Below are 115,343 nucleotides of genomic sequence, written 5' to 3' on the forward strand. Positions count from 1 at the left end.
CACAATTAAGTAACTTATCAGTGGCGTTTGGCTGCGTAGCCTTGTTACTACTGACAGTCACTGCCAGCGCCCGAGCCGTCACGCGTTAATCAAGGAAACTGCATTATCGCTATGCAAAATAATTCGTTATCTATCAACTCAGCGAATATCACCCGCTGTTTCTGGCTGTTTATCGTGCTGATACTCATTACGGTGGGCCTGTATGGCTATAACTACACCAATGCCTATCTGAGCGAAAAAAAATATTCATTAACTGCTATCGCTACCGGTTTGCAACAGCGGATTGATGATTACCGTTATCATACCTATCAGATATATGATTTAGCCAACAACCCGATAATGGCTAATGCCGTCACATCTGCAGCTCAAGAAACCCGTCTGCGCCCCGATATTTACTACATTGAGAAGCCACGGCGGAAAACGGATGCCGTTATTTTCGGCACTCACGATCCGGCGACGCTGACAATGACATTACAGATGTCTGACTACCTCGACAGCCACTGGGGCTCACAGAACGACACCTACTCGATGTACTACCTTAATGGTCAGGACAATAGCCTGATTCTGGTAACGACCCAGGCATTAAAAGAAGTCACCTCGCGCTTTAAAGAGAGTTACCTTACGGCTTCGGCTGAATCGCGTCGTGCAGAAATGCTACAACAAGCCAATACACTGGACGAGCGGGAAAGTTTCTCCCCTCTGCGTAAATTGCGTTTTCAGAATGCTTATTATTTCACGCTGAGAACCACATTTAACCATCCAGGGCATTTAGCCACTGTCATCGCCTTTGACCTGCCGATTAATGATTTAATCCCACCGAATATGGCGCGCTCCAACTTCTTACTGCAACAGGATAAAACACCAATAAATGAAGGCGTGGTAGCTGAAGACATTGCAGCGACCAGTGTAAGATTAAATGGCTCGTGGGTAGAATTTTCAGCCCCGCTGACCAACGCAATACTGAAAATTGTTTATCGCGTTCCCCTCAGTGTGCTGGCAATCGATCTGCTGAGAAACAACTCGTGGCTCATCCTGAGCAATATTTTATTACTGGTACTGGCGGTTCTGGGTATCTACTTTATTCGCCGCCAATATGTGCTGCCAAGCACAGATATGGCCGAGCAACTTGAATCACAGAAATCGCTAAATCAAGAGATTATCGCCAGCTTGCCGCAAGGGTTATTGGTTTATAACTTCAGTAACGGCAGCGTGGTTGCCAGCAATAAGATAGCCGACAATCTGATCCCACATCTAAACCTGCAAAAAATCGTCCACATGGCGGAACAGCACCACGGCGTGATTCAGGGGACGGTAAATAACGAAGTTTACGAAATCCGCATGTTCCGTAGCCATATCTCAACGGAAACCTATCTTTTCCTGCTGCATGATCAGGATAAAGAAGTGCTGGTGAACAAAAAACTGCAACAGGCGAGGCGTGAATACGATAAAAATCTACAAGCACGCAAACTGATGCTGCACAATCTGGGAATCGAGCTAAATCAGCCGATCAGTAAACTCAATCAGATGGCGCATGACCTGCAAATTACTACCGATCCGCAGTTGCAACAGGATCTGGCAGCCAGAATAGTTGAACAGTCTGACGTTATCATTGAGCTGATTGATAATATTACTTTGCTCACCCGACTGGAAACCCAGGAGTGGCAGACAGAACAACAGGCTTTCTCTCTGGCGGCATTGATTGACTCGCTATTGCTTGAGGTACTGCCCGCGATTAACCAAAAGGGCTTGAGCCTTTTCAATCATTATCATGTCAATATGGATCAAAATTACCTCGGCGATGAGAAAGTATTATACAAAATACTTTCATTACTATTACATTACTCTATCGTCACAACCGCTTACGGCAAGATAACGCTCAATGTTGGCCATGAGCCGAACCGACCGGAACAATTGATTATCCAAATAACAGATACGGGTGTGGGTATTTCAGATGAAGAGATAAGTAATCTTAATTATCCTTTTTTAAGTCAAGCGTTGGTCGATAGATACAATCATGGTTCGGGGTTAACCTTCTTTTTATGTAACCAATTATGTAAAAAATTAAGCGGAAAATTAGAAATTCGCAGCAAAGTAGATATAGGCACTCGTTATACTATTCATATAACTATGCCTATACAAAATGTAGAACAGGAAGAGCAAGAGAAGTTATTGGATGGTGTCACCGCACTATTAGACATAACCTCAGAAGAAGTGCGCTCAATCATTACGACATTGCTTAATTCATTTGGCGCTAACTGCATCGTCGCCGATGACCGCCTGCCGGGGCGGGATTACGATGTAACCTTAACTGACAACCCACAACACTATGACAATTACACCCTATTGTTGGCCTCTGATGAATCAGGATTTCAACAGTTGCAAGACAACTATATTCGGGTAAATTATAATTTGGGCAGTGCAGTTATTGATTCAATATTATTATTAATCGAGCAGCGAATCCTATCAGATGAATCGCACAAAGAGCCAGAACCCATTGCAGAGGATGATATTAGTGTTTATGAGCAACAGCTAAAATCCAGTGACTATTATTCCTTATTTGTTGAGACAGTACCGGTAGATCTGAAGAAACTGTATACTGAGCTTCAGCAACGTGATTTCATATCGCTTTCGCAGACTGCACACCGGTTGAAAGGCGTATTTGCCATGCTGAATCTGGTTCTCGGCAAACAGCTATGTGAAACATTAGAACTGCATATTGCAGATGGCGATCGGTTAAAGATCGAGAATAGCATCAGTCAGATTGATTCTTTCATCACTCGGCTGTTGCAGCAAGGTAACCCATAACCATGAACAACCTTAATGTAATAATTGCTGATGATCATCCAATTGTTTTGTTTGGCATCCGTAAGTCACTTGAGCAAATTGAGTGGGTAAACGTTGTTGGAGAATTTGAAGACTCCACCTCGCTTATTAACAATTTGTCAAAGCTTGATGCTAACGTGCTAATTACCGACCTCTCTATGCCTGGGGATAAGTACGGTGATGGCATCACTCTGATTAAATATATAAAACGGCATTACCCTGATTTAGCTATCATTGTTTTAACTATGAATAATAATCCAGCTATTCTCAGCTCTGTTTTGGATCTGGATATTGATGGGATCGTATTAAAACAAGGCGCACCAGCCGATTTGCCTAAAGCATTGGCTGCATTACAAAAAGGGAAAAAATTCACCCCTGAAAGTGTCGCCAAGCTGTTAGAAAAAATCAGTGCCAATGGCTACGGTGACAAACGTTTGTCACCGAAAGAAAGTGAGGTTTTACGGTTATTTGCTGAAGGTTTCCTGGTAACGGAAATCGCCAGAAAATTGAATCGAAGTATTAAAACCATCAGTAGCCAGAAGAAGTCGGCCATGCTGAAACTGGGCGTTGATAACGATATCGCCCTGTTGAACTATCTTTCATCTGTCACTATTAGCCAGGTTGATAAAGATCAATAGTCTTTATTAACGCAGCTCCCAGGCCCGGTTTACTCTGCAACTTTTGCTAAGTAACACCGGGCTTATTTATTTCAGTACATCCACTACTGTTATAACAACCCTGCAACTTCAAGTGCCAACGCTATAAGCCAAAGTAATTAGAGTCGCAGGTAGGCCGCAAACGAGCAAGTCCCGATGAGCTTACTCACGTAGTGATACGGGGAGCAGTGCAGCTAACCCCCTGTGACTTCAAGTACGCAGGCTTTAACGTGAGCGACGAACTTTGTCACTATAGTAAAGCAGCATCTGCCGCAATGTATCTAGCGTCACGGGCTTGGATAAGCAGTTATCCATCCCAGCTTCAATGCACCGCTGTTTGCCTTCCGCTAATGCATTAGCCGTTACACCAATGACAGGGAAATGATGATTTAACTGCCGCAGACGTTGCGTCAAACGGTAGCCATCCATATTCGGCATATTCACATCAGTGAGTACAATATCTACGGTATTCGCGTTAAGAACCGCCAATGCATCCAATCCATCATTTGCTGTAATCACTTGATAGCCCAAGGCGGTAAGCTGATCAGCCAGCAAGCGGCGATTTATCGGGTGATCATCCACCACCAAAATATGCAGATCGGCATTATCGGCCTGATCCGTTTTTGACGCTGGCAGCTGTAATGGCGTGGTTTCAGTCGGATGTTGGCCCAACAAAATTCTATCCAGCAGCGGAATAATTTCCAGTAACGTAGACGTGCTCAGTAACCAATAACCTGGTCGCGTCTCTTGTGGTAAGCCAATATGTTCGATAGATAGCTGAATCCATGCTGATAGCGACGTATTTATTTGCGGTAAGTAATCACAAATAAGCACCTCCTCGCGCTGTGTCGCCTCATCACCACAACGCCGTATTGTGGCACCAAAGTGGCTCAGTAAATCCAGCAAATAGCTCTCCAGAGACGCATTACGGATATCCAACCATAAGGTTTTCCCTTGCCAACGGTCACTCGCAGGGAGAACAACATTTTGGGCTTGATATTGATTATCAGCCAAAAAGAGTGGAATACGAATGGCAAAAATACTGCCCATGCCCAGTTCGGAGATAACTTCAACATCGCCGTCCATTAAGTTTATCAACTTCTCACAGATAGCCAGCCCCAAACCGGTTCCCTGGAAATGCCGCTGTACCCCAGTCCCCACCTGGAAGAAGGGATCAAACAACTGATTAATTTCGCGTGAATTAATCCCGACCCCGGTATCGCGCACCCGGAACTCAAGATAGTGGCCACGAACCCGTAGCTGCAAAATAATGCAACCCGTATCAGTAAATTTTATTGCGTTATTCAATAGGTTAGAAATCACTTGTTGCAGTCGAACCGGATCGCCATACATCAAACGCGGCACCGCCGGTTCGATAAAGCAGTACAGCCCCAAACGCTTTTTGACAACCAATGGCAGATAGTTAGCGGTGATATGTGTAATCACTTCTACGGTAGAGAACTCACTCGGCTCAATTTTCAACTGCTCGGACTCAATTTTGGAGAAATCGAGTATGTCGCTGATAATCTTGAGCAGCAGCCCAGAAGAGTTATTCATCGCCGTAACCAGACGATCAACGCCATGCGGTAACTCTTTGGTTTGCAATAAATCAAGGTTACCGATGATGCCATACAAAGGGGTACGTAACTCATGGCTGACGGTCGCCAAAAACATCGATTTTGACTGGCTGGCCTGCTCCGCTGCCGCCGCCATCTCTTGCAGCGACTCTTCCATTTTCACGCGTGAACTGACATCCACCAGCACACAAATCGCCACATCCTCATTACGATAGCGGGAATGGACGAAGCTGATTTGCAGATTATTATTATTACTGGTCATCACATCGACAAAGTTAGCCTGCTGCTCGCAGATAATGCGCGTGATACGTTCACGATCCTCATTCGTCAGCAAATTAATATAGTTATGTGCTAACTCATTACTGAGGATATTTGTCCCATCACTGATTCGCAGGATGGAAATGCCCACCGGAGCCGAGGCCACAATTTTGCGGTTAAATTGCTCATGTTCCTCCAATCTCAGCGCATTGTCCTCTGCCGGATGGAACATTTTTCGTTCAAACAACCAGGCTAAAGTAAAGATCACCACCGCAGAGAGAGCATTCAATAACAACGCATTAAAAATTAATAATTTAAAGGTTTCTATTATTGTTCTAACGGGCAATGAATAGACAATACTGAGCGGTGATGGCAGCAGATTCTTCTTCAGAACCAGCGAGTTATAATCATCGACATAACCAAAATAAGAGGGGGAGTCGGGATAAACATTCAGCATTGAGGCATTGCGCTCCCCTGTGGCCAACTGCAATACCGGATCGTTATCCTGATTTAGCAAAGTCACCCCAATGGGCAACGGGCCGGAAGAGATAAAGTCCTCCAAACGAACGGTTTGCTCCGTACCGATCAACGCTTCTAACTTATTCCCCACATAAACAGGGGTTAGGACATATAACGTGCCAATCTCAGGTCGGGCACCCGCGACCACCCAATACAACGTGCTGTCTTTATCCTGATGATTTGCATCACGATATTTTAAGATATGCTCGTTGAGTGACTTAATCAGATTACCCTGTTCCAGCGGCGTATTGCGGATATCAAAATCCACCATGCACTGGGTATCGCTACCAATCAAAAAGATCCGGTTAAGATCATACGCCGCCGCAAAATTCTCTTTCCAGTACAAGATTAGGTTGCTAAGAGAATCCAATGAAGAGTGGTGAGATGAATTAAGGGTGGCACAATTAGATTCGTTATTAAGTGGATAGTACTGCGGCGCAACTCTTTTACTGATCAACTCACCTGCGGTCACATCAATAACATCCGTTTTAGGATTGAGTCTGTTCTCCGCCATATACTTGATATCGCGGATAATATCAGCCGAGTGACGGATGTAGTTCTGTGCCTGTTCAGCATTAGTATTATATTCCTGACGGATATCTGATTTTTTCTCATTGAGGATATTCAGGATATAAAAAGTGGTTAGCAATGCACCAAGCGACCATAACATAACCGCCAGAACCCGAAACAAGTAGCGGGATATTTTCAGTGTCGTGCGAAATGAAGAGAGATATTTCAATCTGATACCATGATGAAAGCATCGCCGGACAGGCTGCGTGTCCTACACAATACACTACCCATGACTCATTAAAAAGTCAGCATAAAAAAGCCAGCTCGTAAGCTGGCTTCTGTTTTCATCTACGCATTATGCGTTGTCATCGTCTTGTGCTTCGTCAGCAGCATCTTCATCTTCTGGTGCGTTCAGTGCAGCATTCTCTTCGCTACCCTCTTCACCTTCCAATGCTTCACCATCAAGGATTTCATCATCCTCTTCTGGCTCCGCCACACGTTGCAGACCAACAACATGCTCGTCTTCAGCGGTACGGATAAGTGTCACACCCTGGGTATTACGCCCCACAACACTTACCTCTGATACGCGGGTACGTACCAATGTACCGGCATCGGTGATCATCATGATTTGGTCAGTCGGTGCGACTTGAACCGCGCCAACAACCTTACCATTACGCTCACTGACTTTAATGGAGATAACCCCCTGAGTCGCACGGGACTTAGTTGGGTACTCTTCCACTGCGGTACGTTTACCGTAACCATTTTCAGTTACGGTCAGGATTTCGCCATCACCACGAGGGATGATAAGAGAAATAACCCGATCGTCGCCATTGAGGTTGATACCGCGTACACCGGTCGCGGTACGGCCCATAGAACGAACCTGTGACTCAGGGAAGCGAACCACTTTACCCAATGCAGAGAACAGCATGACTTCGTTAGTGCCATCGGTCAGATCAACACCAATCAGTTCATCGCCTTCATTCAGATTGACGGCAATAATACCGGCACTGCGTGGGCGGCTAAACTCGGTCAGTGCGGTCTTCTTCACGGTGCCGCTGGCGGTCGCCATAAAGACGTGACGACCTTCTTCGTATTCCCGCACTGGCAGAATGGCGGTGATACGCTCATTTGGCTCCAGCGGCAACAAGTTGACGATCGGACGACCACGCGCCCCACGACTGGCTTCCGGCAACTGATAGACCTTCATCCAATAGAGGCGACCACGGCTGGAGAAGCACAAAATAGTATCGTGGGTGTTGGCGACCAGCAGGCGGTCAATGAAGTCTTCTTCTTTGATGCGCGCAGCCGATTTACCTTTACCACCACGACGCTGAGCTTCGTAATCAGTCAGAGGTTGATATTTGACATAACCCTGATGGGACAATGTCACGACCACATCTTCTTGATTAATCAAATCTTCAATATTGATATCAGAGGTATTCGCCGTGATTTCGGTACGGCGCGCATCGTTATATTGCTCTTTAATCGCAACTAACTCTTCGCGGATAACTTCCATCAAACGCTCTGGGTTTTCCAGAATAAAGATCAGCTCAGCAATTAAGGTCAGCAGCTCTTTATACTCATCTAGCAGTTTTTCATGCTCCAGGCCGGTCAGTTTCTGCAAGCGCAGATCCAAAATCGCCTGAGCTTGCTGCTCGGTGAGATAATATTTGCCGTCACGGATACCGAACTCAGCTTCCAGCCATTCAGGGCGGGCAGCATCATCACCGGCACGTTCCAACATAGCGGCAACGTTACCTAATTCCCATGGGCTGGCAATCAAGCCAGTTTTCGCTTCAGCAGGTGTTGCTGCACGGCGGATCAATTCAATAATCGGATCGATGTTAGCCAGTGCAATAGCCAGTGCTTCCAGGATGTGGGCACGGTCACGCGCTTTACGCAGCTCAAAAATGGTACGGCGAGTCACCACTTCACGGCGGTGACGCACGAAAGCAACCAGAATCTCTTTTAGGTTCAATAGCTTAGGCTGCCCTTGCGACAGAGCCACCATATTGATACCGAAAGTCACCTGAAGCTGGGTCAGTGAGTAGAGGTTATTGAGAACCACTTCCCCGACGGCATCACGTTTAATCTCAATCACAATACGCATACCGTCTTTATCAGACTCATCACGTAATGCGCTGATGCCTTCTACACGTTTTTCTTTTACCAGCTCGGCGATTTTTTCAATCAACCGCGCCTTGTTCACTTGATACGGGATTTCGTGGACGATAATGGTTTCACGGCCGGTTTTAGCGTCAGCTTCAACTTCAGCACGGGCGCGAACATAGATCTTGCCACGACCGGTACGATAAGCCTCATCAATACCACGACGGCCATTAATAATGGCGGCTGTTGGGAAGTCTGGGCCAGGAATGAACTCCATCAACCCATCAATAGTGATGTTTTCATCTTCGATCAGGGCCAGACAGCCATCAATAACCTCAGAAAGGTTATGCGGCGGGATATTGGTCGCCATCCCAACGGCAATACCAGATGAACCGTTAACCAGCAGGTTAGGGATTCGGGTTGGCATTACAGCGGGAATCTGTTCCGTACCATCATAGTTCGGCACGAAGTCAACGGTATCTTTTTCTAAATCCGCTAACAATTCGTGAGCAATTTTAGACATACGGATTTCGGTATAACGCATCGCCGCAGCGGAGTCGCCATCAACGGAACCGAAGTTACCCTGCCCATCCACCAGCATATAGCGCAGTGAGAACGGCTGGGCCATACGCACTATCGTGTCGTAGACCGCGCTGTCACCATGCGGGTGATATTTACCGATAACGTCCCCGACTACACGGGCCGATTTTTTGTATGGCTTATTCCAGTCATTACCCAGTACATTCATCGCAAACAGTACGCGACGGTGAACCGGTTTCAGTCCATCCCGGACATCTGGCAAAGCACGTCCGACAATAACGGACATCGCATAATCCAGATAGGAGCTTTTCAGCTCTTCCTCGATGTTGACCGGTGTTATTTCTCTGGCAAGGTCGCTCATTGAGCCGCTATCCCTCTACTAATTACCGGATTTAAAGGTACGAAACTATATCACAAATCGTAGATTTTGGCGAAACTGCATGATGTTTGTCGAAACGAGTTATGTGCATACCCTAAATGATTCAAGTTGCAGGAAGGCGGCAAGTAAATGAGTCCCGATGAGCTTACTCAAGTAAGTGATTCGGGTGATTGAATGTAGCCAACGCATATGCAGCTTGAAGTATGACGGGTATAATCCGCGCAAAGAAACAAAACAGTGAGAACTCTATCATGTGCGCAGATGTCACTCCCCTTAATCAGAACGTCGATGAACAAGAAATCGCCAAATTTGAGGCAGTTGCCTCCCGCTGGTGGGATTTAGAAGGTGAATTCAAACCCCTCCATCGCATTAATCCACTGCGCCTTGATTACATTTTGCAGCGCGCTGGCGGTATTTTCGCTAAGAAAGTGCTGGATGTCGGTTGCGGTGGCGGTATTTTAGCTGAAAGCATGGCGCGAGAAGGTGCGCAAGTGACCGGGCTGGATATGGGCTACGAACCGTTGCAAGTCGCTCGTCTGCACGCATTGGAAACCGGCGCGAAACTGGACTACGTACAAGAAACTGTCGAAAGCCACGCGCAAAAGCACCCGCAACACTACGACGTCGTCACCTGCATGGAGATGCTGGAACATGTCCCCGACCCCGCATCGGTGGTGCGCGCCTGCGCCGAATTGGTCAAGCCCGGCGGCCACGTATTCTTCTCAACCATCAACCGCAACACCAAATCCTGGCTGATGGCGGTAGTTGGCGCAGAATATATTTTGAAAATGGTGCCCAAAGGCACTCATGATGCGAAAAAGTTTATTCGGCCGTCAGAACTTATCGGCTGGGTTGACCAAACACCACTGCTCGAACGCCACATTATCGGTTTGCATTACAATCCGATAACAGACCACTTTAAGCTGGGCCACAACGTTGATGTAAATTATATGGTGCATACTCAACGGGATAGCGAATAAGGCCACCACTATTAGCTAAAGAAGAAACGGCAACTGACAAACCTCGATGACCCGACCTCAGGTAGGGGAGGATAGGCGGAAGAGTAAAGCGTCCGCGCCAGAGAGGGCGCGGCTCGCGCCTACAGGGATGTATTGACGGCAGCTTTACGATCCGCCTGTTCTCACCGCTGCGGGCACTTTGCCATTAACCTAAATTATGCCATTTTTGCTAATGTTTAATAAACCGGCAAACGATCATAATTTTAAGATTTTCAGTAAAATCTTATCCCCCAGATTAGCAGTAGGTAATCCCCAGCAATGACGCAGCCTGAGAGCCTTTGGTAACAATTCACCCCCACGTTATCCACATAATTGTGCAATGTTGTCCACTTGCCAAAAGACTCAATAATCACTATCTTGTTATCTATCTACTACCCACCCCCTACATATAGTGTTTACATACTGAACAATATACTACGACCTCAGTGATTATCTTAATCATAGAGAGCGTAAATTTGTGCTGTACAGACACTGAGTAAGGGGAACAAAGGTCACGAACACATGAACCAAAGCCTACTTGTTACTAAACGCGATGGCAGTAAAGAACGCATCAATCTGGATAAAATCCACCGGGTCATCGACTGGGCCGCGGAAGGTTTACATAACGTCTCGGTATCTCAAGTAGAATTACGTTCACACATTCAGTTCTATGATGGCATTAAGACTGCCGATATCCATGAAACCATCATCAAAGCGGCGGCTGATCTTATCTCGCGTGATGCCCCAGATTACCAATATCTGGCGGCACGTCTGGCTATCTTCCACCTGCGCAAAAAAGCCTACGGCCAGTTTGAACCACCAAAATTATTCGCCCATGTGACGAAAATGGTGGAAATGGGTAAATACGACAAACATCTGCTGGAAGATTACAGCGCAGAAGAATTCGAACAGATGGACACTTTCATCGACCATTGGCGCGATATGAACTTCTCTTATGCTGCGGTTAAGCAGTTAGAAGGTAAATATCTGGTGCAAAACCGTGTCAGCGGCGAGATCTATGAAAGTGCCCAATTCCTGTATATGCTGGTTTCCGCCTGCCTGTTCTCGAACTATCCGCGTGAAACCCGTCTGGATTATGTGAAACGCTTCTATGATGCGGTCTCCACCTTTAAGATCTCACTGCCCACACCGATTATGTCCGGTGTCCGTACCCCGACGCGCCAGTTCAGTTCTTGCGTGTTGATCGAGTGTGGCGACAGCCTGGATTCTATCAACGCGACCTCCAGTGCCATTGTGAAATACGTGTCACAACGTGCAGGTATCGGTATCAATGCCGGTCGCATCCGTGCGCTAGGTAGCCCAATTCGCGGTGGTGAAGCTTTCCACACCGGCTGTATCCCGTTCTACAAACACTTCCAGACTGCGGTGAAATCCTGCTCACAAGGCGGGGTGCGTGGAGGTGCTGCCACCCTGTTCTATCCAATGTGGCATTTGGAAGTTGAGAGCCTGCTGGTACTGAAAAACAACCGTGGTGTTGAAGGCAACCGCGTGCGTCATATGGATTACGGCGTTCAAATCAACAAACTGATGTATCAACGTCTGCTAAAAGGTGAAGATATCACCCTGTTCAGCCCATCCGATGTTCCTGGCTTGTATGACGCGTTCTTCGCCGATCAAGACGAATTTGAGCGCCTTTACACCCAATATGAGCAAGATGACAACATCCGTAAGCAACGGGTTAAAGCGGTTGAGTTATTCTCACTGATGATGCAAGAACGTGCTTCTACTGGTCGTATCTATATTCAGAACGTTGATCACTGCAACACCCATAGCCCGTTTGATCCGAAAATTGCGCCGGTGCGCCAGTCAAACCTGTGCCTGGAAATCGCGTTGCCAACCAAGCCACTCAATGACATCAACGATGAGAATGGCGAAATTGCGCTCTGTACGCTGTCTGCGTTTAACCTCGGTGCCATTGAGAGCCTTGATGATTTAGAAGAGCTGGCAGAGCTGGCGGTGCGTGCACTGGATGCCCTGTTGGATTATCAGGATTACCCGATTGCCGCAGCACAACGTGGTGCAATGGGTCGCCGTACCCTGGGTATCGGCGTGATTAACTTTGCTTATTATCTGGCGAAGAACGGTGTGCGTTACTCCGATGGTAGTGCTAACAACCTGACTCACCGTACTTTTGAAGCGATTCAGTACTACTTGCTGAAAGCCTCAAATGTGCTGGCCCGTGAACAAGGCGCTTGCCAGTGGTTCAACGAAACCACTTACTCGCAAGGTATTTTGCCGATTGATACCTATAAGAAAGATTTGGATGCCATCAGCAACGAACCACTGCACTACGATTGGGAAACGCTGCGTAAAGATATTCAAACCTTTGGCCTGCGTAACTCCACGCTGTCAGCGCTGATGCCTTCCGAGACCTCCTCGCAGATCTCCAATGCCACCAACGGCATTGAACCACCACGCGGCTATGTCAGCATCAAAGCCTCGAAAGATGGTATTCTACGTCAGGTTGTCCCTGAGTATGAGCGCTTGAAAGATGCTTACGAACTGCTGTGGGATATGCCCAATAACGACGGTTATCTGCAACTGGTCGGTTTGATGCAAAAATTTGTCGATCAGGCAATTTCAGCAAACACTAATTACGACCCAACTCGCTTCCCGTCAGGCAAAGTGCCGATGAAGCAGTTGCTGAAAGACTTACTTACCACCTATAAATTTGGCGTAAAAACCCTTTACTATCAAAACACCCGTGACGGTGCTGATGATGTGCAGGAAGATATTCAAAGTCAGCCGGGTGATGATGACTGTGAAGGCGGTGCATGTAAGATCTGATTTTTAGTTTAGGCTCTCCGCGATGAAGCCAAATGCGCTTATCGCGGAGCTTCTTCATTCGCCCTTTGCACTATTTATCCTTTGTACGTCCCTGAGGAAATCATGGCCTATACCACTTTTTCGCAAAATAAAAATAACCAGTTGCTCGAGCCAATGTTCTTTGGTCAATCCGTCAACGTGGCCCGTTTCGACCAGCAAAAGCACGCTATTTTCGAAAAACTGATTGAGAAACAGCTATCATTCTTCTGGCGTCCAGAAGAGATCGACGTCTCCCGTGATCGTATCGATTACAACGCTCTGCCAGATCACGAAAAACATATTTTTATCAGCAACCTGAAATACCAAACGTTGTTGGACTCCATTCAGGGGCGCAGCCCTAACGTGGCATTATTACCACTTATTTCTATCCCTGAACTGGAAACCTGGGTCGAAACCTGGTCATTTTCAGAAACCATTCACTCGCGTTCTTACACGCATATTATCCGTAATATCGTTAACGATCCTTCGATTGTTTTTGATGATATCGTGACCAACGAAGAAATTCTCAAGCGCGCAAAAGATATCTCAGCCTATTATGACGATTTGATTGAGATGACCAGCTACTACCATCTGCTGGGGGAAGGTACTCATCAGGTCAATGGCAAAACTGTTGTTGTTAATCTGCACGAGTTGAAAAAGCAGCTTTATCTGTGTCTGATGAGCGTCAACGCACTGGAAGCCATCCGTTTCTATGTCAGCTTTGCCTGCTCCTTTGCCTTTGCCGAGCGCGAATTGATGGAAGGTAACGCCAAAATCATCAAAATGATTGCGCGCGATGAAGCCCTGCACCTGACCGGTACTCAACATATTCTGAATCTGATGCGCGCCGGTGAAGATGACCCGGAAATGGCTGAAATTGCTATAGAATGCCAGCAACAGTGTTATGACCTGTTTGTACTGGCCGCTGAGCAAGAAAAAGAGTGGGCAGAATATCTGTTCCGCGACGGCTCTATGATTGGCCTGAATAAAGAGATCTTGTGCCAGTATGTGGAATATATTACCAATATTCGTATGCAAGCCGTGGGCCTCGGTATACCCTTTGCGACCCGCACCAACCCCATTCCGTGGATCAACTCTTGGTTAGTGTCTGATAACGTACAGGTTGCACCACAAGAAGTTGAAGTCAGCTCATATCTGGTCGGTCAGATTGATTCCGAAATCAGTGCTGATGACCTGAGTGATTTCGAGCTGTAATCCATGAAATCCACCCCCAATAACTTTCGAGTTGCACTTGTTGCATTAATCCAGCAGCGGCAACAGAATCAACCCAAGGAGTTGAGATAACTCAATGACTTGGGTAAGTGATAGCAGCCAACACCCCTGCACCTTGAAAGATGACGGGGATATCGTGACGTTGAGCACCACCGGTGCTCGACTTAACCGCCCCGCGAACAGCCGTAACTTGCTAGAAACGCTTGAATATCATCAGGTACCCATCGAATACCAATGCCGCTCTGGCTATTGTGGCTCCTGCCGCCTGCGCTTGCTGAAAGGCGAGGTCTGCTATCAACAGCAGCCGCTGGCGTTTATTCAATCTGGTGAGATCCTGCCCTGCTGTTGTCAGCCGAAGGGCGATATTGAAATCGAGCTTTAGTATACCCGTCATACTTCAAGCTGCTTGTGCGTTGGCTGCCTTCGTTCACCCCAGTCACTTACCAGTGTAAGCTCCTGGGGATTAATGAGCCTCATCCTTGAGGCTCACCCTGCGGGCTAGCATAAATGCTGTTCAAATCGGTTCCCGACCAATTTGTTGCTCAGTTGCCGCCTTCCTGCAACTCGAATTATTTAGGGTATCAAATAGATAAATCAGCTAATCGGATTTCACCTATAATCACCCTGTTGAATAGATGATATTTTTGCATCTGGAATTAAAATCATAGGGACAAAAGATGAAAAGACTGTCAATCGCCATAACCAGCCTGTTAATGGCCGCCTCTGCCAGCACTATTGCAGCAACCGAGCCGCCACTGAATCAACAACAGCCGTTAGAGAAGATTGCGCCTTACCCACAAGCTGAAAAAGGCATGAGCCGCCAGGTCATTTTCCTCGAGCCACAAGAAGACGAAAGCCGCTTCAAAGTTGAGTTGCTGATCGGTAAAACCATTGAAGTTGACTGCAACCGCCATATGCTCGGTGGCAATCTGGAAACCAAAACCTTATCTGGCTGGGGCTTTGACTATCTGGTGATGGATAAAATATCCGAACCCGCCTCAACCATGATGGCTTGCCCGGATAACACCCGCCGCCCGCAATTTATCGCCGCCAATCTGGGTGATGCTGCCATGCAGCGCTACAACAGCCGCTTACCAATTGTGGTTTATGTGCCACAAGGCGTTGATGTGAAATACCGGATTTGGGAAGCAGGCAAAGACATGAGAAGTGCACAGGTGAAGTAATTTACCTCTCAATATTCAGCATTAGCCTTGTCAAAATACCCATTCATCTGAGTGGGTATTGAAAAGCAGTGGATTTTAACCCTCATGAATTAGTGCCTAATAGCGGTTTACAATCATCCCGTGAGAAGTAAAGGGTGATACTTGATGAGGGAGGTGGATAGTTTCAGATCCACGTTCAGGGTTATCAAAATAAGACGTTGCATCAATCAACGGGGCAATATCGTCATAAACAAAGGCAGTATCCGCCAGCATCGGCTCTGTGCCAGCAAAAATAAAATCCTGAGCATCAAGTTGATCAATATCCAACCCATCCAGATACATTAAGTTGATACCTTTACCTTCCGGGCCAGTGATCGCTGATTTCACCTCCACGCCCTGAATAAGAGCCAATCCATTAATAACCATTGCACTTCTTTTGGTGACTGATAGCTCACTGAAATTCCTAATACCAATCGCACTTAAATCAATTTTATCAATGCCATGCCTAAATCCACGCACGGTATTGTGATAATCAGATTGCCCCTCCTGATGAACCACAACGAAAGTACTGGGTTCAGCATTATCCCGCTGATAGACAGAACCCAACAATGAAGCCACCATTTTACCTTGGGCATTGGTGCGTAAAGTGACACCACCACCGCCGCCATTGAGCAAAATATCTGTTGGTTGACGTACGGGCTTATCCACCAATTCACTGCTATCAACATAGTGGGCAGGTGCGGTAAAGGTATCCTGAAAGTTAAAATGATGGGCCTGCAATACGCTAACCTGTTGGTCTCCGATAATTATTATTTGACCATCAGCCAGTTTGATCTGAACATCGCCCCGCCGTTGTTTTAACCGTAATTCGCTGATTTTTTTTTCCGCAAAGCCAACCAAGTGAATAACCTCACCGTTGTCTGCCTCAAAGTTAATAATACGGTCATGCCCCTGTGGGCGTTTACGCACCACGAATATCTCTTTGCCTGCGCCTCCCACCAGCGTATTTCTACCTCGCCCACCATCAAGCAAACCATTATTCCGGCCCGCGGTTAAAACATCGTTACCATCACCACTCACTATATTATGAATAGTTTGCGGGGATCTAATCGTCAGCGTTGTCCCGCCAAGGTTTGCCTCTCCCGTTATTAAATTGGCCTTTACATCGCCTGACATCGCAGCAGTATTCAATGTGTTACGACCACCGGGCACACCATTAACCGCATCAGTTAAAATGGCTCGTGTGGGTTGTTCTGCCACCTGAGCAGCAAACTCATCAGTATAAAAATAGACATCATCAGCGCCAGCTTTGTGACCAAAGAGTCGTAGTGACCAGCTATTGAGCTTGACGGGTAAACCATTTTTGGCATCTTTAACGGCCAATTTCCACTGGCCTGTAGAGACTTCCCCACGATGATGTGTCGACATAAAGGTATAGTTAAATTCACCGGATAGCACGCTGCCCATATCATCATCGTTGACCGCTGGTTTTTTCCCGGCCCGATCTAACAGAATACTTTCGCTGCCACTCGGCGAAATTAGTTTCACCGTCAAATCGCCCAACCGCCCTACATTAGCACTGAAATCAACCTCAACCTGTTCAACATTCAAGCCACTGGTCATCGTGATCGATGAGGTATCAACTCCCCCGGCATACAGCCGTTTCCACGCATCGTAATGATGACTTTTTTCCAGACTTTGTTGGTTAGCATCGGTATTTTTACTGCTCCAACTTTCTGCCAAACGCACCGCCGCCCGCGCATCAACTCTACCAAAACCATAATCATGACTTACCTGCATCCCGCCACCATTCCAGCCTTTTGCACCATTAATGTGCCACTGGCTCGCAGGATCTTTAACTCGACGAGCCGACAAGGCCAGAATCTGTTGAACATCGCGATATCCCAGATTGGGATTAGCCTGAAGCATCAATGCAGCAATGCCCGAGACAATCGGCGCAGCAAAACTGGTGCCTTGTTCAGTACTATATTCACTACCAAAGACGGCCCCGCGTTCTGCTTTAATTTGGTGACCACTGGAAAGCATCCGGTTGCCAGGCGCTGAGACCAGTAAGCTGGCTCCGGGATTGGAAAAAGGTGGTGAGTGAGTCTGGAGTGTTGAAAGGTCAGCCGGAGTGCTTATCGCCCCGACCTGAATACCAAAACGGGAATGACTCATCAGCGATCCTTGGGTACTGCCTCCCTGCTGGCGCTGATTCCCGCCCACCGTCACAATAATAGTGCCTAATCCCCCACGACCATTTGCAGCGGCATAGCGCAAAGCGGTACTGAGAGTATTAGGCAAATTGAGCGCCCCGCCTAAGGTATGACTCAGCGCAAAGTCAGGTTTGGAACTCCAGCTATGGTTAACCACATCATAGCTGGACATCTTGCCGAGCGTGGTTAAGTCGTTACCATCATTGCTTAAATAATGCCCACCCAATGTCGAGTTATAAGCCACCCCCACGCCACCGATATTGTTTTTTGCCGCCACCATCACACCGGCCACCATAGTGGCATGGTGTGATACCTCAGCGGGCAACTCGCCCATTCTCTTTTGCGTTGCCAGCCAGGCTGTATCGACATTCGCCGCCAAATCGGGGTGTTCAATCGCGAAGATTTCTGGGCCAGTGGCGAACTCGCCGCCGGGTTCAAACTGCCCAATCCGAATACCCTTACCGCTATAATCTTGCCACACCGGTATCACATTGACCTCACTCAAGTAGCGCTGCTTTGATAGTTGAGGATCTGTGGGGATATTGGGGGGTAATAGGCTCACTGTCGCCCGCTTTGTTACCTCTTCACCGCGAGTCAGATCCACCACCGAAATGGCCGGATCCCCATCGGCATTCATCAGGCTATATTTAAAACTCATCACGCCAGTGAATTTTTTATCGGGGTAAAACCCGATATTACCGCTACGGCTTAGGTAAACATCGCCACCAATTGCATCACTCACGGCGGTGATGTGTAACGAGGATTTATCATTAAAAGACAAGTCATTGACTAATAAATCAGCACCCCGTATCAGGTGGAATCTATCACGAGAAAATGGCCGGTCAGATTTATTTCTCGTCAATACATCATCAATTGGAATAATAGTATTCGTATGCAAATCAACGGCTGAAATATCTGAGAAATTCAGTTTTTGAATATTTTTCAGGGCAAGCGTGCCATCCCGACCGGCGACTTTATCCCTAATCAGATAGCCGCTGTCAGTCCGGGTGATAATGTAATCCGCATGAGTACCATGCAATGACACCACATTTACACCGCCACCGCCGTCGATCAGTGCATTGCCCTGACCCGCTTCAATAATATCATTCCCCTTATTGCCATAAATGCGATCTGCCCCACCGCCAGCGTGGATAATACTGCCTTGTTCAGCGGCATAGATGGTATCGCCCTGTGATCCGGCATAAATAACCGCTTTACCACTGCCGCCAATAATCTTATTTTTTCCACCGCCACCTGCTAATACATCATTGCCACCACCACCGACCAGCGTCGAATTCCCGTTACCGCCTTTGATGAAAACGCTACTATTGCCGCCACTGACAATAATGTCATCGCCATCGCCGCCCTGCGCAATAGTGATACCACTGCGCGCCATATTCAGCGCCCCCCCTTTATCGCCGACAATCAACACCGTATCGCGCCCGCCATTGCCTTTAATAGTGCTTGGATCATCACTGTCACTGATAACAAACACATCGTTTCCACTATTACCTATATAGGTATTACTGCCACCCCGTCCGACCAGCCAACTGCCCTTCACACTGGCTACCAGGGTGTCGTCCATATTGCCGCCATAAACATGTTGCACCGCCAGCGTATCGGCAGACAAAGTTGCGTTTTTATTACCGAGTTGGGCATAGGCGGTGGTTGTCACGCCCCCCATGATTGAGCGAATGAATGCACCGTCAGCATCACGCTTGATAATATGGTTACTGACCGGCGAGCTGACAAAATTCACCGCCAGCACTTCCCGTAGCTGTCCCTCGATAGTAAACTTACCACGCGCCAGCACCCTATTGCCCTGACGATTATCCTCAACCGCGTTAGCATTAACTTTGATTTGCGTAATCCCCCACTCATCCAGCGTTTTCAACTCACCGGGATCGACCCTGCCGTTATGGGAGCTATCCTGCCAAATACGCAATTGGTGCCAGATTGGATCACGCCGGTCAATGACACCACTGCTATCGTCATCTTCACTGGCCAGCGCAGCAAAACCATCTTGATAGCGTTTCTCTCCCGGCTGGCCGTTAACCCCCGCCGCACCGCCGTAATATTCCGAATACATCTGGCTAATATTATCGATTCGCCCACTGCCCTTATCGAGCACCAATATGCCGGTATTCGGCCCGGCCCAGCCGGTGCGTTTAAGGGTGCCGCTGTTATCGGTATCAAACAGCACGCCATCTTCAATGCCAGTCATGGTTACCCCCTTGCCACTCAAATCCAGTAGCAGCGGGTCAACATAGGTATTGAGGGTGGTTTGCGCCGACAGACCATTGAGTGTCGCCGCATCAAATAAGCCGGTTTCCGGCAACATATAACTGGGTCGTTCCAGATAATAATCAGATAAATAGCGGCTCGGCTGGATATTGGGATCAAGCTGAACTTCCCCCGGGCGAATACCGCCCGATGCCATACTGCCCATCTGCACCGAAGTAAAATCAGTGTTATCCAAGCTACCGTCAGTAAAGGAGAAACTGTGAGTGGGCTTATTCACCAGATAGCCGTTGGTGACATCACGCCGCGCCTGATCTTCATCGGCAATGCGCTGAACCGCTTGTGGGGTTGGATTGATGGTGATGTCGATATTGCACATCTCGGTTGAGACTGGCGAGACTTCTTCGTCGGAGCTAAAGAGCTGGTTGCCTATAGCTCCGGCTGCGGCACCAAGATTGTCGGCATCCATAACTATATTCAGCCAGTTATGTATCATCGGTTGGTCTGAAGCTGGTGAGGTTGATAATGCGTCAACCATAATTTTTACTGTATTAAAAGAGAGCAATATTTCATCGGCTGAATTGCCCGCCGAATTTAAAGTACTCTGCCAGTGTCCTCCGTGCTGGTTTTTCGGCAACACTTTATAAACCGGATATAACGTCCAGGCCTCAGCGGGTAATCCATGCTTCTTAAAAACACTATTGTGAAACTGTGCAGCTTGCTCATGGCCGATATCACCATAGATAATGCCTGTCAGGCTATCGTCCAGCCTGCTTTGTTGGGTATCAAAATAGCCGCGCGCCATATCATAACGAATATGCTTAATATCCGTTTCAGTGAGGGGCTTATTATGGCTGACACCAACATCTCTCATATAGTTAATAGCTATTCGCCCGGCAATAGAATTCTCTTTGACCACACTATTAGCCAAGATGGCATAGCGATCGCCTTTGCTGGCTAAAAAATCATACATCGGGCCGGGGTCTTTATTCTCCTTATGGGTTTCTAATAATTGCCTGGCACAGGCCAGATCGGCAGCATTCAGTTGTAATTTTCCTGCATTACTATTTTGCTGTAGCATAATGTTATTCCTTAACGTTTAATATGCAATAAAAGAAACTGCTGAGTATTGCTAACAATGGCTTTCCATTGCGGTAATTTTTCTGCTGTAAAAGAAACCTCAATAAGTGAGCCAATTTCCGGCATCACAAAAAGAGCCTCACACCTGTAATACCTTTTCTCCAACGGCAGCCAGACACAATCAAATATCACCGGCACCCGCCCGTTAACTTCCGCCCAGTAATAACCATTAATATTCTCATCAAACCAATAAGGCCAATAAGGATCATTTTTATCTGGCGGAGGGCCTCTATTTAATTTTTTGGTAGCTTTAACAAAAAACAACCCTAACCTATCGATATAAATAACTGGTTCAAAGGTTTTATTCTCGTATTTTCTAAGTCTGAGATAGGCATCGCGCATAAAAGCAACATCAGTATCTGTGCGTTTAAATGGCTCGACGCTGATTGCTAATCCCTCAAACCTCAGCCCCTGTTTATACCATTTTGATTTATCCCCCGGCTGCATATCCGGCCAACTGGCGATCATGGGTAAAGAGGTAAAATTGGCATCGCAGCCTTTTTTATTTTTAGTAAAACCAGGTGTCCAGGAGCTTTTCCCTTCATATTCCGCCCAATAAATAATATATTCTTTAGGCACTTCCATTACATGACCATTAAATTTACCGCAAACAAAACCCGGTCTATTTTCAGCAAAGCTGAATGACGATATTATTAAAAGTAACAGTATTAATTTTCTCATTAGAGTTTTATTATTTAATCGCCAACTTATACTTACCTCAGGAAACATAATTACCTTCCTTAACGTTTAATATGCGATAAAAGAAATTTTTTGGTATTACTCACAATGGCTTGCCACTGTGGTAATTTTTCTACTGTAAAAGTCACTTCAACCCGGGAACCTACTTCCGGCATTACAAAACGGGCCTCGCAGATATAATATCTTTTCTCTAACGGCAACCACTGACAGTCAAATACTACCGGCACCCGCCCGTTAACTTCTGCCCAGTAGTAACCATTAACATCCTCATCAAACCAATAAGGGCTATTCCTATCCTGTGGTTCTGTCCGGAATAATTTTCTGGTGGCTTTAACGAAAAATAGCCCTAATTTATCGATATAAATAACTGGGTCAAAGGTTCTATCATTTTGTTTTCTTAGAAAAAAGTCACGCTTATAGGTGATGTCGATATCGGTTCGTCTAAATGGTCTGACAGTTATTGCTAATCCCTCATACTCCAACCCCTGTTTATACCATTTTGATTTATCCCCCGGCTGCATATCCGGCCAACTGGCGATCATGGGTAAAGAGGTAAAATTGGCATCGCAGCCTTTTTTATTTTTAGTAAAACCAAGTGTCCAGGAGCTTTTCCCTTCATATTCCGCCCAATAAATAATATATTCTTTAGGCACTTCCATTACATGGCCATTAAATTTTCCGCAAACAAAACCCGGTCTATTTTCAGCAAAGCTGAATGACGATATTATTAAAAGTAACAGTATTAATTTTCTCATCAGAGTTTTACTATTTAATCGCCTATTTATACTTATCTCAGGAGGCATAATTATCTTCCTTAACGTTTAATATGCGATAAAAGAAATTGTTGGGTATTGCTAACAATGGCTCTCCACTGTGGTAATTTTTCTACTGTAAAAAATACGCGAACAAGTGACCCTATTTCCGGCATCACAAAAATGGCCTCACAGATATAATATCTTTTCTCTAACGGCAACCACTGACAGTCAAATACCACCGGCACCCGCCCGTTAACTTCTGCCCAGTAATAACCATTAACATCCTCATCAAACCAATAAGGGCTATTCCTATCCTGTGGTTCTGCCCGGAATAATTTTCTGGTGGATTTAACGAAAAATAGCCTTAATTTATCGATATAAATAACTGGATCAAATGTTCTATCATTTTGTTTTCTTAGAAAAAAATCACGTTTAAAGGTAATATCAGTATCTGTGCGTTTAAATGGCTCAACACGCATTCTTAGCCCTTCATACTCCAGCCCCTGTTTATACCACAGCTCCTGATCCCCCGGCCGCATATCCGGCCAACTGGCTATCATCGGCAGCACCACAAAGTTGGCATCACAACCTTTTTTATTATAAATAAAGTTGGGATCCCAAGCGCTTGCCCCCTCATACTCTGCCCAGTAAATAATATAACTATCCGGCACTTCCATCACATGACCATTAAATTTCCCGCAAACAAAACCCGGCCTATTTTCAGCATAAGTTAGTGGTGATATAATCAATGACGAAATTAAACCCCCAGCAATAAGTTTATTCATTAACATCACCCCTATATAAATTCATTCCTTAATAATAATTAATTCTTATATAATATATAAAAACGAGTTGTATATTGTTAACAGCAATAAAGTAAAATAGCGTGGATATAAAAACAAAACAAGAGATTAAAATAAAATCACCATGTAATAAACATAGAAAATCAGGCTAATAAACAATATGGATTTAATAAGGAATGCGCTTATTTAAAATTGCGCCTTCCTTATTTTTTATTTGGGGAGTTGAATTTAATTACAAAATCTCAACCACTTCCAGCCAACCGTGTTGACCACAAATCGGGCTGCCTTTTAACCAGCGGTGCAGCATGTCTAATGCCAGCATGGCGCTGCTTTCCTGACGGATGCGTAAACCATGTCGACTAGCCTGATAGCGTACCGTTTGGGCAAAAGTCCCATCAGGAGTATGCAGCACAACACTTAGGCGATCATTTTGCATTGCACTTACTGCCAGTACCACTTGCGCGCCACACAGCATGGATAATGACTGAGCGCGGCCCGCCACCTCGGCTAATGACTCCTGGCAATGAGCCGGTAACAGTTCACCGCCCACCAGCGGTACGCTGGCACTCTGCAACTGCCAGTTCATTAGCCCGCCGGTAAATTGTTCACTCACCGCCAGCAGCAAACCGCGTCGAGTCAACTGTTCTGCCAATAATGTGGGCAGCCCCTGCGTGCCTTCAAATATTGTACTATCACCCGCGACTGCCCTGACCTGCTGCCAGACCGCTTCCATCGCAGCTTGCTGTGAAGCCGGCCCGGTCAGCTTCAATTCAATAATAGGTGCGGAGGAGCGATAGCCCAGCACGGTGCCTTCAGGTAGTTTCAACGGATCTAACTCTTGTGCCAAATCGCTTTCTGAGCGGCCAAACGTCGTCATACGAAGGCACAACGGGGGTTCAGCCACATCAAAATGTTGACGTAAACGCGGCATGATCTGCTGTTCGACCATCACTTTAAATTCTGACGGTACGCCGGGCGTAAAAAACATCAGACACTTATTGAGCCGTAAAGCGAAACCGCAGGCGGTTCCAACCGGGTTATCCAACATTTCCGCATTGGCCGGAATATGGGCTTGTTTACGGTTAGTCGATGACATCACGCGGCCGCGCTCATGGAAGAACGCCTCCATGCGGGCAATCCATTCCGGGTGCTCAACCAGTTGCGTTCCGGCGGCACGCGCCGCAGCCAATGCACTCAAGTCATCACTGGTTGGCCCCAAGCCACCGTTAACAATCAATACATCGGCCACCTGACTGCGCTCGGTCAGCACGTCAATCAGTGCCGCAAGTGAGTCTCCGACCGTTTCCCGACTGCTGATTGGCAGGCCTTGATTAAATAAATAGTCAGCCAGCCAGGCTGCGTTAGTATCAATAATCTGCCCATGCAGCACTTCATCCCCGGTACTCAACATCTCAACTCTGATCATTCTCTTCTCCGTTGATACTTATGCATTCACTTTATGAATCTGATTACATAAACACAACGTTTATCCATCATCAGAATAATTACCCCCGATAAAAGCCGACTTTTCAACACACTAACAATCGTAACTATAAGTTTACACCATCCGTAACGTCGATTTGACACAAATGAGACAATCCTCTACTCTGCTGCACTTTATCATGCTAATTAATTGTCATGTAGTAGAGGAAAGCGTGAAGAATCGCACTCTGGGCAGTATATTTATCGTGGCCGGCACGACCATTGGTGCTGGCATGTTGGCAATGCCACTGGCCGCGGCGGGCGTGGGGTTTGGCGTCACACTTGTATTGCTCGTTTCTCTTTGGATATTAATGTGTTACACCGCATTGCTACTGGTGGAAGTTTATCAGTATGAAGCGGCAGATACCGGGCTTGGTACCTTGGCTAAACGCTATCTTGGTAACCGCGGCCAATGGTTGACCGGTTTCAGTATGATGTTTCTTATGTACGCACTGACCGCCGCTTATATCAGCGGAGCCGGTGAGTTGCTGGCAACCAGCATCAGCCAATGGACGCAACAATCGTTTCCGACCTCACTCGGCGTATTACTGTTCACGCTAGTCGCAGGCGGCGTGGTCTGTATCGGCACCCATTCAGTCGACTTATTCAATCGCATACTATTCAGTGCTAAAATTATTTTTCTGATAGTGATGCTGGCACTAATGATGCCACACATCGAAAAAACCAACTTACTGACCTTGCCGCTGGAACAAGGGCTGGCGCTTTCCGCCATTCCGGTGATATTTACCTCATTTGGCTTCCACGGCAGCGTGCCAAGTATTGTCAATTATATGGGCGGCAATATCCGCAAGCTACGCTGGGTGTTTATTATCGGCAGCGCCATTCCACTGATTGCTTATATTTTCTGGCAATTGACCACTCTTGGAGCCATCTCTTCTCATACTTTTGTTGGTATTTTGGCGCAACAAGCCGGGTTGAACGGCTTATTACAAGCAGTGCGTGACGTCGTAGCCTCACCCCATGTTGAACTGGCGGTACACCTGTTTGCAGACCTGGCACTGGCTACCTCGTTCCTGGGTGTCGCACTCGGGTTGTTTGATTATCTGGCCGACTTATTCAAGCGCCGTAATTCAGTGCGGGGTCGCCTGCAAACGGGTGTTATCACCTTCACGCCACCGCTGCTGTTTGCGCTATTTTATCCAAGTGGCTTTATTATGGCGCTGGGTTTTGCGGCCGTCGCGTTATCTGTTCTGGCTTTACTGCTGCCGGCAATGCTGGCGTGGAAAGCCCGTAATATCCATCAGGGGCATTATCGGGTATGGGGTGGGAAACCCGCACTGGCTGCGGTATTTGCTTGTGGCGTACTGGTGATTGGCATTCAGGTAGGCATTGTCACCGGCGTATTACCGGCAGTCGGGTAATTCAGTCCATACATAAAAAAGGCGCATATCCTGTCAGGAATGCGCCTTTTTTAATCAAATATTACCAATTTATCATTAAAATCAGTTCATTATCCAAAACTATTGGCGTTGTAGCCAAGCGGAAAACGAGAAAAAATCAGTTGGGAGCAGATTTGAACGCTACTTGTAGCGGCCTCGCAGAGGCGAGGCCCATAGATAGGCCGAGTAATGAGTGCGGCCAACAACGCTGTAACGTCAAGGACGAAGGATAATTAGAAGTTCAGGCCAGCGCCGATATACACGCCGTCCGCCACGCGGTTATCCCGATTACCGTCTTTGCCTTTCATATTGATATAACGATAACCGACGTCAACAGTTAACGGACGGAATACATTCCAACGTAAGCCGCCGTTGGCTTCGCTATAGGATTTCATTCCGCTGGTCAATTCTTCTGGCGCGAAATACCCTTCGCCGTACAAGGTGAACGATTTACTGATCGGATAGCTTAAGCCACCGCCAATCGCCACCGCGCCACCGCTGCTGCCATCTTCTGGCGACATGTAGATGCCTTTACCGCCGATAGTTGCCATCAGTGGGCCAATGGGGAGGTTAAAACCCAGACCCAGCCCATAGATATCACCATCGTGATCACTGCGTGCCCAGTTGCCACTGATAGCCAACCCGCCAGTGTTAGTCCCCATACCGAACCCCAGGTTGGTGTAATCACTGCCAACTTCCCCGTTGAAGCTTATTGCACTGGCTGAACCGGCCACAAACAGCAGACTTGCTGCGCACGCGACTAAAGACTTATTCATATTCTTCTCTCATTATCCATTATGTTACCTGAGAGCAAATTCTCACTGACAGGTTTTTCCGCCCCGAGTTTAACCGAAAGAAACATCATAAACACACAGTAAAACCGCTTAAATACCGCATAATTTCAAAGAATTGTAAATAACCATCCAGTTACCATTTCTTATGTTAGCAATGGTAACGATAAGGTGTGCCTATTTGATGAATCCAGTCAATAGGGCTACAACTAGTGTGGAGATCAAAGAAAAACACTCTTTTGTTGTTTAAGTTAATATCTTGTCAATCAGCTTTTTGACGTGATGTCATCCTTTAAAACACCCACAAAAGCAGTCAATTCAACAGCCATACTGGAGAAAATGATGAGCGAAAAGAAAGGATTAACTACCGCTGCGGGCGCTCCCGTTGTTGATAATAATAATGTGATAACCGCAGGTAAACGCGGCCCAATGCTGCTACAAGATGTCTGGTTCCTGGAAAAGTTGGCCCATTTCGATCGTGAAGTCATTCCAGAACGCCGTATGCATGCTAAAGGTTCCGGAGCCTACGGTACTTTCACTGTCACCCATGACATTTCTAAATATACCCGAGCAAAAATCTTCGCTGAGATTGGTAAACAAACCGAAATGTTTATGCGTTTTTCGACAGTTGCCGGCGAGCGTGGTGCGGCCGATGCTGAACGTGATATTCGTGGTTTCGCGATGAAATATTATACCGAGGAAGGCAATTGGGATTTGGTTGGTAATGATACCCCTGTCTTCTATTTGCGTGACCCATTGAAATTCCCGGATCTAAACCACGTTGTTAAACGCGATCCACGTACCAATCTGCGCAACCCAACTTATAAGTGGGATTTCTTCTCCCATTTACCCGAATCTCTGCACCAACTTACTATCGATTTCAGTGACCGTGGCCTGCCAAAATCGTATCGCCATATGCACGGCTTCGGTAGCCATACCTTCAGCTTTATCAATGCCAATAATGAGCGTTTTTGGGTTAAATTCCATTTCCGTTGTCAGCAAGGCATTGAGAACCTTATGGATGATGAGGCTGAAAAACTCATTGGCACCGACCGCGAAAGTTCTCAACGTGATTTATATGACGCCATTGAGCGCAAAGACTACCCACGCTGGAATCTGCAAATTCAGGTAATGCCAGAGTTGGAAGCATCACAAACCCCATATAACCCATTCGATCTAACCAAAGTGTGGCCGCACGGCGACTATCCGCTGATTGATGTGGGTTTCTTTGAGCTGAATCGTAATCCAGAAAACTACTTTGCTGAAGTCGAACAAGCCTCATTCAACCCAGCGAATGTGGTGCCGGGGGTGAGTTTCTCTCCTGATCGCATGTTACAAGGCCGCCTGTTCTCCTACGGCGATGCCGCACGTTATCGTTTAGGGGTGAACCATCATCAGATCCCGGTGAACAGTGCTAAATGTCCGTTCCACAATTATCATCGCGATGGCGCGATGCGCGTTGATGGTAACAGTGGCAATGATGTCACTTACGAGCCAAACAGTTATGGTCGGTTCCAGGAGCAACCTGATTTTAGCGAACCCCCATTAACGCTGGAAGGGGCGGCTGATCACTGGAATCACCGTGAAGATGAGGATTACTTCTCCCAACCGCGGGCGCTGTTTAACTTGCTCAGTGCAGAAGAGCATCAACGGATGTTTACCCGTATTGCAGGTGAGTTGTCACAAGTACCGGAAAATATTCAGAAACGGCAGATCGAACTGTTTGATAAAGTTCACCCAGACTATGGTGCTGGGGTGAGGAAGGCGCTGGGATTAAAGTAGGGTTATTGTTGTAACCGATTAAGTGAACAGGATCGGTTGACACCATTTCAGTAGTTTACAGATCTCCGTGGCATCAACCGCCAAGAGGAGCACAAGCGCGTGCCCCTCTTGGAAACCTGCGCAGCCCAAGTCGGATACCCCGATTTTTATCAAACGATGGAGAACAATAAATAGCGTTTGCGTACATTTTTTGCAATCGGTCTATTTTCGCTAACTGACCAAAAGCTAAAAACAATGCCTATTATTCAGGCATCATGCGATACGATTCGTTTTAATCCCCAGCAGGCTTGCCAGCTTTTCCAGTATCGCTCCCTGATGGCCTAAACCAATAGCGCAATGGTGTGCTGCTCCGCCGTATGACCAATTGGTGGTAAATTCGCGGGCGCCGATCGAGAAACGGTAGCGGCTATTGGTATTGCCAATATCCAGAGTTTCGCCAGATACTGCCTCACCTTCGGCATATTGTAAGATCACTTGGTTATCAATACCTTCGACTACCGAAAGAAACGTCACTGGCCCGTTTTTTACTGTCATTTGAATCGACACGCCTTTACCTGGTTTACCGTGATAAACCGGTAAGGGAACCAACATGACATCCCCTTCGGCCATTAATGGATGTGCCGGCCCATCATGTCCCCACAGCACAACATCATCATCAAACTCAATACCATAAGGTTCAGCAAAAGAGCCACCTGCACCGAGCAGTGCCATAATCTTCATCGCAATGACGTTTTTGATTTCATACTCACCAGCGACCGGGATATCACGACAAGTCAGCAATGTATTTCCCAGGATTAGGGAAGTGACAATATTTTCATATGCATTGCCCGGCTGCCCTTCATAGTAATAAGCCATTGCACCGAGTTGATGTCTCTTCACTAATATATCCAACGCCACTGAAGTGATTGCCGCACGCATGACCTCTTCTGGCTCGCAACTGGCATCGACCACGAGTTGTTGGCGGATCTCTTTTTGTTTAGAGGTAATCTGCGTTTCACTGATCTCTTCACGACAGGCTTGCAACTCACACATTTCCAGCAGCTTGAAACGGACTCCAATCTTGATAGAAAGATTGGTCATGTTCGAATAAACATCGTACATTCCGTCATAATAATGGCCAAGGACACCAATCTGCGTGTGCGAAAGCTCGCGCTGTACACGTAACGCGGTGAGCCACTCTTCAGTTTGCTGCCAAACCAAAGGATCATCGTTCAGGGCACCGACTATTATTTCATAATTGATACCTGCACGGTTGAAAACATTCGCCAACTCCGGAGCACTGCAAGCCTGACAATGTGCCAGCCACTCACCCGTGCGGGCACCGCGATCATCCATACGGCGGATCGTTGCATAAGGCAGTCCACGTTCGGGTTGCAACGCAAGGATTAATACCGGTACTTTAAACTGCTGTACCAGCGGTAATACCGTAGAACTGAGTGCATATGTACTGATATAAATGATAATAACATCAGGGGCATCATGTCTGAGTTGATGTGCAAACTGATCACTTTTTTCGATTGAATCAATGAGTCCGCCATTAATAACACGAACCTTTGGCGACTGTATTTTTTCCTCAATATCCCCCAAATAACCAAGAAGCCTATCCTCCAGACCAGCAAATTGTGGCCAATAGGTTTTAAGCCCAATACCGAATAATGCAGCATTAATTTTCTGTGACATAAAAATTCCCTGTAAGCGGAGAATGCAATTTTTATAATAACCCTATCTGGCTGAAAGATTGTTCACGTCAGCCACTAACGGAGCATGGAAAAAGTCTTACAATGCAAAATACTGTTCACATTTAAATCACCCTAAAAAAACGCAATTTGCCGCTTTAATGGCATAAACAGTATGGTTGTTGTATTGCCATAGCATACGATGCAACCCACTAAATTATGGTGTACCCACCGTCGATAATAATATTTTCGCCATTGACCATTCCGGCTTTTTCGCTGGCCAGCCAGGCAACGGCTGCCGCGATTTCATCAGGCATAGCAAAGCGCCCGACAGGAATTTTTGACTTCATTTCCGTTGCTCTTTCCCCCTGCCAATACCGCTTGCCTAACTCTGTTTCCACCACCGTCGGCGAAATAGTATTGACGGTAATACCAAACTTCCCCCATTCTGCCGCCAACACTTTCGACGCAATAACCAGACCCGCTTTGCTGGTGCAATAGGCCGCGTGGTTTTCCAGCGCAATCACACTGGCTTGCGAGGCAATATTCACAATGCGCCCGTAACCTTGCTCTGCCATATATTTTCCAGCCGCCTGTGATAGGAAATAGGGTGCAGTCAAGTTGACTAACAATGTGGCATCCCAGCTCTCTTTTTTTACCTCAGCAGCGGATTCGAGAATGCCGATCCCGGCATTGTTAACCAGAATATCAATGCGCCCATAACGCTCCACAATTTGCTTGATTAACATCGGGAGCGCTTCAATATCGGATAAATCGGCGGCAATGCCGAAGCCATCGCCCGGCATATTTTTAGCCTGCGCAATAACCTGTGGGTCTTTATCCACCATGATCACCGTAGCACCCAGTTCATTCAGTAATTCGGTAATAGCCAGACCGATACCTGCTGAGGCGCCAGTTACCAGCGTGATTTTTCCTTTGATACCAAAAAATTCATTGATGTTCATTTTTCATCCTTAAGAGAAAGTGGTGCCATATGGGATTCAATCGGTGTTGGGATCTGTTCTGGCTGAGGATTACGGATAAACCAGGTAAGAATACCGCCCAGGAAGTACAGCGCTGAATAACAGATAACCACCGTTTTGATATCAAAAGAAGCAGTGAATAAAATGGTGGCGATGGCGGGGCCAATGAAATTGCCGATACCGCCACCAAGGTTTTGTACTGATATGGCAGCACCTTTATGATCGGGTGCCAGCATCGGGAAAATAGCGCCCATAGGGACGAAGGATGTGATGGTTAATGCCAGCATTAACGCAAAGAAAATAGCCATACCGAGATTGGCAGGAAAGTACAACGGCATAAAATAAAAAAGTAAAGTGGTCACTGTACAGCCAAAAAAGCCAACCCAGCGCATTTGGAATAACCAGCCAATGCGGTCACCTATAATTCCCCACAAGACATTGGTGACCGGCTGAACCAGGAAGAAAATCCCCCAGATACGCATCCATTGTTCGGACGTAAAACCGACACCTTGTGACGTATAATGTAATGGCATAAAAATGGGAAAACCGAACAGCGCCAGGTTGCACAGGATCCGAATGATAAGTGCTAAAAAGATATCTTTATCCTGAAAAATAAGCGTGATGCCACGACTAATTTCGAGCAATTTATCTGCCATCGGAATGGCGGTTTTATTTTGAGAACGAATATCTTTTAAGGTTAATAGAGCGACAGCTCCGCCAACAATAACCCATACCAGGGATATCCATAACGTGGCAATAAAACCGATCAGTGGAATGGTGACACTGGGCAGGAAGGACGCGATGATGCCATAGCCAATGGTGAACATTGACCATATCCAACCGGTTGCCGACGCCAGTCGATGTGACGGCGTTCTTTGTACCACCAAAACATAGAAAGCGTAAAAGAACAACGGGTAGGCGAAACCACGCAGCGCGTAGAACACGAGCATTAGCGGGTAATTCTCGGCTGAGAGACCAAATTGGATAAACAGCACATGAAAAACTACCCACCAAACAACACCGAGGGCCATGATTTTTCGCGGACCATAAATCTCACTGATACCGCCAGATAACCAACTGGCGATCGCTGCGGTGATGGCATAGGCAGTGAAAATCATCGCACTTTGTGAAACATCAAAGCCTATATCAATAATGTATTTCGACAAGAAAGCTAATTCGATACCATCCCCGGTCATAAATATTGCAATGGCAATATATCCCCAGAAGAGCTTTATGGGCATCCCGAATACCACTTTCGATATATCAGAGGGTTGCCCGGTTACTGGCGGCGAGAACGTTGTCATTTTCTATGATCCCTGATTTTAAGTTATCATTATGTTAAAGAAACAAAATGTGAGTATAAAAAATGAACCGAACGAAACCTTTCTGTCATTGCCACTAATTTCTTAATATTGGCACTCAGCAGTAACTGGCCGTGAGGAACTTCACAAATGGTAGGTTTAGAATGCGGCGGTCGGAAGAAGTGATCGATGCCTCGCGCTACAACAGCGAGGTTCTGTCGTGTTAACGACGCGGGGCCAACAAAATTTGTGCCGCCTGTATTTTAGGTAGCCAACCGATAAAATGGTTTTACCGGGAATAATCCGTCCCGTGGATGCTGATATGACCCTTAAAGAAGCGCAGCGCAGCGGCTGCGTTCCATTTATGCCAGCGGAAAGCCTTATTCAGTAACGGTATCAAGCGGTGTAATGTGAAATAGTCAATGATCATACCGCGTTCAGCCATCATCTCTTCGAGATCGCGCAGACTCAGGGCGTAAGCCAGTAAAAATAGCCTATTACCGACAACGCCTTAATACGATAGAACCACTGTACCGGCCGCTAACTCACTATAAATTAGCCACAAAATCACAAACATCCCGCCGCGACACCTTAATACCGCCCTTCTTAAGCGCCACCGGTAAGCGATAGAAAGCAACCGGACGTTGGAATACCGCTAACTGTGGTGCTAACCAACCCGCTAACGCAATCTCATTCACCGAGTTATCAGCATCAATCACGGCCACGGGCCGGTGGCCGAATTCAGTGTCAGCAACTGGAACCACAAAAGCCTGTTGCACCCCCGGATATTGCAACAAAACGCGTTCAATATCCTCTGGTTGAATGCCCTCGCCACCGCTGAAAAACAGGTTATCCAGCCGCCCAAGGATACGGAGTTCACCTTGCTGCCACACACCACGATCGCGGGTATGAAACCACCCCTCACTGTCAGTTATTGGCTGTAACCTCCCCTGTTGCCAGTAACCCGCCGCGAGACAATCTGCTTTCACCCACACTTCATCATCGACCAATTTCACCTCACGGCCCGCCAGCGCGACGCCCACACCGGGCAAACCGTCAGCACGTTTGGCGCAAACCGTTGAGGCCGTTTCGGTCAAGCCATAGCCACACCAGCAACGAATACCCCGCGCTTCGGCCTGTTGTGTCAGTGCTATCGGGATGGTTGCACCGCCCAGTAGCACCTCTTTTAAGGTTAACGCCGAGTCATCGTTCGCCAGTAAACGCCATAACTGCGTGGGAACTAACGAGGCGTGACTGCATCCAGCCAGAGCATCAACCAACGCCGCCCCTTCCTGCACCACCAACGTGGCACCCGCACTTAACCAGCGCCAGACAATACCTTGCCCCGAGACATGAAACAGCGGCAGCGACAGCAGCCAGCTATCTGTTGAGGTAAAGTTCATCAGTTTTAATATGCCGTCGGCACTGACCAGATGGGCGGCCAGCGAATGAGCGGCTGCTTTGGGTAAACCAGAGGAACCTGAGGTTAGCGTCAGAGTCGCCAGCCGCTGACTATCCCAGGCTTGCCTGAGCACCGGCGGATCAACACGGCGCATATCAAGCGGCACCTGCGAACACGATGCCGTGAGCGGGTCTGCCAGATTCAACATAAAATGGCAATCCAACTGGGGCAGTAGTTGCGTCAGCAAAGCCTCTGGCAATTGCGGATTGAGCGGCAAAACACGCGCAGCACACTGCAAAGCCGCCAGATACGCTAATAACAGCGAATAACTGTTTTTACCACGCAACACCACACCACAACCGGGCGTCACCCCTTGCTGCGCGAAACCCGCAGCAAGGCCATCAATCTCATCAGCTAATTGCTGCCAACTGATAAGCTGCGCCCCAGTGCGAATGGCTATCGCATGAGGCCGCAGATTAGCCCAGTATCGCCAGGGCGATGAATACATCCAAGGGGAGGAATAGAGCCAGGGCCAATCCTTCAGTTGCACCATAGCACGTCCAACTGTTCGGCAGTCATGACCGGCAACTGGCTCTCCGGCCACTGACGAACTAACTGCGCCTGCATCAGGCTCAGGGTATCCAGCCCAGGAATGGTATCAGGTGTCAGCCAATCAGCCAGCCGCGCCAGTTGGGTCAGCCCAAGGCTGGATTCAATACTGGAGCTGATAACCGCCACCAATCCTGCTTGATGCGCTTGCTGCACCAATTGCTGGCAGCGAGCGATACTGCCCACCAGCGTCGGTTTGATGACAATCGCCGCCACACCCGGCTCGGCTTCCACTTTAAAATCAGCTTCGCGTACACTTTCATCCCAGGCGATGGCGATCCCCGTATCACGGGCAAACTCACGGGATTCGGCGCGGGTTTTACAGGGTTCTTCCAGAAACGCGATGCGTGAGCGCAGTTCAGGGTTCACGTACCGGGCAAAGCCATCTGCTTTGGCGCGTGTCCAGCTACGGTTGGCATCCAAGCGCAACGTCAAATCAGGCAGCGCCTCCAGCAACACATTGACAATCATGCCATCGCGTACTGCTTCATATAACCCAACTTTTACCTTGGCAACTTTCTCACCCGGCAGCGCCTGAAGTACCGCAAACAGCTCATCCGGATCGCCGGTACACAGTGGCACTTTACGATAATCCGCCGTCAGCGGCAGCGTTTGATGCAACTCCGCCAGCGCACAACTAAGACCAAAAGCCACCGACGGTAAAGCATCAAGCGCCGGTTCTGCCCCGCCTGCCCAGTTTTGCAGCCAATTTTGTGCGACAACCTGCGCTTCTGGTAGGGTTTCCTGACTGAACTCTGGCAAAGGGGCAATTTCGCCCCACCCGATCAGCGCACCTTGCTGTAACTTAACCAACAGCCCATCGCGACTTTTCAGCCGTTGATGGCGCAGTATTACCCCGGCGTCCATCGGGATGCTGTAGCGGTAAAGCGTGGCCGCGCGCATTACGGATTACGCTTGAATTTGCTGAAGTCCGGCTGGCGTTTCTCATTGAATGCATTACGCCCTTCCTGACCTTCATCTGTCATATAGAACAACATGGTGGCGTTACCGGCCAGCTCTTGCAAGCCCGCCTGCCCATCGCAGTCGGCATTCAATGCCGCTTTCAGGCAGCGCAGTGCCATTGGGCTGTTTTGCAGCATTTCACGACACCAACGCACCGTCTCTTTCTCCAAATCAGCGATCGGCACCACAGTATTGACCAGCCCCATATCCAAGGCTTTTTGGGCATCATACTGGCGGCACAGGAACCAGATTTCGCGCGCTTTTTTCTGGCCGACAATGCGCGCCATATACGCCGCACCCCAGCCACCGTCAAATGAACCCACTTTTGGCCCGGTCTGACCGAAAATAGCATTATCAGCAGCCACGGTGAGGTCACACATCATATGTAATACATGGCCGCCACCAATAGAATAGCCAGCAACCATTGCAACAACCGGTTTAGGACAAGTCCGGATTTGACGCTGGAAATCCAACACATTCAGGTGATGAACGCCACTGGTATCTTTATAGCCGCCGTAGTCGCCACGCACTTTCTGGTCGCCACCGGAACAGAAGGCTTTGTCGCCTTCGCCGGTCAAAATGATCACGCCGATGTTGTCATCATAGCGGGCGTCAGCCAACGCCTGAATCATCTCTTTAACCGTTAACGGGCGGAATGCATTACGCACTTCGGGGCGGTTGATAGTTATCTTGGCGATACCATCGCTGGATTTGTGATAGCGAATATCTTCAAACCCGGCGGAGCAATCCTGCCAATCGATGGCGGCATACAGTTGTTCTTCGCTCGGATAAAGCATAGTAAGCATTCCTTTAACGGGAGAGTGATAAAAATGACGATTGTGATAAAAATGATAGTACCTGCGCGGCAAAAGCACCGGGGTTGGCCCGATGGCTATTGTGTCCGGCGCGAGCCAGTGTGCGTAGTGGCAACGAGTATTGAGCGGCCAATTGCTGGAATTTGTGGTCGCGCTCACCACACAGGTAAGTATAAGGGATATTGAGCCGTTGCAGATCCGGTAACAACCACGGCTGATGCCCAAGCGAGGTGGCCTCCAGCATATCGGCCACCGCGGGCCCGTGGTTATTGCTACGCAATGCGACCAGTTGTGCACGCTGCTGCGAGTCTAAATCGGCAAACACCGCCTGCTGATACCAGTCGATTAACACCGGTGCCAAGGGTTCGCTGCGAAAACGCTGCGCCCACTGGTAGTCATGTCGTAACCGAGCCTGACGCAGTGCATCGCTTTCTAAACCCAAGTTACCGCCCTCAACAATCAGCCCTTGCAAACCGTGATGTTCGCCGTAACAGGCGTGATACATCGCAATTCTGCCGCCTAAAGAGTAGCCTGCCAGCCAATATTGGCGAATACCGTTGGCCTGTAACGTTTGCGCTAGCTGGTGGCTAACATCAGCAAAGCCACAGGTAGTCTGAGTCACCGATTTACCGTGGCCGGGCAGGTCTACCAATAATGAAGGGATATCGCCACACAACTCAGCCACCGGTTGCCAGTCCTCACCACTGCCCAGCAGACCATGCAGCCACACCAACCACGGCCCGTCATGTTGCTGTGCCGCACCCTGGGGGTGAGATCCAAGTTTGCGGCACGCCAGCGTCATAATTGGGCTACCTGTTGTACCAGTTGTTGCAGCATTTCGGCTCCCTGGCTCGGCGGCACCACGATTTCAATCAATGTCACCCCGCCGTGCAACCAGCATTGGGTTACGCTCTCTTGTAACTCTAACCAACTATCTGGTCGGGCATAACACAGCTGGAACATCGCAGCAGCATGTTTAAAACTGACATCCTGTGGCATACAGTAAAAACGCTGACGATCAGCTTCTGGCGTGGGTAACAACGAGAAAATTTGCCCGCCATTATTGTTCACCACCAGCAGCACCATCGGCGCGGAACTTTGGCGCAATAGTGCCAAAGCGTTCAGGTCATACAAAGCCGATAAATCCCCGACGATAGCGAGCGTTGGCTTGGCGGTGGCGCGCTGAACACCTGCGGCTGTCGACAACAAACCATCTATCCCACTGGCACCACGGTTACTGTAAACCGGGTAGCCGGCAGGCAGCTGGCCAAACGCGTCAATCAATCGGACAATCAGGCTGTTGCCAACAAACAACTGGCCATTTTCCGGCAATAGTTCAGCAAGATGATGCGCGACTGCGGCTTCGCTAAATTGCGTACTCAGTGCTTGTGCCACATGGCTTTGCGCCTTCAGCGACCATGTTGCCAACGCACTGGCCCACGGCGCATGGCGCTGCGCCGGATGTTGCTTCAGCCATACATTCACCGGCGAAATGATTCTGCGCCCACGATGATTAGCCGGATCGAGGCGGCCGGGCAAATTATCGACCAGCCAATACTCTTGCGGCTGGCATTGTGCCTGCCATTGCAACAGGCGCTTCCCCGTCAGACTGCTGCCAAATTGCAACACGATCTGCGCCTGAGCGAGGATCGTCTTAGCCGCTGGATTTCCCAGCCATAAATCAGCACAAGGCAATGGCTGGCCGGTTTGTGATAACACATCGCTAATCAGGGGCCAACCCAGTAAAGCCGCCCATTCAGCCAGCAGTTGGCCCTCTTGCGCCGTCATGCGCCCGGCAATCACCACCCCACGCTTTTGCTGCCAGAAAGACCAGTCCGTTTGCTGGCCCTGCGGCTCTGACAAGGATTGACGCAACCACGGATGATCCCCCTGCCACCAGTCGCCCAATGTCGCAGACCAATCAGCATAGGCTTGCTCATCGCCACCATAGAGAGGTTCAGCAAATGGGCAGTTAATATGCAGGCCGCCGTGTTGTAATTGCGCCATTGCATTATCAAGGGTAGAAACCAGCCAACGGGCGGGAATATCAGGCGTTGGCCGAGGCAGATTAAGGCTGACTGTCGGATGGCTGGCAAACAGCCCGGATTGGCGAATCGCCTGATTAGCACCGCAGTCGATCAATTCCGGTGGGCGGTCAGCCGTCAGTAATATCAGCCGCTCACCGGTCAGCCCGGCTTCAATCAGGGCAGGATAAAGATTAGCAGCCGCCGTGCCAGAGGTAACAATCACCGCTACCGGCTCAGTGGTAGCTTTCGCCAGCCCCAATGCCAGATGGCCCAAGCCGCGCTCATCAAAATGGGTATGACAAACCAGCGATGGATTCGCCGCCGCAGCCAGTGTTAACGGCGTCGAGCGGGAGCCGGGAGCGATACAGATGTGACGCACGCCGTGGCGGGTCAACGCTTCCAGTAGCAATGCCGCCCAACGACGGTTAAAAACACTTGTCGACATGGTTTGCTCAAAAGTCAGTTAACAGACACTGCGAGCCCGAGAATCAACATCAGGATAGCGCTTCATCCAGTCAAAAAAGCCCAGAGTGACTGATTAATGGTTAAAGTTTGCCGCTCTATGTAAGGAAAGTGACCGATAAGCCGCAGTTTACACCTACCGCTTAAGTGCCACAATCCAACCACATCGTAAGTGCGGTTAATTACGGCGTTTTACTGTCTTGTTGCTGGCTTCCCAGCAAGGTACGTAGCCCGGCTGATTTATTGTTAATCTCTTGCCATTCCTGCTCTGCGTCAGAACCTGCCACAATACCGGCTCCGGCATACAGATGAACCTTTTGATCCTCTACCCAGGCAGAACGCAGCGTGACACTGAATTCAGTTTGTTTTAAGGAAAGATAACCCGCAGAACCGGCATACCAGCCACGCGAGATTGGCTCATGTTCGGTAATAAACTGCCGGGCAACATTACGCGGTAGACCCGCCACTGCCGCCGTCGGCTGTAGACGTTGCAGACAATCGGTATCGCTGGCATGGTTGAGCTGCGCATGAATACAGCGGCGCAAGTGCTGCACTTTACGCAGACGGATGATTTCTGGTGGCATCACATCAACGGCGGCGACACCACCCTGCAATCGCTGGCAGATATCATCCACCACCAACAAGTTTTCACGCTGATTTTTTTCATCATGCATCAACCAATCAGCCAGTTCTGCGGCTTGCTGATGGCTTGGTGCGTTGGATACGGTTCCCGCCAATGCCTCAGTTTCCAAATGCAATTGCTGACGCAGATAGAGACGCTCAGGGCTGGAACCCAAAAATGCCCGCTGCGCATCAAAACGTAACATAAAGTGGAAACAGTGGTGGTTAACCTGGCGGCTGGCAGCCATAAATGCGCCACAGGAGAGAGGCTTATCCAGCGTAAGTTGGGTGGCGCGCGCCAATACCACCTTCTCCATCTTCTGCTGCTCAATGTCATCCAATGCATGTTGAATCAGGCGACTCCACTGCGGATATTCCGGCATATGGCTGGCATGTCGTACTTGAACATCCAATGCAGCCAATGGTTTAGCCGCCACCAGTTGATCGATAAAGGTCATCGCACGCAGCGCATCTTGATGCAGGGAAAAGTCACTCGCCAGATTGAGCGTTAAGTAAGTTTGCTCACCGCGGCGTAATATCTCAATGCGTGGTAGAAACAGGAAGCTGGGCTGAACCGGTTGTTCAGCACCGTTGTGCCCGTGAACAATTACAGGTTCAAATGCATTCAAACCCCAAATGCGTAATCCACCGGCATCCCGGTTCTGCTGAATAAAATCATCAGCCGATTGCATATCATTGAAAATCTGAGTTTGACCACAGACTGCGGCCTCTTCATGGCCTTCGCGGTGACGCCAGTAAAATTGCGGGAAATGGCATTGTGCGGCCAGCCACTCTAACAGTTGGCTACCGATTCGGCCCGGTGCAGGCACGATAATTTGCCGGATACCTGCCTGGTCAGGGAAACCGGCGCGTAACTTCTGCCGTAATTCCCCCAGCAAACCAGAAAGTTGTTTCACGACCACCTCGGTAAATCAACAGAAAGAGTGGGATTATACGGGGCGTGAATAATAAGAAAAGTCAGATTCAAAAGTTATTGTTAGTTATCACACTAATATTTGATATTGATGGTTTTGTATACTCAACATGGGGTATCCGGCAGTGCAAATTCAAATTTGTAAACCTGAATGAATAATTAAGGGGCCGCAGCCCCTTGGGTTCGATCACCTATCTCAACGCCGTGCGATCAGTAACCCGACAACCAACCCGACAGTTGCGCCAATCCCCACGCTGCACCAAGGTTTATCGCGCACATAATCATCGGTACAACACGCAAGCTCTTTCGCCCGTTTGATATAGCATTCACTGCGGCCATTCAAACGGTTCTGAACCTCCTTTAAGGCTTTCTCCGCGCGTGCCTTAATCTCTTTATAACTCTCATCCGCGACATCTCCGGAAGCACGAAGCACCTCCTCCAGCGTATCGGTTAGCATAGTCAGATCGTCGTCCAACGAGGTTTGCTGTTCTTTATCTCGGTTCATGTGGGTTCTCCATGAGTAAAAAATGCATCCTCTAAGCATAGTCGAAGATAACCGGGGGAATATTGATTCAGGGCTAAGAAGGGATTTTCAGGATTAATCTGTATCGCAAATAGCTTGGGTGATTAAGGGGAGTTAAATTCCCCCATGACGACAGATAGATAACTGAATATACCCGCAATCAGACCCGATGCTGTAATGACTAAATGAGTGTCAGCTAATCAATATCGGCCCCGGCGGAGGAGGCCAAAGGCGCAGTATTCTCTCGGCCACGCCGTGCAGCCAGCCACAACCCGCTGTTCTTCATTGCATAACCAAACACGACACCGACTAACAGAGAAACAATCACCAGTTTCCAATTACCATTACCGGCAAAGGTAGCGCAAGCACCGATAAAAGTGCCGGGTACAAACGATAACCACTGCTGGCTGGCCTGAATGCACATCAAAAACGCGACAACCCCCGTTAAGACATAACCCAGGATCGCCCATTCAGGTTGTAATGCACTGCCCTGAATAACCATCATCGCCCAGAATACTCCGCTCAGGCAGGTTAGCAGCGTGATCAGCAACCCTTTTAAGCCACCTTGTGGGCAGGCAAAATAGGCCGTACAGCCAAGGAACCCTGCCCAACTGATTAGCCCTAAGCTGACTGCAACCCAACCCCAAATCCCCGAGAGAATGCCAGTGGTGATAGCAATCATCAGAATAATGTTCATCCGCGTTACCTGCGCAAAAATCGTTAGATAGAATGTCTATTGAGTGAAAGTTGCGCAGTTTACCTGAAATGAGAGAGATTTTAGCGATTAGAATCACATTTAAAATGATTTGATTTGTTTAATTACATCAAATTTGTGGTTAAAGTCACAAAAACACCATACTCAATAGATTTTGAGTTGCAGGCCGGTGGCAATGAAATGAACCCAAGGAACAGAGATAACTCAATACCTTGGGTGAGTAATGGCTGCCAACCTCCCAGTATCTTGAAAAGATAAGCGGGATATCATCGGTCAAAGATAATACCATTGCGTTTATTCTGAATGCCGTTTACCGACTGAAAAGGCTCCAGTTGCACCAAACTATGGACGTCAAGAAAGTATTTTTCACGGAAAAACTCGTAATAATTTTTAGCACATGATGAGATATCATCTTCAGTAAGATTTTCATTGATACTCAATAAACAATTCTTAACATCTTTATAAATCTGGCTACTCTTCAAATCCAACGTTTCATCTGTCGCTAAATATTCTCTTTGTATCTCTACAGTGGTTTTTTTCTTCTCCCCATTATTTTCACGGTGATCGTTAGACAGTATTTTTGACGTCATCTGTCGCTGATACATCACGCTAATGGCAGGATCGAGTATGGTTTTAGAAATCATCCTATACGCACTGGATTCTGGATCAATAGAAGAGGGAAGACCTTTAGCCGAAGCAAAATTGCTACGACTAACGCTAGCTCTTACCTCCTTAATCACGTTATCAATAAGTTGTTCGTTTGGTAATTTCTCTTTCTCACAATAACATCTATAATAAGAATCAGTAATTCTGTGCAATACATCTATGTTTGGTTGATTGCTGTGAATATGTAACTTAAGAAAACTACGTGCATTATTTACAACATCGCCTATAACACTTGCAATAGGGCCTATACCTAAACGGTCTTTAGCACCATCTTTTTTATTAGTGGTTAAGCCTAAGATATAAGATACTAACGAAAGAGTACTTTCTTGTTTTTTAAGCTCTTCATTACCATTCCAGTGTGGCGAATTAATCTTCATATCTGCGATGGCGTCAATTTCTGCCTGTACCCCTCTTGCTACGAACTTCCTCAATACTTCTTCACAAAGCTCAGTGCGCCTAATGTCTTTAACTTTTTCTTTTTCTGGGTTATATAATATGCTCTCCTCGACTCTCAACCGCGACAGATCGACCAAAAATACACATAAGGCATCGCTGCGTTTACCTTTATTGGCTTGAGCTTCCCACAATACATGATTGCGATGATTTTCACTTTTATTTATTTCATCCCAAAGCTGCATATAAATAGAGGAATTTTTGCCATAATCATCATTGTAGTTAAACACTTTTTCCAACTCAGAAATAATATTATCTAAGTTCTTTTCTTCAAAACAGTTAAAGTCTATTTGCTGGGGTTGTTTTATTTTTGATGATTTGGTTTCGGAAAAATTATTTGATAACCTTTTTATATTACTAAATATATTTACAGCAGGGAGAATATGATGTGTCATGATTACCTTCGTTTATGGCGCGCCTAATATTGCGATAAATATCGCCCGATGAATAATTAATTTATTATTTAGATAAACTCAGGATAAGTGTTTAATAAGGGTATCAAGCTGAGTAAGTTCTGCAAGTTTTGTCTCAGGTAAACTACGAGCTTCATACGCCATTTTTTGAACTTTTCTTTTAATACTTATCGCAATATCATCTGGAAATGTCACTTTACACCCTTCGGGTGAAAAGACATATTTAGCAATCTCATCAATACAGGTTGTAATTAACCCATCCAAAGAGAATATTTCATTCATCTCATGGGGCATTTTAGTACAAAGAAATCGAATCGCCCTATCTGAAACAATAGCATTAATGTCAGGCTGTTCGTGGTTATCTTTGATACAAGCAAGCATTGCACTGGTTAACGGGTTTTCATTAGCCCATTGTCCACTATTGATATCTGATGGCGCTACGGCAGTAAACTCTTTTACAATTAACTCGGTAAGAATTAAATTACCTTTTATTTGATAATCACTTTCATGCATTCCTGTACCTCCTTTCAAGCAACTATATTGTTTACTTATTCTTTCTTGCAGTTCTTGTGAATATATCAACGCAGTGATATTAGCTTTATCTTTTTTATTTATTATCGGATTACTGGTATAAGCATAATTTTTATTTTTAATATAATAGGCATTTTCAATCATAAGTACATTGAACACTTCATTTTCTTTACTTTTATCGAGTGAAGAATTGATGGCTTTCATATCACCAAAAAAAACATTATCAGAGCATATCGAAACTTCGCCAGATATCAATTTACCGGAATGCAGAAAAGGTGTTTTTTTATGCAAATCGCCAGTACCCAGTGCCAGCGAGGGAAGACTAAAACATGACATACATACCCTTAAATATTGAGCTAGAGAATCAGTTATCAATATATCCAGATAAAACATATTTCACATTCAGGCATTTACCCCATATCAAATTAGATAACCTTAGATAGCTTATAAAACAAACCCCCCTGCCAGGGTTGCTGACAGGGGGTTAGAATCGCCGTTTTAACGCTGTTTACAGTAGGGGTTGCGCCATCTGAACCAGCGTGATCAACGGCTGCGGGTAGATACCCAAGAACAGCACCAGAATCGCGGAAATCAGCACCACTACACCACCGGCAGTCAATGCCCAGTTGCTTGGTGTGTCACGCACCAGTGTTTCCGGCGCACTCAGATACAAGCTCACCGTCACACGCAGATAGTAATACAGGCCGATGGCACTGCCCAATACCACGGCACCGGTCAACCACCACAGGTTGGCGCTGACACCCATTGCCACGACAAAGAACTTACCAATAAAGCCCAAGGTCATTGGGATACCGGCCAGTGACAGCATCATCACTGTCATCACCGCCGACAGAATCGGTTTATGCCAGAACAACCCGCGATAAGAGAACAGTGATTCCGCATCCGGGCCATTGTACGGGCTGGACATCAAGCTGACCACACCGAAAGCCCCCAAGCTACTGAACAGGTAACCAGCCAAATAGACGCCGACGGTTTCCAGTGCCAACTGATGAGTTTGCACCGCCACCAACGCAATCAGCAAATAGCCAAGATGCGCGATAGAGGAATAACCCAGCAGACGCTTGATGTTGGTCTGGCTGATAGCCATCAGGTTACCAAACAGAATCGAGGCCACAGCAATCAGCGAGAGCACTAAACGCACCGCTTCACTGTCAGCGGCTGGCGCATACAGGAATAAGCGCATCACCACGGCAAAGATGGCAATCTTACTGGCGGTTGCCAGAAAAGTAGATACCGGGGCAGGTGCGCCCTGATACACATCCGGCGTCCACAGTTGGAACGGCACCAGCGATAACTTAAAGCCAAGACCAACAATCATCATCCCCAGACCGGCCAGGATCAGCGGTTGGTGAATCATGGAGTCACTCAGGCTTTTGCCCAGACCAGCGAATGACAAACTACCAGACTCCGCATACAACAGCGCCATACCAAACAGCAGGAATGACGATGCCGCCGCCGACAGCAGCATGTATTTGATACTGGCTTCCAGTGAACGCTTCTGGCGATAGGCATAACCAATCAGGCCAAACAGCGGCAGGGAGATAAGCTCAATACCCAGGAACAGCGACGCCAGATGGTTAGCACTGGCTAACAGAATGCCGCCCATGGTGGCAATCAGCACCAACAGGTAGAACTCTTCACGGTTATCCGGATAGCCATTGAGCCAAGGATAAGCAAAGGTGCTGGTCGCCAGACTGGCAACAATCACCAGCCCGGTGTAGAACATCGCATAGCCGTCAATCCGCATCAGCGGCGTGACATCCATCGGCCCAACCTGACCGACAAAATAGAGTGACAGCAGCGCCAGGTTAAGCCCGATAACCGTCAGGGTGGCGTTAATAAAGTGATCGCGTCGCCACGCAATGGACAGCATCACAACCACCACCGTCAATCCGACGATCAACAGCGGTAGCATTGCGATCAGTTGTTGAGGAGTTATTGTCATGGCGAATTACGGCCTTGTTGTTGGAATAGATGAAGCATTGAACCATTGCTGTACATTACTCATCGCAGCATGAGATGTGTCGAGAATTGGCTGCGGATAAACCCCCAGCAATACTAACAACACCACTAACAGCAGGATGATAGACAGTTCCCTTGCACTCATGCCCGGTAATGCTTCTTCAGATTTTGGCGCGCCGTAATAAGCACGCTGCATCATAATCAGCGAATAAACCGAAGCAAAAACCAGCCCAAAAGTAGCAATCACGGTAATCACCGGAACCACCTGGAAGCTGCCAAACAGGATCATAAACTCGCCGACGAAGTTACCGGTGCCCGGCATCCCCAATGTTGCCACCGCGAAGAACAGCGATAGCGCAGGCAAGTATTTGATTCGACCCCACAGGCCGCCCATTTGACGCATATCACGGGTATGCAGGCGCTCATATAATTGGCCGCAGATGATGAACATACCGGCGGCTGACAGGCCGTGGGCAATCATCTGGATAACCGCGCCCTGGTAAGCCAGTTGGCTGCCGGTATAGATGGCAATCAACACAAAGCCCATGTGCGATACGCTGGTGTAAGCAATCAGGCGTTTGATATCGGTCTGGCAGAAGGCCATCCACGCACCGTAGAAGATACCGATGACACCCAGCCACATGGCGATTGGCGCAAACTCATGCGAGGCATTCGGGAACAGCGGCAGACTAAAACGCAGCAAACCATAAGCTGCGGTTTTCAGCAAAATCCCCGCCAGGTCGACAGAACCTGCCGTTGGTGCCTGACTATGCGCATCTGGCAACCAACCGTGCAATGGCACCACCGGCATTTTTACCGCGAACGCGATAAAGAAGCCCAGCATCAGCAGCCATTCCACATTGTGGGACATCGGGGTTTTCAACAAATCTTCATAGTTGAACGTCCAGATACCGGTGGCGTTGTAGTGCACGAACACCAGTCCCAGAATGGCAATCAGCATGATAAGGCCGCTGGCCTGGGTATAGATGAAGAACTTGGTGGCCGCCGCGATGCGGGTTTTACCGTCTGATGCTTTGTGACCCCACAAAGCAATCAGGAAGTACATCGGCACCAACATCATTTCCCAGAAGAAGAAGAACAGGAACATGTCGATGGCGAGGAATACGCCGATTACCCCACCCAGAATCCACAACAGATTCAGGTAGAAGAAGCCCTGATTGCGCTGAATTTCACGCCACGAACAGAGGATAGCCAGCACACCCAACAGGCCGGTCAGCACCACCATCAGCAGTGACAAACCATCTAAAGCCAGATGGAATGAGATACCAAACCGTGGGATCCACGGCAAGGTGAATTCTGACTGCCACTGCGGGATACCCGCCGGGTTCATCAGTGAATAGTTGCCCTGCACCCACAACTGCAAGGAGAGCACCAATGTCAGCCCCATCGCGAGTAGCGCTATCCAGCGCGGTACTCTGGTACCGAAGCGCTCACACTGCCAAGACAGTAAGCCGCCGATAAAGGGGATAAGAATTAGCCAAGGTAATAGCATGGCGTTTTGTGTCCCTAATTAAACGAAAAGCAACAGAGCCAGTACAACGACTGCACCCAAACCCATAGACGCGACATACCAACGCACCTGTCCATTTTCACTGAGCGTCAAACCACGGTTACTCCAGCGCGAAAGTATCGCCGGGGTATTCATCAGTGAGTTCAGCGGATCACGCTGTATCAGTTTTGCAATCCACAAATACGGACGGACAAACACGTTATGGTACAGCCAGTCGAAGCCCCATGCATGGAACCACCAGACCGTAAAGAAACGGCCCGGCGCACTTTGCGCGATGCTGTTGACCAGTTGACGTTTGCCCAGATACAGAAACGCTGCCAGTGCAATACCCATCACCACCAACACGCCGGAGAAGATTTCCAGCGGCATTTTACCCTCTTCACCGAAGTGAAGCTCAGGCAATACACCCGCCAGCGGTGGTGTTATCAGCGCGCCAACAAATGTCGATAGCACCAGCAACACGATCAGCGGCAGGTTGTGAGTGATCCCTTTAACCGGATGCGCTTGGGTTTTTGGCTCGCCGTGGAACACAATGAAAATCATACGGAAGGTATACAGCGCGGTAAGGAATGCCCCAACCAGCCCGGCGACCATCAGATTGATATGGCCACTGGCCAATGCGCCCCACAGAATTTCGTCTTTACTGTAGAAGCCTGCGGTGACGATTGGCAATGCTGCCAGCGCCGCGCCACCCACCAGGAAGCAGATATACACCAATGGAATAGTCTTACGCAGACCACCCATTTTGAAGATATTTTGCTCGTGGTGACAGGCCAGAATCACTGAGCCAGAGGAGAGGAACAGTAACGCTTTGAAGAATGCATGAGTCATCAGGTGGAAGATAGCCGCATCCCACGCCTGAACGCCAAGCGCCAGGAACATGTAACCAATCTGGCTCATGGTAGAATACGCCAGCACCCGCTTGATGTCGGTCTGCACCAGTGCGGCAAAACCGGCCAACACCAAGGTTACCGCCCCGATGATCCCCACCAGATGCAAGACCTCTGGTGCCATCAGGAACAGGCCGTGAGTACGGGCAATCAAATACACCCCCGCCGTCACCATAGTGGCCGCATGGATAAGCGCGGAAACCGGTGTCGGGCCAGCCATCGCATCGGCCAGCCAGGTTTGTAACGGTAACTGCGCCGACTTACCCACTGCACCACCGAGCAACATCAGCGTCGCCCAGGTAATGGCGGTAGAACCCATTTCCAGTTGCTGCGGTGCCAATACCATTAGCTCACGAATGTTCAGCGTGCCCAGTTCCTGATACAGGATGAACAGCGCGATGGCCAGGAACACGTCACCCACACGGGTCACGATAAAGGCTTTCATCGCCGCCGCACCGTTAGCCGGATTGGTGTAGTAGAAACCGATCAGCAGGTAACTGCACAGACCCACACCTTCCCAACCCAGATACATCAGCATCAGGTTATCGGCCAGCACCAAAACCACCATACTGGCGATAAACAAGTTGGTGTAGGCGAAGAAGCGGGAGTAGCCCTCTTCTCCACGCATATACCAAGAGGCATACATGTGGATAAGAAAGCCCACGCCAGTGACGACAGACAACATGGTCAGCGACAAGCCGTCCAGTGTCAGAGTCAACGGAATGTTGAAGGTGCCGACCGACATCCAGTTCCACAGTGTTTGGTTAAACACCTGAACCCCGGTTGCCTTCTGACTGAGGAAATCCACGGCAACATACAGTGTCACCAGTGCCGTTAGACCAATCGAACCCACCCCGACAGTAGCAGAGGTATTTTCAGACCAACGCCCACGGGAGAATGCCAACAGCAAGAAGCCCAGCAGTGGCAGCAGAATTGTTAAATATAATAGGTTCATCCGCGCATCTCACTGACTGTATCGATATTCAGAGTATGACGGCGACGATACAACTGAAGCAGCAGTGCCAGACCAATACTGGCCTCAGCCGCCGCCAGCGTGATCGCCAGGATATACATCACCTGACCGTCAGCCTGACCCCAATAACTGCCCGCCACCACAAAGGCGAGCGCCGCTGCATTGATCATCACTTCAAGGCTTATCAGCATAAACAGCAAGTTGCGACGAATCAACAACCCTGTCAGCCCCAGCACAAACAGAATGGCCGCTAAAATCAGGCCATGTTGTAGAGGGATCATGCTTGTTCCTCCGTTTTTCTTTTCGCGCTATCACTTGCGCCCAGCACTTCACCCGGTTTGTGTTCACGCCCGATGTGGAAAGCAACCACCAGACCGGACAGCAGCAGCATTGACGCCAGTTCCACCGCCAGTACATAAGGGCCGAACAAGCTAATACCGACCGCTTTGGCATCGACCATCTCACCACTGATCCCCTGATCAGATACCGAGCTAATGGCATAAATTAGTACCGACAGCAGTACCAACGCTAAAATACCAGGGCCAATCCACAGGCTCGGTTTCAGCCAATCGCGCTCTTGTTGCTCGACATTGCCCAGGTTCAGCATCATCACCACGAACACGAACAGCACCATAATGGCACCGGCGTAGACGATGATTTCCAACGCACCGGCAAAGTAAGCCCCCAGTGAGAAGAACACGGCTGAAATAGCCAGCAAAGAGATAATCAGGTACAGCAGCGCATGTACCGGGTTGGTGTGAGTGATAACGCGAATAGTCGCCACCACTGCCACCAATGCTGCAATATAAAATGCAAATTCCATGGAAAGCGGCTCCTAAGGCATCAGACCTTTAACGTCAATCGGTTTGGCTTCGTTTTCGGCTTCGCCTTTCTGCTTGCCGTCTACTGCCATACCGGACATCCGGTAGAAGTTATATTCCGGATATTTACCCGGCCCCGAGATCAACAAGTCTTCTTTCTCATACACCAGATCTTGACGCTTAAATTCACCCATTTCGAAATCCGGCGTTAGCTGGATAGCGGTTGTTGGGCAAGCCTCTTCACACAAACCACAGAAAATGCAGCGGGAGAAGTTGATACGGAAAAACTCGGGATACCAGCGGCCATCTTGGTGCTCAGCTTTCTGTAATGAAATACAGCCAACCGGACAGGCAACCGCGCACAGGTTACACGCAACACAGCGCTCTTCACCGTCGGGGTCGCGCGTCAGCACGATGCGACCACGGTAGCGCGGTGGCAGGTAAACCGGCTCTTCCGGATACATTTGGGTTTCGCGCTTGTGGAAGGCATGAAGGCCAATCATCCACAGGCTGCGCACTTGGGTGCCGAAACCAACCACTAACTCTTTCAACGTCATGGTTCATTCACCCCTTATTGAGCGTTGTACAAAATGACCGCGGCCGTCGCCAGCAGATTCAGCAGGGTCAACGGCAGGCAAACTTTCCAGCCGAATGACATCACTTGGTCATAACGTGGGCGCGGCAAGGATGCACGGATCAGAATGAACATCACCATGAAGAAAGCCGTTTTCAGCGCAAACCAGATAAATGGCGGCAAGAACGGGCCTTGCCAACCACCGAAGAACAAGGTGACTATCAGTGCAGAGACAGTCACGATACCGATGTATTCACCGACGAAGAATAGACCGAATTTCATACCGGAATATTCAATGTGGTAACCATCGGCCAGTTCTTGTTCAGCTTCTGGCTGGTCAAAGGGATGACGGTGACAGACCGCAACACCCGCAATGGCAAAGGTCACAAAACCAAAGAATTGCGGGATAACATTCCAGACGTGCTCCTGAGAGTTAACAATATCCTGCATGTTAAATGAGCCAGCTTGTGCGACCACGCCCATCAAAGATAAGCCGAGGAACACTTCATAGCTCAGGGTTTGCGCTGAAGCACGCATCGCCCCTAACAGAGAATATTTGTTATTACTGGACCAACCGGCGAACAGCACAGCGTATACCGCCAGCCCCGCCATCATCAGGAAGAACAAAACACCGATATTGAGATCTGCAACTGCCCAGGTCGGGCTGACCGGGACGATAGCAAACGACAGCAGTAGCGAGGTAAAAGCAATCACCGGGGCTAAGGTAAAAATAGCCTTGTCGGAGAAGCGCGGCACCCAGTCTTCTTTGAAGAACATTTTGATCATGTCAGCCACTAGCTGCAATGACCCGCCCCAACCGACACGGTTTGGCCCGTAACGGTTCTGGAACAAGCCCAGCAAGCGACGCTCGCCGAAGCTCATAAATGCACCGCAAGTCACCACCACCAGCAGAATCACTACCGCTTTCAGGACGGAGATTAAAATCTCAATCAATTCAGGGGTAAACCAGCTCATAGTACTGCCTCCCGCAGATTCTCAACGCGCGCACCCACCATAATCGGCGAAATACCCGGTAAGCCAAGCGGCAAACCGACCTGCCCCTGAGCCAAGGTTTCACTCAAACGCACCGGTAGACGCAAGGTCTGACCGGCACAGTTGAACTCCACCAGCGTACCGAGATTAACCCCAAGCGCTGCGGCATCGGCGGGATTGACCATCACATAAGGCTCTGGCATCCGCTGTTGAATCACATCTGAACGCTGAGACATCTCTTCACTACCAAACAGATGATAGTACGGGGCAATCTGCCAGCTTTCGCTGTTGGCGGTAAAGGCCGCCGGTATCGAATCAAAGTAACCGAGCGTTCCCTCCCCTGCTTCAATCAAGCGAATACCCGGATCACCAAAGCGCAGCTTGCCGCCCACTTCAGCCTGGAATTTGTTCCATGCTTGCGGTGAGTTCCAGCCCGGTGCCCAGGCAAATGGGATCTGCTGACGGTCAGCCAGTGGGCTGTTGTTCCCTTCCATTGAGAAGGCAAACGGTGTGTCGATATCCTGCGGTTGGCGCGGTTCGTGTACACTGATATCCGCACGCATGGCAGTACGGCCACTGTAACGAATTGGTGAGCGAGCCAGTTTCTGACCACGGATACGGAAGCTGGCATCGGGTGCGGCTTCAACAATCCCTTGCAACTGCGGCAATGCGGCAACACAGGCGGCAATCACATGATCCAGTTGCGTCCAGTCCACATGGCGGCTGGTATAGGTTGAGTGCAGTGAATGCAGCCAACGCCAGCTTTCCAGCATAATGCTGTTGTTTTCCGGTTTTTTCGGGTCGTCATAATAGGTTGGGTCATACACCTGGAAGAAGCGCTGAGCGCGGCCTTCCTGATTGACCAGCGTTCCATCACTTTCAGCAAAACTGGCCGCTGACAGAATCAAGTTCGCTTTATCCATAATGGCGGTGCGTTGATGATCAACCACAATCAGGTTGGCCACTTTATCCAATGCCGCATCAACTTTATCTTTCGCTGCATGGCGATAGAGATCGTTTTCCATCACGATAACGCTATCAGCGTCACCCTGGGTTAACGATTCCAGCGCGTGATCCAGAGAACCGCCGCCGATCATAGCAAGACCGATGCTGTTGGCTGCACTGGCAACAAAGGTAATACCGACGTCTGAACCACGGCCTTTCAGGGCTTTCGCCACGTTAGCGGCCGCTTCAATGATGGCATCGCTGCCAGCACTGCTGCCGGTAATAATCAGTGGTTTCTTCGCACCCGCCAAGGCTTGTACGATGATATCCACTTTGCCTTTCAGCTCTTTCGCTAAATCATCCACGGCTGGCGCAGATTCATCCAATGCATGCGCAATGGCGAAACCTAACCGGGCCTGATCATCCACTGGCGCACGGTAGTTCCATGCCGCGATATCATCCATACGGGTGTTATCAACGTTGGTGATAAACAGCGGGTGTTTAGCGTGCTGACCGATGTTCATGATGGCAGCAATCTGCCAGTCAGCGACTTTCTGTGCCGCCGCCATTTCACGCGCTTTGCCTTTCACCGCCTGACGAACAGACAGCGCGATTCGTGCACCGGTCTGGGTCAAATCTTCACCCAGAATCAGCACGGCGTCGTAGCTTTCAATTTCGCGTAATGCTGGCGTGTAGATACCGCCTTCGCGCAGCACTTTCAGCATCAATTGCAGGCGTTGTTGCTCGCTGGCGGCGATACCGGTATAGAAGTTTTCCGCTCCTACCAGTTCACGCAACGCAAAGTTGCTTTCCAAACTGGCGCGAGGTGAACCGATACCAATGGTTTTCTTCGCCTGACGCAGAATATCCGCCGCCCCCTGCATCGCCTGTTCAGCGTTCAGGTGGATCCAGTCATTGCCACGCAATTGCTGCGGCTGACGTGGGCGGTCTTTACGATTGACGTAGCCATAACCAAAGCGGCCACGGTCACACAAAAAGTAGTGGTTGACGCTGCCGTTATAGCGGTTCTCGATGCGGCGCAATTCACCGTAGCGTTCGCCAGGGCTGGTGTTACAACCCACGCTGCACTGCTGGCAGATACTTGGCGCGAACTGCATATCCCATTTACGGTTATAACGCTCGGAGTGGGTTTTATCAGTGAATACCCCAGTCGGACACACTTCTACCAGGTTACCGGAGAACTCGCTTTCCAACGTGCCGCTCTCAGTGCGACCAAAATAGACGTTATCGTGTGCGCCATAAACACCCAGATCGGTGCCATCAGCATAATCTTTGTAGTAACGCACACAGCGATAACAGGCGATACAGCGGTTCATTTCATGAGAGATGAACGGGCCGAGATCCTGATTCTGGTGAGTCCGTTTACTAAAGCGATAACGGCGGAAACTGTGGCCGGTCATCACTGTCATATCTTGCAGATGACAGTTACCCCCTTCTTCACAGACCGGGCAATCATGTGGGTGGTTAGTCATCAACCATTCAACCACACTCTCACGGAACGCTTTGGCTTCACCGTCATCAATGGAAATAAAGGTTCCATCGGTGGCCGGCGTCATACAGGACATCACCAAGCGCCCACGCGTGTCGTCCGCGTTTTGGTATTGCTTTACCGCACATTGGCGGCAAGCGCCGACGCTTCCCAGCGCCGGATGCCAGCAAAAGTAAGGAATATCGAGTCCCAGGGAGAGACAAGCCTGTAACAGGTTGTCGGCCCCGTTCACGTCGTATTCTTTGCCGTCTACATGAATCGTAGCCATATGCATGCTTCCAAATGACCTACCTTACGGCAGGCGTTAATCAAAAATTCTGACCCCCACGGCTAAACCGTGAGGGTATCTATGCTACCAGCGCTGCTTCAGCAAATTGTTCGGTTGAATACCGGCTATGGCTCGGGTGTTGCCATAGTCTTTGCTTGCGATCCCGGCTTCGAATTCTTCGCGGAAATATTTGATCGCACTTTGCAATGGTTCAACCGCGCCCGGCGCGTGAGCACAGAAGGTTTTGCCCGGCCCCAAGAAGCGGCAAAGCTGCTCCAGCGTTTCGATGTCACCCGGCTGACCTTCGCCGCGCTCCAGTGCGCGCAGGATCTTCACGCTCCACGGCAACCCATCGCGGCAAGGTGTACACCAGCCACAGGATTCGCGGGAGAAAAACTCTTCCAGATTACGCACCAGCGGCACCATACCAATTTCATGGTCGACTGCCATTGCCAATGCAGTGCCTAAACGGCTGCCCGCTTTAGCAATGTTTTCGAAGTCCATCGGCAAATCAAGGTGGTCGGCGGTCAGGAAGTCAGTCCCTGCCCCACCCGGCTGCCAGGCTTTGAATTTCAAGCCATCGCGCATACCACCGGCGTAATCTTCCAGAATTTCACGCGCCGAAATACCAAAGGGCAATTCCCACAGACCCGGATTTTTCACCCGACCAGAGAAGCCCATCAGTTTGGTACCGGCATCGTTACTTTTACCGGCGGTAATCCCCTGATACCATTCCACGCCATGCTCAAGAATGGCCGGAACGTTACACAGAGTTTCAACGTTGTTAACGCAGGTTGGTTTGCCCCAAACACCAGAAGATGCCGGGAAAGGCGGCTTGGAGCGGGGGTTGGCACGGCGGCCTTCCAGCGAGTTAATCAGTGCCGTTTCTTCACCGCAAATATAACGACCCGCCCCGGTATGAACAATCAGCTCAAAATCAAAGCCGCTGCCCATAATGTTTTTGCCAAGCAAACCCGCTTCAGTCGCCTCGCTAATCGCACGGCGCAAGTGCACGGCAGCTTCGATATATTCGCCACGCAAAAAGATGTAACCGCGGTAAGCTTTCAGCGCAAAGGCACTGATCAGCATTCCTTCCACCAACAAATGAGGCAATTGCTCCATTAGCAGGCGGTCTTTATAGGTGCCCGGTTCCATCTCATCGGCGTTACACAGCAGATAGCGGATGTTCATGCTTTCGTCTTTTGGCATCAGGCTCCACTTCAAACCGGTGGAGAAGCCAGCACCGCCACGCCCTTTCAGGCCGGCGTCTTTGACTAAGCTAACAACATCAGGTGCTGCCATGCCTTTTAAGGCTTTTTCCGCGCCGACATAGCCGTTTTTGCTGCGATATTCATCCAACCATACAGGCTGTTTATCATCGCGCAAACGCCAGGTCAGCGGGTGCATTTCCGGCGTGCGCACAATCTCTTTGGTAAAACCTGAGTGGGCTGTCATGGATATTGCTCCAGTAACTTCTCAATATCTTCAGGCTTCAGGTAGCTGTGCGTATCGTCATCGATCATCATGGTCGGGCCACGATCACAGTTACCCAAACAGCAGGTCGGCAGCAGCGTAAAGCGGCCATCAAAGGTAGTCTGACCTGGTTGAATGCTAAGTTTTTTCGAAATCGCGGCTTGAATGCCCTGATAACCGGTGATGTGGCACACCACGCTGTCACAGTAGCGGATCACATGACGCCCAACCGGTTGACGGAAGATCTGACTGTAGAATGTCGCCACACCTTCAACATCGCTGGCCGGGATACCCAACACTTCAGCAATGGCGTGAATCGCCCCATCCGGCACCCAACCGCGCTGTTTTTGCACAATTTTCAGTGCTTCAATTGACGCGGCGCGGGCATCTTCGTAATGGTGCTTTTCATGTTCGATAGCATCACGTTCTTCAGCACTCAATTCGAAAACTTCAACTGTGGTCGCCGGTTCAGCCGCATTGACTGCCAGACTTGCCACATTTTGGCTTTCGTTACTCACCTGAGTCTCTTTTTGGTTGCTCATAATTAGCGGTCCACATCAGACATTACAAAATCGATACTGCCCAGATAGACGATCAGGTCAGATACCAGGCTGCCACGGATAACCGAGGGGATCTGCTGCAAATGGGCATAACTTGGCGTACGTATCCGGGTGCGATAGCTCATGGTGCTGGCGTCACTGGTCAGATAGTAGCTGTTGATCCCTTTGGTCGCCTCAACCATCTGGAATGATTCGTTAGCTGGCATCACCGGACCCCATGAAACTTGCAGGAAGTGAGTAATCAGCGTTTCGATATGTTGCAGCGTGCGTTCTTTCGGCGGCGGAGTCGTCAGTGGATGGTCTGCCTTGAATGGGCCTTCTGGCATGTTTTTATAACATTGCTCCAGAATACGCAGGCTTTGACGCAACTCTTCCACTTTCAGCATCACGCGGTCATAACAGTCGCCGTTGTTACCGACTGGCACTTCAAAATCAAAGTTTTCATAGCCGGAGTATGGCCGCCATTTACGCACGTCAAACTCAACGCCAGTCGCACGTAAGCCAGCACCGGTCACACCCCATTCCAATGCTTCTTTGGCATTGTAGGCCGCAACACCGATAGAACGCCCTTTCAGGATACTGTTCTGCAACGCCGCTTTGACGTAGGAATCAAGACGTTTTGGCATCCAGTCAAGGAAATCACGCAGCAAACGCTCCCAGCCGCGTGGTAAGTCATGCGCCACACCACCAATACGGAACCAGGCTGGGTGCATACGGAAACCGGTAATCGCCTCAATCACGTCATACACTTTCTGCCGGTCAGTAAAGGCGAAGAACACCGGTGTCATTGCGCCAACGTCCTGAATGAAAGTACTGATGTACAGTAAATGGCTGTTGATGCGGAACAATTCAGACAACATCACGCGGATGGTTTTAACGCGATCCGGCACTTCTATGCCCGCCAGTTTTTCAACGGCCAGCACGTAAGGCATCTCGTTAACGCACCCGCCCAGGTACTCAATACGGTCGGTATAAGGAATGTAGCTGTGCCAGGACTGGCGTTCGCCCATTTTCTCCGCACCACGGTGGTGGTAACCCACATCTGGCACGCAGTCGACAATCTCTTCACCATCAAGCTGCAACACGATACGGAACGCACCGTGCGACGAGGGGTGGTTCGGGCCGAGGTTAAGGAACATAAAGTCCTCATTTTCGGTGCCGCGCTTCATGCCCCAATCTTCCGGTTTGAAAGTCAGTGACTCCATCTCCAGATCCTCTTTCTGCTTGGTCAGCACAAAGGGATCGAACTCGGTAGCACGCGCCGGGTAATCTTTACGCAGCGGATGCCCTTCCCAGCTCTGCGGCATCATGATGCGCGTCAGATGAGGGTGACCATCGAAGGTAATACCGAACATTTCCCAAGTTTCGCGCTCATACCAGTTGGCATTAGGGAAAATCTTGGTGGCTGTGGACACATGTAAGTCTTTTTCAGACAGTGCCACTTTCAGCATGATATCGCGGTTGCGTTCGATGGAAAGCAGATGATAGAAAACAGAAAAATCCGCATCAGGCAAGCCCTGGCGGTGGGTTCGAAGGCGTTCATCTACGCCATGCAGATCGAACAGCATGACATACGGCTTCGGTTGTTTTCTCAGAAATGACATTACTTCCAGTAATTGTTCACGCTTCACCCATACCACGGGCATCCCGGTGCGTGTTGCCTGAACAACAAAGGCCTCTGGCCCAAAACGGTTCGACAGTTCACTGATCACCGGATCATCAAGATGATCGCGGGTCTGCCATGCAGGCTGAGTGCTGTCGGACGTCGTTAAATCGGTCATTATTTATTTACCACACTGTTTTTTCACCACATTAAATGTGTCATTTTGTGGTCATTTGCCGCACACATGTTCTGGAAGGAAACGGTTCTCTCCAAAAACAAATCACTTACGCACCAGAGTCTTACGCCTAAAGACCGCGTTAGATTTCGTCAGGGGTGCGCAGGTTAGTTACTGCAATTCGTTCAGCATGCTTACGTTCTCTTTCTGGCTGCATATTGGCGCGGTAAACACCTTGATCACCGACAACCCAAGAGAGAGGACGGCGCTCTTTACCGATAGATTCCTGTAGCAGCAACAAGGCTTGCATATAGGCTTCCGGGCGCGGTGGGCAGCCAGGAATATACACATCTACCGGCAGGAATTTATCCACACCTTGTACGACAGAATAGATATCGTACATGCCGCCGGAGTTGGCACAGGCCCCCATCGAAATAACCCATTTTGGTTCCAACATTTGTTCATACAAACGCTGAATAACCGGGGCCATCTTGGTAAAGCAGGTACCGGCCACTACCATGAAATCAGCCTGACGCGGGGAGGCACGCAATACTTCTGCACCGAAACGTGCCACATCATGCACGGCGGTGAACGAGGTCACCATCTCCACATAACAGCAGGAAAGACCGAAGTTATACGGCCAAAGAGAGTTCTTACGCCCCCAGTTCACCATGTCATGCATGGCGTTCTCAAGTTTACCCATGTAAACACTACGGTGGACATGTTGCTCGAGAGGATCGCCGCTGACGGTTTCCTGAGTTTGCAGGGGGTAACGGTCGTTCTCACCGTTAGGGTCTATGCGGGTGAGCGTATAGTCCATGTTAATGCCTCGCTGTATTTATTGACCTATACCCTTTGTTCTTGGAGCCGCAGGGTTGTTAGCTGTGCGCCCTCACCCGAATCACTTACCTCGGTAAGCTTATCGGGGGTCGTTCGCTTGCTGCTTACCTGCAACACCAAGCTCTTTGGGTATATCTGGATGACTGCTGGCGTATTTGACTATGCTCGGTTTGCTCACACGGCGATTAGAACGCACAGGAGTCCAATCCAGAGCGCCAATACGCACCAGATAAACCAAACCAGCCAAGAGCACCAAAATGAAAATGGTTGCTTCGATAAAGCCGACCCAGCCACTCTCACGGATAGAGATTGACCAGGCGTACAAGTACAGGGCTTCAACATCGAAAATAACGAAGAACATGGCGACCAGGTAGAACTTGGCAGACAAACGCATACGCGCGGAGCCTACGGAGTCAATACCGGATTCATAAGGAACGTTTTTGGCACGGGCCCGAGCTCTCCCGCCCAGAAAGAACGCACCCAACAGCATCAAACCGCACAGTCCGATAGCGCCGATCAGGAATACAGCGAACGCCCAATGATGAGCGATAACTTCAGTGGTTGTTGACATACGCATTGCTTACTCATCAAAAGTGGTGTCGAACATCCTGCTCTTTAGTTGGCAGTTAGCGCACCACATCGATTCAAAGGGAAGGAATAAAAACCACACAAAACACACTGTCTTTACAACTATTTAGCCAGCGCTTTACTGTGGGCTTTTTACTCCTTTCAGTAACCTTTTGTCAACTTTGACAAAAGTAACTACACATTAATTTACAAACGCACGATCTTGCTTAACAAATGGTGCGAACTCGACAGCTAAATCGAGTCAGTCATTTATCAAGCCAGAACATACACATATAAACCAACGTGAATGTTTCATAATAACTATACCATTGTCTCAGGAATAACCGATTCTTCCACTCACTAGCTAGGGGTATTTTTTTGATCCAGAACACGTTTTGAGTGTTATTTCATGAATATCCAACATAGAAAGTTGTTTTCTTTCTTACATAAATAATGGAACGGCGTTTTGATAAAATATAAATGTACGAATGTAAGGGGAATATTGACCATTATTTTTATAAGGTTATCGCATTTTACTTTGTTCTGGCAAATGTGCGTTAGTAAAATAAACAACGCTTTTAATGGAAAATTAAATCGAAGGCTGACAAAGGCGTTATTTACTTGTCAGTAAATAAAAAAGCCCCTGTTAAACAGGGGCTTGGGATAATTAACAAGATGAAGTCGCTTAATTCTTTTCGTCGATTAGACGATCAGCAACAAGGGAGGATTTTGGTCCCACCAACAAGCCATGTTGATGACCGGTTTGCATCGCATCGAAAATGGCTAACGCCAATTCATTGTCACACCGGCTGTCTTTACACAATGCATAATGTGTTTCAGGCAAGCGCGGTAAGCCTTCAGTTTCCCCTAGCACACGTAAATCCGGACTCATCATTTCAATTGGTCTGGCAGTCACACCCAGCCCTGCTCTAACTGCCGCTCGGATGGCAGAAAGCGAAGAGGCTACATAGGCGATGCGCCATGCAATACCGGCTCTGGTCAGATGATCTAGTGCCATATCACGGAATGGGCTTGGCCCATCCATTACCACTAACGGCACTGTTTCACCTTTCTGGTACTGATAATCAGCAGAGCAATACCAAAGTGTCGGTGATGTTCTTAAAATTACGTGAGGATGGGTGTCAACTTTGGCTGTGGTAATAGCCAAATTCACTTCGCCGTCACTCAGCATATCAGCGATAAACTGGCTGCGTTTTACCCGCACATCTATCGCCAGTCGAGGATAAAGTGTGGCCACTCGGTTTAGCAAAAAAGGTAACAAAGTATCGGCAGTATCATCAGATGCGCCAATAATGAGTGAGCCTTCTATATTGCTGTACATAAGTGACGTACAAGCTTCATCGTTAAAACGTAAGATTTTTCTGGCATAACCAAGTAACTGGAGACCTTGTTCAGTCAATAATTTGTTACGCCCGTGGCGGGCAAATAACTCCTTACCGACTAGCTGTTCTAACCGTTGCATTTGTTGGCTTACTGCTGATTGAGTTCGGCAAACCGCTTCAGCTGCGACAGCAAAAGTATTTAAGTCAGCAACAGCTACAAAGGTTCTAAGCAGATCGAGGTCGAGATTAATTATCGGACGATTTGCATTTGTCATAGTGTATTCTTCACTTTTTTGAATTCTAACTTCAAACTACCCTGGTGTTTAACTCTTAGCGCCATCAATAAGGGACAACGCTAAGTATGACAGTACCCCACTCATTAGAGTAGGGCAAAAAATTTACTTATATTTCGTTACCGCTATCTCTTTTTAAAAAAATCTATTGGTCGGTTGATGCACTGATTTGTAAATAATGTCATGTAAATCAGCTAAATCTTCGATTAATGAAGATTTTTTCAGCTTTATTTACCTCGACTTTTGAAGATTTATAACGAGTTACCTGACGATTCTAATTAAATTTATGTCTTTAGCCCGCCATAAAATATCAAAAAATCTCAATATATCTCTGCACTCCATTTTATCTAATCCAATGAATTCAACGAATAGCATTTGTTTATCATTGATATAAAAAGCAGATAACATCAATTATTCTTAATAGTTTTCCTATTTACAAATTATGGATTATCGGCCCATTTATAATATGTATGATGATATAAGGAAGGTGATAAGGAGTGGCTTTATTAAAAATAGGCTATATCCAGGCTCCCCTCCCTTGAAAGGGCCTATTTTTAAGCTAGCAAAAAGCAGTAAATGCCGGTTAGACACCTTTTTTGTTAATGCCGAATCTCGCCAGAAAACGCTGAATAAAACTTCAGCCTAACTCATCAATTCAACATAACCGGTGGGTGTTGAGTGGCAAAAATAGCAGTCCCTCTCTTGGTTCTTTTCCGACGAAAATCATTTGCACTAAACCGCTGTATAGAACTTCAAAAATCAGCGGCGTCGGAGTACATTGGATGTCTTGCAGTGTTCCACGCTGAGGACACGCTTTTACCAGCAAAAGGCTCAATTTTTTATGTCCCCCATTGAGAAATCCAGCAAACTGGACAACGTCTGTTACGACATTCGTGGCCCGGTGCTAAAAGAAGCTAAGCGTCTTGAAGAAGAAGGTAACAAGGTTCTGAAACTAAACATCGGCAACCCTGCCCCGTTTGGTTTTGATGCCCCGGATGAAATTCTGGTGGATGTGATCCGTAATTTGCCAACGGCACAAGGCTATTGCGACTCCAAAGGCCTGTTTTCGGCGCGTAAAGCCATTATGCAGCACTATCAGGCCCGCGATATGCGTGACCTGACTGTCGAGGATATCTACATTGGAAACGGTGTTTCTGAGTTGATCGTACAATCCATGCAGGCGTTGTTAAACCTTGGCGATGAGATGCTGGTGCCGGCACCGGATTACCCGTTATGGACGGCGGCAGTGTCGCTTTCGAGCGGTAAAGCCGTACATTATATGTGTGACGAAGAATCCGGCTGGTTCCCAGATCTGGATGATATCCGCAGTAAAATCACCCCGCGTACCCGTGGGATTGTGATTATTAACCCGAATAACCCAACCGGTGCGGTCTACAGTAAAGAGCTGTTGCTGGAGATTGTCGAAATCGCCCGCCAAAATGACCTGATTATTTTCGCCGATGAGATCTACGATAAGATTTTATATGACGAAGCGCAGCATCATTCTATTGCGGCTCTGGCCCCTGATTTACTCACCATCACCTTCAATGGTTTGTCCAAGACTTATCGCGTGGCCGGCTTCCGTCAAGGCTGGATGGTATTGAACGGCCCGAAGAAACACGCCAAAGGTTACATTGAAGGCCTGGAAATGCTGGCATCCATGCGCCTGTGCGCCAACGTGCCAATGCAACATGCGATTCAGACTGCATTGGGGGGCTATCAGAGTATTAGCGAGTTTATTCAACCGGGTGGGCGTCTGTACGAGCAACGCAACCGCGCCTGGTATCTGATTAATCAGATACCGGGTGTTTCCTGTGTCAAACCTCAGGGCGCGCTGTATATGTTCCCGCGTATTGATGCCAAGCGCTTTAATCTACACGATGACCAGAAACTGGTATTGGATCTGCTGTTGCAGCAAAAAGTGTTGCTGGTACAGGGCAGTGCCTTTAACTGGCCATATCCAGACCATGTACGGATTGTGACATTACCGCGCGTGGATGAGTTGGAGATGGCGGTTGGGAAACTGGGGCGATTCCTTGAGACATATCATCAGTAAATGTTTTATTAGGGTTTGATTTGGTGATTAGTTCGGTTGAGATTTAATCATGTAATCGATTCGGTTGTTAGGGCAGATCGAATCATTTTTTCGGTTGATAATCCTTCAGTTATGACCTGACCACCGTAGACTCAACCGAGCAGGAGGGCAAGCCGGCCCTCCTGCTCCTGCGGCTTGCGCGAAATATTACTGCTATTCGCAGTCCCCTCCGGCAGCCGTTGGCCTTATCGAGCCAGCGCGAGTCGCTTCCTGCTCCAGCGCGCTTTTCGCCGCCGTCCATGGCGGCTCACTCGGGCCATCGTCTTTGTCGGTAATATTTCTGATTGCGCTCAACATCAAAAACCAATTCAAAACCCTGTTTTAGGTTTTGAAGTTTAAAAGCACATTTGAGCTGCCGAGTGAAGAATGAAGGTAGGACGCGAGGCATGGATGCCGAGCGAGGGCCGCTTGAGCATGGATGCGACAACACTGCGTAGCAGTTTTGAACAACGCTTGCGTTGGCCCGAAGGGTTGCCTCGAAGAGGCTATAATCGGCCCGGTCCGTCTGCGTAATGATGAGTGAGGGAACCCACGCAGTGGGCAAGCGATACGTGCGAAGCGCGGGATTCCACAAGGGGGCGCGCCCGCACCCTTTGGCGGTTGAGGCATTGGAGGTTAGATGAGCGATGAAGCTCTAACAACCGAACCTAATCACAAGACCGAATAACAACCGAAATAGGTTCCGATCAAATCCAACATCAACCAAAACCCAATCTGATATGCTATCCCCGGTTCTACCTTTAAAAGTCACAAAGAGAGAAAACTATGAGTCACTTCTTCGCTCACCTATCCCGCTTGAAACTGATCAACCGCTGGCCGCTGATGCGTAATGTCCGTACTGAGAATGTTTCTGAGCACAGTTTGCAGGTGGCATTTGTCGCTCATGCATTGGCTATCATCAAAAACCGTAAATTTAATGGCAATCTTAATGCCGACCGTATCGCACTGCTGGCGATGTATCACGATGCCAGTGAAGTGATCACCGGTGATTTGCCAACCCCTATCAAATATTACAACCCACAAATTGCGCATGAATACAAAAAGATAGAAAAAGTCGCCCAGCAGAAATTGATCGAAATGCTGCCCGCTGAGTTACAGCAGGATTTCCGCTGTCTGTTGGATGAACACTATTACAGCGAAGAGGAAAAAGCACTGGTTAAACAAGCTGATGCCCTGTGCGCTTATCTCAAATGTTTAGAAGAATTATCCGCAGGTAACAATGAGTTCATCCAAGCCAAAGCGCGGCTGGAGAAGACCCTCGCCATGCGTCAAAGCCCGGAAATGGATTATTTTATGGAAATTTTCGTCCCCAGCTTCAGCCTATCACTGGATGAAATCAGCCTCGATTCACTGGATTAAAGTTAAAGTTGAAGTTGAAGTTGATTTTCAAAAGCACATTTGAGCTGCCGAGCGAAGAGTATAGGTAAGGAAAACGGGCAAGACGCCCGTTTTAGGCGTCACGCGGAGGGACGCGACAACACTGCGAAGCAGTTTTGAACAACGCTTGCGTTGGCCCGGAGGGTAGCCTCGAAGAGGCTATAATAGCCGTCCGTCAGCCGAAACGATGAGTAAGGGGACCTGCGAAGCTGGCACGCGATACGTGCGCTAACGCGGGGATTCCACAAGGGGTCACGCGCTTGTGACCCCTTTGGCGGTTGAGGCACCAAGGGGCAAGGTGAGCACCAATCTCATATCAACCGAACTAAACACAACTCTTACCCTGTAGCATCCCAATCAGAATGGGAACAGCACCGGCACCACCATCACACTAACAATCATGACTAATATCGTAAATGGCACCCCGATGCGGATAAAATCACCGAATTTATAGCCACCGGGGCCTAAAACCAAGGTATTAACCGGGGACGAAACCGGCGTCATAAAGGCCGCTGATGCGGCAATACCGATAATCATCGCGAATGGATACGGGGAAAGCGACATCTCACGAGCGGCAGCGATGGCAATCGGTGCCATCAACACCGCTGTCGCGGTATTGGAGATAAATAGCCCGATGGTGGCGCACAGCACAAATAAGCACAGCAACATCACTCTCGGCCCCATGCCACCCGCTACATCCATTAGCCCCTGCACAATCAAATCTACCCCCCCCGTTTTTTGCAGCGCTTGCGCAAAGGGCATCATCCCAATAATCAGGATCAAGCTCGGCCAATGGATTGAGCGATAAGCACTTTCCATGTCAATGCAGCGAAACTGCCCCATCAACAAACACGCCACCAACGCCGCTATCACATTCGGCACTTCGTCAGTTAGCATCATCGCTACCATCAAGGCCAGACAGAACAACGCATGGGGTGCCTGCGAAATGGCGGGTGCCACTTCATCCACTTCAGCCGGTAAATTCAGCACGATAAAGTCACGGGTTTTAGCCTGTAACTGACGGATCAACTTCCAGTCACCGATAACCAGCAAAATGTCACCAAATTGCAGTTTGTCATCAACCAGTTTGCCTTCCAATGTCTTGCCATTGCGGCGGATACCAACCACATTCAGGCCATAGCGGGTGCGGAAGGTGACTTCACGTAAACTTTTCCCTAATAGCGCAGAATCAGGAATCAGAGAAACTTCAGCCATCCCGACGTTACGGGCCTGTTCGGAGAAATATTCGCCGCGCAGCACCATCGGCTCCAGCATTTGCTCAGTACAGAACTCACGTAAATCTATGTCGCAATCAGACATATCAATCAGTAAGACGTCATTCTCATGCAATTCAGACGAACCGGTGGCGCTGACCATCACCCGCCGAAAACGTTTCCAGCGTTCAATCCCTACCACGTTCGCACCATAACGGGCGCGCAGATGCAGCTCATCAAGCGAACGGCCAATCAAAGGGGAATCGTGACGAATCGCCAAACGGCGGGCGCGACCGGTAAGTTTATAATCGCGGATAAGATCACGGAAGGTACGGCGCTTCCATTGCTGCTCTCTTTCTGAACTTTCCGGTTTCCCCCCCAGCCAGTGGCGGGCAACTAACATGTAGCCAACCCCCATCAGCAAAATGATAATGCCAATCGGTGTCACGCCAAAGAAACCAAAACCTTTGATGCCCTCGCGCAATAATTCACTGTTGACCACCATATTAGGCGGCGTTGCCACCAACGTCATCATGCCGCTAATCAGCCCGGCAAAGCTTAATGGCATCATCAGCCGCCCCGGAGAGATCTTCATTCGACTGGCGACACTTAATACCACCGGGATAAAAATCGCCACCACGCCGGTCGAACTCATAAAAGCGCCCAATCCAGCGACCGTGACCATTAATAGCGCCAACATTTTGGTTTCGCTGTGGCCGGCCACTTTGACCAACCAATCACCCACCTGATAAGCGACGCCGGTTCTGACCAGCCCTTCACCAATAACAAACAGCGCGGCGATCAAAATAACATTGGGGTCACTAAATCCGCTGGTGGCTTCACCTAATGACAAGGTGCCGCTCATCACAAAGGCAATTATCACCAACAGAGCCACGACATCCATACGCAATTTATTGGTGGTAAACAGTACAATAGCGATTAAAAGTAGCGTCAATACCCACAATAGTTCGCTGTTCAAAATGGCCTCGCTGGCTACAAGTGAAAGGGAATATCCGGCTCTGGCAGTAAAACATTAAAATCAATGCCGACCGCTGTCTGAGATCAATAATGGCTGCAAATTTATGTGCTTACTATCCCACAATCGCATTATCGTGTTTTTTTCTAAAAGAAAACTCTGCAATTTGTGATGCAATATTTAGCCAAAAATAAAACTTATCCCGCGTATTCAGAGCCATTTAACCGACTGACTATACAGAGAATAGTCTATTGTAGGCAGGTCATTAGGGCATTATCGGCAGGGGCAATTGCAGATCGTCTGCTAGCCATTTTTACGGTTATTCACTATGCGATAAAGTTTGGGCTAAGCCACAGAATCTTCACCGTTTGCCATCACAGATAGCGCAGTAAAAACCAACAAAAAGAGCGCCATCCGGCGCTCCCAGTGGAGAGAGTAAGGCATCTCGATAGTGCTTAATCTAGCAGCACGACCCGCGCACCCTGAGCCGTACTGTCAACGCGAATGTGTGCCAGCGAACTTAGCACCAGATCAACTTGATCGAGTTTAGGCGTATCGCTTGGGGCATTAACCGCAATCACCTGACAGCCCGCTGCCAGGCCCGATAAAATCCCGGCGGGGGCATCTTCCACCACGATACAATCCGCAGGTGCTAAGCCTAAACGCTCTGCCCCCAACAAATATGCATCTGGTTGAGGCTTACCATGCTTAACCAATTCGCAGGTGATAAACACCTCAGGCAGCGGCAAGCCCCCTGCGGCACGGCGGGCTGAAGCCACCGGAACCGAGCCGGAGGTGACGATAGCCCACGGGATAGATAAGTTGTTCAGCCGTTCTAGCAATGCCACCGCCCCCGGTAGCGCGGTGACGCCGTCAGTGTCATTAGCTTCAACTTGTTCCAATGCCAGAAACTCGGCTTGCAGTTCGGCATCACTCGCACCCGGCATAAAATGGCGTAAAGAGGTAATGGCTTGTTTACCGTGGATAAAATCCAGCACTTCAGCGGGGCTAATGCCACGGCCCTGTGCCCAGCCAATCCAGGCTCGTTCAACAGCCGGCAGTGAGTCAACCAAAGTTCCATCTAAATCAAAAAGAAAACCTTTACACTCCACAAGCACATCCTCTTAAAACGTCAATCAGGCATTAATAATTTGCGAAATTTCAACCGCACTCAGGTGATATTGGCGTGGGCATGATTGCCAGATAGCCAGCATACGTTGGTATTTGTCCCACATTGGGGTTTGGGAATTGAAACCGTGAGTTCCTGAGTCAAAATGGGTATAGCGGCCTTCGGTATTAACCATAAAGCGCACATAACTCAGGTAACGGGACTCAGTGGCAGCATCAAAGCCCAGGAAGGCGACACGGCGTTCATCCAGTTCCTGCTTCTCTTTCAGGTTGCCCCAAGAGACTTGCAGTGCGTGATGCATCTCCATGATATTAATGATAGTACGGCAAGTCTCTTCGCTCATTTCACCAAAATCGCGATCCAGTTCACGCATCTGTAAACCGAAACCACGTTCGACGATAGTTTGCTGGCGGCGATAACGCTCAGCGTTTTCTGGATCCAGCATCGTCATCATCTTGTACTGATTCGACAAAATGAGTCGTTGGGCGTTTGTCATATCCATCACTAAACTCCTAAGGCATAAATAATGAGGAAATCATCGCACACAGAGCCGTGGCATACTTTGATTTGACAAGGGATTTTGCACAGGGAATTACCGGGCGCAGGAAAACCCAGTCAGAAACCCGATAACAAGCCGCCGTTACAAATCATCAAGAAACGTTTTATCCAACTGTTTAAAGGCACGTTTCAGCACGTCAGCCAAAGATTGGTAAGTCGGCGTTTGTTCAACAGGCGCAACGGCTTGCCCAGCTTCGGCCAGCTTGTTACGGACATCGTGGAACCACTGGAGTAATGTTGGCGGAAGCGGCGTGATTGCCCGTTTACCTAGCCACCATAATCCTTGCAGCGGTAAGCCGCAGGCGAAAAGAGCGGTAGCAATTGCTGGCCCCAGTTGACCGCCCAGCGCTATCTGCCAGGTTAGGGTAAAGATTGCCAGCGGTGGCATGATGCGAATGCCAAAACGAGTTGCTGTCGCCACGCGATTCTCCGCAAACACCGGTGCCAGGCGTTTATCCGCCGGCCAGGTCTTCATATAGTGCTGGCCGCGCTGGAGTACCTGAAACCAACTTACGGAGTCAGAAGGTTCTGTTGTCATGGCTCACCTCAACTTCACAAACAAAGATTAAAAAATTTTTTGCAATCCACAAACTAAAAATTAGTCTGTTAAATATATTTTGTTTTTAGGCCGCGCTATCGGTATCCTAACTAGGCCTTTTGGCCGCTAGAAGATGATGCTATTTATGTCAACTTTTCGCAGCATTTAAATCATTTTTGTTAAATCGTACCGATTTTTATCACCAGGCTTTAACGTTAGTTCTTAATGTTTAATCGGCGGTTTTTCTATCATCATGCCTTTTTTGCTATCGCATGATGTTAATCATTAATGTCGACGCCAATATGCGCTACGCTTTTGGTTAGATTGACGTTTTATTAACCTCGTGTTTTCGCTGTTTTTGTCCCCTCGATACAATATAGGTATCGGTCATACAAAAACAAACGCCGAACACGACTATAAATAGGTACTTCCATGTCGAGTAAGCTAGTACTGGTTCTTAACTGCGGTAGCTCTTCCCTTAAATTTGCTATCATCGACGCGACCAATGGTGAAGAACACCTCTCTGGTTTAGCCGAATGCTTCCATCTGCCGGAAGCCCGTATCAAATGGAAACTGGAAGGCAGCAAACAGGAAGCAGCATTGGGTGCTGGTGCAGCACACAGCGAAGCACTTAACTTCATTGTTAATACTATTCTGGCACAAAAACCAGAGCTTTCTGCACAGTTGACTGCAATTGGTCACCGTATTGTGCATGGCGGCGAGAAATTCACCGCATCAGCAATCATTACCGACGAAGTACTGCAGGGTATCAAAGATTCCTCCTCGTTTGCACCACTGCATAACCCTGCTCACCTGATCGGTATCGCTGAAGCATTGAAATCCTTCCCGAATCTGGCTGATAAAAATGTCGCCGTGTTTGACACCGCGTTCCACCAGACTATGCCGGAAGAGTCTTACCTCTACGCCCTACCGTACAGCTTATACAAAGATCACGGTATCCGTCGTTATGGTGCGCACGGTACCAGCCACTTCTATGTGAGCCAGGAAGCGGCAAAAACCCTGAACAAGCCACTGGAAGAGCTGAACGTCATCACTTGCCATTTGGGCAACGGTGGCTCAGTGACTGCGGTGCGTAACGGTAAATGTGTTGATACTTCTATGGGCCTGACGCCACTGGAAGGTCTGGTGATGGGGACTCGTAGTGGCGATATCGATCCTGCCATCATTTTCCATTTGCATGATGCATTGGGCATGAGTGTTGAACAAATCAACAAAATGCTGACCAAAGAGTCTGGCTTGTTGGGCCTGACTGAAGTCACCAGCGATTGCCGTTATGTTGAAGACAACTATGCAACCAAAGCCGATGCTAAACGTGCAATGGACGTATTCTGCCACCGTCTGGCGAAATACATCGGTGCTTACACAGCACTGATGGATGGTCGTCTGGATGCTGTGGTATTCACCGGTGGTATCGGTGAAAACGCCGCGATGGTACGCGAACTGACACTGGACAAACTGGGCCTGCTGGGCTTTGAAATTGATCACGAACGTAACATGGCCGCGCGCTTTGGTAAGTCTGGCACCATCACCAAAGATGGCAGCCGTCTGGCTCTGGTTATCCCAACCAATGAAGAGCTGGTTATCGCGCAAGACGCTTCTCGTCTGACCGCATAAGAATTTTTGACATATACCCAAAGTCATTGGAGTTGCAGGTAGGCGGCAAGCGAATAAATCCCGATGAGCTGACTCAGGTCAGTGATTCGGGTACATGAGTATAGCCAACAACCCTGCGGCTTCAAGGATGAAGGGCATAACCGAAGAGGTTTAGCCGTGTCCCGTACAATTATGTTGATCCCTACCGGCACCAGCGTTGGTTTAACCAGCGTCAGCTTGGGTGTCATCCGCTCTATGGAGCAAAAAGGTGTGCGCCTGAGCGTATTCAAGCCAATCGCTCAGCCGCGTGCTGGTGATAATGCACCTGACCAAACCACCACCATCATTCGTGCCAACTCCAGCATAACTGCTGCCGAGCCGCTGAATATGGGTTATGTGGAAACCTTGCTGAGTTCTAACCAGCAAGATGTGTTGATGGAAGAGATTGTTGCCCGTTATCACGAAAATACCAAAGACGCAGAAGTGATTCTGGTTGAAGGCTTGGTGCCAACACGCAAACATCAGTTTGCCAATGCACTGAACTATGAAATTGCCAAAACCCTGAATGCTGAAATCGTCTTTGTTATTGCTCTGGGTAATGATTCACCAGGCCAATTGAAAGAGCGCATTGAACTGGCTCGTTCCAGTTTCGGTGGCAGCAAAAATAAAAACATCACCGGTGTCATCATTAACAAACTAAACGCACCCGTTGATGAGCAAGGCCGTACCCGCCCTGACCTGTCTGAAATCTTTGATGATTCCACCAAGGCCAGTGTGGCGAGCATCGATCCAACACAGTTGTTTGCCAACAGCCCGCTGCCGGTTCTGGGTTGCGTACCATGGAGCTTCGAGCTGATTGCGACCCGTGCGATTGATATGTGTAAGCACCTGAATGCGCGCATTATTAACGAAGGCGATATCAGAACCCGCCGCGTTAAATCGGTGACATTCTGTGCGCGCAGTATCCCACACATGCTGGAACACTTCCGCCCAGGCTCTCTACTGGTGACCTCAGCAGACCGCCCAGACGTGTTGGTTTCTGCTTGTTTGGCAGCCATGAATGGCGTTGAAATCGGTGCCATTTTGCTGACTGGCGGCTATGATATTGATGAGCCAATCAAAAAGCTGTGTGAACGTGCTTTCGCAACTGGCCTGCCAGTCTTTATGGTTGATACCAACACTTGGCAAACTTCCCTGAGCCTGCAAAGCTTCAATCTGGAAGTCCCAGCAGATGACCATGAACGTGTTGAAAAGCTGCAAAACTATGTTGCCAGCCATATCAACGGTGAGTGGATTGACTCACTGAGTGCCGCTTCTGAGCGTTCGCGTCGCCTGTCGCCACCGGCATTCCGTTATGAGCTGACCGAACTGGCACGTAAAGCGGGCAAGCGTATCGTACTGCCAGAAGGTGATGAGCCACGTACGGTTAAAGCCGCCTCTATTTGTGCTGAACGTGGTATCGCGACTTGCGTACTGCTGGGTAATCCGGAAGAGATCCAACGTGTTGCAGCGGCTCAAGGTGTTGAGCTGGGTAAAGGCGTTGAAATCATCGATCCGGTCGCCGTGCGTGAGCAATATGTTCCGCGTCTGGTTGAGCTGCGTAAGAGCAAAGGCATGACCGAAGTGGTTGCTCGCGAGCAACTGGAAGACAACGTGGTGCTCGGCACGCTGATGCTGGAGAAAGGCGAAGTTGACGGTCTGGTGTCTGGTGCTGTTCATACCACCGCAAACACTATCCGCCCACCGTTGCAGTTGATCAAAACCGCACCGGGCAGTTCACTGGTTTCTTCTGTGTTCTTCATGCTGCTGCCTGACCAGGTTCTGGTTTACGGTGACTGCGCGATTAACCCAGACCCAACTGCTGAGCAACTGTCAGAAATTGCTATCCAGTCAGCTGATTCCGCTGCGGCATTCGGTATCGAACCGCGTGTAGCGATGATCTCTTACTCCACCGGCAATTCTGGTGCAGGTAGCGATGTCGAAAAAGTGCGTGAAGCGACCCGCCTGGCACAGGAAAAACGCCCAGATCTGATCATCGATGGTCCGTTGCAGTATGACGCGGCAATCATGGCAGATGTGGCAAAATCCAAAGCGCCTAACTCGCCAGTTGCCGGTAAAGCGACAGTGTTCATCTTCCCTGATTTGAACACCGGTAACACCACCTATAAAGCGGTACAACGTTCTGCCGACCTGATCTCTATCGGGCCGATGCTGCAAGGTATGCGCAAGCCAGTTAACGACTTGTCTCGTGGTGCATTGGTAGACGATATCGTCTATACCGTGGCGCTGACCGCAATTCAATCAGCTCAGGCTGACGCTAGCGCATCTTAATTTCACGATTAAGTCTGTATAAGAAACACCAACGCCAGCCTCGTGCTGGCGTTTTTATTGCGAGCTTTTTATTGTATTAGGGCAAAAATAGGCACAAAAAAACCGCCATAAAGACGGTTTTTCTGCGCTGGTCCGGTAAGCGGCCTTTCCAGCAGGTTTGTATTGCCGTTGTAACGCAAGCACTCCCCCGTGTTGGGCATATTGTCTTGCTTAGGATTGCCTGTCAAGTTTTTAACAATCCAACATTAGTGTACACTCGCGTCGGGCCTTTTCGCCGCCTTAAGCAAGCGGGCATCGGTTTAAGGAAAGGAGTTCCAACGGCCGTAAACGCAAGCACTCTCCCGTGCTTGTATTCACGGTAGTGTCGCCGATGGTGCTGGCGTGAAGCGGTCTAAGCATGGATCGCACAATGAAACGATACTTTTGTATTGTGCTCGTTGTATTTGGTGCGTTGTTAACATCCTGGAATGGGGGTTGGAGTATTTTCAACAACTCAATCACGGTAATCATCAACACATCAGGCAAGTAAAATAGGTCGCCGTCATTCGGGGCGGCTTTCCTTTAAAGCGTGGCTCTATCTTCAAGTGCTTTGCCGCAGTTCAAATTTATAGCTGAAATTTTGGCTCAAAGACTCGCCATCGTCATCATTATCCAACAGTTCAATTAGCATCTTACCGGCTTCCTTACCCATTTTTTTGTAATCAATGCGCATTGAAGTCAATGTTGGATAGGTTTGATCACAACTGTCAGAACCATCTAAACACGCCACCGCAATGCCACTGGGGATTTTCAACAGCCGCCGCTGGCATTCAAATAACACGCCGAGCGCGATATCTTCGTGACTGCATATCACCGCATCCAGTTCCGGCTGGCGCTGGAGTATTTCAGTCAGCGCATAGCGGCCAAACTGCAAACTGGCCGTCTCAGGGGTGGTGACGGTTTGATCGGCATTTTTGTAATGCTCTAACATCGCTTTATGCCAACCATTCAACTGCTGACGTTGCAGGCGGTTATCCATATGTGCGCCAATAAAACCAATATGCTGGTAACCCCGATCCAGCAAATGGTGACTCAATTCATAGGCTGACTCAAAAAAAGCCGCCTCAAGAGTAATTTTAGCCCCTTTGAAATAGGAGCCGACCACGTTGACCGTCGGGATATTGGCGCGTTCCAGCAATTGATAGGTTTTTTCTGCCAGTTGAGAGCCAAATATCACCACTGCTGCTGGATTACTTTGCAGCAAGGTCATCAATATTTCCGCTTCTTTGCGCTGGTTGTATTCATGGCAACCCAGCAATAACTGGAACTCATTTTTATTTAGAATCTGTTGCAGCGCCTGCATAAATCGGGAACTGGCTTTGTCCGTTAATGACGGAATCAAAACAGCGACAGTATCGCTGTGACCGGATGCTAATGCCCCAGCTGCGCGATTAGGAATATAACCAAGAGTTTCAACCGCTTGTTCTATTTTTTCACGTAATTTATCTGAAACCTGCTCCGGCGTTCGCAGCGCTCTGGAAACAGTCATCGACCCTACCCCGGCATAATTCGCCACATCCGATAGAGTGACCCGCCCGGTATTACGACGCTTGCGCGTTTTTTCCATGCTGAGTTCCTGCCTGATTAAAATTTCTTGTCTCTATAAAACAAGCTATTCCGAGTTGGCCCCGATAATACAGTGCATTGTATATGGCTTATCCGGAGATAGCCAAAGGCTCTGATACAACAAATGATAGCGCTATCACAAATTTTGATAGCGCTATCAGGTAGCGCTATCAATTGAGATACTCATCACATTAATGCTAACGATAACTATCTACTCTCAGGTCAACAGTCATCGGGAGCAATAAATATCATGTTAAAAACACTGTTAACTTCAGACGTCATTCAAGTGGTTAACCAGGCCAAAGACTGGCGTGATGCCATCGCGATTTCATGTCAGCCACTGATTGATAATGGCTCGATTGAAGCCCGTTATGTCGAGGCAATTTATCGCTCCCATGAGGCAATCGGGCCTTACTACGTGGTCGGCCCCGGCATTGCGATGCCACATGCCCGCCCGGAAGAAGGTGCCAATAAACTCTCTCTGGCCTTAACCGTCATCACCGAGGGCGTCACTTTCAATGCGGAAGGTAACGATCCGGTCAAACTGCTCATAGTGTTAGCCGCGACAGACAGCACTAGCCATATTGAGGCTATTTCTCAACTCGCTCAGTTGTTCGATAACGATAACGATGTACAAGCCTTACTTAATGCCAAAACGCAGCAGGATATCTTATCCGTTATCGCGCGTTATTAATCTCAGCATTCAGTTTGGATAATAATTTCAAGGGGAAATAAAATGAAAATTACAGTGGTTTGCGGTAATGGCTTAGGTACTAGCCTGATGATGGAAATTAGCATCAAAAGCATTCTGAAAGAACTGGCGGTTAACGCTGAAGTGGATCATGTGGATCTGGGTTCTGCCAAAGGCACGCCTAGCGATATCTTTATCGGCACCAAAGACATAGCAGAACAACTGGTGGCTCAGGCGGTTGGTGGCAAAATTGTTGCATTGGATAACATGATTGACAAGAAAGCGATGAAAGAACGTTTGTCTGTAGCATTAACTGAATTAGGCGCGCTGTAAGCGGAGGCTGCTATGGATTTCTTTCGTTTCTTAATGAGTGATGTTCTCTCCGAACCGGCAGTACTGGTGGGCCTGATTGCCTTAATCGGCCTGATTGCCCAGAAAAAACCGGTCACGGAGTGCATTAAAGGCACCGTAAAAACCATTATGGGTTTTGTGATTTTAGGTGCCGGTGCGGGCCTGGTGGTTTCATCTTTGGGTGATTTCGCCAACATCTTCCAACATGCATTCGGTATTCAGGGTGTTGTGCCTAATAACGAAGCCATTGTGTCTGTGGCACAAAAGAGTTTTGGTAAAGAAATGGCGATGATTATGTTCTTCGCTATGGTCATCAATATCCTGATTGCTCGCTTTACGCCGTGGAAATTTATTTTCCTGACCGGTCATCACACGTTGTTTATGTCGATGATGGTGGCGGTAATTCTTGCCACCGCTGGGATCAGTGGTGTCACTTTGATTGTGATTGGCTCGCTGGTAGTTGGGGTTGCGATGGTGTTCTTCCCGGCCATTGCTCACCCATACATGAAGAAAGTCACCGGTTCAGATGATGTGGCAATCGGCCACTTCTCTACTCTATCTTATGTTTTGGCGGGTTTTATCGGCAGTAAGTTTGGTAATAAAGAGCATTCGACTGAAGACATGAATGTGCCAAAAAGCCTGCTGTTCCTACGTGATACACCGGTCGCTATTTCCTTTACCATGTGTATCATTTTCATCGTCACCTGCCTGTTTGCTGGGCCGGAAGCGGTGAAAAACCTGAGCGGTGGTAAAAACTGGTTCATGTTCTCACTGATGCAATCCATTACTTTCGCCGCAGGTGTGTACATCATCTTGCAAGGTGTGCGTATGGTTATTGCCGAGATCGTACCGGCCTTCAAAGGAATTTCCGACAAATTAGTGCCTAATGCTAAACCGGCGCTGGATTGCCCCGTTGTGTTCCCTTACGCCCCGAATGCGGTTCTGGTGGGCTTCCTGAGCAGCTTTGCCGCTGGCCTTATCGGTATGTTCGCGCTGTATTTGATGAACATGACTGTCATTATCCCAGGTGTTGTGCCCCACTTCTTCGTCGGCGCGGCCGCTGGGGTGTTTGGTAATGCAACCGGTGGGCGTCGTGGTGCTATCTTGGGTGCCTTTGCTCAAGGCTTGCTGATTACTTTCCTGCCAGTATTCCTGCTGCCAGTATTAGGTGATATCGGTTTCGCTAATACGACATTCAGCGATGCTGACTTCGGCGCGCTGGGTATTTTACTGGGCATTATCGTAAAATAATCAGTGAGATAGTTGAAAAACACACAAAAGCCCCTTCTCAGGGGCTTTTTTATGGCTGAAAGAGATTAATCTTCGCGCGGTGTAACTTTACCGTAATCCTGCTCATTATTGCGAGTCAGCCACAGAGACAGCGCTTTCAGAGAATCCGGTGTAAACTCATCACAACGCGCGGTTATCTCCTCTGGCACCATCCAACATACCTCATCAATCTCCTCTGGCTGCAAAGCAAATGGGCCATGAGATACACAACTGAACAGCCCGCCCCATACCCGGCAACACTCTTCTTCGAAGTAAAACAAACCGTGCTCAGCAAACGGAACACCGGCGATACCTAATTCTTCCTCCGCCTCGCGCCGGGCTGACTCAAGGTAATTTTCACCACTTTGCACCACACCACCGGCGGTAGCATCCAGTTTACCGGGATAAAAATCTTTGCACTCGGTGCGACGTTGTACCAGAATCTTCCCCATTCCATCATGTACCACAATGTAGGTGGCACGGTGGCGTAGCCGTTGAGCTCTCATTTGTTGACGACTGGATTGAGCAATCACTTCATTTTGCTCATCAACAATATCAACCCACTCGATGACTGCTGCTGGACTTTGCTCCACCATCCTCTGAAACCTTCTTTCTGGGCGCGGTGATACTCGCGCAATTGTTTAGGGTAACTAACTATTTATAATGGTTTTTTAAATTCAACTGAGCGATTGGCTCATCGTTATGTAGGGTCAGAACCTCTAAAGCCCCCTTGTTAAACATACCGTAACTCGCCGGATAGCCACCTTTGGGAATACTGGCTGATCCCGGGTTAAAACAGACCACATCGCCCTGCCACTCCGCTTGTGGCAAGTGTGTATGACCATAGACCAAGATATCCCCACGATGCAACGGAGGAAGTGAGCCTGGATGATATAGGTGACCATGCGTCAAGAATAGGCGTGTTTCTGGCATAATAATCTGCTGCCAGCCAGCCATTATAGGAAACTCCAGTAGCATCTGATCGACTTCACTGTCGCAATTGCCACGTACAGCAATAATTTTTTCCTTATAAGAATTAAGACACTCCGCCACTTCTGCGGGCTGGTAACCGACAGGTAAGGCATTTCGTGGCCCGTGGTTAAGCAAATCCCCCAACAGCACCAGCCATTGAGCACCACTGCGGCCAAAAGTAGCCAGAACTTTTTCAGTTGCGGGCAACGAACCATGCAGGTCGGAAGCAAACATTAACTTCATGATATCGTCTTCTCTCTGTCCAAATCTCAGCATATTCCGGCGATAACAACCGCCGCAATGTTTAATAAGAGCTAAAAGAGGAACATTCTACCATCCAATCTGTCGGATTAATCCGATGAAAAGCGCTATCTTTCATGAGAAAAATTTATCACAAAATAATACGCAGACATGATAAAAAATGCCTGCGCAAACATATAGGGGGTTATGGCTATGACAATAGCGGTACAGGCTGAGAGACTAACTCATCTAGCGTCATCGAACTGAATAAATATCCCTGCATTGCATCAATAGAGCTACCCATGAGTTGCGCAGCCTCATCCTGATTCTCGACACCGACGACAATGACACCAAAGCAATATTTTTTGATGTTACTGATCAGGATGGGAAACGTATTTTTATTGTGTTGCCAAAAGAAATATTTGTCTATTTTGACGTATTCAAAGATATTGGCAGTGACCGCATTTAGTGTAGAACCACCACTGCCTAAGTTATCCAGCCAGAGTGGGTAAATTTTAGACAACTCACGTAATAATGGGTTATTCATACCATCGGATAAATTGGAAAAACTTTCCGTGATTTCCAACCGTAAGAAAGGCATTTCATCCAGTATTTGGCGTATATTGGCATCTCTCACAATCACGCCAGCCAAATCGAAATCAATATTAATCGAAAGAAAAACATGATGGGTGATAAACCAATCACTGTAGACCTTTACGACGCGTAACTGGTCGCAGAATAAATCGGTCTTTCCGTCAACATCGAGTTCTTTAATAAACCGTACTGTATCTATTGCTAAATCGACCGATTTAGCTGAAAACCGGCTTAATAACTCTGCTGCCAATAAGCTGCCGTCTTGCTTATGTATAGGTTCACACACATAAGAACAATTAACTTCGATATTTAGCTTCATGCGCACCTGGAAAAGTGTAGAGACAACAAAGAGATCGCTACCCGACCTCCGCCGGAGGATTTATAAGCCACCGCGAGTTTGCTATAAAACACTCAATAGTTATAAAGCGTCGAACGTCACAGGGTTAAAGAGGCAAACAACCTCTCTTCCATTCAGATGAGTACGATGACTCTAGCAGACATCGATGAACTCAGTGTTTTAAAAGTATTCAAACTGTGGCCAATAACCATGTTCGTGATCAGAAACAATAGAGAGAACTCTGCGACCTGGAACCAGCTATTTCCTGAACACTCATTACTATTAATCGGACAGATGAAGGGTTTTATTTAGCTATTATTTTTTATTTTCATTAAATGCCATAACACGCAAGAATCTCTCTTTAGATTAAAAAATTAACTCAGAATGTGCTCAGTATCGTAGGAGAAGAGCGTAGGTTAGCCTATGCTGGAAGAAGAATCAGACTGCCGTCCGTGAAGTTGCAGGTAGGCATCGAGCAAACAACAAATAGGTCGTGAACTGATTTGAACGCTGGTTACAGCGACCTTGCAGAGACCCCTGCGGTTTCAAGTATGAAGGGGATAAATGGAGATTGGCTATGCGTATATTAATAACCGGAGCTACGGGACTCATCGGGCGAAATCTGACCGCTTTCCTTTTGTCGCAAGCCCATCAAGTTACTGTACTGACCCGCGATATTCAGCGGGCAAGCCATGCACTCGGTGCGCAAGTCACCTGCTGGTCAACCCTGAATGATAAACACGACCTTAATGATTTTGATGCAGTGATCAATCTGGCAGGTGAACCCATTGCCGAAAAACGTTGGACGGCGCAACACAAAGAGATCCTCTGCCAAAGCCGCTGGCAAATAACCGAGAAACTCACCACGTTAATAAAAGCCAGCAGTGAGCCACCGGCAGTATTTATCTCAGGTTCAGCCGTCGGATTTTATGGCGATCAAGGCCAGGCTTTGGTTACCGAAGAAGAGACTCCGCATGATGAATTTACTCATCAATTATGCGAGCGCTGGGAAAATCTGGCCAGCGCCGCAGAGAGCGAAAACACCCGAGTTTGCTTGCTGCGTACCGGTATTGTATTAGCACCGCACGGTGGTGCCTTGGCTAAAATGGTGCCCCTGATCCGCCTTGGCTTGGGTGGCCCGATTGGTGATGGTCGCCAATATCTGCCGTGGATTCATATCGATGACATGGTGCATGGCATCTATTATTTGCTTACTACCCATAATCTTAGCGGCCCATTCAATATGGTTTCGCCTTATCCGGTACATAACGAACAATTTATTGCTACTTTGGCTGAGGTTTTGGATAGACCTGCGGTTATTCGCACACCTGCGGCTGCAATTCGTTTATTGCTGGGTGAATCTGCCGCATTAGTATTAGGTGGGCAGCGAGCGATACCGAAACGGTTGGAAGAAGCCGGTTTTGCTTTTCGTTATTTCGAACTGGAAGAAGCACTGCGTAATGTGCTGAATAAACCAACGACCTGATCAAATTGTAAAACTCAGGTGGTCATATCAGCAGATATTCCCCCACAGGGGAATATCTACACAAATATCAGGAAGCAATCAGTGCCCAATGTTTATGGAAATCCATACCATACATTCCATGGACTGGATCTTGAATATTCTCACGACGAATTTCTGGAGTACGCGTCATATAATCGATCAGCAAATTAAGATTATCGCCTTCAATTTTATGACTGTTGGTTTGGAAAGAAAATCCTGAAGATGCTCCTTTCCCTGAAACGTAATTGCTGATAACCACCTTTTTTTCAGTTCCTTCTATGGTAATCAACAGCTTATTATCCTGTTTTTTAAACCACAGCTCTCTATAATCAGTACCATCAAATATTATAGTATTCTTTCCATGATCATCATTAATAGTAGTTTCCCCTTGGCCTTTTTCAATGATGTAAATATCATTATCCTCGCCACCACTCATATAATCAATGCCATTACCACTACACAACGTATCGTTCCCCAACCCACCATATAAAAGATCATCGCCGCCACCACTAAATAACTGATCATTGCCGTGGCCGCCGTTGAGGCAATTGTTTCCAGATTTTGCCCAGATGACATCATCCCCTTGGTTGCCATTCAGGGTATGACCGCGACCGCTTAAGTCAGTAATCGTATCATTACCCTCTCCGGTATCTAATGCATTATTTTCAAGTCGATAATCTATAGGGATAACGATATTATCGTTATCCTTTGTTATATTAATTTCAGCTGGGAATGCCTCAATTATTTCATACCCACCCTCTTTACCTTCAATATAAAATACAGTTTTATTCTTATCGATAACTGTTATTAGTGGGTTGCCCTTATTCGAGGAAAGAAAAGATGGATGTCTTATATTAATAACAAGTGTGTCAACATCTGAATCTTTGATAGAAACTTCAATTAGCGGAGTAGAGCCTTTAACAATGTTTTTTGTTTTAAGATCATAACCACTTACATCATCAAAGATTAAAGTTAGTGTATTTTCCTTTTCCGAATTATCCAACGAAGTACAATTAATGTTTACATTACTACTTATTGAACTCCCTAATATATTGGGAATATTCACAACATCACTCCCACCGTTCATCTTAATAAAGGCACCTCCACCTATATTAGAGAAAGTCTCACTTTCATTATTACCGAAGATCAGAGTCCGAACTGAACTATTACCCACAGTAGCACACTTTATAAAATCAGGTAAATACACAACCTCATTATCTATTTTTATATAGTTATTATTATATTCTTCCTTACAGATTATTATTTCTTTAGGCACTATCGGCATAGCACCTTCTTTATATAATTTTTTATCTGTAAGATAATTATAAGATGCTATCATTTCAAGTGATGATGGGAGTTCTTTCTTATCACGACTTAACTCCACGGGCCAATTAGGAATTAAAATAAAACCATCAGCCGTACTAATGATATATTTATTATTCAGTTTTTTATTATTACCTACTTCGAAAGATTTGTAGGCATTATGCAAATAAAGCATTTGCTCGCAACCATCTCTTACCATTTTGACATGAACTTCATTTCTAAACAACCGTATTGATTTTATTTCATTAACATTATAATCAACTATGATATTACTAATTTCATCAGTACCGCCATCATCTATAATGACTGTTTTATCACTTTTAAAGTCAGTAGTAATGATATATGTATCAATGCCTTCACCTCCATATGCAGCCCCATGTGATAATGTCAGAATATCATTTCCTTCTCTACCATAAAGGTAGGCATTACCATTACGCTGACTAAGAAAATTATCATCATTATTTCCACTAATAACATGCTTACCCGCAGACTGGCTTACTACATTTTCAATATTAGCTAGTTTGGCTACTAATACGTTCCCATTACGATTATTAACGTAACCTTCCTGAAGATCTATGCGATAATCCTGATCAATAAAGCGTCCTTTATCAAGATAAATAGTATCACTACCGCCCTGCCCATCAAAATAGCTATATGGTAAGTTTGAATATTTTAATACTGATGTACCAGTTGCATCAGTTATAATAACCTGATCATTTTTTGATCCACCAACAAACATATCTATTCCTCCTCCTGTTTCATAAGTATTTGAGACACCCTCTTCAGCAAGAACAAAATTATTACCATCACCTAAAAAATAGTGTACGTTTCCATTGTTATTTTCAGGTGTTGTAGTTACTGTTGAACTTTTACCAAAGTTATATTCTTTTTCATATAAAATTGACTCATTATTGCCATTAGCTTTAATTTCAATTATCGAGCTTTTAAAGTCTAATGTCACAGCGGCTCGCATCCTGGCGAGCTGTAGATGACTATCTAATAATCCAACATTTTTAACAATAATATTGTCTACAGTATATCGCTTGTTAATGTCAGTAGTTTCTATTTCAATAATATCATAATCATCTATTTTTACTGTTTTCTTCCATTGATCAACTTCATATTTTGTTAATGGTGAACGTTGATAACGCATAACATTATACCTATCTAAATCTCCCATGGCTAAATCTTCAGATATGATATTACTAATTTCAGTATCAGATAAGTCATTAGATATATCCATATCATAATAGGTTTTAGACCATCGTTGATACTCTGATATAACATCAAGTCTATCTGTGCCAGATTCAGCCGCTCGATTATTATTTCTATAAATAAGATCTTCGTATTCGTCTCCATCACGATAAGCTTTCACATACTCATTATCTATTTTATAGACAAATGTATACATTTTCTCCCGAGCTCCATCATATTTTTCAACAGCGAAAACAAGATTATCAGCCCCCATCAGGCGACTTCGTTTCTTAAATATATAGTTAGCAGATTCCGTAATGCTCTCATTTAAAACTTTCGCCATTAATCGTTCTTGAATCTCCTGAGATGGTTCCATTCCTAAAAATAGCCTGGCTCCCGTTGAAAAAGTTTCTAATCCAGTCAGTTCTATCTTATTTTTAATATATTCAACCTGCCTGACGGCATTATATATCATGCCACCGACCATAATCCCTGCACCAATAGCGATACCTATCGGGCCGGCAGCGCTGAGCCCTAGAGCTAATGCAACAGCAGTGATAATACTCACTGCCGCGCCAATAACAGCCAGAGAACCATTAACTTTATAGTCAATTATTAAGTCAACATTCCCTTCGCTATTAGCCTTGGAAAAGTTCTCATACGCCTCATAAATATCAAAGCCTGCAGAAGCTAAATTTAACCCCGCACCTGCATATTTTGCGGTTTTAGCGGCCATCTTATAACCTATACGGCCAACACCTGCAGGCGAGCTAGATAATAGTTTCTTGCTAAAATAGCTATGCAATTTATCAAAAGTCGACTGCATAAGATCGGTGCCAAAATCAACACTAATAGAACTCCAGTTAATAGCCAACTGTTTAGTTATTTCTTTACGTTCTTCATCAGTTATATTAGGATCTCGTAATCTTTTTGCCATTCCATAAGTAGATATAGATAACGTGAGTACCCCTATAGCTTGCGTTGCAGTTCCTACCTTTTGGCCAAAGAATTGGAAACGGCTTGATTGGGCAGAGGCCTGAATTAATCTATCCCACAATTTTGGGTTGGTATTACTATTTAAATCCGCAGATAAATTAATCGCAGTCAGATATCGCCTCGCATCTTGTATCACATTAGGATCAGGGTGATCATTGAGTAAATTGTTATTGCTATCTTTACTATTCAATAGGCACTTAATCACCTTAACCGACTGTTGCTGTTCAACCGATGTTTGATCAGGTAATGAATAAAAATCATTTATTAAAAAAGGATCAAAACGGAGTTTAGTTTGCCAGTCAGGATTATTTGCCACCGCAGCAGCAGTAAGAAGCTTGCCATCCAGTACGGCCCCCATATCAGAAAGAGTACTAAAGGCTATTTTTTGTTGGTTGAAAAATGTATGACCTAGCTCGACTAACCGTTGCCTTTCTGTTGATAAACTTTGCTGATAAAACTCATTGAGTAAAAAACTTGAGCCACCAACTTCTCCATTAGAAAACTCCCAAGAGTAAAGTTTATAATCTTGTGCCGATTGAGCCTTAATATTAGAGACAACATATCCTTCTATAAATGATAATGCTTTTCTACTGACCTCACTTTTATCTATACCATAAAAATTACTCTCCCCCCCCTCTGTATCATAAATAGAGTAAGAATATTTTTCATCTATTTTCTCAACGGTGATATTTAACAAAGTATTATCAACCATTAATTGATAATAACCAACATCAAGTTCTAAAATACTGCTAAGATTACCATCAGTACGCAGATGGCGAATATCGTTGTATTGAATTTCACTTAATGCAGCAAATTTTTCATTAAAGTTATCTAGTTGCTCACTTTCATCATCTGATATTATCCCTTGCGCCTTGAGGTAGCATAGCGCAAGGTGATTAGATAATGTCTGTTTAAACTGGATTAATTCTCCCTTGAAAGAGGCATATAAATATGCGGTACCCAAATCCAGTTGTTTTTTTTGTCCCGAGTTGACCTCTGTAGATAATGTTAAAAATTGATTAAGTCTTAACGTTTTCTGAGTTCCCAGCTTATCGGCCAGATTGACTAATTTTAAATATTTATCCGATTTACCGATATGATTCTGTTTACATATTGATAATGCTTCCCTGGCAGTTAATTTTTCCAACTGGGAGTTATTTGCACTTACCTGCTGTAATTCAGATAGTTCTAGCCTCGTTTGCAAGTAAAAATCAGAGTCAGCTATCAATCGCAAAAGATCACGACTATTTAATACATCGTGACCTAAGTTGAAAAATTCAGCGAGTGACTCTTTGCTATTAGAACTTAAATCGACTAATGAAACTCGCTTTTCTGCCAACCGATCTAATATATCAATAACCTTTTTAGTCCGTGAGCTAAGTGACTCTAACTCTGGTTTATATACTGTTACTTCACTATATTTCTTTTCTTTAGAAATCTCTGGAATAAAAGTTGTGGTCGATTTTTTAACGACCCCGTTAGTTAAATAAATATCTTTGACTGATGGATTATCATTTATATAGTTTATTATCATATCGATATTAGACTGTAGGTCTTTTACAGCATTGTCGAAACTATCCACAGACTGGTGTACATTAAAACTCTTACCTGCAACCATTACCTTTACTACAATCTGTGTAACCAGCCACTCACCAGTTTTCCTTTGTACAAGTGAATAATCAATCACTTTAGCTGTAGAGCTTAATGGTAGGTTAAAGATAATATTATTCTCTTTTAATGATTTTATAATATAAGCTTGCTCGCCATCTTGTGCCTTTTTCCATACACTGTAATCCTGACGTGGTCGGGAGTCACTTTTCAGTTTAATATATTCAATATTAAACTCTAGATTTATCAAAGCGTTTATTTTAAAGCCATAATTAACTCCCTTTAATCTCATATTCCCATCTACGTGACTTTTAAAATTCTTATAATTACTGAATGTTTTACCACCCGAATTTGGATCAAAAAAAGTCCAATAAGTGCTATTTTCATCTTTAATAATAGATATCGCCATAGCATGATTAGGAGAGTCAAAAGCGATATACATATCGTTTTCAACACTAACCAAATCATTCATTAGTTCTTTATATTTTTTATTTTCACGTTCAATACCACTCATCATTTCATCATATTTTTCTTTTTCATCTGAATCTATGGCGGAATATAATCCTCTATCGAGTAAAAGGGCACTGTAGTTATCACTTGCTCGTATCTTTTCACTATCAATTGCGTTACGCAACATAGTTGCAAACGATACTGAATCAATATTCAGTACAGATGATAGTGACTCTTTATTTCTTAATAAGTTATATTCAATGATTAAATTTTCGATTATATTATTGATTAGATATAATTGTGTATTTCCATCTTCACGAGCAACATCTAAATTTCTTTTTATCTTATCTCTATCACTACCCAAATGTTTTTCTATTATATTAATTAAATCACCATTAGATATTTTACCTGTTACAGAATTATTTTGCACATCTTGTATAAACTCAGTAACATCAATTATCTTTTCGTTAGAACCCACGACTTTAAGATATATAAGCATATTATTGATATTCTTATTAAGCATATTATAATTTTTTTTACGTACTGGCTATACTGTATCTTTTGTAGCTGTTCCACTTCTGATAAGAGAAATTGCCTATGGTATTGCATCAATAATTTACTCTTAATATCACTAATATTTCCATCCGATATTATTGCATTTTTTTTATAGCTATCAATTGCATTTTTCAACCAATTAAAATACTTTCCCCCTCCCCCGATACCATGATTACGTTCCTCCATCATAAATTTTGCAGATAGCGCATAGCATAGCCCTTGGCTAAACTCTCTTGCCGCCTGACTATCGCTGGGTGCAATGGAATAATACCCTATTTCATACAAAGAGCTTTTTAATCTATCGAGTAAATCACTGCCTTGAGAGAATTTAAATGAATATTCATGCATAGATGACATAATATGCCTTATATTAAGTTAATAATGAATGATTGCATACAAAACATTATCAACAAATATAATAAAAAGGTAATTACAAAACATTTATAATATTATATAAAAATACATTAACAAATTAATTACTTAAATAATTAATTAATCAGAATTGAAATTTATAATGATACAGGAATGAATTATGGTGGGATTATTAAAACCAGAGGTTGCGGGATAGCTCGATTGACTACCCCGCCAAAAAGGTTACTTCAATACACCAGAAAGGAACTGCTGCAAACGGGGACTTTTAGGATTGCCAAAAAGCTCGGCTGGCGGGCCTTCTTCTTCAATTAACCCTTTGTGCAAAAAGATAACATGGCTGGAAACATGGCGGGCGAACTCCATTTCATGGGTGACTACCACCATCGTTTTGCCCTCTTCAGCCAGTTTTTGCATAATGCGCAATACTTCACCGACCAACTCAGGGTCTAGCGCAGAGGTCGGTTCATCAAACAATAAGACATCCGGCTCCATTGCCAAGGCACGCGCAATAGAAACACGTTGCTGTTGACCACCGGAAAGATGTACTGGATATTTGGCTCGCGCGCGCTCATCAATCCCCACCTTATCCAGATAACGAATGGCTCGCTCTTTAGCCACTGGCTTACTTAATCCCAATACTTGTACCGGTGCTTCCATCACGTTTTCCAACACCGTCATATGGCTCCACAAATTAAAGTGTTGGAACACCATCGTCAGACGAGTACGCAACAATTGCAGCTCTTTTTTATCAAAGACTTTTAGCTGCCCGTCTTTATCGCGTACCAACCGGATATTCTGATTATTAACACTAATAGAACCTTCACTGGGTTTTTCCAAAAAGTTAATACAGCGTAAAAAGGTACTTTTCCCCGAACCGGATGAGCCAATAATAGAGATAACATCTCCTGCCTTCGCTGACAGCGATACACCTTTTAATACCTCGTGCTCCCCATAATGTTTATGCAATTCAGTTACAGACAGTTTGGTTTCAGCGATTTTAGTTTCTAAAGTATTAGTCATAATATCTCCGTACTTAATGCGATGCCTGAGGTTTTATATGGGCCAGCCAACGTTTTTCTGCCTGGCGGAACAGGCTAATTAACGTATAGGAGATAATCAGATAAAGTACGGCGGCAATACCAAATGCATAAAACGGCTGATAAGTTGCAGCGTTAATATCGCGTGCTATTTTCAGTATATCCGGCACTGTCGCAGTAAAAGCCAGCGCCGTAGAATGCAGCATTAAAATAACTTCATTACTGTAGGCCGGTAAAGCAATACGCAGTGCGGAAGGTAAAATAATGCAGCGATACAGTTTAAAGCGCGAAAATCCATAGGCTCTGGCGGCTTCTATTTCACCGTGTGGCACTGCACGAATAGCACCCGCAAAGATTTCTGTAGTATAAGCACAGGTATTCAGTGTGAGAGCTAAAATAGTGCAATTCAATCCACTGCGGAAAAAGGCATTTAGCAGGTCATTGCCTCGGATAATCTCCAAACTGTATACGCCAGAATATAACACCAATAATTGTACATATAATGGCGTGCCGCGGAAGATATAGGTAAAAAACCAGACAGGTAAACGAACCCAGCGCCGCTCATCAACCCGAGCTACCGCTAATGGGATGGCCACTAACCCCCCCATCACTACCGAGGAAATGAGTAACCACAATGTGATAGCCACACCTGTAAAGCGGTAACCATCACTCCAAAGCAGTGCTTGCCAGTATTGATGTAGAATATCAATCATAGCTCAGCCCTCTTCACCCCGTGGGAATAACGCCGCTCCAACCACAGCAGCACTCCGTTCGATAGTGTAGTGAAAATCAGGTAAACCGCCCCAGCCACTAAAGCAAAGAAGAAAGGTTGATATGTCCCCTTGCCGGCTAACTGTGTGGCTTTGACCACATCATTCAAACCAAGAATAGAAACCAGCGCTGTCGCTTTAAGGATAACCTGCCAGTTATTACCGATACCGGGTAAGGCATAACGCATCATGGCAGGAAACATAATTCTGCGAAAAATCTGGCTGGATGTGAAACCAAATGCAGTGGCAGCTTCAATTTGCCCTCGAGGAACCGCCATATAAGCACCGCGGAAAGTTTCAGTGAAATAGGCACCATAAATAAAGCCAAGAGTAATTATCCCAGCAGAGAGAGGATCAATATTGATTTGCGCAAAACCAAAAAATTCAGTAATGCTATTTAGGGTTATCTGCAAACCGTAAAAGATCAGTAGCATCAAGACCAAATCAGGCACACCGCGGATCAACGTGGTGTAGCACTCAAATAAACCAGATAACAGCCGGTTTGATGATAGCTTTCCTCCGGCACCCATCAGGCCGATAACCACCGAGAGCAGCACTGAACTCAGTGCCAGTTCCAGTGTCACCAGCGCACCCTCAAATATCAGTTTCGAATATCCATCCAGCATCTGGGTTATCCTATGTTACTGAGTAAGGAGTCTGGTTAATGACTTTGGGTTGCCCCATAACCGCCCCTGCCCAATTTAGGCAGAGGCGGTTACAGCAAACGGAATTAACCGCCGTAAACATCAAAATCGAAATATTTTTTCGCGAGCTTATCGTAAGTGCCATCTTTGCGCATTTCTGCAAAAGCTTTATCCAGCGCAGCTTTCAGTTCTACGTCATCTTTACGCAGCCCCATCCCCGTACCGACACCAAAGAATTCATCATTTTTAACTGACGGGCCAGCGAAGGCATACCCTTTACCTGCCGCTTGTTTCAGGAAACCTTCACTCGCTGCAACTTCATCCTGGAATGCAGCGTCAATGCGGCCTGAGGCTAAATCAGCATAAATCAGATCCTGATTTTGGTAGGCAACAACATCAATCCCTTTTGGCTGCCACTCAGCATTGGCATAGGCTTCCTGAGTCGAACCTTGTAATACCCCAACACGCTTACCTTTTAAGGCAACGAGTGTTGGCTCAACTTTGCTACCTTGCGTCGCGATCAAGCGAGAGTTAGCAGCGAAAAGTTTGTCTGTGAAGGCAATTTCTTTTTGGCGTTTCTCCGTGATAGAGAGTGAGGAGATAATGGCATCAATTTTTTTAGCTTTCAGTGATGGGATTAAGGCGTCGAAATCACTTTCTACAAAAGTGCATTTAGTATCAATACGTTTGCATAACTCTTTCGCTATATCGATATCAAAACCCACCAACTCACCGCTGGCATTTTTAGATTCAAAAGGCGCGTAAGTAGGATCAGTTCCAATTTTGACATCTTTTGGAATAGCAGCAAAAGCACTGCTCGCAGCAGCTAATGCTAATACCAAAGGAAGGACAAACATCTTCTTATTCATACGTAACCCTCAAATTGATTTTCGATGTCACAAAGCGCGCTAGATTTCTATACAAGCCAGAGCTGTCATAAATCAATTTGCACTAATCATGCCAGTAATCGTCTGGAAGGAAACTCTGTTCCGTCCAGCTATTTTCTTGCACTATCATCACTAAAATCGATAAACGCGAAGGCATCAGATTGTAAACAGAAACCCAATACGCAATTCATGCCACAGTACGCAAGGTGAAACAGGATCATTGTGGTGCATAATCCGCCTCATTTCAGTGCGATGTTGCACAAATGTATCAAATTAGTGAGAAATGTTAACTGTGACCTTGCCAACGGATAAATAGATCGGTAGGGAGTTCGATATCGAATTGATCGACGATACGATTGACTGTCTGATCAACAATATCCTGAATAGTTTGTGGTTGATGATAGAACGCGGGCATAGGCGGCATAATGACAGCACCCAGTTCAGCAGCCTGTACCATTAGACGCAAATGGCCCAGATGCAGCGGGGTTTCGCGCACGCAAAGTACCAGTGGGCGGCGCTCTTTGAGTATCACATCGGCAGCTCGAGTCAGTAAACCGTCCGTATAACTATGAACAATGCCAGATAATGTTTTGATTGAACAAGGTAGAATGACCATACCACAAGTCTTGAATGAACCTGAGGAGATACAGGCTGCGATATCGCGTGAATCGTGGACGACATCAGCCATTGCCTGCACATCTTTAACACTGAATTCGGTTTCCAGCGCCAGCGTCTGACGCGCCGCATTACTGAGAATCAGATGAGTTTCCACCCCCTCGACCTGCTGCAACACCTGCAAGAGCCGCACACCATAAATGGCTCCGCTGGCACCACTGATGCCGATAATAAGTCGTTTCATGGAAAACTGCCCCTCGCGCTGGCATTGCACTTTTTAACTAAAGCACAATATGAAGAAATATCGGCAGACTTTGCCGCATCAAGTAGGGATTAGCAAGTCATGCTTCCATATCTTATATCCAATAAATTTCAAGATACAGGCAGGCTGAAAGCCATATAACAAAAAAGGTGCACCGCGCCGAAACGTAGGTTGCACCTTTTTGATTCAAACTCTCTTTCCAGCGGTGGCAGCACACAGCCTCTGCCACCTACGGATGTAACTTGGGGTATCAGCCCTCGTTATGCATCTCCAGATTTTCTGCTTCGTTATGATTACGTAATGCCTGCGCATCATCGTTACGTAACGACTCAAGATACTCCAGATAGCTCTGATCTACGTCTTTAGTGACGTAAATACCGTCAAAAACCGAGCACTCGAACTGGATGATGTCTGGGTTATCTTCGCGAACGGCCTCGATAAGGTCACTAAGATCCTGGAAAATCAGCTCATCAGCACCAATCAACTTACAGATTTCATCCACTTCGCGGCCATGTGCAATCAACTCATTGGCACTTGGCATATCGATGCCGTACACATTCGGAAAACGGATTTCCGGTGCGGCAGAGGCAAAATAAACTTTTTTTGCGCCAGCCTCGCGCGCCATCTCGACAATCTGTTCTGATGTGGTTCCACGCACGATGGAATCATCCACTAACAACACATTCTTGCCACGGAATTCGGCGCGGTTGGCATTCAGTTTACGACGTACAGATTTACGGCGTTCCTGCTGCCCTGGCATGATAAAGGTACGGCCCACATAGCGATTTTTTACAAAACCCTGGCGGTACGGTTTATCCAAAATACGGGCAATTTCCAGCGCGATGTCACAGGAAGTCTCTGGGATAGGAATAACCACATCAATATCCAAGTCTTCCCACTGCTTAGCAATTTTAACACCCAACTTCTGGCCCATGCGCACGCGGGCGCTGTAGACAGAGATTTTATCGATAAATGAGTCAGGGCGGGCAAAATAAACGTACTCAAACAAGCACGGATTGTATTTTGGGTTCTCAGCGCATTGACGGGTAAACAACTGGCCTTTTTCGGTGATATACACCGCTTCACCCGGTGCGACATCGCGCAGGAACTCAAAGCCCAATGTATCCAGTGCCACACTTTCAGACGCCACCATATACTCACTGCGGCCATCTGCCAGCGTACGTTTACCGATAACCAATGGGCGAATACCATTAGGGTCGCGGAAAGCAACCATACCGTGGCCGATAATCATCGCGACACAGGCATAGGCACCACGAATCAATTGGTGCATTGCAGCCACGGCCGCAAAGATGTTGTCAGATTCCAGCGGGTAATGCTGGAAACGGTCCAATTCACTGGCAAAAATATTCAGTAAAATTTCTGAGTCAGACGTGGTATTCACATGACGGCGAGAAACTTCGAATAGTTTTTTTCTCAGTTGGTGAGCGTTGGTCAGATTACCGTTATGCGCCAGAGTAATGCCGAACGGTGAGTTAACATAGAAGGGTTGAGCTTCAGAGGCACTTGAACTGCCTGCGGTCGGGTAACGAACATGGCCAATCCCCATATTCCCCTGTAAGCGCAGCATATGCCGGGTTTCAAATACATCCTTTACCAAGCCGTTTGCTTTGCGCAGACGGAACCCATTATGGGCATCAATAGTAACGATGCCCGCAGCATCCTGGCCTCGGTGCTGAAGCACCGTCAACGCATCATAAATCGACTGGTTTACCGGTGTAAAACCGGCGATACCGACAATACCGCACATGTTGTCTTTTCCTCATAAGCCGCTCCGAATCGGTAATTGATTCGGCAAGAAACTCGACGTGCTCTGCAGGTAGTCAAAGAACCACCTGATGATATAACTGAACTGCGGGATCAATTGTGACTGCTTCCAGTCGGCACTTTGTGAGAAACCGGTAAACGTATCCAGAAAGAACAACATGGCGGAGACAATCAGTACGCCGCGCAATGCGCCAAAACAGACACCCAGCACCCGGTCAGTTCCTGATAACCCAGTACGTTCTACCAATGAACCAATCACATAGTTAACAATCGCCCCGACGATCAATGTCGCGATGAACAAAATGCCGATGGCAATTCCGTTGCGAACAACTTCATCTTCAAAACGGGTGAAGTAGATAGCAAGATAAGTGTAGAAATGACTGGCAACAAAAAACGCACATCCCCATGTTACAAGTGACAATGCTTCACGGACAAAACCTCGGATCAAACTGACCAATGCAGAAAATCCGATAATCCCTATTATGACGTAATCAATCCAGACCATGACTATTCCAATGACGAAATCACCGCTACATCCTGTTCGCGGCGAATTCTAACAGAAAAAGAAAACGTTTGCGTAGGGCTTTTCCGACCCAGCGACAAATTAAAGTGCGGCGATTTTAAAAACAATAATCGCCGCACAAATGAAGCCACTAAAACCGCATGGACTCGGACAACCTAATGCTCCAATTCTTAACGCGCCGTGCCATAAGGCTTCACTTGCCCATTCAGCCCACTTAATGAATTAAGCTCTGGCAAGGCCGATTGCAGTTTCGGTTTTGACGCATCCGGCCCGACAAATACGCGAGTTATCTGGCCCTGAACGGGTGTTGCAGGCACGGTAAATGCCCGGTGGCCCGACAGACGCAGTGTTGCCACAATTTCATTTACTTTAGCGGCATTCTTCAACGCACCTAACTGGACCACGTATGCCTGCCCAGCCGGTGCTTTTTCTTCCACTACCGGTTTGGTTTCCGGCTGAACGTCCGGTTTAACTTCAGGTTTAACCTCTGGTTTAGGTTTTACTTCCTGCGGTTTTTTCTCTACCGGAGTGGGCTTAATTTCGACCGGTTTCTTCTCGACAGGTTTCACCTCGACCGGCTTACTTTGCAGCGGTGGTGGTGTCACTATCGTCGGCTCTGCGGGTAGATTACCGGCATCATTCGCGGCCTGAGAACCCGAATTATCTTTCGGCGGCTCCACCGCTTGCGCAGCACCTTCCGGTGGAGCAATAGGCAGAGGTTGGCTGACTGGCCCAACCGCATCAATCTCCTGGCTATCGCCCGGTTTTGGCACTAATGGGATGGCTGCGAACTCATCCTCATAATGCTTTTTTTTACCATCCAGTAGCCCCGGCAGCACAATCACGCCCAAGGCCACCAGAATGATGGTTCCGACTAAACGGTTCTGGAACTTACTTGCCACTCGCACTCCCCAATTCAATGCCTTGATAAACTCACGCTGTTACAAATCCATTGCCGCCATCACATGGGCAACAGTATGGAAAGAGCCACAGACAATGACGACATCCTGTCGTTCCGAATCTTGCATGGCCTGACGCCAGGCCGTTGCTACATCGCTAAACTGACGAGACACCATCAGATGATCGGCTAGCTGCTGCGCAGTCGCCCCACGCGGCCCTTCCAGCGGCGCGCAATACCATTCATCGACCTGCTCGGATAGGCACGCCAGCGTACCACCAATATCTTTATCTGAGAGCATCCCGACCACGGCTCGTACTTTACCCCGTTTCGGCAAATGGGCCAGCTTATCGGTCAGATAGCGGGCCGCATGTGGATTATGAGCCACATCCAGAATCAGCAAGGGTTGCTCACTGACTATCTGAAAACGCCCTGGCAAACTTGCGGCCATCAGCCCTTGTCGGATAACCTCATCACTCAATGGCAAGCCGGAGTAATGCAGCACCGCCAGCGCAGTAGCTGCATTGGCTAACGGTACATTAGGTAATGGCAGGTTAGCCCATTGATGGCCAACACACTGCCAGCTCCAACTATTTTTTTGCTGACTAAATTGCCACGTATCATCGCGGCGATACAGCTTTGCCCCCAGCTCAGCGGCAACATCCGCAATTGACTGCGGCATATCTGGCTCGCCCACGACGGCAGGCTTACCTGCGCGGAACACGCCCGCTTTTTCGCGGCCAATGCTCTCACGCGAGAATCCAAGCCAGTCAGTATGGTCTATTGCGATACTGGTGATAGCAGCCACATCAGAATCAACAATATTGGTCGCATCCAACCGCCCACCCAGCCCGACTTCGAGGATCACCACATCAAGCTTAGCCTGCTTAAATAATTGCAGCGCAGATAAGGTACCAAATTCAAAGTAAGTCAGCGAGATACCGGCACGACCGGCTTCGATTTGTGCAAAGGAGTGGCTATGTTCCGCCTCAGATAATTCTTGCCCCTGAATGCGAACGCGCTCGGTATAACGCAAAAGATGGGGTGAACTGTAAACACCGACTCGCAGGCCAGCCGCGAGCAAGATGGATTCCAGCGTACAACAGGTGGTGCCTTTGCCATTGGTGCCGGCAACGGTAAAGACTTTAGGGGCAGGTTTAAGCAAGTCCAAACGCTCAGCAACCTGTTTAACACGTTCCAAACCCAGCTCAATGGGCTGAGAATGCAAACGTTCAAGATAGTCAAGCCACGCGGCCAAAGGCGACGTGGCTTGGGGAATTTGATGATTGTCCATGAGTCCCACCACTGGCCTTTATACCCATCATACTTCAAGCTGCATATGCGTTGGCTGCTTTCATTCACCCGAATCATTGACTGGCATCGACTCATCAGGATTATGAGCCTCCTCTGAGGCTCACCCTGCGGGCCAGCTCAAGCGTTGTTCAAACCGCTCTCCGACCGATTTGTCACTCAATTGCCGCCTTATTGCAACTCGATATATTTTGGGTAAACATTTTCTTTTTTAAAGCTACAAATGCTCAAGCTACAACAATGCACAGTAATCGGACACCACCGTATTAGGGTGATGCCCGTTAGGTTAATCAGGCATCAGCTTGATTGTCTGTCGTAACAGCATCGGCTTTGACTTCAGCCGCGCTTGGCTGCGACTGATGAGTCAATTTAGACAAGATGCTCGCCAGTGTCTGGCGCATCACCGGACGACGAACGATCATGTCGATCGCACCTTTCTCAATCAAAAACTCACTGCGCTGGAAGCCCGGCGGTAGTTTCTCGCGTACGGTCTGCTCAATAACCCGAGGGCCTGCAAAACCGATCAGCGCCTTTGGCTCCGCAATATTGATATCACCCAACATTGCCAGACTGGCAGAAACGCCACCCATAGTAGGATCGGTCAGCACGGAAATATAGGGTAAACCGCGCTCTTGCATTTTAGCCAGTGCTGCACTGGTTTTTGCCATTTGCATCAATGACATCAGTGCTTCTTGCATACGTGCGCCGCCACTGGAAGAGAAACAGACCAACGGACAATTATCCTCCAGTGCCTGTTCAACTGCGCGAACAAAGCGAGCGCCCACAACAGATGCCATTGAACCGCCCATAAAGGCAAATTCAAATGAGACGGCAACGATAGGCATCCTCTCTAAAGTCCCTTTCATCGCGACCAGAGCATCTTTCTCGCCCGTCTCTTTTTGTGCAGCAGCGAGGCGATCTTTATACTTTTTGGAATCCTTGAATTTCAGGAGATCCTTCGGCTCCAGTTCGCTACCCAATTCAACTTCACTGCCTTCATCCAATAGCATATGTAGCCGTGCTCGGGCTGTCATTCGCATATGATGATCACACTTAGGACAAACTTCCAGATTACGCTCCAGCTCGGCACGATAAAGTACCTGGCCACAGCTATCACATTTTGTCCACACCCCTTCAGGAATACTCGCTTTACGGGTTTGCGTGATGTTGCTTTTGTTAAGAATTCGTTCAATCCAGCTCATCGATGACCTTTCTGTTTGAACCTGGCTGTTGCCAGTTCGCTGTTCATGCTTTAACCATCTCCCTGAAAACACCCCAATAAAAAATGCCTAAGATATACACCAATACGGCGTAACTAAGGCACTTAACTCGGGTTGTCCACAGGAACAGACCATAAATGTTACTCATTAAACCATATTGGCTCGACAGTGTAGATAAAAAACTGGTCGAACCCGCAGCTTAGGCAACGTTTTTACTGATTTTTCTGACGCGCTGCTGCCCGCCGATGCCGCCAAACCTCGAATACACCCGGCAAGATTGACACCACGATAATAGCGACAATCAGCAATTTCAGATTATCCTGAACAAAAGGCATGTTGCCAAACCAGTAGCCAGCATAGGTGAATAACAGTACCCATACCAATGCGCCAATCACGTTATAGGCTGCAAAGTGGCGGTAGGACATTTTACCCATTCCGGCGACGAAGGGGGCAAATGTACGGATAATTGGAACAAAACGCGCAAGAACAATCGCTTTTCCACCGTGTTTTTCGTAAAACTGATGGGTTTTATCAAGATAGCTGCGACGAAAAATTTTGGAATCCGGATTACTGAACAGTTTTTCACCGAAAACCCGACCAATAGTATAATTAATAGCATCACCGAGAATAGCAGCAACCACCATCAAGGCAACCATCACATGCACATTGAGATCATTAGACGGTAATGATGCCAGCGCACCTGCCACAAACAGCAAAGAGTCACCTGGCAGGAACGGTGTTACCACCAACCCGGTTTCACAGAATAAAATCAGGAATAAAATGGCATAAACCCAGATGCCATATTGCGCCACCAGTTCAGCCAGATGAACATCAATATGCAGAATAAAATCAATAACGAAACGTATAAATTCCATAAATACTCTCAAGTCATAAACGTAACGAATATCTCACCAGATGAATGAGATTAGCTGAACTTCCTTAGGTATTCCTTAGCCTGAAGTCTGCCTCAACTCAAACCTATTATTCGCCACGATCGATCATTTTAATAAACTCAATCATCCGCCAGAAACAGCGGCCCCATCGGTACTTTTGGTAAACCAAAGTGTTCAGGATAGTCGACCGAGACTAAATAAAGCCCTTCTGATTTCGCGGTTGCAGCGGCGCGCGTTCTATCTTTGAGTGCCAGCAACTGAGCCATCCAGGTCACATCTTGATTACCGCAGCCAACTTCAATCAAACTTCCCACGATATTGCGCACCATGTGGTGAACAAATGCGTTGGCCTTGATATCTACCACGATATACGCGCCGTGTCGGGTAACTTTGATATGTTTTACATTTCGCCACGGCGTGCGGGACTGACATTGTACTGCGCGGAACGAGGTAAAGTCATGCTCACCCAGTAAGCACTGCGCGGCCTGTTTCATCTTTTCGGCGTCCAGCGGCATATAGCAATGGGTCACCCCTTGCGCCAATACCGCCGGGCGATAACGATGATTGAAAATAATGTAACGATAACGCCGTGCGGTGGCACTAAAGCGTGCGTGAAAATCATGATCGACGGTTTTCACCCAACGCACTGCAATATCTGGCGGCAAATGGGTATTCACGCCCATTGTCCAGGCCGCATCTTTACGCACTGCGTGGGTAACAAAATGTACCACCTGCCCGGTAGCATGAACTCCGGTGTCAGTGCGGCCCGCACAGAAAACACCAATAGGTTCATTGGCCACTTTCGACAACGCAGCTTCCAGGCTAGACTGTACGCTCACGACATCCAACTGCCGTTGCCAGCCAAAATAGCGGCTACCGTTATATTCAATACCCAATGCAATTTTCAGCCCGGCATTCTTAGCCGTTTCTTGCTCAACGAACGTATCTTGCTGAGCCAACTCAAGTTCGGACATCAGTATAGTTGCTCCTGCAACAGGCGCTCCGCCGTTTCAATTGCCATCAACGCACCGCCAAAACGAATGTTGTCGGCCACTGACCAGAACTGCAAAATTTCCGGAATACCGTAGTCATTACGCACACAGCCGATACTCAACACATCGCTGCCAGAGGCATCACTGACCTGAGTGGGGTAGTCATCTTCTTCAGATAACTGAATATCTTCGCAATTCTCCAGTTCGCTGCGGGCTTCATCAGACGACATTGGGCGCAACGCTTCCAGATGTACCACCTGTGCCTGACCATAAAATACCGGTGACTGAATACAGTTCACTGAGATAGGTAAACCTTCGTCCTGCAATACCTTACGTACCTGATCCACTAAGCGGCGCTCTTCACGCACACTGCCCTCGCCATCCGCCAGCAGCGGTAAGACGTTAAATGCCAGTTGCTTGGGGAAGAAACCCGGTTCGGCAGGAATACCATTCAATAATTTCGCACTTTGCCCTGCCAGGTCATCCACAGCGACTTTACCGTGTGCGGAGGCGGAAATCAGCGCGGTGACATGTAATCGGGATAAACCGGCTTGCTCGGTCAGCGGTTTAATTGCTGTCAATAATTGGCAGGTTAAGCTATCGGCAACCGCCACAATATTGCGATTGCGGTACTCCGCCAGCACTTGTGGATTCACACTTGGCACCACCAGCGGCACATCCGGCTCCATTGCGAACAAGCCGCTGCTGTCGATTACCAGACAACCCGCATTTGCCGCTTCTTCGGCATATTGCTGCGAGGCTTCATGCCCTGCGACAAAAAAGGCTAACTGGGCTTGGGACCAGTCAAACTCGGCGGCATTTTCAACCAGCAGACTTTTGCCGTTAAAACGCACGGTCGCACCGGCACTGCGCTCACTGGCCAGTGGATACAATTCACCAACTGGGAACTGGCGCTCATTTAGCAGCTCCAGCAAGGCTTCACCTACTGCGCCCGTTGCTCCTAACAGAGCAATATTCCAGCCGTCAGACATGTTGGTTTTCTCCACAATGATTCATTGAATTACAAGGATTTATACAAATACAAACAGGCGGTAGAACACCGCCTAATAATCAATATGTTATCGGCTTATCGTCACTGAGTACTAAACCCTAACGTCTGCAACAGCTCCGCACTGGCAGCGTCATCGCACTGGACACAAAGTGATGACCATTCGCGCCGTTCCTGATAGTGCTTACGCAACCGGTCAAACTCACCGGGAATGCCAGCAACACGACGCAATGGCGCATCATCGCGGCGCACATCATACACTAAGTGCATCAATCGTTTTAATTTGCCTTCATCCAGCGCACCATTAAGGCGCACATGGCTGAATTCAGGCGATGGTAGCAATGAAGCCAGTTCGACCGATTGCGGTTGCCCCAAATGCTGACTAAAGGCTTCAAACACCTGTGTCGTCCCACGGGCCTTGCCCTCCAGCGTATAACCTGCAATATGTGGCGTACCGATATCGACACGAGCTAGCAACGGTAACGATAGTTCCGGTTCCGGCTCCCAGACATCCAGTACCACGCTGAGTTTTTTACCTTGCTCCAGCGCCTTTAACAGTGCGGCGTTATCCACCACCGCACCGCGGCTGGCGTTGATCAGAATACGGCCATCGGGCAGTGCTGCCAGTAATGCGTCGTCAGCCATGTGCAAACTTTGGTAAACACCGCTTTTATTCAGCGGAGTATGGAAAGTGAGCACATCGGCTTCACGCACCAGTTTTTCCAACGGCCAGAAAGTTTCGTTATCACCACGATCGGCACGCGGAGGATCGCACAATAATGTGCGAACGCCCAGTGCTTGCAGGCGTGCATTCAGCCGCGAACCGACATTACCGACGCCGATAATACCAACCGTCTTATCACGTAACTGGAAGCTGTCACGTTCAGCCATCATCATCAAGGCAGAAAAGACATACTCAACGACGGCAATCGCGTTGCAACCAGGAGCCGCAGAGAAGCCAATGCCTTGCTGTCGTAACCAGTTGTCATCGACATGATCGGTACCGGCAGTCGCCGTGCCCACAAAGCCAATTGAGGTGCCTTGCAGCAACGCTTCGTTCACTTTGGTCACCGAGCGCACCATCAGGGCATCGGCATCAGCCAGGGCATCGCGGGGAATTGGCCGCCCCGGTACCGCCTGTACATGACCTAAACGCCGGAATAGTTCATCGGCATACGGCATATTCTCATCGACCAGAATTTTCACTTTGTTCTCCGGCAGTTTACTGCCCCATAAAGTAGGCGTTCAGTATATACCCAAAGCGTTTAGAGTTGCAGCCAACACCCTGCGGCGTCAAGGACGCTGGGGAGTGTAGCGGCGAAAACGTTCTGGCGTAGTCCCTGCGATTTGTTGGAACATGGCGATAAAAGCGGATGCTGAGCTATAACCCACATCCAGCGCCACGCTTTGCACGGTTTTCCCTTGTTCTAACAACGAAATAGCATGGAGAAAGCGTAACCGCTGCCGCCACTCGCTAAAGGCCATGCCTAACTCTTGCTGGCAGCGGCGCGATAAGGTGCGCTCAGTGGTATAAACCCGTTTGGCCCAGAGTGCCAGCGAGGTGTTATCCGAAGGGCAACGCTCTAATGCCGCCAAAATGGGCGACAGCAGTTTGTCTTGCGAGGTCGGCAGATAGGTGCGCTGTACTGGTGATACTCGAAGTTGATCAATCAAAACGCGCGCTAAGCGTATATCCTGTTCACTCTCCGGCATCAATAAGCCACGGGAGAAGCAATCCTCGACAATGGCATTAAAAATTGGGCTAACATTCAGCAGGCAGGCAGAATCCGGTAACTCATCGCAAAATTCCAACGCAATATCAATGGCGCGAAACTGCATCGGCTTACGGTTATAGCTGGAATGCTCCACTCCGGCAGGTATCCAAACGCTGAATTCCGGTGGAGCGAGAAAGCGCTGACCAGAGATACTCATAGCCACCACACCTGATTTTACGCAAATCAATTGCCCGTAGGGATGGGTGTGTGGCAGGAATTCAGTATTGGCATTAAATTCTTCACAGCGAAAAGATAAACTCGGCACAACCGTGTTTATCACCGCAGGGAAAGAGGGTTCAGCCATCGTAAGCTATCTCCTGTAAAAATAATTCTCGCCGAAATTGTCCTAATCACAGCAATTATTGTCTGGTTATCAGTATATAGAATAAATCAGACAACTGTAGACTACGTCACATATTATTTAGATGAGAATTATTACCATGAATGCACTATTCCCCTTGTTTGCGGTGATCATCTGGTCAATCAATGCCGTTGTCAGCAAGGTTTCTGCTACTGCCATTGACCCTGCCGCAATCTCGTTTTACCGCTGGCTGCTGGCGTTATTGACACTCACCCCTTTTCTATTGATGGGGGTTATCCGCAACTGGCAGGCAGTCCGTATTTATTGGTGGAAACTAATGATTCTCGGTCTGTTGGGCATGGTGCTGTATCAAAGCCTGGCTTACTACGCAGCCCACAGTGTCAGTGCGCTATTTATGGGTATTCTCAGTTCACTCATTCCGCTGCTCACTGTGCTTATCAGTATTTTGCTATTACGGGTAGTGCCCACCATCGGCATAGCACTGGGTAGCGTGCTGTCACTTGGAGGATTAGTGTGGCTGGTCAGCGCGGGGAACCCGGCAGAGCTACTGCAACATGGCATTGGCAAAGGTGAATTAATGATGCTGGCCGCCTCGATGTCTTATGCCCTATACGGCGTATTGACTAAGCGCTGGTCGATTCCGCTCCCTAACTGGCAATCTCTTTATATGCAAATCGTCTTCGGCGTAGTGCTGTTATTGCCTAATTTTCTTATGGCTTCGGATGTACAACTGACCGCGCAGAATATCCCATTAGTGTTATTTGCCGGAATTCCGGCCTCAATTATGGCACCTTATTTATGGATTCAGGGAGTGATGCGCTTAGGGGCAAATACCGCGTCTATCTTTATGAACCTGACACCGGTCTTTACTGCCATCATTGCAGTAACCTTACTGCATGAGCAATTGCACAGCTACCACCTGATTGGCGGTAGCATAACCCTTGCGGGGGTGATATTAGCCCAGCGCCTGCGCACGCCGTTACGAAGAGCCGTTACGCCGTAAAAACAAGCTCGGGCCAATTATGGCGTTAATCTGCGGGAATATCGTGCGATGAAATGCGGCGATTTGTGCACCTCTCGCCGCCTCTCAACTGTACATTTCAGTGGCGGATTTACTGCACCTGGGTGCACGACGGCCCTTTATTTGACGTTGTCAACCATCTGATTTCAATGTGTACTTTTCAATCAGACAAAAAACCCGGCATATAAATGTGCCGGGTTAGACGATAAAAACGTTAAATCAGAAAGTGGCCAGCCACATGCGCAACTTCATGCCCCAATAGCTGGTCCAGCCGCTGGTGTTTTGCACCATGTTACCTTGATAGAGGATGACCAGCGTCGGTGTAACACCTATTTGCCAGCGCGCCGATAACTCGCCACGGGGGTCATTAATCACCGGCAACTGATAGCCTTTTTTCGCCAGCCAGCGCTCGAGCTGTGGAGCCTCGCCGGAGCGCAGGGCCACCGTCAGTACATTCTCCCCTTCCTTAACCAACTGATTGACACTGGGAGTCGTGAATTTACAGACACCACACCAGGTCGCCCAGAAGTAGATAAGCAGCGGTTTCTCCTGGCTCATCTCCTTGAGCGAAACCGTCTGCCCCGCCAGCGTTTGTAATGGCACATCGCCCCAATCAGCCGGGGCCTGCGGGCTACGTAGCCAGTCCATACCCAAAGAGACTGCCGCGATCAGTAGCAGTAAAATAGCCAGTTCTTTGCCCCAACGCTTTAATCGATTCATTTACCCACCTGTGCCAGTTGCTGCTTCACAATTGCCTCCAGTTGCTCATAGGAAATTGCACCTGGCACTATCTGATTGCCAATCAAGGTCGCAGGGGTGCCCTGGATACCCAGTTGATCGGCCAGTTTCAGGTTAGTGCGCAAAACATCGAAGCTCTGCTCGCTCAATGGAGCTGGCGTAACGCCGGTTTTTTTCTGCGCCGCAGCAAGGCTATCAGCATCATGGAAACCTTTTTTCGCCATCAAACGCTGATGGAAGGCCATAAATTGATTCGGATGCTGTTGCCATAAGGTCAGTGCTAGTCGGGCGCTGGTCACCGAGCTTTCTCCCTTAAACGGCAGAGGTTTTATCACCACCGCCAACTGAGGGTACTCTTTCACAATTCTTTCCAGCAACGGATCGAACGTTTTACAAAATGGGCAGTTGTAATCAGTAAATGAAACCAGTGTCAGCACAGGTACGGCGGCACCGAAACGTGGGCTTCCGGGGTCCTGAAACAGCACCTGTTTATTGGCGGCGATAAACTGATCCATTTGCTGCCCCTGTACCTCATTGGCTTGTTGCTGCAACGCGTTAATGGATTGTTCAAGAATATCGGGATTAGCTACCATCGTTTCACGAATTAACGCTTTAATCCGCAGCTCCTGCTCTGGAGTAAAAGGAGCTGCCGCCCAAAGCGGAGTAGAGGTCAGCGCGAACAACAAAACCATTATAATTTTCATTCTTTATTTCCTTTAGCATCGGCCAAAACGTTCAATAGCACGTCACGATCCAACAATGGGGAGAGCACGGTGCCCTGCGGCTGCTGTGGCCCATAAATTTGATTGAAGGGGATGGCGACACTGCCACGTTGCCGTAAAAATTCGGTAATTTCAGCCGACGGACGCGTCCAGTCACCGCGTAACGCCACCACATCTGGCGCTTGCAGAGCCTGTTGAACATCATCGCGCATCAGCACATTGATTTTGTTAACTTTACAGGTCACACACCAATCGGCGGTGACATCGACAAATACCCGCTTATGCTCCAGCAATGCTGTCTTAATGGCAGATTCGCTCAGCGGTTGCCAATTAACATTGTCATGCAGTGGCTTACGCCATAAATTGGCAGTCAACGAACCGGTCAACAGCCCTCCCCCTACAACCAATACGCAGAGCAAACTGACAATGGCTGCGGCGCGGGGACCATAGCGCCAACCAATAGCCAGCAACAGCGCCACCAAAAGTATCGCCCCCATAATCAATACACTTGACCAACCAATGTGGCTGCTCATCAGGCTCAGTAACCATAAGCTGGAGGCCAACATCAGCACCCCCATAGCAATGCGCAGATGGTTCATCCAACGGCCAGGCCTAGGCAGGCACAGCGCCAGTTTTGGCCAGGCGGCAATCGCCAGCCACGGCAGGCTCATCCCCACACCGAGGGCGGTAAATATCCCCCATAATGCCGGTAAAGGCGCAGCCAGTGCGAAGGCCACCGCAGTGCCAAGGAACGGGGCAGAACAAGGTGTTGCCAGCAAGGTCGCCAACGCCCCTTGCCAGAAGTGCCCCGCCATGCCGCGCGCGCCTGATTTCTCCACACGGGGAGCAGCAATGCGGGTATTAAACGAAGAAGAGAGCTGGATTTCGAATAAACCGAACAAGTTGGCGGTAAACAGGGCGGTGACCAGCGCCATAAAACCGATAAACCACGGGTTCTGGAACTGTATTCCCCAGCCAAGGGCATGATTACCAAGGCGTAACGCGGTCATCAGCAATGCTAACAACCAAAATGAGGTTACAATCCCAGCGGAAGAGGCCATAAACTGCCAGCGCACCTGACGACGACTTTGCTGCTCAGTCTGAAGAATCGATCCCAGTTTCATCGCCAATACCGGCAACACGCAAGGCATCAGATTGAGGATAAGCCCCCCCATCAGCGCCATCAGCACCCAAGACCAGAAGGTGGCGGATGACTGTGGCAAGGTAAGCGCAGGCCCAATAGTGACGCTGGCCTCCTGCGCCAGGCCGCCATCGGTAATCACCATTGTCAGCCGCTTACCAAGCAGGTCTGCACTCTCTTCTCCCCAGCCATCAGTTGCCGGGACCCGCACCGATAACTGGTTACCCAGTACCGTCACGATCGGCTTACCAAGATCGGCGTCCTCCAGCGTATCAAAGAACAATTCAGGCTGTTGCCAACCCTCATTACGCTGCGCCAGAACTTGCAGTTCACTGTGACCGAAACCGGCCTGAATCTGTTTGGTCAACGCATCAGCGATGGGCACCTGCCCCATTGCCTGCGCAAAATCGTGCTCAAATTGCTGCAAATTCTCAGTATTTGTCGCCGCAGACAAGTCGAGGCTAAAGGGGTAGTCAGTCAAAATGCAGACATTACTACAAGTTGAGAGCGTTAATGTGCCACTGAGCGTTTTGGGTACTTTGGCGGAAATCACGATGGGCAGCACCGCTTGCTCATGATAGCCCTGCGTTGAAATCCCAGAAACATCAAAACGTTGCGGTACCGGCCAGAACCATTTGACCGCGTTAAGTGGGGGTTCCCATTGGATGGTCGGTGCAATCCCCCCTTCCCCTGGTGAACGCCAGTAGGTCTTCCAGCCTTTTTCCAGCTTAACAGTAAGTAACAGGCGGGTTTCACCACCGAGAGCGGGTTCAGCACGAAGACGAACCTGAGCATGGTCATTTTGTGGGCTGACCAACCAGCCGCTATCCGCCGCCCACAGGGCCGGCATCCATAGCAGCAACAGGCAGAACAAGGCTGCCTTGCGTAAATTGAGCATGACTTTCTCCGAGAATAAAACAATCACAGCAATGGGTGAATCGCTGTCGTTATTCATTTAATACAGTGAGTTATGGTGCACAGTCAGTTAAAGTCTGTGGCTATTCTCGGAAAATACATAATCGCAGATGCACCCGTAAACCACTGGGTGAGATGACTCTGGGTGGCGGAAACCTCATGCTGGCCGGGATGATTGGCACTAATAGCAGGAGTAATAACCCAAGAGAGAATATGGCTAATTCAAACAGTACGGGGGGAGACGCCAGTAAGGATTTGGCGCTCAACTCACAAGGTGCCGGGGATCCGTCTGAATCGGCAATGAGTTGTGAAGATGATGTCAGGGTAAGGTTTTGTACCAACGCGTGCAGGCTGGCAATGCGTTGTGTCATACAAACCAGTATGACCAGGCAAGCCAGACAGAGGAACCACTTTGCAGCGCGTTGTTGTTTAACCATTATCGTTGTTTAATCATCTTAAAATTGTTAAATCATTTCCATTCAATCCTGAACGCCCATCTTAACGGCATAATCAGGATTATCAACGTTTGTACCTAAACAATTACCCAATAAGACAGTTAATGACAAACTCATTTATTTAAAAAATATGATATTGCCGATGCATTTACAGGTATTATATTGTAGGTCTGTGCCCCGCACCGGGTATTCCTTTATTTCTTCCACAGCGAAGGACTGGTTATATGCAACCTTTGAACGGCCCGGGAGTTCACATTGCCAATAATAGCAATGTCGCACCGACTAAAATGCCCCATCAGGGGCCAGTGGAAGATCAAGCACTTACGCCAGCACAGCGCACCACGCTGGAGAAGCTGATCGTGCGGATTATGGCACTCAGCCCGACCAAATCTGCCGAGATCTGGGCCGCCCTACGCCATGATTTATCCCTTAGCAGTACCAGCGATATTCTGGCACGCCATTTCCAACCAGCGGAACAATTGCTGCAAAACCGTCTGTCGCAGGTGCAGGAAAATCACGCTAATCACCAACTGCGCCAGCAATTGACTGAACTGTTGCCGCAAGGCAATAACCGGCAGGCGGTAAGCGATTTCATCCGCCAGCAATTTGGTCATACGGTGCTAAGCCAATTAAGCCACACTGAATTGCAACAAGTTCTGGTAATGCTGCAATCCGGAACGCTGAATATTCCACAACCACAACTGACAACCATAACCGACAGGCCATTATTGCCTGGGGAGCATCAGCATATCCAATCATTGGTGGCGAAACTCAGTGCCGCAACCGGTGAATCGCCAGCAAAAATCTGGCAAGCGCTGTTTGAGATGATTGGCGTGAAAAACGCAGCGCCACTGCCAGCACGTCATTTCCAGATACTCAGCCAGTTCTTGCAGACTAAAACCGCGCTCAGTCAGCAAACAGCCCCGACGCTGATTAACCTGCAAACAGCGCTAAAGCAGCCTGTTGACGCGCAGGAACAGCAACTGTTGATTGATTTCAGCCAAAAACGTTTTCAGGCTACCCTGACCACACCGCTGACCCAGGCGCAGTTGAACGATATTATCAATGTGCTGTTTGCCGCCCGGCTAGACCGGGCAAATTCGGCCCAGCGCCTGGAAGAAGAGCCACGCCCCGTTCAACCATTGATTAATCCACTGATTGTTGCACTGCCAGAATCGTTACAGTCGTTATTGCAAAAACCGTCACTGATATTCGTTTCACTGATTATTGTGATGATTTTTTTGCTGGTTCTGTTTCTCTGAACAAAACCCAAACTGGCTCAGGTCACCTCTTGAGCCAGTCGCTACGATAACAAGCCCCATCCTACCAGCGCGCTCCAGAGCAGAAATGGCAGCGAGTAAGCATGGAATTTCAACCAGATTGCGGGTTCATTGGCCATTCTTAGCGCAATCAGATTTGCCATTGAACCCAAGGCAAAACCAAAACCACCAATATTGACCGCATAAGCTACCAGCGCGCTGGATGGCAAATAATTGAGTAATAAGATCGTGGCTGGCACATTACTGATGAGTTGTGATAAACCGATAACCATCACATAACTTGCTGATATAGAAAGAATTTTAACTTCGCCAAATAACGATTGCAAGACGGGTAATTCAGTCAGTAATCGCACATCAATAAACATCGCTATAAAGACGACAATCAAGCTCCAGTCGATAGCCAGCAATACCCGCCGCGCCAGCAGTAACAAACCGGTAAAAACCAGCAACAAACCATAGCCAGCCCACCCCAGATCCACGCTGATAACAAAGATGACATAAAGCGCCAGACAACTCAGCAATAAGGAGAATTGGTAGGGGTAAAGTGGGCTTGTCGCCTGTTTAACTATTTTTCGCGCAGGGAAGCTCAACCAGGTAACGGCCAGCAGTGTCAACAAAATCACGCCTGCAAGAGGTGCCATCTGGCGGGTAAAACCAATAAATGACAATCCAGAGCGGCTCCACAACAAAATATTTTGCGGGTTACCAATTGGCGTTAATAGTGATCCTGCATTCACGGCTAATGCAGAGAAAATAATCAAGCGAGAAACAGGAACCGACGATATCTTTTTCAGCGTTAAAATTAATGGAATTAGGATAAACAGCGCCACATCATTAGTGAGAAAAGATGACAATAGCGCTGCTGACAATACCAAAAACAGCGCCAGATACCGTTCGGTATGTAATGTATTAATAATCTTCCGACCAATAAAATCAAAGTAGCCACTGACCTCGACACCTTTTGTCAGTAGCATCAGCCCCAGTAACGTAACAATGGTGGTCCAATCAATAAACTGTGGAAATGCCAAAATTTTTGTTGGCGTTAACACCGTTAGGACAATGCCTAAAATCAACAAAATATGCAGCAGGCGGTCTTTCAAAAAAGGCCTGAAAACAGTTTTTACTGCACGATGAGTAGTTGCGAATAGTGTCATCAAAAAATCTACAAATAGCAGGGCTGACAAAGAAGGCCACGTTAGCGCAGCCTATTGTTTTATGCCAGCCCCTATTCTCTGCTTCTGGCTAAATAGGGAGCCTGTTACTTCAAACTAGATCTGAGTATTCTTTTTCATCGCCTTTCTAAAATCATCCATTGAACAAAATCCTTTCGCATCAATCGGGCACCCTTCAATTTCCAGCGTGACACGTTTTGCTGGTTTCTGCCGTGTCAGTGGCGTTTTATTACGAATTTGCTCAGTGGAGAGATAGATATATTCAATCTTCATCATATTTTTATTTTGTTTAATATCTTTCCAGCGTTCAAATACCACCTTGCCACTGATTGGCGTTCTCTCATATTGGTCTGGCAGTTGATACTCTTTAGTTTTGAGTGCAGCCAGCAGTGAAGCGATATTCGAATCATGACCGACTAATACAGCCAACTTCGCCTTTTGTGCTGCTAATTCATTGGGCGTTTTTTCACCTATAGGGTCCAGCGCAGCACCAATGAAACTCACCAGTTTTTCAGCGGCATTATCGGCGATAGTCGGTGAGCCGAATAACGTCTCGTGGTAGAGATTTTTGATATCGATTAACTTACGCCACTCTTCTGGAGTCTGAATTCGCCCCCATGCCACATCTTTAACCGGGAAGCCCTCGTAATATTGCAGCATAAAGGCATCTGAGGCACCCGTGCCTAATCTCAATGGGCCGGTGATCCCTGGTTCTTTATTCTGCACTAAGACGATATTCGTCGGCTGGGTGCTCCAGTCACATTTTTTATCCACCAGACAAGCAGGAGAATTTTTGTAATCCAGTACTCTGGACAATAAATCATAATTAGGCTGTAAACGTTTATTTAAACCTTCCACCCCACCCGACCCAGCATGTTGATTAATAGATGCCAACGCTCTCTCTTTAAACTCTGGCGTTACATCCAATGTGATTATTGGGTTAAATACCGGGTCCATCTTGCCAATCTCTTTCTGATGAGTCACCGGAACATTACAGCCGGGGAATGCGCCAAATAAGAAATGCTGCGCTGTATCGATGGTTCTTGGCAAACTATTCGCATAGGTAAATACGGTGCTCGTTACCGGGCATCCCGTTGCTTTCAGTAATTTGCTATCAACCAGCCACTCGCGGAAATACCCGCCCATCATCTCCTCAAGCTCTGCCCCTTTCGGTGTTAAATAGCCACCGGGCGTAGTCCACTGTGGCCATTTATCCGGCGTAGCACTCGAAAGCATATCGCCATAATTTACCAAAGGCGCTCGAATGCCATGTCTGCTCATCACTAATACTTGTTCAAGCTGATAGTTGTCACTCTTATCTTGGGCAAGGACACTGGTTGAGGTTGGTAAGAGTAGTGCTAATACTGTCAGGGTATATGCCGTATTTATTTTTATCATCCTAATCTCCGTCATCATATTGATTATCATGGTATAAAATAGATAGAAGAATAATACATTTTCAGATTGCTACAGATTTATTACAACAAACATGATAGCTATAGATAATAGGTTTAGTTGGAGTCTTGTCACAGTTCTACTCATTACTTATGCCGACAAATCTTAGTGTTTCTGCATAGTTGAGTTTTTATCCACAATCAGTACGAGTATTTGTACAGGAATAAACTAATGAAAATTTTGGGCCTTATTGGTGGTATGAGTTGGGAATCAACCATCCCCTATTACCGGGTGATCAACCAGCAGATTAAAGAACAACTTGGCGGGTTACATAGCGCAAAAATCATTCTCTACAGTGTGGATTTTCATGAGATTGAACAGCTTCAGGCTAAAGGTGATTGGCATACAGCGGCTCAAGTGTTGGCTGATGCCGCCGTTTCATTAAAACATGCTGGAGCAGAGGTTATTGTCGTGTGTACGAATACCATGCACAAAGTAGCTGATGATATCGAAACTGCCTGCGGTTTGCCTTTATTGCATATAGCTGATGCTACGGCGGTACAAATTAAGCAACAAGAGATAAACAAGATTGGTTTATTAGGCACCCGCTACACAATGGAGCAGGATTTTTATCGTGGCCGCTTAACGGAAAAGCACCATATTGAGGTGGTAACCCCAGAGAGTACCGATCGTGAGATTATTAACCGTATTATTTATGAAGAACTCTGTTTAGGAATAATCAGTGAAACCTCGCGTAATGAATATCGCCGTATTATGGGTGAATTAGTACACCAAGGCGTGCAAGGCATTATCTTTGGTTGCACTGAAATCACATTGTTAGTAAACGAAAATGATACCTCGCTCCCGGTGTTTGATACCACCGCAATACATGCCAGAGCTGCCGCCGAATATGCGCTAAAACTCTAATCGTCATTCGCCGCGGATAGTATTCTTGCCTGCGGCTTTGGCGTTATAGAGCATTTTATCTGCGCGGATAAGTAATTGATCCTGACTTTCGTTTTGTTGTAATTCGACAATACCTAAACTCATAGTCACATTGATATTGCTGTCCACTGGTATGGTTTCAACAAGTTTGCGGATTTTCTCAGCAATGGCTTTCGCTTCATCTAATTGCGTATTAGGTAACACAATCATAAATTCATCCCCTCCCCAACGGCCTAAAACATCAACTTCTCTAATATTATTCCTAATAATATCAACGATATGGGTCAGCGCCAAGTCACCTACGATGTGTCCATACTTATCATTGATAGATTTAAAGTTATCGACGTCCAGTGAGAGTAATGACAACGGCTGACAAAACCGTTTAGCCCGGTTATATTCATGCTTCAGCACTTTCTCTAGTAAATAGCGATTGGCTGTCGATGTTAATACATCTGTTTCTGAAAGATTTTTCTTGATTTTCAATTGTTGCTGTAAGCGGAGATTGGCTTCGCGTAATTCTACCGTTCGCTCTTCTACTAATGCTTCGAGCGATTTATTCTTTAACTCCAATTTCTCCAGAAGATGCTTTCTGTCATGAATATTCCGATGAGCACCAATCATCCGTGATACTGAACCATCACTATTACGTTCAATCACCTTACCGCGATCTTCAATCCAAATATAATTGCCATCATGTGTTTGGCAACGATATTCAATCTGGTATCGTTCGGTTTGGTTATTAATATAAGCATCGAACTGGAACATAACTCTTTCAAAATCATCAGGATGGATGATTCTCTCCCACGTATGCACTGTATTTTCAAACACATGAGCGGGGTATCCCAACATTTCATACCAACCGTTATTGCGGTAAACAAACCCACTGTTAGCATTCCAATCCCAGATACCATCACTTATAACTTCCAGAATTTCATGAACAACGCGCTCGCTTAAATCGGTAATCTTAATCTTCTGATCACTTTGATTATGGCTCATTGAACTACCCTGCTGTGTTGGTAAATTAAATGGCAAAGAACAGATTCGTTTAATTATTGTTATGATATAGTGAATTAACGTTTTCAGGCAGGCAAGGATTTTATAACTGCAAGTATGGCTTAAGAAAAGCAAACTAATGTTGAGATAGATTAAATTCAAGTTGATGCATTAGCAATCAACTACCTACTTGCCATACTGTTATAAACCTAAGTTATTTAGTATAAGATATTTTTATAAGAAAAGTAATCAACCATAGCTCTTTTATATAAAAGATGAAGTGGATAAAAAAATCATGATTATCTTATAATCAGAGACGTCTATTTAGTGAATTTAGTCAGTAAAAAGGCCCGCAATCTCTTGCGGGCCTTAACTGTCGGTTTCAATCAACAGAAATCACTGTGATTGACCTTACTTCGGGTATTTGCGCATAACCAATGTGGCATTAGTGCCACCAAAACCAAAGCTGTTAGACATAACAGTCGTCAGCTCACGTTCGGTTGGCTCAGTGATGATATCCATCCCTGCCGCCTGCTCATCCAGATTATCGATATTGATGCTTGGCGCAATAAAACCATGCTCGACCATCAACAAACTGTAGATAGCCTCATGTACACCCGCAGCACCCAGTGAATGGCCAGTCATCGCTTTAGTCGAGGAAATTGCTGGAGTGTTATCGCCGAACACTTCACGAATTGCACCCAGCTCTTTCACATCCCCTACCGGTGTAGAAGTGCCATGTACGTTCATGTAATCGATTGGTGTATCAACGCCTTCCATTGCCATCTTCATGCAACGTACTGCGCCTTCACCTGATGGAGCAACCATGTCAGCGCCATCGGAAGTGGCACCGTAGCCCACAATTTCAGCATAAATGTGCGCGCCGCGTGCCAGGGCATGTTCCAGCTCTTCTACCACCACCATACCGCCGCCGCCCGCGATGACGAAACCATCACGGTCTTGATCATAAGTACGGGAGGCTTTCTCTGGGGTGTCGTTGTATTTAGTCGACAATGCACCCATTGCATCAAACTCGCAGGACATCTCCCAGCACAGCTCTTCACCGCCGCCAGCAAATACTACATCCTGTTTGCCCAGTTGGATCAATTCCACCGCGTGGCCAATACAGTGAGCTGAAGTTGCACAGGCAGAACTGATGGAGTAGTTCACCCCTTTGATTTTGAACGGGGTAGCCAGGCAAGCAGACACACCGGATGCCATCGCTTTAGTGACCATATACGGGCCAACGCCTTTCAGACCGCGCGGGGTACGCATGGCATCAGAGCCGGCAACCTGGTTACGTGGTGAACCACCACCTGAACCGACGACCAGCCCACTGCGGAAATTAGAAATTTGCTCTTCGGTCAATTTAGAGTCAGCAATCGCTTCCTGCATGGCAAGATAAGCATAAATTGAGGCGTCGCTCATAAAACGCAGCACTTTGCGGTCAATGAGATCTTTAGGCTCGGACTCGAGCTTAACAGCGCCCCAGACATGACTGCGCATACCTGCGTCTTTAAATTCCTGAGAGAAAGTAATACCTGAGCGGCCTTTCCGCAAAGATGCCAGAACTTCCTGCTGGTTATTACCAATGCTGGAAACAATACCCAAGCCAGTAATGACTGCACGCTTCATTAAATACCTCTTCCACTAATTTTACATTCGGGATTTTGCAACGCACTTTAGCGTACACTTGTACGCCGAACAAGTCCGATCAGCGTAATATAGCCAGAAAATTTTACGATTTGCACCCAGCAGGCCACATAGTTAGAATCGCTCCACCCCTTGAGATACGAGTCTTTCAACGTGAACCAACGCCCAATCCAAACGGCAATACTAAGCTGGAATGAACAGGGTACACCTGTATCGGAACAGTTTGGTGATATCTATTTCTCTAATGAGGACGGCCTGGAAGAAACCCATCACGTTTTTCTCAAAGGGAATGGTTTTCCCGAACGTTTTGCCGTTCATCCACGGGAAGTCTGCATTTTTGCCGAAACGGGTTTCGGTACTGGATTGAATTTTCTGACATTATGGCGCGACTTTGCTCAGTTTAAGCGGCAGCAGCCCGCAGCTAAACTCCAACGGTTGCACTATATCAGCTATGAAAAATACCCTCTTCAATTAGCAGATTTAGCTGCCACCCATGCCGGCGTACCTGAAGTGGCCTGCTATGCGGAACAACTGCGAGCACACTGGCCACTTCCTCTCGCGGGATGCCATCGCCTGCTGCTGGCTGAGGGGGCCATCACGTTAGATTTATGGTTTGGCGATATTAATGCCCTGCTGCCAGATCGGGATGCCAGTTTGAATAATCAAGTTGATGCCTGGTTTCTGGATGGATTTGCGCCATCTAAAAACCCGGATATGTGGAATGAGACGTTATTCAGCGCA

General features: G+C 47.5%; 90 protein-coding genes and 2 pseudogenes (2 of these 92 cut by a window edge). 22 read left to right on the plus strand and 70 right to left on the minus strand.

What is annotated here, in order from left to right; genetic code table 11:
• The 3 genes in view from AT01_RS05625 to rcsB are tightly spaced (at most 22 nt apart) and all read left to right on the plus strand, a layout consistent with a single transcriptional unit that may run on beyond the window.
• A protein-coding gene (locus AT01_RS05625) for an MFS transporter (RefSeq protein WP_042546415.1) crosses the window boundary here: on the plus strand, positions 1-89 show its 3' portion. Its footprint begins 1,066 nt before the window's first position; 89 of the gene's 1,155 nt are visible here — the last part of the coding sequence; its start codon lies beyond the left edge, outside the window; its stop codon occupies positions 87-89.
• 22 nt (positions 90-111) lie between these two features.
• On the plus strand, positions 112-2,805 hold the full coding sequence (gene rcsD / locus AT01_RS05630; RefSeq protein ID WP_042546416.1) for a phosphotransferase RcsD: 2,694 nt from the start codon (positions 112-114) through the stop codon (positions 2,803-2,805).
• Between the two features lie 2 nt (positions 2,806-2,807).
• The gene (gene rcsB, locus AT01_RS05635) at positions 2,808-3,461 is read left to right on the plus strand and encodes a response regulator transcription factor RcsB (RefSeq protein ID WP_004704622.1); all 654 of its coding nucleotides are present in this window, start codon (positions 2,808-2,810) and stop codon (positions 3,459-3,461) included.
• Between the two features lie 243 nt (positions 3,462-3,704).
• Here the strand turns inward: rcsB and rcsC are convergent, their stop codons facing one another.
• Positions 3,705-6,572, minus strand: a complete 2,868-nt coding sequence (gene rcsC, locus AT01_RS05640; RefSeq protein WP_042546417.1) for a two-component system sensor histidine kinase RcsC — start codon at positions 6,570-6,572, stop codon at positions 3,705-3,707.
• 126 nt (positions 6,573-6,698) lie between these two features.
• Positions 6,699-9,353 (minus strand): DNA topoisomerase (ATP-hydrolyzing) subunit A, encoded by a 2,655-nt coding sequence (gene gyrA, locus AT01_RS05645; RefSeq protein WP_042546418.1) that lies wholly within the window; start codon positions 9,351-9,353, stop codon positions 6,699-6,701.
• 269 nt (positions 9,354-9,622) lie between these two features.
• On the opposite strand from gyrA, the gene ubiG reads away from it, so the two are divergent.
• From ubiG to eco, 5 genes are all read left to right on the plus strand, one after another.
• Positions 9,623-10,351, plus strand: a complete 729-nt coding sequence (gene ubiG, locus AT01_RS05650; RefSeq protein ID WP_042548508.1) for a bifunctional 2-polyprenyl-6-hydroxyphenol methylase/3-demethylubiquinol 3-O-methyltransferase UbiG — start codon at positions 9,623-9,625, stop codon at positions 10,349-10,351.
• Positions 10,352-10,891: 540 nt separating this feature from the next.
• On the plus strand, positions 10,892-13,177 hold the full coding sequence (gene nrdA, locus AT01_RS05655; RefSeq protein ID WP_042546419.1) for a class 1a ribonucleoside-diphosphate reductase subunit alpha: 2,286 nt from the start codon (positions 10,892-10,894) through the stop codon (positions 13,175-13,177).
• Between the two features lie 102 nt (positions 13,178-13,279).
• A complete protein-coding gene (gene nrdB, locus AT01_RS05660; protein WP_004704617.1) occupies positions 13,280-14,410 on the plus strand; it encodes a class Ia ribonucleoside-diphosphate reductase subunit beta in 1,131 nt (376 codons plus the stop codon).
• Positions 14,411-14,504: 94 nt separating this feature from the next.
• Positions 14,505-14,810, plus strand: coding sequence for a class I ribonucleotide reductase maintenance protein YfaE (gene yfaE / locus AT01_RS05665; RefSeq protein WP_042546420.1), 306 nt, complete (start codon positions 14,505-14,507; stop codon positions 14,808-14,810).
• Between the two features lie 295 nt (positions 14,811-15,105).
• Positions 15,106-15,612 (plus strand): serine protease inhibitor ecotin, encoded by a 507-nt coding sequence (eco, locus tag AT01_RS05670; RefSeq protein WP_042546421.1) that lies wholly within the window; start codon positions 15,106-15,108, stop codon positions 15,610-15,612.
• A gap of 96 nt (positions 15,613-15,708) precedes the next feature.
• Here eco and AT01_RS05675 read toward each other — a convergent pair whose 3' ends face one another.
• From AT01_RS05675 to AT01_RS05695, 5 genes are all read right to left on the minus strand, one after another.
• Entirely contained in the window at positions 15,709-21,129 is a 5,421-nt protein-coding gene (locus AT01_RS05675) for a S8 family serine peptidase (RefSeq protein ID WP_042546422.1), read from the minus strand.
• Positions 21,130-21,140: 11 nt separating this feature from the next.
• Positions 21,141-21,869, minus strand: a complete 729-nt coding sequence (locus AT01_RS05680) for a hypothetical protein (RefSeq protein ID WP_407703549.1) — start codon at positions 21,867-21,869, stop codon at positions 21,141-21,143.
• A gap of 59 nt (positions 21,870-21,928) precedes the next feature.
• On the minus strand, positions 21,929-22,642 hold the full coding sequence (locus tag AT01_RS05685; RefSeq protein ID WP_407703550.1) for a hypothetical protein: 714 nt from the start codon (positions 22,640-22,642) through the stop codon (positions 21,929-21,931).
• 59 nt (positions 22,643-22,701) lie between these two features.
• A complete protein-coding gene (locus AT01_RS05690; protein WP_042546425.1) occupies positions 22,702-23,427 on the minus strand; it encodes a hypothetical protein in 726 nt (241 codons plus the stop codon).
• A 250-nt stretch (positions 23,428-23,677) separates the two neighbouring features.
• On the minus strand, positions 23,678-24,871 hold the full coding sequence (locus AT01_RS05695) for a nicotinamide mononucleotide deamidase-related protein YfaY (RefSeq protein WP_042546426.1): 1,194 nt from the start codon (positions 24,869-24,871) through the stop codon (positions 23,678-23,680).
• 229 nt (positions 24,872-25,100) lie between these two features.
• Here AT01_RS05695 and tyrP point away from each other — a divergent pair, with 229 nt between their 5' ends.
• Positions 25,101-26,309: a tyrosine transporter TyrP gene (tyrP, locus tag AT01_RS05700; RefSeq protein ID WP_042546427.1), complete on the plus strand. Its 1,209-nt coding sequence runs from the start codon at positions 25,101-25,103 to the stop codon at positions 26,307-26,309.
• 251 nt (positions 26,310-26,560) lie between these two features.
• Here tyrP and AT01_RS05705 read toward each other — a convergent pair whose 3' ends face one another.
• A complete protein-coding gene (locus AT01_RS05705) occupies positions 26,561-27,103 on the minus strand; it encodes a YfaZ family protein (protein ID WP_004704422.1) in 543 nt (180 codons plus the stop codon).
• A gap of 357 nt (positions 27,104-27,460) precedes the next feature.
• Between AT01_RS05705 and AT01_RS05710 the strand changes: the two genes are divergently transcribed.
• A complete protein-coding gene (locus AT01_RS05710; RefSeq protein ID WP_200889098.1) occupies positions 27,461-28,900 on the plus strand; it encodes a catalase in 1,440 nt (479 codons plus the stop codon).
• Between the two features lie 252 nt (positions 28,901-29,152).
• Here the strand turns inward: AT01_RS05710 and AT01_RS05715 are convergent, their stop codons facing one another.
• The 28 genes and pseudogenes from AT01_RS05715 to rovM form a co-directional block, all read right to left on the minus strand.
• Positions 29,153-30,580, minus strand: coding sequence for an L-fucose/L-arabinose isomerase family protein (locus tag AT01_RS05715; protein WP_042546429.1), 1,428 nt, complete (start codon positions 30,578-30,580; stop codon positions 29,153-29,155).
• 208 nt (positions 30,581-30,788) lie between these two features.
• Complete coding sequence (locus AT01_RS05720) at positions 30,789-31,541, minus strand: GolD/DthD family dehydrogenase (protein ID WP_042546430.1); 753 nt, start codon at positions 31,539-31,541, stop codon at positions 30,789-30,791.
• Positions 31,538-32,863 carry an MFS transporter gene (locus AT01_RS05725; RefSeq protein ID WP_042546431.1) on the minus strand — a complete coding sequence of 442 codons (1,326 nt, stop codon included), beginning with the start codon at positions 32,861-32,863 and terminating at the stop codon, positions 31,538-31,540. Before AT01_RS05725 ends, AT01_RS05720 begins: the two co-directional genes overlap by 4 nt.
• Before the next feature lie 304 nt (positions 32,864-33,167).
• A pseudogene (locus AT01_RS21610) lies at positions 33,168-33,344 on the minus strand (IS6 family transposase); the annotation flags it as partial.
• Between the two features lie 64 nt (positions 33,345-33,408).
• Positions 33,409-34,815 carry an o-succinylbenzoate--CoA ligase gene (menE, locus tag AT01_RS05730; RefSeq protein ID WP_042546432.1) on the minus strand — a complete coding sequence of 469 codons (1,407 nt, stop codon included), beginning with the start codon at positions 34,813-34,815 and terminating at the stop codon, positions 33,409-33,411.
• A complete protein-coding gene (menC, locus tag AT01_RS05735; protein ID WP_042546433.1) occupies positions 34,803-35,774 on the minus strand; it encodes an o-succinylbenzoate synthase in 972 nt (323 codons plus the stop codon). The genes menE and menC overlap by 13 nt, the downstream gene beginning before the upstream one ends.
• Positions 35,774-36,631 carry a 1,4-dihydroxy-2-naphthoyl-CoA synthase gene (menB, locus tag AT01_RS05740; protein ID WP_042546434.1) on the minus strand — a complete coding sequence of 286 codons (858 nt, stop codon included), beginning with the start codon at positions 36,629-36,631 and terminating at the stop codon, positions 35,774-35,776. Before menB ends, menC begins: the two co-directional genes overlap by 1 nt.
• A gap of 13 nt (positions 36,632-36,644) precedes the next feature.
• A complete protein-coding gene (gene menH / locus AT01_RS05745; RefSeq protein WP_144404911.1) occupies positions 36,645-37,454 on the minus strand; it encodes a 2-succinyl-6-hydroxy-2,4-cyclohexadiene-1-carboxylate synthase in 810 nt (269 codons plus the stop codon).
• The gene (menD, locus tag AT01_RS05750; RefSeq protein ID WP_042546436.1) at positions 37,448-39,121 is read right to left on the minus strand and encodes a 2-succinyl-5-enolpyruvyl-6-hydroxy-3-cyclohexene-1-carboxylic-acid synthase; all 1,674 of its coding nucleotides are present in this window, start codon (positions 39,119-39,121) and stop codon (positions 37,448-37,450) included. Before menD ends, menH begins: the two co-directional genes overlap by 7 nt.
• Positions 39,122-39,320: 199 nt before the next feature.
• Positions 39,321-40,676: an isochorismate synthase MenF gene (gene menF, locus AT01_RS05755; protein ID WP_042546437.1), complete on the minus strand. Its 1,356-nt coding sequence runs from the start codon at positions 40,674-40,676 to the stop codon at positions 39,321-39,323.
• Between the two features lie 213 nt (positions 40,677-40,889).
• A complete protein-coding gene (locus tag AT01_RS05760; RefSeq protein ID WP_004704409.1) occupies positions 40,890-41,198 on the minus strand; it encodes a DUF883 domain-containing protein in 309 nt (102 codons plus the stop codon).
• Positions 41,199-41,412: 214 nt separating this feature from the next.
• Complete coding sequence (locus tag AT01_RS05765; protein ID WP_004704408.1) at positions 41,413-41,913, minus strand: DUF1097 domain-containing protein; 501 nt, start codon at positions 41,911-41,913, stop codon at positions 41,413-41,415.
• A gap of 284 nt (positions 41,914-42,197) precedes the next feature.
• Positions 42,198-43,445, minus strand: a complete 1,248-nt coding sequence (locus AT01_RS05770) for a hypothetical protein (RefSeq protein ID WP_042546438.1) — start codon at positions 43,443-43,445, stop codon at positions 42,198-42,200.
• Positions 43,446-43,523: 78 nt separating this feature from the next.
• Positions 43,524-44,330: a hypothetical protein gene (locus AT01_RS05775; RefSeq protein WP_042546439.1), complete on the minus strand. Its 807-nt coding sequence runs from the start codon at positions 44,328-44,330 to the stop codon at positions 43,524-43,526.
• A gap of 172 nt (positions 44,331-44,502) precedes the next feature.
• A complete protein-coding gene (gene nuoN / locus AT01_RS05780; protein WP_042546440.1) occupies positions 44,503-45,960 on the minus strand; it encodes an NADH-quinone oxidoreductase subunit NuoN in 1,458 nt (485 codons plus the stop codon).
• Positions 45,961-45,966: 6 nt separating this feature from the next.
• The gene (nuoM, locus tag AT01_RS21615) at positions 45,967-47,490 is read right to left on the minus strand and encodes an NADH-quinone oxidoreductase subunit M (RefSeq protein WP_042546441.1); all 1,524 of its coding nucleotides are present in this window, start codon (positions 47,488-47,490) and stop codon (positions 45,967-45,969) included.
• 18 nt (positions 47,491-47,508) lie between these two features.
• Positions 47,509-49,353 (minus strand): NADH-quinone oxidoreductase subunit L, encoded by a 1,845-nt coding sequence (gene nuoL, locus AT01_RS21620; protein WP_042546442.1) that lies wholly within the window; start codon positions 49,351-49,353, stop codon positions 47,509-47,511.
• Positions 49,350-49,652 (minus strand): NADH-quinone oxidoreductase subunit NuoK, encoded by a 303-nt coding sequence (gene nuoK / locus AT01_RS05795; protein ID WP_032815102.1) that lies wholly within the window; start codon positions 49,650-49,652, stop codon positions 49,350-49,352. The genes nuoL and nuoK overlap by 4 nt, the downstream gene beginning before the upstream one ends.
• Positions 49,649-50,194, minus strand: a complete 546-nt coding sequence (nuoJ, locus tag AT01_RS05800; RefSeq protein WP_042546443.1) for an NADH-quinone oxidoreductase subunit J — start codon at positions 50,192-50,194, stop codon at positions 49,649-49,651. The genes nuoK and nuoJ overlap by 4 nt, the downstream gene beginning before the upstream one ends.
• A gap of 12 nt (positions 50,195-50,206) precedes the next feature.
• Entirely contained in the window at positions 50,207-50,749 is a 543-nt protein-coding gene (nuoI, locus tag AT01_RS05805) for an NADH-quinone oxidoreductase subunit NuoI (RefSeq protein WP_004704400.1), read from the minus strand.
• 14 nt (positions 50,750-50,763) lie between these two features.
• A complete protein-coding gene (nuoH, locus tag AT01_RS05810) occupies positions 50,764-51,741 on the minus strand; it encodes an NADH-quinone oxidoreductase subunit NuoH (protein ID WP_042546444.1) in 978 nt (325 codons plus the stop codon).
• Positions 51,738-54,482 carry an NADH-quinone oxidoreductase subunit NuoG gene (nuoG, locus tag AT01_RS05815; RefSeq protein WP_042546445.1) on the minus strand — a complete coding sequence of 915 codons (2,745 nt, stop codon included), beginning with the start codon at positions 54,480-54,482 and terminating at the stop codon, positions 51,738-51,740. The genes nuoH and nuoG overlap by 4 nt, the downstream gene beginning before the upstream one ends.
• Positions 54,483-54,566: 84 nt before the next feature.
• Positions 54,567-55,937, minus strand: coding sequence for an NADH-quinone oxidoreductase subunit NuoF (gene nuoF, locus AT01_RS05820; RefSeq protein WP_042546446.1), 1,371 nt, complete (start codon positions 55,935-55,937; stop codon positions 54,567-54,569).
• Positions 55,934-56,433, minus strand: a pseudogene (gene nuoE, locus AT01_RS05825) (NADH-quinone oxidoreductase subunit NuoE). Before nuoE ends, nuoF begins: the two are co-directional and overlap by 4 nt.
• Positions 56,434-56,499: 66 nt before the next feature.
• The gene (nuoC, locus tag AT01_RS05830) at positions 56,500-58,296 is read right to left on the minus strand and encodes an NADH-quinone oxidoreductase subunit C/D (RefSeq protein WP_042546448.1); all 1,797 of its coding nucleotides are present in this window, start codon (positions 58,294-58,296) and stop codon (positions 56,500-56,502) included.
• A gap of 139 nt (positions 58,297-58,435) precedes the next feature.
• Complete coding sequence (locus tag AT01_RS05835; RefSeq protein WP_002210278.1) at positions 58,436-59,113, minus strand: NuoB/complex I 20 kDa subunit family protein; 678 nt, start codon at positions 59,111-59,113, stop codon at positions 58,436-58,438.
• A 99-nt stretch (positions 59,114-59,212) separates the two neighbouring features.
• Entirely contained in the window at positions 59,213-59,710 is a 498-nt protein-coding gene (nuoA, locus tag AT01_RS05840) for an NADH-quinone oxidoreductase subunit NuoA (RefSeq protein WP_042546449.1), read from the minus strand.
• Between the two features lie 675 nt (positions 59,711-60,385).
• Positions 60,386-61,318 (minus strand): virulence transcriptional regulator RovM, encoded by a 933-nt coding sequence (gene rovM, locus AT01_RS05845; protein ID WP_004704388.1) that lies wholly within the window; start codon positions 61,316-61,318, stop codon positions 60,386-60,388.
• A gap of 859 nt (positions 61,319-62,177) precedes the next feature.
• Between rovM and AT01_RS05850 the strand changes: the two genes are divergently transcribed.
• On the plus strand, positions 62,178-63,392 hold the full coding sequence (locus AT01_RS05850; protein WP_042546450.1) for a pyridoxal phosphate-dependent aminotransferase: 1,215 nt from the start codon (positions 62,178-62,180) through the stop codon (positions 63,390-63,392).
• A 192-nt stretch (positions 63,393-63,584) separates the two neighbouring features.
• Here AT01_RS05850 and AT01_RS22035 read toward each other — a convergent pair whose 3' ends face one another.
• Positions 63,585-63,728, minus strand: coding sequence for a hypothetical protein (locus AT01_RS22035; RefSeq protein ID WP_167335163.1), 144 nt, complete (start codon positions 63,726-63,728; stop codon positions 63,585-63,587).
• Between the two features lie 468 nt (positions 63,729-64,196).
• Between AT01_RS22035 and yfbR the strand changes: the two genes are divergently transcribed.
• Positions 64,197-64,790 carry a 5'-deoxynucleotidase gene (yfbR, locus tag AT01_RS05855; protein ID WP_042546451.1) on the plus strand — a complete coding sequence of 198 codons (594 nt, stop codon included), beginning with the start codon at positions 64,197-64,199 and terminating at the stop codon, positions 64,788-64,790.
• Between the two features lie 375 nt (positions 64,791-65,165).
• Here yfbR and AT01_RS05860 read toward each other — a convergent pair whose 3' ends face one another.
• From AT01_RS05860 to yfbV, 4 genes are all read right to left on the minus strand, one after another.
• Positions 65,166-67,001, minus strand: coding sequence for an SLC13 family permease (locus AT01_RS05860; protein ID WP_042546452.1), 1,836 nt, complete (start codon positions 66,999-67,001; stop codon positions 65,166-65,168).
• A gap of 452 nt (positions 67,002-67,453) precedes the next feature.
• The gene (locus tag AT01_RS05865; RefSeq protein WP_042546453.1) at positions 67,454-68,110 is read right to left on the minus strand and encodes a sugar phosphatase; all 657 of its coding nucleotides are present in this window, start codon (positions 68,108-68,110) and stop codon (positions 67,454-67,456) included.
• 24 nt (positions 68,111-68,134) lie between these two features.
• Positions 68,135-68,629 (minus strand): YfbU family protein, encoded by a 495-nt coding sequence (locus AT01_RS05870; protein ID WP_042546454.1) that lies wholly within the window; start codon positions 68,627-68,629, stop codon positions 68,135-68,137.
• 138 nt (positions 68,630-68,767) lie between these two features.
• Complete coding sequence (gene yfbV / locus AT01_RS05875) at positions 68,768-69,223, minus strand: terminus macrodomain insulation protein YfbV (RefSeq protein WP_042546455.1); 456 nt, start codon at positions 69,221-69,223, stop codon at positions 68,768-68,770.
• A 432-nt stretch (positions 69,224-69,655) separates the two neighbouring features.
• Here yfbV and ackA point away from each other — a divergent pair, with 432 nt between their 5' ends.
• Together ackA and pta are read left to right on the plus strand one after the other, a co-directional pair.
• A complete protein-coding gene (gene ackA / locus AT01_RS05880) occupies positions 69,656-70,858 on the plus strand; it encodes an acetate kinase (RefSeq protein WP_004705533.1) in 1,203 nt (400 codons plus the stop codon).
• Between the two features lie 171 nt (positions 70,859-71,029).
• Positions 71,030-73,168: a phosphate acetyltransferase gene (gene pta / locus AT01_RS05885; RefSeq protein ID WP_042546456.1), complete on the plus strand. Its 2,139-nt coding sequence runs from the start codon at positions 71,030-71,032 to the stop codon at positions 73,166-73,168.
• Positions 73,169-73,748: 580 nt separating this feature from the next.
• Here pta and AT01_RS05890 read toward each other — a convergent pair.
• A complete protein-coding gene (locus AT01_RS05890) occupies positions 73,749-74,774 on the minus strand; it encodes a LacI family DNA-binding transcriptional regulator (protein ID WP_042546457.1) in 1,026 nt (341 codons plus the stop codon).
• A 249-nt stretch (positions 74,775-75,023) separates the two neighbouring features.
• Between AT01_RS05890 and AT01_RS05895 the strand changes: the two genes are divergently transcribed.
• Genes AT01_RS05895 through AT01_RS05905 form a run of 3 tightly spaced genes read left to right on the plus strand, consistent with a single transcriptional unit; the run spans position 75,024 to position 77,066 of the window.
• On the plus strand, positions 75,024-75,467 hold the full coding sequence (locus AT01_RS05895; RefSeq protein WP_004702975.1) for a PTS sugar transporter subunit IIA: 444 nt from the start codon (positions 75,024-75,026) through the stop codon (positions 75,465-75,467).
• A 42-nt stretch (positions 75,468-75,509) separates the two neighbouring features.
• A complete protein-coding gene (locus AT01_RS05900; protein WP_004702974.1) occupies positions 75,510-75,797 on the plus strand; it encodes a PTS sugar transporter subunit IIB in 288 nt (95 codons plus the stop codon).
• Between the two features lie 12 nt (positions 75,798-75,809).
• A complete protein-coding gene (locus tag AT01_RS05905; protein WP_004702972.1) occupies positions 75,810-77,066 on the plus strand; it encodes a PTS ascorbate transporter subunit IIC in 1,257 nt (418 codons plus the stop codon).
• 65 nt (positions 77,067-77,131) lie between these two features.
• Here the strand turns inward: AT01_RS05905 and yfcD are convergent, their stop codons facing one another.
• From yfcD to AT01_RS05920, 3 genes are all read right to left on the minus strand, one after another.
• A complete protein-coding gene (gene yfcD / locus AT01_RS05910) occupies positions 77,132-77,680 on the minus strand; it encodes an NUDIX hydrolase YfcD (protein ID WP_042546458.1) in 549 nt (182 codons plus the stop codon).
• A 58-nt stretch (positions 77,681-77,738) separates the two neighbouring features.
• Positions 77,739-78,299, minus strand: coding sequence for a phosphodiesterase (gene yfcE, locus AT01_RS05915; RefSeq protein ID WP_042546459.1), 561 nt, complete (start codon positions 78,297-78,299; stop codon positions 77,739-77,741).
• A 208-nt stretch (positions 78,300-78,507) separates the two neighbouring features.
• Positions 78,508-79,209 carry an EAL domain-containing protein gene (locus tag AT01_RS05920; protein ID WP_042546460.1) on the minus strand — a complete coding sequence of 234 codons (702 nt, stop codon included), beginning with the start codon at positions 79,207-79,209 and terminating at the stop codon, positions 78,508-78,510.
• A 595-nt stretch (positions 79,210-79,804) separates the two neighbouring features.
• Here AT01_RS05920 and AT01_RS05925 point away from each other — a divergent pair.
• Positions 79,805-80,713: a TIGR01777 family oxidoreductase gene (locus AT01_RS05925; protein WP_042546461.1), complete on the plus strand. Its 909-nt coding sequence runs from the start codon at positions 79,805-79,807 to the stop codon at positions 80,711-80,713.
• Positions 80,714-80,780: 67 nt separating this feature from the next.
• Here the strand turns inward: AT01_RS05925 and AT01_RS20170 are convergent, their stop codons facing one another.
• From AT01_RS20170 to AT01_RS06010, 17 genes are all read right to left on the minus strand, one after another.
• Positions 80,781-86,801 (minus strand): hypothetical protein, encoded by a 6,021-nt coding sequence (locus tag AT01_RS20170; RefSeq protein ID WP_052489940.1) that lies wholly within the window; start codon positions 86,799-86,801, stop codon positions 80,781-80,783.
• Positions 86,759-87,214: a hypothetical protein gene (locus AT01_RS05935; RefSeq protein ID WP_042546462.1), complete on the minus strand. Its 456-nt coding sequence runs from the start codon at positions 87,212-87,214 to the stop codon at positions 86,759-86,761. Before AT01_RS05935 ends, AT01_RS20170 begins: the two co-directional genes overlap by 43 nt.
• 237 nt (positions 87,215-87,451) lie before the next feature.
• Complete coding sequence (hisP, locus tag AT01_RS05940; RefSeq protein ID WP_042546463.1) at positions 87,452-88,249, minus strand: histidine ABC transporter ATP-binding protein HisP; 798 nt, start codon at positions 88,247-88,249, stop codon at positions 87,452-87,454.
• 13 nt (positions 88,250-88,262) lie between these two features.
• Positions 88,263-88,979, minus strand: a complete 717-nt coding sequence (locus AT01_RS05945) for an ABC transporter permease (protein WP_042546464.1) — start codon at positions 88,977-88,979, stop codon at positions 88,263-88,265.
• A complete protein-coding gene (locus AT01_RS05950) occupies positions 88,976-89,662 on the minus strand; it encodes a histidine ABC transporter permease HisQ (RefSeq protein WP_042546465.1) in 687 nt (228 codons plus the stop codon). Before AT01_RS05950 ends, AT01_RS05945 begins: the two co-directional genes overlap by 4 nt.
• Positions 89,663-89,766: 104 nt before the next feature.
• The gene (gene hisJ, locus AT01_RS05955; protein WP_004702942.1) at positions 89,767-90,549 is read right to left on the minus strand and encodes a histidine ABC transporter substrate-binding protein HisJ; all 783 of its coding nucleotides are present in this window, start codon (positions 90,547-90,549) and stop codon (positions 89,767-89,769) included.
• A gap of 304 nt (positions 90,550-90,853) precedes the next feature.
• Positions 90,854-91,426 (minus strand): UbiX family flavin prenyltransferase, encoded by a 573-nt coding sequence (locus AT01_RS05960; RefSeq protein ID WP_042546466.1) that lies wholly within the window; start codon positions 91,424-91,426, stop codon positions 90,854-90,856.
• A gap of 268 nt (positions 91,427-91,694) precedes the next feature.
• The gene (gene purF / locus AT01_RS05965; protein ID WP_004702938.1) at positions 91,695-93,212 is read right to left on the minus strand and encodes an amidophosphoribosyltransferase; all 1,518 of its coding nucleotides are present in this window, start codon (positions 93,210-93,212) and stop codon (positions 91,695-91,697) included.
• Positions 93,213-93,224: 12 nt separating this feature from the next.
• The gene (gene cvpA, locus AT01_RS05970) at positions 93,225-93,734 is read right to left on the minus strand and encodes a colicin V production protein (protein ID WP_004702937.1); all 510 of its coding nucleotides are present in this window, start codon (positions 93,732-93,734) and stop codon (positions 93,225-93,227) included.
• A 188-nt stretch (positions 93,735-93,922) separates the two neighbouring features.
• Positions 93,923-94,654: a cell division protein DedD gene (dedD, locus tag AT01_RS05975; protein ID WP_042546467.1), complete on the minus strand. Its 732-nt coding sequence runs from the start codon at positions 94,652-94,654 to the stop codon at positions 93,923-93,925.
• 39 nt (positions 94,655-94,693) lie between these two features.
• Complete coding sequence (folC, locus tag AT01_RS05980) at positions 94,694-95,944, minus strand: bifunctional tetrahydrofolate synthase/dihydrofolate synthase (protein WP_042546468.1); 1,251 nt, start codon at positions 95,942-95,944, stop codon at positions 94,694-94,696.
• A gap of 307 nt (positions 95,945-96,251) precedes the next feature.
• Positions 96,252-97,163 carry an acetyl-CoA carboxylase, carboxyltransferase subunit beta gene (gene accD / locus AT01_RS05985; protein ID WP_042546469.1) on the minus strand — a complete coding sequence of 304 codons (912 nt, stop codon included), beginning with the start codon at positions 97,161-97,163 and terminating at the stop codon, positions 96,252-96,254.
• Positions 97,164-97,393: 230 nt separating this feature from the next.
• Positions 97,394-98,056, minus strand: coding sequence for a DedA family protein (locus AT01_RS05990; protein ID WP_042546470.1), 663 nt, complete (start codon positions 98,054-98,056; stop codon positions 97,394-97,396).
• A 137-nt stretch (positions 98,057-98,193) separates the two neighbouring features.
• Positions 98,194-99,048, minus strand: coding sequence for a tRNA pseudouridine(38-40) synthase TruA (gene truA, locus AT01_RS05995; protein ID WP_082039552.1), 855 nt, complete (start codon positions 99,046-99,048; stop codon positions 98,194-98,196).
• Positions 99,048-100,058: an aspartate-semialdehyde dehydrogenase gene (locus tag AT01_RS06000; RefSeq protein WP_042546471.1), complete on the minus strand. Its 1,011-nt coding sequence runs from the start codon at positions 100,056-100,058 to the stop codon at positions 99,048-99,050. The genes truA and AT01_RS06000 overlap by 1 nt, the downstream gene beginning before the upstream one ends.
• Positions 100,059-100,159: 101 nt before the next feature.
• A complete protein-coding gene (gene pdxB / locus AT01_RS06005) occupies positions 100,160-101,281 on the minus strand; it encodes a 4-phosphoerythronate dehydrogenase PdxB (RefSeq protein ID WP_042546472.1) in 1,122 nt (373 codons plus the stop codon).
• 87 nt (positions 101,282-101,368) lie between these two features.
• Positions 101,369-102,154 carry an AraC family transcriptional regulator gene (locus AT01_RS06010; protein ID WP_042546473.1) on the minus strand — a complete coding sequence of 262 codons (786 nt, stop codon included), beginning with the start codon at positions 102,152-102,154 and terminating at the stop codon, positions 101,369-101,371.
• Positions 102,155-102,290: 136 nt separating this feature from the next.
• Between AT01_RS06010 and AT01_RS06015 the strand changes: the two genes are divergently transcribed.
• Positions 102,291-103,175, plus strand: a complete 885-nt coding sequence (locus tag AT01_RS06015) for a DMT family transporter (RefSeq protein WP_042546474.1) — start codon at positions 102,291-102,293, stop codon at positions 103,173-103,175.
• A 237-nt stretch (positions 103,176-103,412) separates the two neighbouring features.
• On the opposite strand, the gene AT01_RS06020 is transcribed toward AT01_RS06015, so the two are convergent.
• From AT01_RS06020 to AT01_RS06035, 4 genes are all read right to left on the minus strand, one after another.
• Positions 103,413-103,913 (minus strand): protein disulfide oxidoreductase, encoded by a 501-nt coding sequence (locus AT01_RS06020; RefSeq protein WP_042546475.1) that lies wholly within the window; start codon positions 103,911-103,913, stop codon positions 103,413-103,415.
• On the minus strand, positions 103,910-104,635 hold the full coding sequence (locus tag AT01_RS06025) for a DsbA family protein (RefSeq protein ID WP_042546476.1): 726 nt from the start codon (positions 104,633-104,635) through the stop codon (positions 103,910-103,912). Before AT01_RS06025 ends, AT01_RS06020 begins: the two co-directional genes overlap by 4 nt.
• Positions 104,632-106,692, minus strand: a complete 2,061-nt coding sequence (locus tag AT01_RS06030) for a protein-disulfide reductase DsbD family protein (protein ID WP_042546477.1) — start codon at positions 106,690-106,692, stop codon at positions 104,632-104,634. Before AT01_RS06030 ends, AT01_RS06025 begins: the two co-directional genes overlap by 4 nt.
• Before the next feature lie 100 nt (positions 106,693-106,792).
• The gene (locus tag AT01_RS06035; protein ID WP_042546478.1) at positions 106,793-107,146 is read right to left on the minus strand and encodes a hypothetical protein; all 354 of its coding nucleotides are present in this window, start codon (positions 107,144-107,146) and stop codon (positions 106,793-106,795) included.
• Between the two features lie 242 nt (positions 107,147-107,388).
• On the opposite strand from AT01_RS06035, the gene flk reads away from it, so the two are divergent.
• Complete coding sequence (flk, locus tag AT01_RS06040; RefSeq protein WP_042546479.1) at positions 107,389-108,426, plus strand: flagella biosynthesis regulator Flk; 1,038 nt, start codon at positions 107,389-107,391, stop codon at positions 108,424-108,426.
• Between the two features lie 41 nt (positions 108,427-108,467).
• On the opposite strand, the gene AT01_RS06045 is transcribed toward flk, so the two are convergent.
• Together AT01_RS06045 and agp are read right to left on the minus strand one after the other, a co-directional pair.
• Positions 108,468-109,598 carry an SLC13 family permease gene (locus AT01_RS06045; protein ID WP_042546480.1) on the minus strand — a complete coding sequence of 377 codons (1,131 nt, stop codon included), beginning with the start codon at positions 109,596-109,598 and terminating at the stop codon, positions 108,468-108,470.
• A 114-nt stretch (positions 109,599-109,712) separates the two neighbouring features.
• Complete coding sequence (agp, locus tag AT01_RS06050; RefSeq protein ID WP_042546481.1) at positions 109,713-111,014, minus strand: bifunctional glucose-1-phosphatase/inositol phosphatase; 1,302 nt, start codon at positions 111,012-111,014, stop codon at positions 109,713-109,715.
• A gap of 228 nt (positions 111,015-111,242) precedes the next feature.
• On the opposite strand from agp, the gene AT01_RS06055 reads away from it, so the two are divergent.
• Positions 111,243-111,938, plus strand: coding sequence for an aspartate/glutamate racemase family protein (locus tag AT01_RS06055; RefSeq protein ID WP_042546482.1), 696 nt, complete (start codon positions 111,243-111,245; stop codon positions 111,936-111,938).
• A gap of 3 nt (positions 111,939-111,941) precedes the next feature.
• Here the strand turns inward: AT01_RS06055 and AT01_RS06060 are convergent, their stop codons facing one another.
• Together AT01_RS06060 and fabB are read right to left on the minus strand one after the other, a co-directional pair.
• Positions 111,942-112,952, minus strand: coding sequence for a sensor domain-containing diguanylate cyclase (locus tag AT01_RS06060; RefSeq protein ID WP_042546483.1), 1,011 nt, complete (start codon positions 112,950-112,952; stop codon positions 111,942-111,944).
• 408 nt (positions 112,953-113,360) lie between these two features.
• Positions 113,361-114,584 carry a beta-ketoacyl-ACP synthase I gene (gene fabB / locus AT01_RS06065; protein WP_004702898.1) on the minus strand — a complete coding sequence of 408 codons (1,224 nt, stop codon included), beginning with the start codon at positions 114,582-114,584 and terminating at the stop codon, positions 113,361-113,363.
• Positions 114,585-114,755: 171 nt separating this feature from the next.
• Between fabB and mnmC the strand changes: the two genes are divergently transcribed.
• Positions 114,756-115,343: the start of a bifunctional tRNA (5-methylaminomethyl-2-thiouridine)(34)-methyltransferase MnmD/FAD-dependent 5-carboxymethylaminomethyl-2-thiouridine(34) oxidoreductase MnmC gene (gene mnmC / locus AT01_RS06070; protein WP_042546484.1), read on the plus strand. Its footprint extends 1,482 nt past the window's final position; only the first 588 of its 2,070 coding nucleotides appear in the window; its start codon is at positions 114,756-114,758; the stop codon falls past the right edge of the window.

The sequence above is a fragment of the Yersinia aldovae 670-83 genome (assembly GCF_000834395.1).
In the GTDB taxonomy this organism is placed as follows: Bacteria; Pseudomonadota; Gammaproteobacteria; order Enterobacterales; family Enterobacteriaceae; genus Yersinia; species Yersinia aldovae.

Bases quoted from the DNA above. Each gene is read 5' to 3' on its own strand.
- AT01_RS05945 (WP_042546464.1), bottom strand. From the start codon at position 88,979: ATGATTGATATTCTACATCAATACTGGCAAGCACTGCTTTGGAGTGAT.
- AT01_RS05725 (WP_042546431.1), bottom strand. From the start codon at position 32,863: ATGACAACGTTCTCGCCGCCAGTAACCGGGCAACCCTCTGATATATCG.
- AT01_RS20170 (WP_052489940.1), bottom strand. From the start codon at position 86,801: ATGCTTATATATCTTAAAGTCGTGGGTTCTAACGAAAAGATAATTGAT.
- yfaE (WP_042546420.1), top strand. From the start codon at position 14,505: ATGACTTGGGTAAGTGATAGCAGCCAACACCCCTGCACCTTGAAAGAT.
- AT01_RS05715 (WP_042546429.1), bottom strand. From the start codon at position 30,580: ATGTCACAGAAAATTAATGCTGCATTATTCGGTATTGGGCTTAAAACC.
- menD (WP_042546436.1), bottom strand. From the start codon at position 39,121: ATGTCGACAAGTGTTTTTAACCGTCGTTGGGCGGCATTGCTACTGGAA.
- AT01_RS05680 (WP_407703549.1), bottom strand. From the start codon at position 21,869: ATGAGAAAATTAATACTGTTACTTTTAATAATATCGTCATTCAGCTTT.
- AT01_RS05675 (WP_042546422.1), bottom strand. From the start codon at position 21,129: ATGCTACAGCAAAATAGTAATGCAGGAAAATTACAACTGAATGCTGCC.
- AT01_RS05685 (WP_407703550.1), bottom strand. From the start codon at position 22,642: ATGAGAAAATTAATACTGTTACTTTTAATAATATCGTCATTCAGCTTT.
- menC (WP_042546433.1), bottom strand. From the start codon at position 35,774: ATGCGCGCGGCCACGCTTTACCGCTACAGCATCCCGATGGACGCCGGG.
- AT01_RS06000 (WP_042546471.1), bottom strand. From the start codon at position 100,058: ATGTCTGACGGCTGGAATATTGCTCTGTTAGGAGCAACGGGCGCAGTA.
- nuoJ (WP_042546443.1), bottom strand. From the start codon at position 50,194: ATGGAATTTGCATTTTATATTGCAGCATTGGTGGCAGTGGTGGCGACT.
- menB (WP_042546434.1), bottom strand. From the start codon at position 36,631: ATGCTTTATCCGAGCGAAGAACAACTGTATGCCGCCATCGATTGGCAG.
- nrdA (WP_042546419.1), top strand. From the start codon at position 10,892: ATGAACCAAAGCCTACTTGTTACTAAACGCGATGGCAGTAAAGAACGC.
- rcsD (WP_042546416.1), top strand. From the start codon at position 112: ATGCAAAATAATTCGTTATCTATCAACTCAGCGAATATCACCCGCTGT.
- AT01_RS05695 (WP_042546426.1), bottom strand. From the start codon at position 24,871: ATGATCAGAGTTGAGATGTTGAGTACCGGGGATGAAGTGCTGCATGGG.
- nuoA (WP_042546449.1), bottom strand. From the start codon at position 59,710: ATGCGTATGTCAACAACCACTGAAGTTATCGCTCATCATTGGGCGTTC.
- AT01_RS05895 (WP_004702975.1), top strand. From the start codon at position 75,024: ATGTTAAAAACACTGTTAACTTCAGACGTCATTCAAGTGGTTAACCAG.
- hisJ (WP_004702942.1), bottom strand. From the start codon at position 90,549: ATGAATAAGAAGATGTTTGTCCTTCCTTTGGTATTAGCATTAGCTGCT.
- AT01_RS05775 (WP_042546439.1), bottom strand. From the start codon at position 44,330: ATGTCATGTTTTAGTCTTCCCTCGCTGGCACTGGGTACTGGCGATTTG.
- fabB (WP_004702898.1), bottom strand. From the start codon at position 114,584: ATGAAGCGTGCAGTCATTACTGGCTTGGGTATTGTTTCCAGCATTGGT.
- menE (WP_042546432.1), bottom strand. From the start codon at position 34,815: ATGGTGCAACTGAAGGATTGGCCCTGGCTCTATTCCTCCCCTTGGATG.
- AT01_RS05690 (WP_042546425.1), bottom strand. From the start codon at position 23,427: ATGAATAAACTTATTGCTGGGGGTTTAATTTCGTCATTGATTATATCA.
- nuoG (WP_042546445.1), bottom strand. From the start codon at position 54,482: ATGGCTACGATTCATGTAGACGGCAAAGAATACGACGTGAACGGGGCC.
- AT01_RS05870 (WP_042546454.1), bottom strand. From the start codon at position 68,629: ATGGATATGACAAACGCCCAACGACTCATTTTGTCGAATCAGTACAAG.
- nuoH (WP_042546444.1), bottom strand. From the start codon at position 51,741: ATGAGCTGGTTTACCCCTGAATTGATTGAGATTTTAATCTCCGTCCTG.
- AT01_RS05905 (WP_004702972.1), top strand. From the start codon at position 75,810: ATGGATTTCTTTCGTTTCTTAATGAGTGATGTTCTCTCCGAACCGGCA.
- AT01_RS05925 (WP_042546461.1), top strand. From the start codon at position 79,805: ATGCGTATATTAATAACCGGAGCTACGGGACTCATCGGGCGAAATCTG.
- eco (WP_042546421.1), top strand. From the start codon at position 15,106: ATGAAAAGACTGTCAATCGCCATAACCAGCCTGTTAATGGCCGCCTCT.
- flk (WP_042546479.1), top strand. From the start codon at position 107,389: ATGCAACCTTTGAACGGCCCGGGAGTTCACATTGCCAATAATAGCAAT.
- yfbV (WP_042546455.1), bottom strand. From the start codon at position 69,223: ATGACAACAGAACCTTCTGACTCCGTAAGTTGGTTTCAGGTACTCCAG.
- gyrA (WP_042546418.1), bottom strand. From the start codon at position 9,353: ATGAGCGACCTTGCCAGAGAAATAACACCGGTCAACATCGAGGAAGAG.
- AT01_RS06055 (WP_042546482.1), top strand. From the start codon at position 111,243: ATGAAAATTTTGGGCCTTATTGGTGGTATGAGTTGGGAATCAACCATC.
- nuoL (WP_042546442.1), bottom strand. From the start codon at position 49,353: ATGAACCTATTATATTTAACAATTCTGCTGCCACTGCTGGGCTTCTTG.
- AT01_RS05990 (WP_042546470.1), bottom strand. From the start codon at position 98,056: ATGGAATTTATACGTTTCGTTATTGATTTTATTCTGCATATTGATGTT.
- AT01_RS05770 (WP_042546438.1), bottom strand. From the start codon at position 43,445: ATGACACATCATATTCTCCCTGCTGTAAATATATTTAGTAATATAAAA.
- yfbR (WP_042546451.1), top strand. From the start codon at position 64,197: ATGAGTCACTTCTTCGCTCACCTATCCCGCTTGAAACTGATCAACCGC.
- AT01_RS06030 (WP_042546477.1), bottom strand. From the start codon at position 106,692: ATGCTCAATTTACGCAAGGCAGCCTTGTTCTGCCTGTTGCTGCTATGG.
- rcsB (WP_004704622.1), top strand. From the start codon at position 2,808: ATGAACAACCTTAATGTAATAATTGCTGATGATCATCCAATTGTTTTG.
- nuoF (WP_042546446.1), bottom strand. From the start codon at position 55,937: ATGACAGCCCACTCAGGTTTTACCAAAGAGATTGTGCGCACGCCGGAA.
- AT01_RS05760 (WP_004704409.1), bottom strand. From the start codon at position 41,198: ATGAACCGAGATAAAGAACAGCAAACCTCGTTGGACGACGATCTGACT.
- cvpA (WP_004702937.1), bottom strand. From the start codon at position 93,734: ATGGTCTGGATTGATTACGTCATAATAGGGATTATCGGATTTTCTGCA.
- pta (WP_042546456.1), top strand. From the start codon at position 71,030: ATGTTGATCCCTACCGGCACCAGCGTTGGTTTAACCAGCGTCAGCTTG.
- AT01_RS05710 (WP_200889098.1), top strand. From the start codon at position 27,461: ATGAGCGAAAAGAAAGGATTAACTACCGCTGCGGGCGCTCCCGTTGTT.
- AT01_RS05765 (WP_004704408.1), bottom strand. From the start codon at position 41,913: ATGAACATTATTCTGATGATTGCTATCACCACTGGCATTCTCTCGGGG.
- rovM (WP_004704388.1), bottom strand. From the start codon at position 61,318: ATGACAAATGCAAATCGTCCGATAATTAATCTCGACCTCGATCTGCTT.
- AT01_RS05850 (WP_042546450.1), top strand. From the start codon at position 62,178: ATGTCCCCCATTGAGAAATCCAGCAAACTGGACAACGTCTGTTACGAC.
- AT01_RS05705 (WP_004704422.1), bottom strand. From the start codon at position 27,103: ATGAATAAGTCTTTAGTCGCGTGCGCAGCAAGTCTGCTGTTTGTGGCC.
- truA (WP_082039552.1), bottom strand. From the start codon at position 99,048: ATGTCCGAACTTGAGTTGGCTCAGCAAGATACGTTCGTTGAGCAAGAA.
- AT01_RS06060 (WP_042546483.1), bottom strand. From the start codon at position 112,952: ATGAGCCATAATCAAAGTGATCAGAAGATTAAGATTACCGATTTAAGC.
- AT01_RS06045 (WP_042546480.1), bottom strand. From the start codon at position 109,598: ATGACACTATTCGCAACTACTCATCGTGCAGTAAAAACTGTTTTCAGG.
- AT01_RS05935 (WP_042546462.1), bottom strand. From the start codon at position 87,214: ATGTCATCTATGCATGAATATTCATTTAAATTCTCTCAAGGCAGTGAT.
- agp (WP_042546481.1), bottom strand. From the start codon at position 111,014: ATGATAAAAATAAATACGGCATATACCCTGACAGTATTAGCACTACTC.
- AT01_RS06010 (WP_042546473.1), bottom strand. From the start codon at position 102,154: ATGGCTGAACCCTCTTTCCCTGCGGTGATAAACACGGTTGTGCCGAGT.
- accD (WP_042546469.1), bottom strand. From the start codon at position 97,163: ATGAGCTGGATTGAACGAATTCTTAACAAAAGCAACATCACGCAAACC.
- yfcD (WP_042546458.1), bottom strand. From the start codon at position 77,680: ATGGTGGAGCAAAGTCCAGCAGCAGTCATCGAGTGGGTTGATATTGTT.
- AT01_RS05920 (WP_042546460.1), bottom strand. From the start codon at position 79,209: ATGAAGCTAAATATCGAAGTTAATTGTTCTTATGTGTGTGAACCTATA.
- purF (WP_004702938.1), bottom strand. From the start codon at position 93,212: ATGTGCGGTATTGTCGGTATCGCCGGTTTTACACCGGTAAACCAGTCG.
- nuoK (WP_032815102.1), bottom strand. From the start codon at position 49,652: ATGATCCCTCTACAACATGGCCTGATTTTAGCGGCCATTCTGTTTGTG.
- nrdB (WP_004704617.1), top strand. From the start codon at position 13,280: ATGGCCTATACCACTTTTTCGCAAAATAAAAATAACCAGTTGCTCGAG.
- nuoM (WP_042546441.1), bottom strand. From the start codon at position 47,490: ATGCTATTACCTTGGCTAATTCTTATCCCCTTTATCGGCGGCTTACTG.
- nuoI (WP_004704400.1), bottom strand. From the start codon at position 50,749: ATGACGTTGAAAGAGTTAGTGGTTGGTTTCGGCACCCAAGTGCGCAGC.
- AT01_RS05950 (WP_042546465.1), bottom strand. From the start codon at position 89,662: ATGCTGGATGGATATTCGAAACTGATATTTGAGGGTGCGCTGGTGACA.
- AT01_RS22035 (WP_167335163.1), bottom strand. From the start codon at position 63,728: ATGTTGAGCGCAATCAGAAATATTACCGACAAAGACGATGGCCCGAGT.
- AT01_RS05890 (WP_042546457.1), bottom strand. From the start codon at position 74,774: ATGGAAAAAACGCGCAAGCGTCGTAATACCGGGCGGGTCACTCTATCG.
- AT01_RS05900 (WP_004702974.1), top strand. From the start codon at position 75,510: ATGAAAATTACAGTGGTTTGCGGTAATGGCTTAGGTACTAGCCTGATG.
- hisP (WP_042546463.1), bottom strand. From the start codon at position 88,249: ATGACTAATACTTTAGAAACTAAAATCGCTGAAACCAAACTGTCTGTA.
- AT01_RS05720 (WP_042546430.1), bottom strand. From the start codon at position 31,541: ATGAACATCAATGAATTTTTTGGTATCAAAGGAAAAATCACGCTGGTA.
- AT01_RS05960 (WP_042546466.1), bottom strand. From the start codon at position 91,426: ATGAAACGACTTATTATCGGCATCAGTGGTGCCAGCGGAGCCATTTAT.
- nuoN (WP_042546440.1), bottom strand. From the start codon at position 45,960: ATGACAATAACTCCTCAACAACTGATCGCAATGCTACCGCTGTTGATC.
- folC (WP_042546468.1), bottom strand. From the start codon at position 95,944: ATGGACAATCATCAAATTCCCCAAGCCACGTCGCCTTTGGCCGCGTGG.
- ackA (WP_004705533.1), top strand. From the start codon at position 69,656: ATGTCGAGTAAGCTAGTACTGGTTCTTAACTGCGGTAGCTCTTCCCTT.
- nuoC (WP_042546448.1), bottom strand. From the start codon at position 58,296: ATGACCGATTTAACGACGTCCGACAGCACTCAGCCTGCATGGCAGACC.
- yfcE (WP_042546459.1), bottom strand. From the start codon at position 78,299: ATGAAGTTAATGTTTGCTTCCGACCTGCATGGTTCGTTGCCCGCAACT.
- AT01_RS06025 (WP_042546476.1), bottom strand. From the start codon at position 104,635: ATGAAAATTATAATGGTTTTGTTGTTCGCGCTGACCTCTACTCCGCTT.
- AT01_RS06020 (WP_042546475.1), bottom strand. From the start codon at position 103,913: ATGAATCGATTAAAGCGTTGGGGCAAAGAACTGGCTATTTTACTGCTA.
- ubiG (WP_042548508.1), top strand. From the start codon at position 9,623: ATGTGCGCAGATGTCACTCCCCTTAATCAGAACGTCGATGAACAAGAA.
- AT01_RS06015 (WP_042546474.1), top strand. From the start codon at position 102,291: ATGAATGCACTATTCCCCTTGTTTGCGGTGATCATCTGGTCAATCAAT.
- AT01_RS05835 (WP_002210278.1), bottom strand. From the start codon at position 59,113: ATGGACTATACGCTCACCCGCATAGACCCTAACGGTGAGAACGACCGT.
- AT01_RS06035 (WP_042546478.1), bottom strand. From the start codon at position 107,146: ATGGTTAAACAACAACGCGCTGCAAAGTGGTTCCTCTGTCTGGCTTGC.